Origin of the sequence: Paeniglutamicibacter psychrophenolicus, assembly GCF_030812255.1 — a bacterium.
Lineage (GTDB): Bacteria > Actinomycetota > Actinomycetes > Actinomycetales > Micrococcaceae > Paeniglutamicibacter > Paeniglutamicibacter psychrophenolicus_A.
This window is the reverse complement of record NZ_JAUSSH010000005.1, coordinates 57672-171333: the sequence shown is the minus strand read 5'-3', so window position 1 is coordinate 171333 and position 113662 is coordinate 57672. Positions and strand designations below refer to the sequence as shown.

102 protein-coding genes, 1 tRNA gene and 1 pseudogene (2 of these 104 only partly in view) are annotated in these 113662 nt (G+C 67.1%); 59 read left to right on the top strand and 45 right to left on the bottom strand.

Annotation, left to right across the window (positions count from 1 at the left end):
* The 5 genes from tig to J2T21_RS09450 form a co-directional block, all read left to right on the top strand.
* A protein-coding gene (tig, locus tag J2T21_RS09470; protein WP_307580772.1) for a trigger factor crosses the window boundary here: on the top strand, positions 1–878 show its 3' portion. Its footprint begins 505 nt before the window's first position; 878 of the gene's 1383 nt are visible here — the last part of the coding sequence; its start codon lies off the left edge, out of view; the stop codon is at positions 876–878.
* Positions 879–1153: 275 nt separating this feature from the next.
* The gene (locus J2T21_RS09465; protein WP_307580770.1) at positions 1154–1747 is read left to right on the top strand and encodes an ATP-dependent Clp protease proteolytic subunit; all 594 of its coding nucleotides are present in this window, start codon (positions 1154–1156) and stop codon (positions 1745–1747) included.
* Between the two features lie 44 nt (positions 1748–1791).
* The gene (locus J2T21_RS09460; RefSeq protein ID WP_307580769.1) at positions 1792–2454 is read left to right on the top strand and encodes an ATP-dependent Clp protease proteolytic subunit; all 663 of its coding nucleotides are present in this window, start codon (positions 1792–1794) and stop codon (positions 2452–2454) included.
* A 164-nt stretch (positions 2455–2618) separates the two neighbouring features.
* Positions 2619–3911: an ATP-dependent Clp protease ATP-binding subunit ClpX gene (gene clpX, locus J2T21_RS09455; RefSeq protein ID WP_071216422.1), complete on the top strand. Its 1293-nt coding sequence runs from the start codon at positions 2619–2621 to the stop codon at positions 3909–3911.
* Positions 3912–3982: 71 nt separating this feature from the next.
* The gene (locus J2T21_RS09450) at positions 3983–4630 is read left to right on the top strand and encodes a mycothiol-dependent nitroreductase Rv2466c family protein (RefSeq protein WP_307580766.1); all 648 of its coding nucleotides are present in this window, start codon (positions 3983–3985) and stop codon (positions 4628–4630) included.
* Between the two features lie 439 nt (positions 4631–5069).
* Here J2T21_RS09450 and valS read toward each other — a convergent pair whose 3' ends face one another.
* From valS to J2T21_RS09420, 6 genes are all read right to left on the bottom strand, one after another.
* A complete protein-coding gene (gene valS, locus J2T21_RS09445) occupies positions 5070–7697 on the bottom strand; it encodes a valine--tRNA ligase (protein ID WP_307580764.1) in 2628 nt (875 codons plus the stop codon).
* Positions 7698–7844: 147 nt separating this feature from the next.
* Entirely contained in the window at positions 7845–9533 is a 1689-nt protein-coding gene (locus tag J2T21_RS09440; RefSeq protein ID WP_307580762.1) for a glycoside hydrolase family 13 protein, read from the bottom strand.
* The gene (locus tag J2T21_RS09435) at positions 9533–10438 is read right to left on the bottom strand and encodes a carbohydrate ABC transporter permease (RefSeq protein WP_307580760.1); all 906 of its coding nucleotides are present in this window, start codon (positions 10436–10438) and stop codon (positions 9533–9535) included. Before J2T21_RS09435 ends, J2T21_RS09440 begins: the two co-directional genes overlap by 1 nt.
* Complete coding sequence (locus J2T21_RS09430) at positions 10435–11349, bottom strand: carbohydrate ABC transporter permease (RefSeq protein ID WP_307580759.1); 915 nt, start codon at positions 11347–11349, stop codon at positions 10435–10437. The genes J2T21_RS09435 and J2T21_RS09430 overlap by 4 nt, the downstream gene beginning before the upstream one ends.
* A 2-nt stretch (positions 11350–11351) precedes the next feature.
* Positions 11352–12647 carry an ABC transporter substrate-binding protein gene (locus tag J2T21_RS09425; protein ID WP_307580757.1) on the bottom strand — a complete coding sequence of 432 codons (1296 nt, stop codon included), beginning with the start codon at positions 12645–12647 and terminating at the stop codon, positions 11352–11354.
* Between the two features lie 9 nt (positions 12648–12656).
* Positions 12657–14804, bottom strand: a complete 2148-nt coding sequence (locus tag J2T21_RS09420; RefSeq protein ID WP_307580753.1) for an alpha-galactosidase — start codon at positions 14802–14804, stop codon at positions 12657–12659.
* Positions 14805–14941: 137 nt separating this feature from the next.
* On the opposite strand from J2T21_RS09420, the gene J2T21_RS09415 reads away from it, so the two are divergent.
* The 14 genes from J2T21_RS09415 (at position 14942) to J2T21_RS09350 (ending at position 29497) form a co-directional block, all read left to right on the top strand.
* Positions 14942–16189, top strand: coding sequence for an ROK family transcriptional regulator (locus tag J2T21_RS09415; RefSeq protein WP_307580751.1), 1248 nt, complete (start codon positions 14942–14944; stop codon positions 16187–16189).
* Positions 16190–16208: 19 nt separating this feature from the next.
* Positions 16209–16574: a DUF488 domain-containing protein gene (locus J2T21_RS09410; RefSeq protein ID WP_071216428.1), complete on the top strand. Its 366-nt coding sequence runs from the start codon at positions 16209–16211 to the stop codon at positions 16572–16574.
* 92 nt (positions 16575–16666) lie between these two features.
* On the top strand, positions 16667–17437 hold the full coding sequence (locus J2T21_RS09405; RefSeq protein WP_307580748.1) for an SDR family oxidoreductase: 771 nt from the start codon (positions 16667–16669) through the stop codon (positions 17435–17437).
* Positions 17434–18171 (top strand): sirohydrochlorin chelatase, encoded by a 738-nt coding sequence (locus J2T21_RS09400; RefSeq protein WP_307580746.1) that lies wholly within the window; start codon positions 17434–17436, stop codon positions 18169–18171. Before J2T21_RS09405 ends, J2T21_RS09400 begins: the two co-directional genes overlap by 4 nt.
* 77 nt (positions 18172–18248) lie before the next feature.
* Complete coding sequence (locus J2T21_RS09395) at positions 18249–19982, top strand: nitrite/sulfite reductase (RefSeq protein ID WP_307580744.1); 1734 nt, start codon at positions 18249–18251, stop codon at positions 19980–19982.
* A 14-nt stretch (positions 19983–19996) separates the two neighbouring features.
* Positions 19997–20728 carry a phosphoadenylyl-sulfate reductase gene (locus J2T21_RS09390; RefSeq protein WP_307580956.1) on the top strand — a complete coding sequence of 244 codons (732 nt, stop codon included), beginning with the start codon at positions 19997–19999 and terminating at the stop codon, positions 20726–20728.
* A gap of 61 nt (positions 20729–20789) precedes the next feature.
* Entirely contained in the window at positions 20790–21758 is a 969-nt protein-coding gene (cysD, locus tag J2T21_RS09385) for a sulfate adenylyltransferase subunit CysD (RefSeq protein ID WP_307580742.1), read from the top strand.
* Positions 21758–23140 (top strand): sulfate adenylyltransferase subunit 1, encoded by a 1383-nt coding sequence (locus J2T21_RS09380; RefSeq protein ID WP_307580740.1) that lies wholly within the window; start codon positions 21758–21760, stop codon positions 23138–23140. The genes cysD and J2T21_RS09380 overlap by 1 nt, the downstream gene beginning before the upstream one ends.
* Positions 23141–23227: 87 nt before the next feature.
* A complete protein-coding gene (locus J2T21_RS09375) occupies positions 23228–24364 on the top strand; it encodes an ABC transporter substrate-binding protein (RefSeq protein WP_307580738.1) in 1137 nt (378 codons plus the stop codon).
* A complete protein-coding gene (locus tag J2T21_RS09370) occupies positions 24361–25083 on the top strand; it encodes an ABC transporter ATP-binding protein (protein ID WP_307580736.1) in 723 nt (240 codons plus the stop codon). The genes J2T21_RS09375 and J2T21_RS09370 overlap by 4 nt, the downstream gene beginning before the upstream one ends.
* Entirely contained in the window at positions 25073–26035 is a 963-nt protein-coding gene (locus J2T21_RS09365) for an ABC transporter permease (RefSeq protein WP_307580734.1), read from the top strand. Before J2T21_RS09370 ends, J2T21_RS09365 begins: the two co-directional genes overlap by 11 nt.
* A gap of 71 nt (positions 26036–26106) precedes the next feature.
* On the top strand, positions 26107–27369 hold the full coding sequence (cobA, locus tag J2T21_RS09360) for a uroporphyrinogen-III C-methyltransferase (RefSeq protein WP_307580732.1): 1263 nt from the start codon (positions 26107–26109) through the stop codon (positions 27367–27369).
* An 88-nt stretch (positions 27370–27457) separates the two neighbouring features.
* Complete coding sequence (locus J2T21_RS09355) at positions 27458–28969, top strand: FAD-dependent oxidoreductase (RefSeq protein WP_307580731.1); 1512 nt, start codon at positions 27458–27460, stop codon at positions 28967–28969.
* Positions 28970–29122: 153 nt separating this feature from the next.
* Positions 29123–29497: a DUF898 family protein gene (locus tag J2T21_RS09350; RefSeq protein ID WP_307580730.1), complete on the top strand. Its 375-nt coding sequence runs from the start codon at positions 29123–29125 to the stop codon at positions 29495–29497.
* Between the two features lie 314 nt (positions 29498–29811).
* On the opposite strand, the gene J2T21_RS09345 is transcribed toward J2T21_RS09350, so the two are convergent.
* A complete protein-coding gene (locus tag J2T21_RS09345) occupies positions 29812–31590 on the bottom strand; it encodes an HNH endonuclease (protein ID WP_307580729.1) in 1779 nt (592 codons plus the stop codon).
* Positions 31591–31994: 404 nt separating this feature from the next.
* Here J2T21_RS09345 and ileS point away from each other — a divergent pair, with 404 nt between their 5' ends.
* The 4 genes from ileS to ndk are packed head-to-tail and all read left to right on the top strand — an operon-like array spanning position 31995 to position 37595.
* Entirely contained in the window at positions 31995–35300 is a 3306-nt protein-coding gene (ileS, locus tag J2T21_RS09340; protein WP_307580728.1) for an isoleucine--tRNA ligase, read from the top strand.
* A complete protein-coding gene (locus J2T21_RS09335) occupies positions 35297–36661 on the top strand; it encodes a bifunctional folylpolyglutamate synthase/dihydrofolate synthase (RefSeq protein ID WP_307580727.1) in 1365 nt (454 codons plus the stop codon). The genes ileS and J2T21_RS09335 overlap by 4 nt, the downstream gene beginning before the upstream one ends.
* Before the next feature lie 5 nt (positions 36662–36666).
* On the top strand, positions 36667–37128 hold the full coding sequence (locus J2T21_RS09330; protein ID WP_307580726.1) for a DUF4233 domain-containing protein: 462 nt from the start codon (positions 36667–36669) through the stop codon (positions 37126–37128).
* Positions 37129–37178: 50 nt separating this feature from the next.
* Positions 37179–37595, top strand: coding sequence for a nucleoside-diphosphate kinase (gene ndk, locus J2T21_RS09325; RefSeq protein WP_307580725.1), 417 nt, complete (start codon positions 37179–37181; stop codon positions 37593–37595).
* A 207-nt stretch (positions 37596–37802) separates the two neighbouring features.
* Here the strand turns inward: ndk and J2T21_RS09320 are convergent, their stop codons facing one another.
* Together J2T21_RS09320 and J2T21_RS09315 are read right to left on the bottom strand one after the other, a co-directional pair.
* Positions 37803–38255, bottom strand: coding sequence for a ribosomal maturation YjgA family protein (locus J2T21_RS09320; RefSeq protein ID WP_307580722.1), 453 nt, complete (start codon positions 38253–38255; stop codon positions 37803–37805).
* Between the two features lie 4 nt (positions 38256–38259).
* Positions 38260–38889: a vitamin K epoxide reductase family protein gene (locus tag J2T21_RS09315; RefSeq protein ID WP_307580717.1), complete on the bottom strand. Its 630-nt coding sequence runs from the start codon at positions 38887–38889 to the stop codon at positions 38260–38262.
* A gap of 568 nt (positions 38890–39457) precedes the next feature.
* Between J2T21_RS09315 and J2T21_RS09310 the strand changes: the two genes are divergently transcribed.
* The 12 genes from J2T21_RS09310 to J2T21_RS09255 all read left to right on the top strand — a co-directional run bounded on the left by J2T21_RS09310 (position 39458) and on the right by J2T21_RS09255 (position 52583).
* Positions 39458–42838, top strand: a complete 3381-nt coding sequence (locus tag J2T21_RS09310; protein WP_307580711.1) for a ribonuclease E/G — start codon at positions 39458–39460, stop codon at positions 42836–42838.
* 194 nt (positions 42839–43032) lie between these two features.
* On the top strand, positions 43033–43341 hold the full coding sequence (gene rplU, locus J2T21_RS09305) for a 50S ribosomal protein L21 (RefSeq protein WP_007272816.1): 309 nt from the start codon (positions 43033–43035) through the stop codon (positions 43339–43341).
* A gap of 48 nt (positions 43342–43389) precedes the next feature.
* A complete protein-coding gene (gene rpmA / locus J2T21_RS09300) occupies positions 43390–43644 on the top strand; it encodes a 50S ribosomal protein L27 (RefSeq protein WP_071216447.1) in 255 nt (84 codons plus the stop codon).
* A 150-nt stretch (positions 43645–43794) separates the two neighbouring features.
* Positions 43795–45366: a GTPase ObgE gene (gene obgE, locus J2T21_RS09295; RefSeq protein WP_307580709.1), complete on the top strand. Its 1572-nt coding sequence runs from the start codon at positions 43795–43797 to the stop codon at positions 45364–45366.
* Positions 45367–45376: 10 nt separating this feature from the next.
* On the top strand, positions 45377–46516 hold the full coding sequence (gene proB, locus J2T21_RS09290) for a glutamate 5-kinase (protein WP_307580708.1): 1140 nt from the start codon (positions 45377–45379) through the stop codon (positions 46514–46516).
* Positions 46517–46596: 80 nt separating this feature from the next.
* On the top strand, positions 46597–47916 hold the full coding sequence (locus J2T21_RS09285; protein ID WP_307580705.1) for a glutamate-5-semialdehyde dehydrogenase: 1320 nt from the start codon (positions 46597–46599) through the stop codon (positions 47914–47916).
* 105 nt (positions 47917–48021) lie between these two features.
* Positions 48022–48243, top strand: coding sequence for a hypothetical protein (locus J2T21_RS09280; RefSeq protein ID WP_307580703.1), 222 nt, complete (start codon positions 48022–48024; stop codon positions 48241–48243).
* On the top strand, positions 48236–48877 hold the full coding sequence (gene nadD / locus J2T21_RS09275; protein ID WP_083411489.1) for a nicotinate-nucleotide adenylyltransferase: 642 nt from the start codon (positions 48236–48238) through the stop codon (positions 48875–48877). The genes J2T21_RS09280 and nadD overlap by 8 nt, the downstream gene beginning before the upstream one ends.
* A 12-nt stretch (positions 48878–48889) precedes the next feature.
* The gene (locus tag J2T21_RS09270; RefSeq protein WP_307580702.1) at positions 48890–50500 is read left to right on the top strand and encodes a hypothetical protein; all 1611 of its coding nucleotides are present in this window, start codon (positions 48890–48892) and stop codon (positions 50498–50500) included.
* A 42-nt stretch (positions 50501–50542) separates the two neighbouring features.
* Positions 50543–50956 carry a ribosome silencing factor gene (gene rsfS, locus J2T21_RS09265; RefSeq protein ID WP_071216454.1) on the top strand — a complete coding sequence of 138 codons (414 nt, stop codon included), beginning with the start codon at positions 50543–50545 and terminating at the stop codon, positions 50954–50956.
* A 73-nt stretch (positions 50957–51029) separates the two neighbouring features.
* Positions 51030–51105: transfer RNA gene (locus J2T21_RS09260), tRNA-Ala, on the top strand.
* Between the two features lie 461 nt (positions 51106–51566).
* Positions 51567–52583, top strand: coding sequence for an NADP-dependent oxidoreductase (locus tag J2T21_RS09255; protein WP_307580699.1), 1017 nt, complete (start codon positions 51567–51569; stop codon positions 52581–52583).
* Between the two features lie 34 nt (positions 52584–52617).
* On the opposite strand, the gene J2T21_RS09250 is transcribed toward J2T21_RS09255, so the two are convergent.
* The 3 genes from J2T21_RS09250 to J2T21_RS09240 all read right to left on the bottom strand — a co-directional run bounded on the left by J2T21_RS09250 (position 52618) and on the right by J2T21_RS09240 (position 56896).
* Entirely contained in the window at positions 52618–54105 is a 1488-nt protein-coding gene (locus tag J2T21_RS09250) for an amino acid permease (RefSeq protein WP_307580698.1), read from the bottom strand.
* A gap of 290 nt (positions 54106–54395) precedes the next feature.
* A complete protein-coding gene (locus tag J2T21_RS09245) occupies positions 54396–55766 on the bottom strand; it encodes an FAD-binding oxidoreductase (protein ID WP_307580696.1) in 1371 nt (456 codons plus the stop codon).
* A 362-nt stretch (positions 55767–56128) separates the two neighbouring features.
* Positions 56129–56896 carry an alpha/beta fold hydrolase gene (locus J2T21_RS09240; protein ID WP_307580694.1) on the bottom strand — a complete coding sequence of 256 codons (768 nt, stop codon included), beginning with the start codon at positions 56894–56896 and terminating at the stop codon, positions 56129–56131.
* 158 nt (positions 56897–57054) lie between these two features.
* Here J2T21_RS09240 and J2T21_RS09235 point away from each other — a divergent pair, with 158 nt between their 5' ends.
* The 4 genes from J2T21_RS09235 (at position 57055) to J2T21_RS09220 (ending at position 59529) form a co-directional block, all read left to right on the top strand.
* Positions 57055–57660 (top strand): helix-turn-helix domain-containing protein, encoded by a 606-nt coding sequence (locus J2T21_RS09235; protein ID WP_307580692.1) that lies wholly within the window; start codon positions 57055–57057, stop codon positions 57658–57660.
* Positions 57657–58208, top strand: coding sequence for a hypothetical protein (locus J2T21_RS09230; RefSeq protein ID WP_307580691.1), 552 nt, complete (start codon positions 57657–57659; stop codon positions 58206–58208). Before J2T21_RS09235 ends, J2T21_RS09230 begins: the two co-directional genes overlap by 4 nt.
* 600 nt (positions 58209–58808) lie before the next feature.
* The gene (locus tag J2T21_RS09225; protein WP_307580689.1) at positions 58809–59168 is read left to right on the top strand and encodes a hypothetical protein; all 360 of its coding nucleotides are present in this window, start codon (positions 58809–58811) and stop codon (positions 59166–59168) included.
* A gap of 10 nt (positions 59169–59178) precedes the next feature.
* Positions 59179–59529 carry a zinc ribbon domain-containing protein YjdM gene (locus tag J2T21_RS09220; protein ID WP_307580686.1) on the top strand — a complete coding sequence of 117 codons (351 nt, stop codon included), beginning with the start codon at positions 59179–59181 and terminating at the stop codon, positions 59527–59529.
* Between the two features lie 92 nt (positions 59530–59621).
* Here the strand turns inward: J2T21_RS09220 and J2T21_RS09215 are convergent, their stop codons facing one another.
* Positions 59622–60251 (bottom strand): TetR/AcrR family transcriptional regulator, encoded by a 630-nt coding sequence (locus tag J2T21_RS09215; RefSeq protein ID WP_307580684.1) that lies wholly within the window; start codon positions 60249–60251, stop codon positions 59622–59624.
* 81 nt (positions 60252–60332) lie between these two features.
* On the opposite strand from J2T21_RS09215, the gene J2T21_RS09210 reads away from it, so the two are divergent.
* The 7 genes from J2T21_RS09210 to nrdF all read left to right on the top strand — a co-directional run bounded on the left by J2T21_RS09210 (position 60333) and on the right by nrdF (position 68077).
* Positions 60333–61457, top strand: coding sequence for a flavin-containing monooxygenase (locus J2T21_RS09210; protein WP_307580682.1), 1125 nt, complete (start codon positions 60333–60335; stop codon positions 61455–61457).
* 103 nt (positions 61458–61560) lie between these two features.
* Entirely contained in the window at positions 61561–62376 is an 816-nt protein-coding gene (locus tag J2T21_RS09205; protein ID WP_307580680.1) for a YggS family pyridoxal phosphate-dependent enzyme, read from the top strand.
* A 12-nt stretch (positions 62377–62388) separates the two neighbouring features.
* Positions 62389–63219 carry a bifunctional hydroxymethylpyrimidine kinase/phosphomethylpyrimidine kinase gene (locus tag J2T21_RS09200; protein ID WP_307580678.1) on the top strand — a complete coding sequence of 277 codons (831 nt, stop codon included), beginning with the start codon at positions 62389–62391 and terminating at the stop codon, positions 63217–63219.
* Between the two features lie 830 nt (positions 63220–64049).
* Positions 64050–64295, top strand: a complete 246-nt coding sequence (gene nrdH / locus J2T21_RS09195) for a glutaredoxin-like protein NrdH (protein ID WP_071216467.1) — start codon at positions 64050–64052, stop codon at positions 64293–64295.
* Between the two features lie 49 nt (positions 64296–64344).
* Positions 64345–64827: a class Ib ribonucleoside-diphosphate reductase assembly flavoprotein NrdI gene (gene nrdI / locus J2T21_RS09190; protein WP_307580676.1), complete on the top strand. Its 483-nt coding sequence runs from the start codon at positions 64345–64347 to the stop codon at positions 64825–64827.
* A complete protein-coding gene (gene nrdE / locus J2T21_RS09185) occupies positions 64824–66965 on the top strand; it encodes a class 1b ribonucleoside-diphosphate reductase subunit alpha (RefSeq protein WP_307580673.1) in 2142 nt (713 codons plus the stop codon). The genes nrdI and nrdE overlap by 4 nt, the downstream gene beginning before the upstream one ends.
* A 131-nt stretch (positions 66966–67096) precedes the next feature.
* Complete coding sequence (gene nrdF, locus J2T21_RS09180; RefSeq protein WP_307580671.1) at positions 67097–68077, top strand: class 1b ribonucleoside-diphosphate reductase subunit beta; 981 nt, start codon at positions 67097–67099, stop codon at positions 68075–68077.
* Between the two features lie 665 nt (positions 68078–68742).
* On the opposite strand, the gene J2T21_RS09175 is transcribed toward nrdF, so the two are convergent.
* Together J2T21_RS09175 and J2T21_RS09170 are read right to left on the bottom strand one after the other, a co-directional pair.
* Positions 68743–69579 (bottom strand): formate/nitrite transporter family protein, encoded by an 837-nt coding sequence (locus tag J2T21_RS09175; RefSeq protein WP_307580669.1) that lies wholly within the window; start codon positions 69577–69579, stop codon positions 68743–68745.
* Positions 69580–69801: 222 nt separating this feature from the next.
* Positions 69802–70404: a helix-turn-helix domain-containing protein gene (locus tag J2T21_RS09170; protein ID WP_307580667.1), complete on the bottom strand. Its 603-nt coding sequence runs from the start codon at positions 70402–70404 to the stop codon at positions 69802–69804.
* A gap of 110 nt (positions 70405–70514) precedes the next feature.
* On the opposite strand from J2T21_RS09170, the gene J2T21_RS09165 reads away from it, so the two are divergent.
* Positions 70515–71477: an NAD(P)/FAD-dependent oxidoreductase gene (locus tag J2T21_RS09165; RefSeq protein ID WP_307580665.1), complete on the top strand. Its 963-nt coding sequence runs from the start codon at positions 70515–70517 to the stop codon at positions 71475–71477.
* Between the two features lie 88 nt (positions 71478–71565).
* Here J2T21_RS09165 and J2T21_RS09160 read toward each other — a convergent pair whose 3' ends face one another.
* From J2T21_RS09160 to J2T21_RS09105, 12 genes and pseudogenes are all read right to left on the bottom strand, one after another.
* Positions 71566–72744, bottom strand: a complete 1179-nt coding sequence (locus J2T21_RS09160) for a serine hydrolase domain-containing protein (protein ID WP_307580663.1) — start codon at positions 72742–72744, stop codon at positions 71566–71568.
* 8 nt (positions 72745–72752) lie between these two features.
* Positions 72753–74489, bottom strand: coding sequence for an ABC transporter ATP-binding protein (locus tag J2T21_RS09155; RefSeq protein WP_307580661.1), 1737 nt, complete (start codon positions 74487–74489; stop codon positions 72753–72755).
* 2 nt (positions 74490–74491) lie between these two features.
* On the bottom strand, positions 74492–75373 hold the full coding sequence (locus J2T21_RS09150) for an ABC transporter permease (RefSeq protein ID WP_307580659.1): 882 nt from the start codon (positions 75371–75373) through the stop codon (positions 74492–74494).
* A complete protein-coding gene (locus J2T21_RS09145; protein ID WP_373457911.1) occupies positions 75370–76317 on the bottom strand; it encodes an ABC transporter permease in 948 nt (315 codons plus the stop codon). The genes J2T21_RS09150 and J2T21_RS09145 overlap by 4 nt, the downstream gene beginning before the upstream one ends.
* A gap of 8 nt (positions 76318–76325) precedes the next feature.
* Positions 76326–77846: an ABC transporter substrate-binding protein gene (locus J2T21_RS09140; protein ID WP_444939667.1), complete on the bottom strand. Its 1521-nt coding sequence runs from the start codon at positions 77844–77846 to the stop codon at positions 76326–76328.
* A 115-nt stretch (positions 77847–77961) separates the two neighbouring features.
* A complete protein-coding gene (locus J2T21_RS09135; RefSeq protein WP_307580655.1) occupies positions 77962–78402 on the bottom strand; it encodes a thioesterase family protein in 441 nt (146 codons plus the stop codon).
* Complete coding sequence (locus tag J2T21_RS09130) at positions 78399–79373, bottom strand: 3-hydroxyacyl-CoA dehydrogenase NAD-binding domain-containing protein (RefSeq protein WP_307580653.1); 975 nt, start codon at positions 79371–79373, stop codon at positions 78399–78401. Before J2T21_RS09130 ends, J2T21_RS09135 begins: the two co-directional genes overlap by 4 nt.
* 1 nt (position 79374) lies before the next feature.
* Positions 79375–80262 (bottom strand): 3-keto-5-aminohexanoate cleavage protein, encoded by an 888-nt coding sequence (locus J2T21_RS09125; protein WP_307580651.1) that lies wholly within the window; start codon positions 80260–80262, stop codon positions 79375–79377.
* A complete protein-coding gene (locus J2T21_RS09120; protein ID WP_307580649.1) occupies positions 80259–81137 on the bottom strand; it encodes a TetR family transcriptional regulator C-terminal domain-containing protein in 879 nt (292 codons plus the stop codon). Before J2T21_RS09120 ends, J2T21_RS09125 begins: the two co-directional genes overlap by 4 nt.
* A 57-nt stretch (positions 81138–81194) precedes the next feature.
* Positions 81195–81410: a hypothetical protein gene (locus tag J2T21_RS09115; protein ID WP_307580647.1), complete on the bottom strand. Its 216-nt coding sequence runs from the start codon at positions 81408–81410 to the stop codon at positions 81195–81197.
* A 304-nt stretch (positions 81411–81714) separates the two neighbouring features.
* Positions 81715–82464 (bottom strand): annotated as a pseudogene (locus J2T21_RS09110) (PhzF family phenazine biosynthesis protein).
* 158 nt (positions 82465–82622) lie between these two features.
* On the bottom strand, positions 82623–84167 hold the full coding sequence (locus J2T21_RS09105) for a hypothetical protein (RefSeq protein ID WP_307580645.1): 1545 nt from the start codon (positions 84165–84167) through the stop codon (positions 82623–82625).
* Positions 84168–84512: 345 nt separating this feature from the next.
* Here J2T21_RS09105 and J2T21_RS09100 point away from each other — a divergent pair, with 345 nt between their 5' ends.
* Positions 84513–85148, top strand: coding sequence for a dihydrofolate reductase family protein (locus J2T21_RS09100; RefSeq protein WP_307580642.1), 636 nt, complete (start codon positions 84513–84515; stop codon positions 85146–85148).
* Positions 85149–85261: 113 nt separating this feature from the next.
* Here the strand turns inward: J2T21_RS09100 and poxB are convergent, their stop codons facing one another.
* Complete coding sequence (gene poxB, locus J2T21_RS09095) at positions 85262–86986, bottom strand: ubiquinone-dependent pyruvate dehydrogenase (RefSeq protein ID WP_307580640.1); 1725 nt, start codon at positions 86984–86986, stop codon at positions 85262–85264.
* A gap of 193 nt (positions 86987–87179) precedes the next feature.
* Between poxB and J2T21_RS09090 the strand changes: the two genes are divergently transcribed.
* Positions 87180–88010 (top strand): thioesterase family protein, encoded by an 831-nt coding sequence (locus J2T21_RS09090; protein WP_307580638.1) that lies wholly within the window; start codon positions 87180–87182, stop codon positions 88008–88010.
* On the opposite strand, the gene J2T21_RS09085 is transcribed toward J2T21_RS09090, so the two are convergent.
* Positions 87979–89616, bottom strand: a complete 1638-nt coding sequence (locus J2T21_RS09085) for a S53 family peptidase (RefSeq protein WP_307580636.1) — start codon at positions 89614–89616, stop codon at positions 87979–87981. The genes J2T21_RS09090 and J2T21_RS09085 overlap by 32 nt on opposite strands.
* 100 nt (positions 89617–89716) lie before the next feature.
* Positions 89717–90349, bottom strand: coding sequence for a hypothetical protein (locus J2T21_RS09080; protein ID WP_307580634.1), 633 nt, complete (start codon positions 90347–90349; stop codon positions 89717–89719).
* A gap of 386 nt (positions 90350–90735) precedes the next feature.
* Here J2T21_RS09080 and J2T21_RS09075 point away from each other — a divergent pair, with 386 nt between their 5' ends.
* Positions 90736–91236 (top strand): hypothetical protein, encoded by a 501-nt coding sequence (locus tag J2T21_RS09075; RefSeq protein WP_307580632.1) that lies wholly within the window; start codon positions 90736–90738, stop codon positions 91234–91236.
* Here J2T21_RS09075 and J2T21_RS09070 read toward each other — a convergent pair.
* Positions 91233–91844 (bottom strand): uridine kinase family protein, encoded by a 612-nt coding sequence (locus J2T21_RS09070; protein ID WP_307580951.1) that lies wholly within the window; start codon positions 91842–91844, stop codon positions 91233–91235. The two genes, J2T21_RS09075 and J2T21_RS09070, sit on opposite strands and share 4 nt — an antisense overlap.
* Before the next feature lie 37 nt (positions 91845–91881).
* On the opposite strand from J2T21_RS09070, the gene J2T21_RS09065 reads away from it, so the two are divergent.
* Entirely contained in the window at positions 91882–92619 is a 738-nt protein-coding gene (locus J2T21_RS09065; protein WP_307580630.1) for a lipoate--protein ligase family protein, read from the top strand.
* 21 nt (positions 92620–92640) lie between these two features.
* Here J2T21_RS09065 and J2T21_RS09060 read toward each other — a convergent pair whose 3' ends face one another.
* A complete protein-coding gene (locus J2T21_RS09060) occupies positions 92641–92940 on the bottom strand; it encodes a hypothetical protein (protein ID WP_307580628.1) in 300 nt (99 codons plus the stop codon).
* A 39-nt stretch (positions 92941–92979) separates the two neighbouring features.
* Positions 92980–93708 carry a GntR family transcriptional regulator gene (locus J2T21_RS09055; RefSeq protein WP_307580626.1) on the bottom strand — a complete coding sequence of 243 codons (729 nt, stop codon included), beginning with the start codon at positions 93706–93708 and terminating at the stop codon, positions 92980–92982.
* A gap of 123 nt (positions 93709–93831) precedes the next feature.
* Here J2T21_RS09055 and J2T21_RS09050 point away from each other — a divergent pair, with 123 nt between their 5' ends.
* Positions 93832–96747 carry an FAD-binding and (Fe-S)-binding domain-containing protein gene (locus J2T21_RS09050; RefSeq protein ID WP_307580624.1) on the top strand — a complete coding sequence of 972 codons (2916 nt, stop codon included), beginning with the start codon at positions 93832–93834 and terminating at the stop codon, positions 96745–96747.
* Between the two features lie 7 nt (positions 96748–96754).
* Here J2T21_RS09050 and J2T21_RS09045 read toward each other — a convergent pair whose 3' ends face one another.
* From J2T21_RS09045 to J2T21_RS09020, 6 genes are all read right to left on the bottom strand, one after another.
* Positions 96755–97198, bottom strand: coding sequence for a hypothetical protein (locus J2T21_RS09045; RefSeq protein ID WP_307580622.1), 444 nt, complete (start codon positions 97196–97198; stop codon positions 96755–96757).
* Positions 97199–97550: 352 nt separating this feature from the next.
* Positions 97551–97787 carry a hypothetical protein gene (locus tag J2T21_RS09040; protein ID WP_307580621.1) on the bottom strand — a complete coding sequence of 79 codons (237 nt, stop codon included), beginning with the start codon at positions 97785–97787 and terminating at the stop codon, positions 97551–97553.
* 175 nt (positions 97788–97962) lie between these two features.
* A complete protein-coding gene (locus tag J2T21_RS09035; protein WP_307580618.1) occupies positions 97963–98592 on the bottom strand; it encodes an MBL fold metallo-hydrolase in 630 nt (209 codons plus the stop codon).
* Positions 98592–99677, bottom strand: a complete 1086-nt coding sequence (locus J2T21_RS09030) for an S-(hydroxymethyl)mycothiol dehydrogenase (RefSeq protein ID WP_307580615.1) — start codon at positions 99675–99677, stop codon at positions 98592–98594. Before J2T21_RS09030 ends, J2T21_RS09035 begins: the two co-directional genes overlap by 1 nt.
* A 107-nt stretch (positions 99678–99784) precedes the next feature.
* Positions 99785–100057, bottom strand: coding sequence for a glutaredoxin domain-containing protein (locus J2T21_RS09025; protein ID WP_307580613.1), 273 nt, complete (start codon positions 100055–100057; stop codon positions 99785–99787).
* 192 nt (positions 100058–100249) lie between these two features.
* Positions 100250–100747: a DUF1801 domain-containing protein gene (locus J2T21_RS09020; RefSeq protein ID WP_307580612.1), complete on the bottom strand. Its 498-nt coding sequence runs from the start codon at positions 100745–100747 to the stop codon at positions 100250–100252.
* Positions 100748–101038: 291 nt separating this feature from the next.
* Between J2T21_RS09020 and J2T21_RS09015 the strand changes: the two genes are divergently transcribed.
* Positions 101039–101779 (top strand): PhzF family phenazine biosynthesis protein, encoded by a 741-nt coding sequence (locus J2T21_RS09015; protein ID WP_307580611.1) that lies wholly within the window; start codon positions 101039–101041, stop codon positions 101777–101779.
* A gap of 363 nt (positions 101780–102142) precedes the next feature.
* Here the strand turns inward: J2T21_RS09015 and J2T21_RS09010 are convergent, their stop codons facing one another.
* Both J2T21_RS09010 and J2T21_RS09005 read right to left on the bottom strand, forming a co-directional pair.
* The gene (locus tag J2T21_RS09010) at positions 102143–102712 is read right to left on the bottom strand and encodes a dihydrofolate reductase family protein (RefSeq protein WP_307580609.1); all 570 of its coding nucleotides are present in this window, start codon (positions 102710–102712) and stop codon (positions 102143–102145) included.
* A gap of 524 nt (positions 102713–103236) precedes the next feature.
* A complete protein-coding gene (locus tag J2T21_RS09005) occupies positions 103237–104094 on the bottom strand; it encodes a trypsin-like serine protease (RefSeq protein WP_307580607.1) in 858 nt (285 codons plus the stop codon).
* Positions 104095–104622: 528 nt separating this feature from the next.
* On the opposite strand from J2T21_RS09005, the gene J2T21_RS09000 reads away from it, so the two are divergent.
* Positions 104623–105378 (top strand): SOS response-associated peptidase, encoded by a 756-nt coding sequence (locus J2T21_RS09000; protein WP_307580605.1) that lies wholly within the window; start codon positions 104623–104625, stop codon positions 105376–105378.
* On the opposite strand, the gene J2T21_RS08995 is transcribed toward J2T21_RS09000, so the two are convergent.
* The gene (locus J2T21_RS08995) at positions 105375–106817 is read right to left on the bottom strand and encodes an exodeoxyribonuclease VII large subunit (protein WP_307580603.1); all 1443 of its coding nucleotides are present in this window, start codon (positions 106815–106817) and stop codon (positions 105375–105377) included. The genes J2T21_RS09000 and J2T21_RS08995 overlap by 4 nt on opposite strands.
* Positions 106818–107124: 307 nt before the next feature.
* Here J2T21_RS08995 and J2T21_RS08990 point away from each other — a divergent pair, with 307 nt between their 5' ends.
* On the top strand, positions 107125–107613 hold the full coding sequence (locus tag J2T21_RS08990; RefSeq protein WP_307580601.1) for a hypothetical protein: 489 nt from the start codon (positions 107125–107127) through the stop codon (positions 107611–107613).
* Here J2T21_RS08990 and J2T21_RS08985 read toward each other — a convergent pair.
* Complete coding sequence (locus J2T21_RS08985) at positions 107550–108407, bottom strand: helix-turn-helix transcriptional regulator (protein WP_307580599.1); 858 nt, start codon at positions 108405–108407, stop codon at positions 107550–107552. The two genes, J2T21_RS08990 and J2T21_RS08985, sit on opposite strands and share 64 nt — an antisense overlap.
* Before the next feature lie 124 nt (positions 108408–108531).
* A complete protein-coding gene (locus J2T21_RS08980; protein WP_307580597.1) occupies positions 108532–109602 on the bottom strand; it encodes a helix-turn-helix transcriptional regulator in 1071 nt (356 codons plus the stop codon).
* 49 nt (positions 109603–109651) lie between these two features.
* On the opposite strand from J2T21_RS08980, the gene J2T21_RS08975 reads away from it, so the two are divergent.
* Positions 109652–110032, top strand: coding sequence for a hypothetical protein (locus J2T21_RS08975; RefSeq protein ID WP_307580595.1), 381 nt, complete (start codon positions 109652–109654; stop codon positions 110030–110032).
* 38 nt (positions 110033–110070) lie between these two features.
* Here the strand turns inward: J2T21_RS08975 and J2T21_RS08970 are convergent, their stop codons facing one another.
* Positions 110071–111366 (bottom strand): alpha/beta hydrolase, encoded by a 1296-nt coding sequence (locus J2T21_RS08970; protein ID WP_307580593.1) that lies wholly within the window; start codon positions 111364–111366, stop codon positions 110071–110073.
* A gap of 412 nt (positions 111367–111778) precedes the next feature.
* Here J2T21_RS08970 and J2T21_RS08965 point away from each other — a divergent pair, with 412 nt between their 5' ends.
* The 3 genes from J2T21_RS08965 to J2T21_RS08955 all read left to right on the top strand — a co-directional run.
* A complete protein-coding gene (locus tag J2T21_RS08965; protein ID WP_307580591.1) occupies positions 111779–112675 on the top strand; it encodes a helix-turn-helix transcriptional regulator in 897 nt (298 codons plus the stop codon).
* A gap of 5 nt (positions 112676–112680) precedes the next feature.
* Positions 112681–113103 (top strand): (R)-mandelonitrile lyase, encoded by a 423-nt coding sequence (locus J2T21_RS08960; protein ID WP_307580589.1) that lies wholly within the window; start codon positions 112681–112683, stop codon positions 113101–113103.
* A 131-nt stretch (positions 113104–113234) separates the two neighbouring features.
* Positions 113235–113662: the 5' portion of a DapH/DapD/GlmU-related protein gene (locus J2T21_RS08955; RefSeq protein ID WP_307580587.1), read on the top strand. It continues 142 nt past the right edge of the window; 428 of the gene's 570 nt are visible here — the first part of the coding sequence; the start codon lies at positions 113235–113237; its stop codon lies beyond the right edge, outside the window.

Here is a 113662-nt window from a genome sequence, read left to right as displayed (position 1 = left end):
TCATCACCCTTGACCTGACCGCTTCGGTCGACGGCGAAGAGGTTGACTCGGCCACCGGCCTGTCCTACCAGGTTGGCACCGGCACCATGCTCGAGGGCATGGACGAGGCGGTCACCGGCCTGTCCGCAGGCGAGGACGCCACCTTTGAGACCAAGCTGGCCGGTGGCGAGCACGCAGGTGCCGCCGCACAGGTCAAGGTCACCGTCACCGCCGTCAAGGAGCGCGAGCTTCCCGAGGCCAACGACGACTTTGCCCAGCTGGCTTCCGAATTCGACACCATGGACGAGCTGCGCGAATCCCTCGCGAAGGACGCAGCCGAGTCCAAGGTCATGGAGCAGGGCGTTGCCGCCCGCGACCTGGTCCTGGACAAGCTCATGGAGCTCGTCGAGGTTCCGGTTCCGGAATCCGTCATCACCGAGCAGGTCGAGCAGCACTTCGAGCAGGGCTCGCACACCGAAGGTGAAGAGCACGACACCGAAGAGCACCGTGCAGAGGTCAGCGAGAACACCGCCAAGGCCTTCAAGAACGAGATCGTGCTCGACGCCGTGGCCGAAGCAGAGAAGATTGGCGTTGCCCAGTCCGAACTGATCGACTACATCGTCCAGACCGCCGGCCAGTACGGCATGGACCCGAACCAGTTCGCGCAGATGCTCGACGGTGCCGGCCAGGTCCCGATGCTGGTTGGCGAAGTCCGCCGGCGCAAGGCACTTGCCAAGGTCCTGGAACTGGCTGTCGTCACCGACACCAACGGCAACGTCGTCGACCTGTCCTCGTTCGTCAGCGCCGAGGGTGAAGAAGAGGGCGAATCCGCATCGTCGGCCTCCTCCGCATCGTCCGCTTCCTCGGCCTCGTCGGCTTCGGCAGCATCGGCAAAGTAGTCCGGCGCCGCCTCGTGCGGCATTGACTTCCACGCGTGGAGCCACCCCTCGAGGGTGGCTCCACGCGTGTTTTAACCCCTCTTTTAAGCCGACGGCGATGCCCGCGGCGGCGACCATGCGCCGACAGCGAACAGTTGCCCCTGCACTGCCAAAGTCACTGGCCAAGGCAGTAATGTTCAAGGAAGTAAAGAGCCAATGGCCCGACGGACAGAACATCGGGCCACGGCATCACGGAGAGGTATCAGAACATGTCCAGTGACTCCCGCACTCCCACAATGGCTTCGGTAGATCCGGCCCAGCGTGAGGACTACATCTACAACCGGCTCCTCAAGGAGCGCATCATCTGGCTCGGCACCGAGGTGAGCGACGCGAACGCAAACGCCATCTGCTCCCAGCTGCTCCTGCTCTCCGCCGAAGACGCGGACAAGGACATCTGGCTGTACATCAACTCCCCGGGTGGATCGATCACCGCCGGCATGGCCATCTACGACACCATGCAGTACATCCCCAACGATGTCGTCACCGTCGCCACCGGCCTGGCCGCGTCCATGGGCCAGTTCCTGCTGTCCTCCGGCACCCCGGGCAAGCGCTACGCAACCCCGAACGCACGCATCCTGATGCACCAGCCTTCCGGCGGCATCGGCGGCACCGCCTCGGACATCCGCATCCAGGCCGAACTGATCCTTCACATGAAGAAGGTCATGAGCGAGCTGACCGCACAGCAGACCGGCCAGACCGTTGAGACCATCCTCAAGGACAACGAGCGCGACAAGTGGTTCACCGCCGCTGAAGGCCTCGAGTACGGCTTCTTTGACCACATCGCCCAGTCCTCCGGCATCGTCTCCGGTGGCGGCGGGGTCGCAAAGTAACGCGACGGAACCCGGCAGACCTAACTGATTTCCCAGGAGAAACGATGAATTTCACCCCGCATGCCACCTCCGGCGAAACGCCCTCGGCACGCTACATCCTTCCGCAGTTCGAAGAGCGCACCCCGTACGGGTTCAAGCGCCAGGACCCGTACGCGAAGCTCTTCGAAGACCGCATCATCTTCCTTGGCACACAGGTGGACGATGCATCGGCCGACGACGTCATGGCGCAGCTGCTGGTCCTCGAGTCCATGGACCCGGAACGCGACATCACCTTGTACATCAACTCGCCCGGTGGTTCCTTCACCGCGATGACCGCGATCTACGACACCATGCAGTTCATTCGCCCCGAGGTCCAGACCGTGTGCCTGGGCCAGGCAGCCAGCGCCGCTGCGGTGCTGCTTGCCGGCGGAACCCCGGGCAAGCGCCTGGCGCTGCCCAACGCCCGCGTGCTGATCCACCAGCCGGCCATGGGCGGCGGCGAACGCGGCACCGCCTCGGACCTGCAGATCCAGGCCGAAGAGGTCATGCGCATGCGCTCCTGGCTGGAAAACACCCTTGCCGGGCACAGCAACAAGACCGCGGAAGAGGTCGGCAACGACATCGAGCGCGACCTGTACATGACCGCGGCCGAGGCCAAGGAATACGGCCTGATCGACGAGGTCCTGTCCCCGCGCAAGATCAAGCCCCAGAGCACCATCACCCGCTAAACACGGGACCTGACGAACGGGCGGCCCGCGTCGCGGCGCGAAATATGCGCACCAAGGGCCGCCCGTTCGTCCATTCTGACGGCGCTCTGTCATAGAGTTAAGACAGTTAAGCACTTCCGGTCTCTCGGGCCGGTCTTACCGGTACCAGATAGGGGACCAAGACGATGGCACGCATGGGTGAAGGGTCTGATCTGCTCAAGTGTTCCTTCTGCGGCAAGAGCCAGAAGCAGGTTCGCAAACTGATCGCCGGCCACGGCGTCTACATCTGCACCGAATGCATCGAGCTCTGCAACGAGATCATCGAGGAAGAACTCGCCGAGGTCGAAGAGGGCGTTGCCTTCGAACTGCCCAAGCCGAAGGAAATCTTCGACTCGCTGCAGGAATACGTCATCGGGCAGGAGGGCGCCAAGCGCTCGCTCGCGGTTGCGGTCTACAACCACTACAAGCGCATCCAGGGCGGGGCCGCGGCCAAGTCCGTCTCCACGCTCTCCGACGCCAACTCCCTGGACGAGGTCGAGGTGGCCAAGTCCAACATCCTGCTGATCGGCCCCACCGGCTGCGGCAAGACCTACCTGGCCCAGACGCTGGCCCGCCGCCTGAACGTCCCCTTCGCCGTCGCCGATGCCACCGCGCTCACCGAGGCCGGCTACGTGGGCGAGGACGTCGAGAACATCCTGCTCAAGCTCATCCAGGCCGCCGACTACGACGTCAAGAAGGCCGAACAGGGCATCATCTACATCGACGAGATCGACAAGATCTCCCGCAAGAGCGAGAACCCCTCGATCACCCGGGATGTCTCGGGCGAGGGCGTGCAGCAGGCGCTGCTGAAAATCCTTGAGGGCACGGTCGCCGCGGTGCCGCCGCAGGGCGGACGCAAGCACCCGCACCAGGAATTCATCCAGCTGGACACCACCAATGTGCTGTTCATCGTCGCCGGCGCCTTCGCCGGGCTCGAGGAAATCATTTCCTCCCGCGCCGGACGCAAGGGCATCGGATTCGGCGCCCCGCTCTCGGCGCTGAAGTCCGAGGAGGCCTCCTACTCAGATGTGCGTCCCGAGGACCTGCTGAAGTTCGGGCTCATTCCCGAGTTCATCGGCCGCCTGCCGGTGATCAGCACCGTGGAAAAGCTTGACCGCGAGGCGCTGATCAAGATCCTGTCCGAGCCGAAGAACGCGTTGATCAAGCAGTACCAGAAGATGTTCCGCATGGACGGGGTGGAATTGTCCTTCGAGCTGGGAGCGCTGGAGGCCATTGCCGACCTCGCACTTGCCCGGGACACCGGGGCCCGCGGGCTGCGCGCCATCCTGGAAGAAACCCTGAGCTCCACCATGTTCGAGATGCCGAGCCGTGACGATGTTGCCGAGGTCGTCATCACCGCCGACGTGGTGCTCAACGGGGCCGAACCCACCTTGATCTCCGCGCAGGTCGCCGACAAACGCGGCAAGAAGTCCGCCTAGCAATGCAGTTGGACGCCACCGTGATGCGCGGCGTCCCGATTGCCCTGTTATCCAACTGAAGGAGAAGTACGTTGTCCGAGAAGACGCACGTTGATTTTTGGTTCGATCCGACCTGCCCCTTTGCCTGGGCGACTTCCCGCTGGGTACTCGAGGTCGAGAAGGTGCGCGACATCGAGGTGGCGTGGCACGTCATGTCGCTCTCGGTGCTTAACGACGGCCGTGAGGGCCTGAGCGACCACTACCGCGAATTCGTGGCCAAGGGCTGGGGACCGGTGCGCGTGCTGATCGCCGCCGCGCAGAAGCACGGCGATGCGGTGCTAGGCGATCTCTACACCGCCATGGGCGAGCTGCTGCACTATGAAAAGGTCGAAGACTACAGCGAGGTCATTTCCCGCGCCCTGGCCACGGCCGGCCTCGAGCCGGAACTGGCCGTTGCGGCCACCGGCACCGAGTTCGACGAGGCGCTCAAGGCCAGCCACAACGACGGGATTTCCCGCGTGGGCCAGGACGTCGGCACCCCCGTCATCGCACTGAACGGCACCGCATTCTTCGGGCCGGTCATCACCCGGATCCCCGTGGGCGAGGAGGCCGGCAAGCTCTTTGACGCCGCGGTCACCTTGGCCTCGTTCCCGTACTTCTTCGAGATCAAACGGTCCCGGACCGAAAGCCCGCAGTTTGACCTCGAAGCGGCCGGCGGCAAAAACGTGTCAATGGCCTAAAGCGCCAACGTTCAACCCAAGGGGCCGGGGAAAACCACAGAGTTTTCCCGGGCCCCTTGCCCGTTTCGGGGCCGGCGCGTATAAAAGAGATACGCATCACTACCGGAATGATGCCGAACAAAAACCGAATTCGTGGTGACGGACTATTGGAATCTCTTCTAGCCCGGCTGTAACAGCGATGCAGCAAGACCCGCGCAACGAGGATTTTGTCCGGTTCTCAAAGTCAACGCTGTACGAGAACCAACACCGAGTCGAAGCCCCTCCGACAATAGTTTTGTCAGCCGAAGGGGCTTCCCCTCTGTCCGCCACCAGGTGGCGTGACCGAACGCAGGGGAAGCGCTGCTTCGACGGATGATACGACGAGGGCGCCGTTCCACTCCCCGCGGGGAGTTGAACGGCGCCCTCGTTGTGTGTTGCCCGTCGCGGCAACGGACGCTTGTTAGGCCTGGACGGTGTCCTCGGCCGGGGCCAGCACCACGTCGCTGACGATCAGGTCGCCCTCGGCGGCCACCAGCGACACGTCGTGCGCGTTGCCGGCGGCGAGCAGGTCGCCCAGCCCGGCCCGCAACAGCTCCAGGGTGGCCTCCGGCGCGGAGATCACCCCGGAGAGCACCTCGGTGCGCTGCTTGACCTTGGCCTCGGACTTGGCCTTGCGGATGCCCGACAGCGCCTCGCCGACGACCGGGAGCACCGCGGTGTTGGCGCCCTCGATGGCACCGGCCAGGTGGGAAGAGCCGGGCCACTGCGCGGTGTGCACCGAACCGGCCCGCCACCAGCCCCAGACCTCTTCGGTGGCGAAGGGCAGGAACGGGGCGAACAGGCGCAGCACCGCATCCAGCGTGGTGGCCAGGGTGGTCAGCACCGAGGCCTGCTCGGCCTCGCCGCGGGCACCGTAGGCGCGGTCCTTGATCAGCTCAACGTAGTCGTCGGTGAACGACCAGAAGAACGACTCGGTGATGTCCAGCGCACGGGCGTAGTCATAGGCGTCGAAGGCGCGGGTGGCGTCGTCGATGACCTGGGACAGGCGCGCCAGCACGGACTTGTCCAGGCCGTTGGTGACCACCGAGGCGTCGCCGGAAATGACGTTGGCCTCGGTGGCTCCGAGGTTCAGCACGAACTTCGAGGCGTTGAGGATCTTGATCGCCAGGCGGCGGCCGATCTTCATCTGGTTGATCTCGTACGCGGTGTCCGCGCCAAGCTTGGCGCTGGCGGCCCAGTAGCGCACGGCGTCGGAGCCGTAGTCGTTGAGCACGTCGGTGGGAACCACGACGTTGCCCTTGGACTTGGACATCTTCTTGCGGTCCGGGTCAAGGATCCAGCCGGAGATCGCCGCGTGCTTCCACGGGGCGACGTCGTGCAGCGCATCGGCGCGCACGGCGGAGGAGAAGAGCCAGGTGCGGATGATGTCGTGGCCCTGCGGGCGCAGGTCGAACGGGAAGACCTTGGCGAAGAAGTCCGTATCGCGGCTCCAGCGGCCCACGATCTGCGGGGTCATCGAGCTGGTGGCCCAGGTATCGAGCACGTCGGCATCCCCGATAAAGCCGCCGGGGGTGTTGCGCGCCGATTCCTCGTAGCCCGGGGCGGTGTCCGCGGCCGGGTCGACCGGCAGCATCCCATCGGAGGGCAGGATCGGGTGCTCGTAGTCGGGCTCGCCGGAGGCATCCAGCGGGTACCAGACGGGAACCGGGACGCCGAAGAAGCGCTGGCGGGAGACCAGCCAGTCGCCGTTCAGCCCCGAGATCCAGTTCTCGTAGCGCGAGCGCATGAACGCGGGGTGGAACTCGATCTGCTTGCCGCGCTCGATCAGGCGCGTGCGGCGCTCTTCGTCGCGCCCGCCGTTGCGGATGTACCACTGGCGCGAGGAGATGATCTCCAGGGGCTTGTCGCCCTTTTCGAAGAAGTTCACCGGGTGGGTGATCTTCTTCGGCTCGCCGTCCAGCAGGTTCGCGGCGGAAAGCAGCTCGACGACGCCCTCCTTGGCGGAGAACACCGTTTTGCCGGCGATCGCGGCGTAGGCCTCGGCCCCGGCCCGCGTGGTGATCCACTCCGGGGTCTCGGCGATGACGCGGCCGTCGCGGCCGATGATGGTGCGGGTTGGCAGCTGCAGTTCGCGCCACCAGGTCACGTCGTTCAAATCGCCGAAGGTGCACACCATCGCGATGCCCGAGCCCTTGTCCATCTTGGCCAGGGCGTGCGGGTAGACCGTGACGGGCACGTCGAAGAGCGGGGAGGTGACGGTCTTGCCGAAGAGCGGCTTGTAGCGCTCGTCCTCGGGGTTCGCGACCAGTCCCGCACAGGCCGCCAGCAGCTCGGGGCGGGTGGTCTCGATGAAGACCTGGGTGCCGTCCTCCGCGGTGAACGGGTAGCGGTAGTAGGCGCCGGGCATTTCCCGGTCCTCGAGCTCGGCCTGGGCCACGGCGGTGCGGAAGGTGACGTCCCACAGGGTGGGGGCCTCTGCCATGTACGCATCGCCGGCGTTCAGGTTGGCCAGGAAGCCGCGCTGCGAGACGGCACGGGACACGTCGTCGATGGTGCGGTAGGTCAAATCCCAGTCGACGGACAGGCCCAGGGTGGAGAAGAGGTGCTCGAAGACCTTCTCGTCCTCGACCGCGAGTTCCTCACAGAGCTCGATGAAGTTCTTGCGGCTCACGACGTCCCAGTCGCGCTGGTTCTTCGCCGGGGTCGCCGGGGGACGGTAGCCCTCGATGTAGGAGTGGGTCGGGTCGCAGCGCACGCCGTAGTAGTTCTGCACGCGGCGCTCGGTGGGCAGGCCGTTGTCGTCCCAGCCCATCGGGTAGAACACGTTCTTGCCGCGCATGCGCTGGTAGCGGGCCAGCACGTCGGTCTGCGTGTAGGAGAACATGTGTCCCACGTGCAGCGAGCCCGAGGCCGTCGGCGGGGGAGTGTCGATCGAGTAGACCTGCTCGCGCGTGGTCTCTGCGTTGAATTTGTAGGTGCCTTGTTCGCGCCAGCGGGCGCCAAGGCGTTCCTCCAGGCCCTCAAGAACGGGCTTGTCGGGAACGGAAACGATGACGGGCGTGTCTGTGCCCAAGGTGTCTTCAGCCATGCTGCCCATTCTCCCATGATTGCGGGCATTACCCCCAGTCGTGCCATGTTGATGCCCGCCACAGGCCCACCGGCGGGGCGCACGCAACGATGCATTGTGCGCCCCCGGGTGTTCCAGGCGGGACAGGGCGGAGTCGGTCGACTCGGGTTACGGCGCGAGCCAGAGGGTGGTTTCCCCCGGGACCAGCGAGGGTGCCACGGGCAGCGCCCCGCTGGCAACGACGATCCTTTCCGCCTCGAGCCCTTCGGGCAAGGCCGCCGGGGAGAGGCCAAAATTGGTCAGCACCTCCCAGCCGTTTGGCCGGCGATAGTGCGCGAGCCTGGCATCGGGCGCCGAAACCCAGTGAAGGGACTCGGCCGTCTGCAGGGTGCGGCGCCACGCCAGGGCGCTGCGGTAGAACTCCAGTGTGGAATCCTTCACCCCGTCCTGGACGTTGACGGCATGATCGGCGAACCACCCTGGCTGGGGCAGCCACGGCGAACCGCCGAAACCGAGGTGCTGCTCCTGCGCATTCCAGGGCAACGGGACCCGGCAGCCGTCGCGCCCCTTGAGCTTTTTCCCGGTGCGGAACCACGTAGGATCCTGCAGCGCATCCAGCGGCAGGTCGGCGGCCTCGAAGAGCCCAAGTTCCTCGCCCTGGTATAGGTAGGCGGAGCCGGGCAGGCCCAACATGAACAGCGTCGCCGCCCGGGCCCGGCGCAGCCCGCGTTCCGGATCGCCGGCAGGTTCCCTGCCGCCGGAAAGCAGCCACGCATCCTGGGCCGCCGCGTCGGTCCCGTCGGGCAGGGAATAGCGCGATGCATGGCGCACCACGTCGTGGTTGGAGAACACCCAGGTGGACGAGGCACCGGAGGCCTCGGCTTCCTCGAGGCACCGGGCCACGATTTCGCGGAACTCCGTGGCGGCAAAGGGGGCCTGCAGCAAATCGAAGTTGAAGGCCTGCCCAAGTCCCGTGGGCCGGGCATAGCGCAGGCGCCGGTTGGTGAAGGGAACCCAGGCCTCGGCCACGGCAATGCGCGGCGGGTCGTATTCGTTGAGCACCGAGCGCCAGCCCGCATAGATCTCGTGGACCTCGTCGCGGTCAAAGAGCACGTCGCTGCCGTCATCGACCAAGATCTCCAGCGAGGGCTTGGAGCGCAGCGGATCTGCCATGTCCTTGACCAACGCGTGTGCCACGTCGACGCGGAAGCCATCCACGCCGCGGTCCGCCCAGAAGCGCAGCGTGGTGTGGAAGTCCTCGCGCACCTCCGGGTTGTCCCAGTTCAGATCCGGCTGTTCGGAGGCAAAAAGGTGCAGATACCACTGCCCCGGCGCCCCGGCGTTTTCTCCGGCGGTCCCGGTGACCCGGGTCCAGGCCGGTCCGCCGAAGTGCGAAGGCCAGTCCGAGGGAGGGAGCTCGCCGTTCTCTCCCAGCCCATCGCGGAAGTGGTAGCGGGCCCGCTCGGGGGATCCGGGTGCCGCGGCCAGGGCAGCGGTGAACCACTCATGGCGGTTGGAGGAGTGGTTGGGCACCACGTCGACGATGACCTTGATGTTCGCCGCATGGGCGGCCGCGACCATGGCGTCGAAGTCTTCCAGCGTTCCCAGCCGCGGGTCCACGTTGCGGTAGTCGTCCACGTCGTACCCGCCGTCGGCCAGGGCCGAGGGGTAGAACGGGGAGAGCCAGATCGCGTCGATGCCCAGACCCGCGAGGTAGCCCATGCGCGAGGTGACCCCGGGCAGGTCGCCCAGGCCGTCACCCGTGGCGTCGGCGAAGCTGCGCGGATAGATCTGGTAGACGGCGGCCTGGCGCCACCAATCGGCGTCTAGTGCGGCGGTTGCAACGTGCTCGTTCATTATTTGATGGATCCTCTCATGACACCGGAAATAACCCAGCGTTGTGCAAATAGGTAGACCAGGAGTAGCGGTGCCATCGCCATCAGGTATGAGGCGAAAGCGGTGGAATAGTCGGTATTGAATTGACTCTGGAAAATGTACTGGACCAGGGGGAGGGTGCGGGTGGCGGGATCGGAAAGGATCACCAAGGGCAACAGGAAGTCGTTCCAGGCCCAGAGGCAGGTCAGGATTCCGACGGTCGCATTCATGGGGGTCAACAGCGGGAAGATGACTTTCCAAAAGGTCGTCCAGTGGCTGGCACCGTCCATGATTGCCGCCTCCTCGAGTTCCGACGGGATCGACTTGATGAACGCCGTGTAGACGAAGACGTTGAAGCTGAGCCCGTACACGGTATATAGGAGGAACAAGCCGACCGGATTGTCGAGGCCCAGCAGTGCGGTTTCCTTGGTCACCGGCAGCATGATGATTGGGAACGGAACAAAGAGTGCGGCGATAAAGAAGTAGTACAGGGCCTTGAAGAACGGCCGGTGCATGTTGCGGGCGACGGAGTACGCAACCATGGAATTGGTGATGATCGTCAGGACCACGGCCGCAGCCGTGACGATTCCCGAGGTCAGCAGCGCGTTGGGGAAATTGGTGAGCTCCCAGGCCTTGGAGAAGTTCTCCGGGTGGATGCTGGTGGGCAGCTCGAATCCGGTTCCGCCGAGCTGGTCCGGAGACTTCAATGCGGTTACCACGGTGAAGTACAACGGTATGAGGACTGTCAGCGAGAGCACGGCCACCAGAACGGTGACAGGAACATTGACATTGGAAATTCTTCGCTTCTTCACCGGACCGTGCGGTGACGTTGAGCTGGAAACCGGTTCGCCGCTCACGGAATGCTTGGACATGGCTAGTGTACTCACGAGAAATCGGCTTCCTTGCGTTGTAGGGTCCGCATCTGCAGCAGCGAAAGGACCACGATGACGATCAGGTAAACAACGGAGTTGGCCATTTGGTAGCCGTATTCCCCGCCCTGGAATCCGCCCCGGTAGATGACCATGGCCACCGATTCCGTGCTGGTGCCTGGTCCGCCGCCTGTCAGTGCAACGATCTGGTCGAAGGCCTGCAGCAGTCCCTTGAGTGCGAGCACCATGTTGATCGTGAAGAACGCGGAAATCATGGGAAATGTAATGGAGGTGAATTTCCGCCAGTGGGTCGCCCCATCGATGCTTGCGGCTTCGTAGAGTTCCGCCGGAACCGTTTGCAGTCCCGCCAGGTAGATGATCACACTGAAGGCGATCGACTGCCAGGCCGTCACCCCGACGATGCCCAACCACGCAAGATCGGGGTTGGTGAGAACTGAAGAGGAAAGCCACTCGATGCCCAACGCCTGTCCAACGAGCGGAAGGTTGTTGGAGAGCAGGTAATTGAAGACGTATCCGACGATCAGTACCGAAAGCACGTTGGGGATGAAGAAGATTCCGCGGAACGCCGTCTGGAATTTGATTTTCGCATTCAGCAGCAGGGCAATGAACAGTGCGCCGACGTTCACCACGATCGTGGTGGTGGTCGCGAAGAGGAAGGTGAACCCGTATGAGGAAAGTATCCTGTCGTCCCTGAATAGATTCACGTAGTTCCCGATGCCGACAAAATCCCATTCGCCGTATCCCGCGTAGTTGGTGAAGCTGTAGAAGATTCCGGTCAGCGCCGGAATGGTGTGAAGCACGACGAAGAGCAGGAGGGCAGGGATCACCATCCAGTAGAACGTTCGATTCACGGTTTCACTGCGCAGCTTGTTCTTGCTGGGGCCCGTGGCGAGGCGTGGTGCGCCCATGGTCATTCCCCTTTCTTCGTTGAGGTGCGGGCGGCGGCCTTCGCAAATTCGCGGTCTGCCCGGTCGAGGAACGCAGCGGTGTCGCCGTCAAGCATGAACTGCTGCAACATTGCAGTGAACGGAATGCTGGTGGGGATCTGGTGGTCGAAGTAGCCGATCACCCTGCCCTCCTCGAAAATGTCCTGGACTCCGGCCAGGGCTGGATCCGTTGTGGGCCCGGTATCCTTGAGCGGCACGAGAGCGGATTGCGCCTCGGCGTACTTTTTCATCGCCTCGCTGCTCATCAGGAACTCGATGAATGCCGCCGCCTCCTTCGGATGCTTGGTGTCTCGTCCCATCGCAAGCGTGACGTCGACGCCCGTGACCAGGGTTGTTTCGGCCGGGTCGTTGGTGGTCGGGTAGGGGAACGACGCGATCCTTGCCTCGGGGTTTGCGGCCCTGATAGCGGGAATCGCGAAGCTGCCCTGAAGGTACATGGCCGATTTTCCCGCGGCGAAGGCGGCGTTCCCGTCGTTGTAGCCGTCGCTGTCGGCACCGGGCTGGCGGTAGCCGAAGAGCTGCTTGAGCTTCTCGGCGGCCTCCGTCCCGTCTGCTGCGAAACCGTGTGTCCCGGTCTGCGGGTTCCACGAGGCTGAGCGGATGTCTTCCAAGAATCCTGCCGGTTTGAGATTTCCGGCAAGGTTCACATAGGTGGGCAGGACAGTCCATGCATCCTTGAGCGTCAGGTGGAATGGCGCCACCCCGTTGTCCTTGAAGGTTTCCGCCGCGGCAATGAGCTCATCCCAGGTACTCGGAACCTCGACGTTGTATTCGGCGAAGATGTCGGGGTTGTAAAGGATCGCGCTGGCGTTGTTTGCAAAGGGCAGGCCGTTGGTCTCGCTGCCGTGGCAGGTTCCCAAGGAGTTGAGGATATCCTGGACCTCGGGTTTGACTCGGGAGGCTGAGGGAAATGCCGAAAGGTCCGCAAATACGCAGGACGCAGCCAGGTCCGCGAAATTCCCGTTGCCGTTGAGCGTGAGCACGTCGGGGGTTTTGCCCTTGACGAGCAGGGTGCGGATGGCAGTGTCCGGGTCGGGAACGGCATTGATGACCACGTCGACATCCGGGTTCCGTGTCTCGAATTCGGCGACCAGGGCCTGGAATTCGGTGACGGCCTCGGGTTTGAACTGGAAGAAGTCCAGCGTCACGCGGCCCTCGTCTGCCGGGGCGCAGGCAGCCAGGGAGGTTCCAAGCGCCACCGTCAGGCAGGCGCCGGCGACGCGTCGCCATGTATTCGAGCGGGTTTTTTTGGTGTTCACGGTTGCTCCTTAGCCATCGGTCCGGTCAAGCATGATCAGTACCGATTGCTCGGGGAACAGGACGGGGGACTGCAGGCCCATCGTTCCAAGGGTGGCACCGCTGAGGACGTGCGGGGTTTGCGTCCAGGAAAGCGTGGACTGGCCATTGCCCACCGCATCGTTCAGCGGTTCGCTCAGTCGCACCCGATACCTGGCCTCGGGGTTCAATCCCGGCAGGGTGAAACGTCCGGCCGGGTAGGTGAGCGAGGCCTCGCGCAGTGTGAAGGCGAAGACGGCACGCGTGGCATCGGCGGCAACCACACCGCGGATGTCGATGGCGGTGTCGGGATGATCCGCGTGGACGCTGTCCCCGCTGTGGAACAGTGCGCGGTTTTCCTTGTGAAAGTCCACCCACTGTGCGAGCTCGGTGCCCAGGGAATCGTCGATCCGGGCGATGTTCCATTCGATACCAAAATGGCCGAAGATCGCGGTGCGTGCCATGAAGCCCAGGTCGTGCCTGCGCCCGGTGGAGTGGGAGCGGGGCCCGCCGATGTGGGCACCCATGAGTTCGTAGGGGATCAGCAGGTTGGTGTTTTCCTGGTTGTCCAGGCGCTCGATCGGATCGATGCAGTCGGAGGTCCAGATGCGGTCGGTGTGTTCGAGGATGCCGAGGTCGACGCGGGCGCCGCCGGATGCGCAGCTTTCGATTTCAAGTCCCGGGTGCCGGGCTTTGAGTTCGGCGAGCAGCCGGTAGAGCGCAAGCGTGGTTTCGCGGACCGCGGCGGTTCCGCTGTGCGCGTGGGATGCCTCGAGCAGGTCGCGGTTGTGGTCCCATTTGATGTAGCCGATGGGGTACTGCGTGAGCAGGCTGTCGATGCGTTCCAGGAGGTAGGCGTAGCAATCGGGATGTGAAAGGTTGAGGACCTGCTGCTGGCGCGCGGCCACCGGCCAGCGGCCGGCATCCTGCAGGATCCAGTCGGGATGGCTGCGTGCCAGATCGCTGTCCGGATTGACCATTTCGGGCTCGAACCACAGGCCAAATTCCATGCCAAGCCCCGTCACATGGTCGGTAAGCGGGGACAGGCCCCCCGGCCAGATGCCCGGGTCGACAAACCAGTCGCCGAGTCCGGCGGTGTCGTCGCGGCGACCATTGAACCAGCCGTCGTCGAGCACGAAGCGTTCGACCCCCACGGTGGCGGCCCTGTCGGCCAGTTCCTTGAGGGTCTGCAGGTCGTGGTCGAAGTACACCGCTTCCCACGTGTTGAGGGTGACGGGCCGCGGCTTGCGGGGGTGCTGCGGCCGAGCCCGCAGGTCTCGGTGGAAGCGGGCCGACAGCTGGTCGGTTCCATGCCCCCAGGAGCCGAGGGCCCATGGGGTGCTGTAGCTGGAGCCCGGTTCCAGGTTCAGTTCCCCTGGCAGCAGCAATTCCCCGGCGGTGATGAAGTTGTCTGAAGTGATGGTCCGTTCGGCGCTCAGTTTGTGGTTGCCGCTCCAGGCCAGATGAACGCCGTGGACCAGACCCTTGCGGTGTCCGAAATGCGCCTCTCCAACGAGCATGAGAAGGCTGGCGTCGGCGCCGGGGCGGCCTCGCCGGGATTCGCGCACATGCGAGCCGACCGTCAGGGGGCGGCGCTGGGCGCTGCGTTCCTTGAGATGGCGGCCGGTGCTGTCCTGGATAGTGGTTGCGGTGTGCGGCAGGGGGAACACGGTCGCGAGCCTGTTGACCAGGTAGGCTCCTGGGCCGGAGTTCTTTAGGGTGTGCCGCTGGGAGAACACCCCGTTGGCACTGAGCCGAAGCTCGGTAACGAGTTCGAGGCCGGCCACTGGGTCGGCGGCACTGATGGTCAGGGAATGTTGGTCTGACCGAATGCCGCTGGTGGCCAATGCGGTGGACCACGAACGGGAGGTACGGTGTCCTTCGAGCGCCGGGCCCTGCTGCCATCCGAAACGTTCCTGCGGGAATATGTCCAATCGGGCAGGTTCGTCGATCCCTCCAGAAACGCGCTGCGGGCGTGCCGCGCTCGCCAGATCCCGCATTTCGCTCTCATCGAGCTCGCCGGTGTCCGGGCCCCAATGGATGATCGTTGGAAACCCCGGGGTGGTTGCATCGATGAGAACGGAGGTACCGCCGCGGTGCAGCTGGTGGTATGGCGCGATGGGGTGGGCTGTTGAGGTCATTGAATATTTTTACTCCAAAACTAATGAGTGTGTCAAGCGCCACATCCACAATGGGTGGGGACCTTGTGGCTGGCCTTTCTGCTCATCTGTGGCGGGTTGGGTCGATATTTATGACCGAAATGAAATAAACTGATCGCATGTCAATCGAAGCCACGACAAGCGGTGAGTCATTCTCCAAGCGCTGCGGCACTCCTGCGCCGTCTGCCGCAAAGGTGCCGCTGCTCAGTGAACCGGAGCTGGAAGTGGCGCGGGCCATTTTGATTCATGGGCCCAGTTCACGCGGTGAACTCTCCCAGCGGCTGAAGCTCAGTGCCGCCAGCCTGACCCGGCTGAGCAAGCCGCTGCTGGATGCGGGAATTGTGGGCGAAAGCGACCTGGTCTTGGACGGAAGCGTGGGGCGCCCCGTGCGGCTGCTCGATATACGGCAGGAATCCAGCTTTTTTGTCGGCATCAAGATCACCGGCCAGATGGCACAGGGGGTGCTCACCGACCTGCGTGCCAAGTCCCGGGCCAGCGCCGCGCGCGAGCTGCCGAGCCGGGATGTAGCGGACGTGCTTGAGGTCTTGGTGGGGCTGATTGGGGATCTCCGGGAGCTGGGCGGTCGGCCGCTCTCGGGGGTGGGCATTTCCATCGGTGGCCAGGTCTCCAACGGAACGGTCATCGCACGGGCCCCATTCCTGGGCTGGCGCAATGTCCCGCTAGGCGAACTGCTGCAAGAGCGCACCGGGCTGCCGGTGTTGGTCGAAAACGACGTGACGGCATTGGTTGCCGCCGAGCAGTGGTTTGGCGTGGGCCGCGAGGCAGCGGATTTTGCGGTTGTCACCGTTGGCGCGGGCGTCGGCTACGGGTTGGCCATCCACCAGCAGGTAATGCGCGGCCGGGATACGGGTTTGGGGCTGGGCGGACATTTCCCCCTCGACCCGAACGGACCCCTGTGTCTGGAGGGCCACCGCGGCTGTTCCACGGCGATGCTCACGATTCCCAGCATCTGTGCGCAGATTTCCACTGCACTGCTTCGCGAGGTCGGCTACGGGGAGGCCTTCGAGCTTGCCGCTGCGGGCAACAAGGTGGCCCAGTCGGTACTTCAGGCCGCCGCGCTGGCACTGGGGCGTTTCCTTGCCGCCGCCGCGAACCTGACCATGGTAAATGTGGTGGTGCTGGGTGGGGAAGGCATCGAGCTGTTCAACAGGTACGAGCAGTCCGTGCGCGCCGCGTTGGCCGCGGACCGGGACCCCGAGGCCTCAGAGGTGCGCATTGCGGTCCTGTCCCCGGAGTTCGACCAGTGGGCCACCGGTGCGGCCGCGGTTGCCATCCAAAAATACGCCTTCACCCAGGGATCCACTGCCGAAGCCGAGAGACGCCGTTCCTCTGGAAGAAGTGCCTAAACAGGCCTAAAATTGAGGCATGGGAAGTTTTCGATTGTTGCGTGCGTACGAACCTGCCGACGGCGGCTACCGGGTCCTGGTGGACCGGCTCTGGCCGCGGGGACTGAGCAAGGAACGAGCGGCGATCGACGACTGGGCCAAGGACGTGGCCCCCTCGCCCCAGCTGCGCGTGGCCTTCCGCCACAAGGCCGAGCGGTTCACCGAGTTCAGCGACCACTACCGCCAGGAGCTGGAGGTGGGATCCGCCGCCGAGGGTGCCGAGCGGCTGCTGGAGATCGCCCGGAAGGAAGACGACGTCGTGCTGGTCTACGGAGCCCGCGACACCGTGCACAACCAAGCGGTGGTGCTCTTCGATTTCCTGACCGAGGTGCAGCAGGAATCCTGAGACCGTGGCCCTTGCCGCCATGCGGTGGGCCCCGGAGCCATGAAACGACATCGTGGTTGGGGGCAGGTGCCCCCGCTGGTTAGGATTTGTCCATGTTGCCAACGAATCCACACCCCCAGCATGCAGCCGTCGTCACCGGAGCCTCCAGCGGAATAGGGGAGGCCACCGCGCGCACCCTGGCCGCGGCCGGATGGAAGGTCTTCGCCGTGGCCCGCCGCGCCGACCGGCTGGCGAAGCTCGCGCAGGAGACCGGTGCGATCCCCGTCGCCGCCGACATCACCGACGACGCCCAGGTCGCGGCGCTGCTGGCCGCCGTCGAGGCCGGCGGCGGCATCGACACCCTGGTCAACATCGCCGGCGGCGCCCGCGGCGCCGATTACCTGGCCGAGGCCAAGAACGAGGACTGGGACTTCATGCTCCAGGCCAACGTCATGGGCACCATGAAGATCACCCGCGCCTTCCTGCCGATGCTCCGCACCCACGGCGAGGGCACCGTGCTCAACCTGACCTCGACCGCCGGGCTGGTCAGCTACGAGGGAGGATCCGGCTACAACGCCGCGAAGGCCGCACAGCGCGCGCTCACCCAGGCCCTGCGGCTGGAGGAAGTCGAGCACAACATCCGGGTCATCGAGGTGCTGCCCGGCCTGGTGCAGACCGAGGAATTCGCCCTGCGCCGGATGGGCGGGGACCGCGAGTTGGCCCAAAAGCCCTACGCCGGGGTGGCCAAGCCGCTGACCGCCGGGGACGTGGCCGACATCGTCTCCTACGCCGTCAACGCCCCGCACCACGTGAACCTCGACGAGATCGTTGTCCGCCCCGTCGCGCAGGCCGCTGCCCACAAGCTGATCCGCGGCCTGGCGTGAACCCGGCCGCCGGCGGCGGGAAACGGCCGCTGCACGTCGTGGCCTGCGCCCACGGCACCGACAACCCCGAAGGCCGCCGGCTCGTGAACGGGCTGCGCGGGGACCTGGCCGCCGTGCTTTCCGCAGACGGCATCGACGCGGTGGTCCACGAGGCCTACGTCGACGTGCAGGAACCCCGGCTGGAATCGGTGCTCGCCGCCCTGCCGCCCGGCGAGGCAGCCATCGTCGCACCCCTGCTGCTCTCCGAGGGGTTCCACACCTCGGTGGACATCGCCGAGGCGGCGGCCGCCCGGCCGCACACCATCGTGTCCGGCCCCATTGGCCCCGACCCGCGCCTGGCCGGGGTGCTGGCGGCGCGGCTGGCCGAGTCCGGACACCGCCCCGGGGACGCGGTGGTGCTGGCCGCCGCCGGAACCCGCCTCGAGGCCGGGCAGCGGCAGGCGGCCCGGATGGCCGCGGCACTGGCCGAGGAACTGGGCCAGGAGGTAGCGGTGGCCTATTGCTCCGCCGCCGCTCCGTCGGTGCCCGACGCGGTGGCTGCGGCACGTGCCGCAGGCGCCAAGCGAGTGGGCGTCGCCGCCTTCCTGCTGGCCCCCGGATTCTTCCACGACCGGCTGGCCGGAGCCGGCGCCGACCAGGTGACGGCGGCGCTGTTGCCGGGCGTCACAATCGCGAAATGTGTCGCCGGAAGACTCGCCGAAGCGCTAGCGAAGGGGCCCTCCGGCACCGAATAGGTCGCCGCGTTACGGCATGACGTTTCGGGTCGGAGGCCGCTGGCGGGCCGCCTCCGGCCCGCCCTAATGTCGTAGCCATGACACAGGCAACCGACACCCCGGCAAGCACCGGCACCGCCCGGCCAGTCCGCCCGGCCCGCCCGGCGGCCAAGCCGCACGGACAGTGGAAGATCGATGGGCCCGCCCCGCTGAACGCCAACGAGGCGGTCAAGGCGGACGACAACGGGCTCAACGTGCGCGAACGCATCGAAACCATCTACGCCCAGGGCGGCTTCGACTCCATCGACCCCACCGACCTGCACGGACGCTTCCGCTGGTGGGGCCTCTACACCCAGCGCAAGCCCGGCATCGACGGAGGGCGCACCGCCACCCTGGAGCCGCATGAGCTCGAGGACCGCTACTTCATGATGCGCGTGCGCATCGATGGCGGTACCCTTTCCACCGACCAGCTGCGCACCATCGGGGAGATTTCCCGCGACTTCGCCCGCGACAGTGCGGACGTCACCGACCGGCAGAACATCCAGCTGCACTGGGTCGACATCGTGGACGTGCCGGAGATCTGGCGCCGGCTCGAGGCCGTGGGCCTGGACACCACCGAGGCCTGCGGGGACGTGCCGCGCGTCATCCTCGGTTCCCCGGTCGCGGGCATCGCCAAGGACGAGATCCTGGACCCGACGCCCGCCATCCAGGAGATCCGCGAGCGCTTCATCGGCGACCCGGAGCTGGCGAACCTGCCGCGCAAGTTCAAGACCGCCATCACCGGGCACCCGTCCCAGGACGTGGTGCACGAGATCAACGACATCTCCCTGGTCGGGGTCATCCACCCCGAGCACGGGCCCGGCTACGACCTGTGGGTCGGCGGCGGCCTGTCCACCAGCGCGCGGCTGGCCGAGCGCCTGGGCGCGTTCGTGTCCGAGGAGCGCGCCGCCGAGGTGTGGCTGGGCGTGGTCTCGATCTTCCGCGACTACGGCTACCGCCGGCTGCGCAACAAGGCGCGGCTGAAGTACCTGATGAACGACTGGGGCCCGGCGCGCTTCCGCGAGGTGCTGGAGACCGAGTACCTGGGCTACTCGCTGCCCGACGGCCCGGCCCCGGCCAAGCCCACGACGCCCGGGGACCACGTGGGGATCCACGAGCAGAACGACGGGCGCTACTACATCGGCGCCTCCCCGTCCGCCGGCCGGCTCTCCGGCACGTTGCTGCTGGAACTGGCCGACCTGCTCGAGCGCCACGGCTCCAAGCGGCTGCGCACCACCCCGCACCAGAAGCTGCTCGCGCTGGACATCCCGGCCGCCTCGGTGAAGGCCGCCGCGGCGGAACTCGACGCGCTGGGCCTGGTCACCGCCCCGAGCATCTTCCGCCGCTCCGCGATCGCCTGCACCGGGATCGAGTTCTGCAAGCTGGCGATCGTCGACACCAAGGACACCGCGATCGCCGCGGTCGCCGAGCTCGAGACCCGCTTCGCCGAAAAGTCCGCCGTGCGCCTGCCGCCGAGCTTGAGCCTGCACGTGAACGGCTGCCCGAACTCCTGCGCCCGCGTGCAGACCGCCGACATCGGCCTGAAGGGCCAGCTGGTGCCCGATGGGCACGGCGGGCAGGCCCCCGGCTTCCAGGTGCACCTGGGCGGGGGACTGGCCTCGACCGAACGCGGCGAGGCCGGGCTGGGCCGCACCGTGCGCGGGCTGCGGATCACCGCCGACCAGCTGCCGGACTACATCGAGCGGGTGCTGGAGAACTACTCGGCCTCCAGCGACGAGGACGAGTCCTTCGCCGCGTGGTCGCACCGCGCCGCGGACGAGGACGTCCTGTGAACACCGCCGACCCGATCACCGCCGCCGCGAACGTCTCGGCGAACCTGTCCGCCCGGACTGCCGCCGATCGGGCGCTGGCCGAGGCCGGCGCCGCTGAGCTGGGCTTCGACGCGCCCGCCGCCGACGTCATCGCCTGGGTGGCCCGCAACTTCTTGGTCGCCGAGGTCGCCGTCGCCTGCTCGATGGCCGACGCAGTGCTTCCCGCGGTGGTCGCCGAGCAGCTGCCCGGGGTCGACGTGCTCTTCCTGGAGACCGGCTACCACTTCGCCGAGACCCATGCGACGCGCCACGAGGTCGCCTCCTCCCTGGACGTGCGGATCGTCGACGTGCTCCCGGAGCGCACCGTCGCCCAGCAGGACGCCGAGCTCGGGCCCCGGCTGCACGAACGCGACCCGGGCACCTGTTGCCGGCTGCGCAAGATGGAGCCGCTGGCGAAGGCGCTGTCCGGCTACCGGCTCTGGTTCACCGGGGTCCGCCGCGAGGAGGCCCCCACCCGCACCAACACCCCGCTGGTCACCTGGGATGCGGCGCACGGGCTGGTCAAGGTCAACCCGCTGGCCGGATGGAGCTTCGATCAGCTGATTTCCCACGCCACCGTGCACAGCGTCCCGGTGAACCTGCTGCTGTCCAACGGCTACCCGTCGATCGGCTGCGCCCCGTGCACCCGTCCGGTGGCCGAGGGGCAAGACCCGCGCGCCGGCCGCTGGGCCGGGGTCGCCAAGACCGAATGCGGCATCCACCGATGAGCCCCGCAGCAGCGGCACCGCGCCGCATGCCCGCCACAACCCACCCACGAAGGAGCCAGAGATGAGCACCACCGCCCCCGCCCCCGCGCGGCCGGTCCCCGCCGCACCCGGCACACCCGGCACACCCGGCAGCACGCACGAAACCGACGTGCTCGATGCGCTCGAGGCCGAATCCATCCACATCCTGCGCGAGGTCGTCGCCGAGTTCGAGCGCCCCGCGATGCTGTTTTCCGGCGGCAAGGACTCGGTGGTGATGCTGCACCTGGCCACCAAGGCGTTCTGGCCAGGCACCGTGCCCTTCCCGGTGCTGCACGTGGACACCGGCCACAACTTCGAAGAGGTCATCGCGTTCCGCGACGCCACGGTCCGGCGGCTGGGCCTGCGCCTGGTCGTGGCCAGCGTGCAGGACTACATCGACGACGGCCGGCTCACCGAGCGTGCCGACGGCACCCGCAACCCGCTGCAGACCACCCCGCTGCTCGACGCCATCGACGCCAACAGGTTTGACGTGCTCTTCGGCGGCGGGCGCCGCGACGAGGACAAGGCCCGGGCCAAGGAACGCATCCTGTCGCTGCGCGACGAATTCGGCCAGTGGGACCCGCGCAACCAGCGACCCGAACTGTGGAACCTCTACAACGGGCGCCACACCCCGGGGCAGCACGTGCGCGCCTTCCCGATCAGCAACTGGACCGAGCTGGACATCTGGCGCTACATCGAGCGCGAGAACATCGCGCTGCCCCCGCTCTACTACGCCCACGAGCGTACGGTCTTCGAGCACTCCGGCATGTGGCGGGCCGTCGGCGAATTCAGCCGGCCCGGCGACGGGGTGCCCACCGTGCGCCGGAGGGTACGCTACCGCACCGTGGGGGACATGTCCTGCACCGGGGCGGTGCCCTCCGACGCCGACACGGTCGCGAAGGTCATCGCCGAGGTCGCCACCACCACCATCACCGAACGCGGGGCCACCCGCGCGGACGACCGCATCTCCGAGGCGGCCATGGAAGACCGCAAGAAGGACGGGTATTTCTAATGAGCACCACGAATCTGGACAGCGCCGCATTTGACGAGGCCGCACTTGGCCATGCCGCGCCGGCGCTGGGCGCCCGCGGGCTCTTCCGCTTCGCCACCGCCGGCTCCGTCGACGACGGCAAGTCCACGCTCGTCGGCCGGCTGCTGCACGATGCCAAGGCCGTGCTGGCCGACACCCTCGAGTCGCTGGCCCGCACCTCCGCCGCGACCGGCTTCGGCGGCGGGGACGGCACCCTGGATTTGGCGCTGCTGACCGACGGGCTGCGCGCCGAGCGCGAACAGGGCATCACCATCGACGTGGCCTACCGCTACTTCTCCACCGGGGAACGCTCCTTCGTGCTCGCCGACTGCCCCGGGCACGTGCAGTACACGCGCAACACCGTCACCGGCGCCTCCACCGCCGATGCCGCGATCGTGCTCATCGACGCCCGCAAGGGGGTGCTCGAGCAGACCCGCCGCCACCTGGGCGTCATCGGGCTGCTGCGCGTGCCCAATGTCGTGGTCGCGGTGAACAAGATCGACCTGGTCGGCTACGACGCCGAGCGATTCGCCGACATCGCCGCCGACGTGGCCCGCGTGGCCGCAGGGCTGGGGCTTCCGGTGCCGCACGTCCTGCCGGTCTCCGCGCTGGTGGGGGACAACGTGGTGGAGCGCTCCGCGCACACCCCCTGGTACACCGGGGAAACGTTGCTGGGGTTGCTCGAATCCCTGCCGACCCGCGACGAGGCGGCCGCCGCGGCCGAGGACTTCCGCTTCCCGGTCCAGCTGGTGCTGCGCCCCCAGGGCGCGCTGGCGCCGGGCCTGGATCCGGAGGCGTTCCGCGACTACCGCGCCTACGCCGGGTCCATCGCCGCCGGCACCATCACCGTGGGGGACCCGGTCACCGTCGCATCCCCGGGCGCCCCGCGCCGGGAAACCACCGTCACCGGGATCGACGCCGCCGGGGTCCTGCTCGATACCGCCACGGCGCCCGCCTCGGTGGCGCTGCGGCTTGCCGACGAGTTGGACATCGCCCGCGGGGACACCATCGCCGCCGCCGGAACGCTGCCCGATTCCTCCGCGGACCTGCTGGCCCAGCTGTGCTGGCTCTCGCCGGCCCCGCTGCGCCCCGGGGCCACGGTGCTCATCAAGCACGGCACCGCCACGGTGCGGGCGAAGGTCAACTCCATTGCCGGGGCACTGGACCTGGAGGACTTCGGGCTGCTGCCCGCGGCCAGCCTGGAACTGAACGACATCGGCACCGTGGTGCTGCGCCTGGCCGCCGAACTTCCCACCGAGCCGTACGCGCGCCACCACCGCACCGGGGCTTTTTTGGTGATCGACCCGCAGGACGGCAACACGCTGGCCGCCGGACTCATCGCAGAGCGCACCTCCGCCGCCTAGCGGCGAACCCCTGCCCCGCCCACCGCGCCGGGGCGCCATCCCCGCCGCACCACCCCCATGCAGCACCCACAGACAAGGACACCTCCCATGGACACCATCCGGTACACCGCCGACGGGCCGCACCGCGGCCCCGGGAGGCGGGCGCTGCTCGCCGGCGGCACCGGGCTGCTGGGCCTGCTGGTGCTCGGCGCCGCCGCCACCACCACGGTGCCGCGCCCGGGAACGGCCGGCACCGCGCCCACCGGGCCCGCGGCCACGCTGCGGCTGGGCTTCTTCGCCAACCTCACGCACGCACCGGCGCTGGTCGGCACCGCCAGGGGGCTGTTCGCCGCCGAGCTCGCGGGCTCCGGCACGAGCCTGGCCACCAGCGTCTTCGGCGCCGGGCCCGCCTCCGTCGAGGCGCTGAACGCCGGCGCCATCGACGCCGCCTACCTGGGGCCGAACCCCGCGATCGCCGCCTTTGCCTCCAGCGGGGGCGCCGGGCTGCGCGTGCTGGCCGGTGCCGCGGCGGGTGGCGCCCAGCTGGTGGTCCGCGCAGGGATCGCCGACGCCGCGGCGCTGCGCGGCACCACCCTGGCCACCCCGCAGCTCGGCGGCACCCAGGACGTCGCCCTGCGCACCTGGCTGGCTGCCCAGGGGCTGGAAACCGACCCGCGCGGCGGGGAGGTGGCCATCACCCCGACGGCCAACGCCCAGACGCTGGAACTGTTCCGCGCCGGAAAGATCGACGGGGCATGGCTGCCCGAGCCGTGGGCCTCCCGGCTGGTGCTGGAGGCCGGTGCGACGGTGCTCCTCGACGAAGCGGAGCTGTGGGACGGGACCGAGACCGGTGCGCCGGGACTGTTCCCGACCACTCTCCTCGCGGTGTCCCCGGACTTCGCCGCCCGCCACCCCCACACCGTCGAGGCCCTGCTGCGCGGCCACCTGGCGGCGCTTGACTGGATCAACACCGCCAGGGAAGCCGACGTGCTGGCGGTGCTGAACGCGCGGCTCGCCGAGACCGCCGGGGCCCCGCTGGCCGACAACGTGCTGGCCCGCGCGCTGGGCAAGCTGGAATTCACCGCGGACCCGCTGGCCGGAGCCTACCCGCGGCTGCTGGAAAACGCCGTCGCCGCGTCGCTCGCCGAACCGGCGAGCCTCGACGGGCTCGTGAACACCTCGTTCCTGGAGGCGGCCCGCGCCGCACGCGCCGCCGGCACCACCCGGGCCGGGGCCGGCGCATGAGCATCGTCATCGAGAACCTCTCCAAGGACTACGGCGCCGCCCCGGTGCTCTCCGGCATCAGCACCACCATCGCCGAGGGTGAATTCGTCGCAGTGCTGGGCGCCTCGGGCTGCGGGAAGTCCACGCTGCTCAACGTCATCGCCGGGCTCGAGCCGCCATCGGCCGGATCCGTGGGCGTCCCGGCCGGAGGTGCCGCATTCATGTTCCAGGACGCCGCGCTGCTGCCCTGGCTCACCGCCCGGGCCAACGTCGAACTGGCCCTGGAACTGCGCGGGATCCCGCGCGCCGCACGCCGGGCGCGGGCCGGGGAGCTGCTGGAGCTGGTCCACCTGGCCGATGCCGGGGCCAAGCGCCCGCACGAGCTCTCCGGGGGCATGCGCCAGCGCGCCTCGCTGGCCCGGGCCCTGGGCCAGGACCGTCCGGTGCTGCTGATGGACGAGCCGTTCGCGGCGCTGGACGCGATCACCCGGGACCTGTTGCACGACGAGCTCGAACGGATCTGGCGCGCCCACCGGCGCACCGTGCTCTTCGTGACCCACAACGTCCGCGAGGCCGTGCGCCTGGGCCAGCGGGTGCTGCTGCTTTCCTCCCGTCCCGGGCGGATCGCCGCCGAGTGGGAGATCCCCGGGCACGTGCGCACCGACCCTGCCGCGCAGGCCGCCCTGACCCGCGACATCACCCAGAGGCTACGCGAGGAGATCCGCCACCATGCCCACTAGCATCACCTCATCGACCACCATCGCCCGCGAACGTGCCCGCGCCACGGACCCGGCCACGGACCCGGCTGCGCTGCCCGCGGGCCCGGATTCCCGGGATGCCACGGATTCCCTCGGCGAGCTCGAGGCCGGCCTGGACAACCTGCAGGACGCCCCGGCCGCCTCCCGGCCGACGGCCGGCAGGTTCCTGCTGCCGCTGGGCACCCTCGCGGCCCTGCTGAGCCTGTGGCAGCTGGCCGCCTGGTTCGGCTCCCCGCGCACTGACCTGTTCCCCGGCCCGCTCGAGGTGCTGGGCACCGCCGGGGCGCTGGCGGCCGACGGCCGGCTGGCCGAGGCCGTGGCCACCTCGCTGCAGCGCGGGGTGCTTGGCTTCGCGCTGGCCCTGGCCATCGGCACGCCGCTGGGGCTGCTGCTCTCGGCCTCCACCACCCTGCGCCGCGGCCTGGGCCCGCTGGTTTCCGGCCTGCAGGTGCTCCCGTCCGTCGCCTGGGTTCCGGCGGCGATCATCTGGTTCGGCCTCACCGACGCCACGGTCTTCTTCGTGGTGCTGATGGGCGCCACCCCCTCGATCGCCAACGGGTTCCTGTCCGGCGTGGACCTGGTCCCGCCGCAATACCGCCGACTCGGCACCGTGCTGGGTGCCTCGCGCACCCAGCAACTGCTGCGCATCGTGCTGCCGGCGGCGCTGCCCGGCTACCTGGCCGGGCTCAAGCAGGGCTGGGCGTTTTCCTGGCGCTCGCTGATGGCCGCGGAGATCATCGCGGTCGGCGGGTCCATCGGCTTCGGCCTGGGATCGCTGCTGCAACAGGGCCGCGACCTGTCGCAGATGGCCGTGGTCGTCGCCGCGATCCTGGCCATCCTCGCCGTGGGCATCGCCGTCGAACTGCTGGTCTTCGCCCCGCTGGAGCGGCGGCTGCTGCGCCGCCGCGGACTGGCACCCGGAGCCGGACGATGAACCGCCCGAAGACCCGCCCACCGGCCCCGCGCCGCCGATCCACCGCCAACCGCCACCCCCAGGAGCCGAGCATGAGCCAGTCCACCACAACCCGCCAGGCACCCATCCACCCGCTGGCGCTACGCCTGGCCGGCAAGGACGTGCTCTGCGTCGGCGCCGGAAAGGTGGCGGCACGACGCGTTGCCCAGCTGCTCGAGGCCGGCGCGAAGATCACCGTCATCGCCCCGGAGGCCATCGAGCCGATCGCCGCGGCCGCGGCCGCCGGGAAGCTGATCTGGCTGCGGCGCGGCTATGAGCCCGGGGACCTGGCTGGCATGTGGCTGGCCCACACCGCCACCGGAAGCAAGGTGCTCGACGCGCAGGTCTCGGCGGATGCCGACGCGCGGCAGACCTGGTGCGTCAACGCCTCGGACCACGCGGCCTCCAGCGCCTGGACCCCCGCCGTCGCACGGACCGGGGAAGGCACCACCGTCGCGGTCACCGCCGGCGGGGACCCGCGCCGCGCCGCCGGGCTGCGCAACGCCATCGCGCTGGCCGCGGACACCGGAGTGCTGCCGCTGCGCCGGCGCCGCCCCGGGCAAGGATCCGTGGCCCTGGTCGGCGGAGGCCCCGGCGATCCCGGGCTGATCACCGTCACCGGGCGCCGGCTGCTGGCCGCCGCCGACGTGGTGGTCGCCGACCGGCTGGGCCCGCGCGGGCTGCTGGGCGAGCTCGACCCGTCGGTGCGTGTCATCGAGGTCGGCAAGGCCCCCGGCGACCACCTGGCCACGCAGGATGAGATCAACGCGGTGCTGGTGGCCGAGGCCCGGGCGGGCAACCGCGTGGTCCGGCTCAAGGGCGGGGACCCGTTCGTGCTGGGCCGCGGCGGCGAGGAAGCCGCATACTGCCGCGATCACGGCGTCGAGGTGTCCGTCGTCCCCGGGGTCACCAGCGCCATCTCCGTCCCGGCCGCCGCCGGGATCCCCGTCACCCACCGCGGGGTGGCCACCGGCTTCTCGATGGCCACCGGGCACGAGGAGCTGGCCGAACTGCCGGCCCGCCCCGACCACACCCTGGTGCTGCTGATGGGCGTGGCCCGGCTGGCACGCAACACCGCCACGCTGCTGGGCCGCGGGCTGCGGCCCGACACCCCGGTCGCGGTCATCGAGCGCGGCTGGACCCCGGAGCAGCGCATCACCATCGACCGGCTCGATGCCATCGCCGCCACCGCCGCGCGGATCGGCGTGGCCAACCCGGCGGTGATCGTCATCGGCGACGTGGTGCGCATCAGCCCGCACGCCGCAGCGGCCCTGGCCCCGGCCGCGAACACCCGGCAGTTGCTGCCCGTCGGCTGAGTTGCCGGCCGAGCACACCCCGCACACCACGCATCCAGCTACACCCCCAAATACACGACCCCCAAATACACGCCCAGGAGGACCCCCCATGACCGAAAAAAACACGCAGGCCCCCGCCGCGACGTCCGTCCCGGCCCCCGCCGCCTTCGCTTCGCGCCCGCTGCGCGTTGCCATCATCGGCGCCGGCCCCGCCGGGGTCTACGCCGCGGACATCCTCACCAAGGCCGAGCGCGGTTTCGAGCTCGCCATCGACCTCTTCGACCGCTACCCGGCACCGTACGGGCTGATCCGCTACGGCGTCGCCCCGGACCACCCGCGCATCAAGGGCATCGTCAAGGCACTGCACAAGGTGCTGGACCGCGGGGACATCCGCTTCTTCGGCAACGTCGACTACGGCACCGACCTGGGAATCGCGGAGCTTCGCGAGCACTACGACGCGGTCATCTTCGCCACCGGCGCCATCAACGACGCGGACCTGAACATCCCGGGCATCGAGCTGGAGGGCTCCCACGGCGGCGCGGACTTCGTCTCCTGGTACGACGGGCACCCGGACGTGCCGCGCAGCTGGCCGCTTGAGGCCACGCAGGTCGCGGTGCTGGGCAACGGCAACGTGGCCCTGGACGTGGCCCGCGTGCTCTCCAAGCACGCCGAGGACCTGCTGGTCACCGAGATCCCCCAGAACGTCTACCGCGGCCTGGCTGCTTCGCCGGTCACCGACGTGCACGTCTTCGGCCGCCGCGGCCCCGCCCAGGTGAAGTTCACCCCGCTGGAGCTGCGCGAGCTGAGCCACAGCCGGGACGTGGACATCGTGCTCTACCCGGAGGACTTCGAGTTCGACGCGGCCTCCGACGCCGCGATCAAGACCAACAACCAGGTCAAGACCATGGTCGGCACGCTGGCCAACTGGCTCATCGAGCAGGAGGAACGCGAGGAACGCGGCCAGGCCGGCGCCGCCACCGCATCCGGGCGCCCGCGCCGCCGCCTGCACCTGCACTTCCTGCACTCCCCGGTGGAGGTCACCGGGACCGACGGCAAGGTCAGCGGCATCCGGTTCGAACGCCAGGAACTCGACGGCACCGGCAACGCGCGCGGCACCGGCGAGCTCGTCGACTACCCCGTCCAGGCCGTCTACCGGGCCATCGGCTACTTCGGCTCGGCGCTGCCGGAAATCGAATACGACGGGCGCACCGGCACCGTGCCGAACCTCGAGGGCAAGGTGCTGGACGCCGCCGGCACCCAGGTCCCCGGGCTCTACGCGACCGGCTGGATCAAGCGCGGCCCGGTCGGGCTGATCGGGCACACCAAGTCCGACGCCGCTGAAACCATCGCCCACCTGCTCGCGGACCTGAACCAGCTGCCGGTGGCCGCGAACCCGGCACCCGAGGCCGTGCCGGCCCTGCTTGAGGCCAAGGGCGTCGCCTACACCAGCTGGGACGGCTGGCTCGAGCTGGATGCCCACGAGCAGGGCCTCGGTGCGGCGGCCGCCCCGGCACCCACCCCGGCAGGTCCCGTGGTCCGCGAACGCATCAAGGTCGTGGACCGCGAGGAGATGGTCGCCGTCTCGCGCACGGCGGAGCAGACCGCCGGCGCCCGCACCTAAAGGGGTGGCGAACCCGGTGGCCGGTCCCGCGGCATGCCCGGCCCCGGCCAGCCTGCCCGTAAAACGTCGGGGCTCACGGGTACGCTCCAAGGACCGCCACGGCCCTTCCGGCATCCGTCCCGAACCCGTGCACCAACCAGGGGGAGAAGCATCATGAGCATGTACACCAGTGGAAACAACCAACCGGGACCGGGCCTCGCCACACTGGGCAGCATTCCGCCGGGTGCACCGATCTTCGTTTTCCGCGGCGGGGCCGCGACCTGGTTCGGCACCCAGCTGCTCGGCATGCTCATCACGGTGCTTACCGTGGGGATCTGCTACCCCTTTGCCGTGGTGCTGGTGGAACGCTGGCGAGCCAACAACACGCTCCTGCTCGGGAGGCCGCTGCAATTCACCGGCACCGGGTGGGGCATCTTCGGGCTGTGGATCAAGTGGTTCCTGCTGTGCATCATCACCCTGGGCATCTACAGCTTCTGGGTGTACCCGCGACTGACGGCCTGGAAGGTCGAGCACACCGTAGTTGCCTAACGGCCGGGCCGGCCGGACGCAGCCGGCGGCATCGATGGCCAGGGTGATCGGCAGGTCCGCAACGCGACTTGCATGCTGCTGCCAGGCGATCGACGCGGCCGCGGCGTTGGGTTGACGCATGCCGCCGCCGTCAAGACCGGCGAGTTCAACAACGGGATCTTGACGGCGCTGGCCGAAGCGGACCACTGTCCGGAAGCGCAGCAACCGCGGGAACACTGTGCCGGGCACCAACCCGGTCCACCGGGAATTTCCCCCTGTCCTGTGCCGGGGACAAGTCGCGCTCCGCCAGCGCCGGCCACCGAAAGGTGGAAGGCTCAGGCGGCCCGGGCCGGTGCGGCGGCGGGATGGAAGATCCAGTTCCGCCGGGGGAGCTGCAGCGGGTCCCGGGATCTGGGCAGGACCACGTGCGGGTGCCCGCCGATCATCTCGATCCGGAACTTGCCCGCGTGGTACGCCTGGTGGCATAGCGGACACAATAGGCACCCGCGGGACACGTCGGTGCGGCCCCCGCAATTCCAGGCATCCAGTTGGTGTGCCTCGCACCGGCCGATGGACATGGTGCAGCCCGGGTTGATGCAGCCCTTGTCGCGGACGGCGATAGCCCGGCGTTGGGCCCGGTTGAAGTATCTTCGGCTGCGGCCCAGCTCCAGCGGCACCCCGTCCCCGTTCAGGATGACCGGGGTGATGCCGGCGTTGCAGGCGATGCGCCGGCAGGTGGCCGCCGAGATGTCTTCGCCGCGGTCGGTGACCCCGGCCGCCTCGAGCTGGCCCAGGAACGTTTGCAGGTCGATGGTCACGTTCAGGGTCACGTTCGGTGCCAACGGCATCTGTCCCTCGCCGGCCCGGCCCCCCGGGGCACCGGCTTCGGCCGGGCTGGTGGCGATGCGCACCGAATCAAGGATGAGCTGGTGCAGGCGGCGTGCCCGCTGCCGCGTCAGTGCCTGTTCGATGGTCTCGCCGGGGCGCATCTCGACAGTGGGGTCCAGCTGCCCGGGTTGGCCCAGGTCGGTGAATCCGGCGGTGGGGCGTGCCTCAAGCGGAGTGCCGGGGGCCACGGCCCAGTCGGGGATGGGTTCGCCCGCCGGAGGGTTCTCGGCGTCCGTCGCGTTCCCGGCAGCGGGCGCGTCCTTGGCCCTCGGCCCGCCGGAAGCCCCGGTTCCGGCCGTTCCGGCCTGCGTCCGCGGGCTGTTGAGGATGTCCGCGGCGGTGGCCAGCAGTTCGTGGCCCTCGGCCGTGGTGATCACCTTGTACTCGTGGCCCTTGCGCGTGTGGCCCAGGTAGTAGGCGCCGACAAAGAGATCTTCCACGACCTCGCGCGCCGTCGCGGCGGCCGCGTCCTCGAGCCGCCTGGCCTGGTCCTTGAGCAGTTTCCCGGTGCCCTGGGCGTTGCGGGTGCGCGCGGCCTCGGCCAGCTGAGCCTCCATCGCCCGCCCGGTGCCTTCGTCGTCCGCCAGGTCGCCTGCGGGGGAGAGGTTCTGGAACTTTGTGGCCAGCGTGGCCAGGGACTTGGGGTCCGCTGCGCCGTCGCTCAGCACCTGGCCCAGCAGCGGGAACTTCGGCGGAACGAGGGTGCCGTTGAATCCGGTGTGCGGCAGCAGGTTTTCGGCGCTTTGCACCCGGTGCCGGGCCTGGAAGTGCGTGAGGTTCAGCTGTGCCTCGAGGAAGTCGGCGTCTTCGCGGAAGTACGGCTTGGAGCCAGCCGGCGTCGGGACATCGGCCGGCAGCTGGCTGGTGGCCGCCGCTTCGGGATCCCCAAGCCAGGCGTTGAGCTGCGCGAGCGGTTCCTCGGTGATGGTGTGCACCTGCGCGTCGACGGCGCGGGAAGCCGCCAGCAACTGGCCGTAGCCGGCCTGCCGGTAGATGGCCTCGGTGAGCGCCACGAAGGCCGCGGCCCGCACCGGGGAGGACCCGGTCTCGGCCGCTGCCTCGTCGATCGCCAGCCTGAGCACGGGGATGAGAAGCGCCAGCGTGCGCAGCGAACCGCCCCGGGACCCGGTCGTGGTGACCGGGTCTTCCGGGGGTCCCGAGGTGTGCTTCACGAGCCCGGTGAGGATCGTGAGCGCCTCGGCGGCGAGGGCCGGGGTGCTGGACATGGTTCAAGCATGCCCCGCCCTGGCCGGCCGCGGGGGCAGCATCGAAGATCTGTGGATAAGTATTTTGGCGGGTGCCGAATCGGTGCCCGGACGAACGCCCCGGCGGATTCCCCAATGGGGCGGCAGGGGCGCTAGACTGGGAGGCATCACGACGTCGACCCGGCCATCACCGGCGAGTCCTTGGAAGAACGGCAACCTTGCCCACGCGGGGAAACCAAGTAGAACCAAGCGGGTAAGCCCGTCACAGCAGTCAACGAGCGGCCCGATCCGGCCCCGGGACATCCCGGGCGGAGAAGGCAAGCGGGGTGGTACCGCGAGGTGGAGTATCCGCATACTTGACCATCGTCCCTGTGTTGGAGAACGCCTAAGCGCCCACGCGCCTTCGATCACCAGGACTGCCGCAGATGACCAGCTACCCCAAGGCCTCTACCGACCCCCATGGCGTGACGCCATCCTCTCCCCGTTTCCCGGAGATCGAGGAACGGGTCCTTTCCTACTGGAAGAACGACGAAACCTTCCAGGCCTCCATCGATGCCCGCGATGCCGGCGTCGACGGGGCCAACGAGTTCGTCTTCTACGACGGACCCCCCTTCGCCAACGGCCTGCCGCACTACGGCCACCTGCTCACCGGCTACGTCAAGGACCTGGTCGCCCGCTACCAGACCCAGCGCGGGTCGCGCGTGGAGCGCCGCTTCGGCTGGGACACCCACGGGCTGCCGGCCGAGCTCGAGGCCATGAAGCAGCTGGGCATGAGCGACAAGGCGCAGATCGAGGCCATGGGCATCGACAAGTTCAACGACGCCTGCCGCACCTCGGTGATGAAGTACGCCGACGAATGGCAGGACTACGTCACCCGCCAGGCACGCTGGGTCGACTTCGAGAACGACTACAAGACGCTGAACGTCGAGTACATGGAATCGGTCATCTGGGCCTTCAAGCGGCTGCACGACAAGGGCCTGACCTACAAGGGCTTCCGCGTGCTTCCGTACTGCTGGAAGGACGAGACCCCGCTGTCCAACCACGAGCTGCGCATGGACGACGATGTCTACAAGGACCGCCAGGACCAGACCGTCACCGTCTCCTTCCCGCTGCTGGCCGGCGAGTCCGAGATCTCGAAGGAGCTCGCGGGCGTGCAGGCGCTGGCCTGGACCACCACCCCGTGGACGCTGCCGACCAACCTGGCCCTGGCCGTGGGCCCGGACGTCGTCTACGCGGTGCTGCCGGCCGGCAAAAACGGCGTGAAGGCCTCCAACGCCACCGGCGACTTCATGCTGGCCGAGGACCTTTTGGGCGCCTACGCCAAGGACCTGGGCTACGCCGACGCCGCCGCCGCGCAGGAAGCGGTCACCGGCCGCTACACCGGCAAGGACCTGGCGGGCATCAGGTACGCACCGCTCTGGGACACCTTCGCCGACACCGAGACCTGGGGGACCGCCAACGCCTGGCAGCTGCTGGTCGCCGACTACGTCACCACCACCGACGGCACCGGCATCGTCCACCAGGCCCCGGCCTACGGCGAGGAGGACCAGAAGATCTGCGAATCCGCCGGCATCCCGGTGATCCTCTCGATCGACGAGGGCGCGAAGTTCCTGCCGCTGTTCAAGGGCGGCGCGCTGGCCGAAATCGTCGGCGTGCAGGTGTTCGAGGCCAACAAGGCGATCACCAACGTCCTGAAGAACGATGCGCGCCTGGTCAAGCAGGCCTCCTTCGAGCACTCCTACCCGCATTGCTGGCGCTGCCGCACCCCGCTGATCTACCGCGCGATCTCCTCCTGGTACGTCGAGGTCACCAAGGTCAAGGACCGCATGCTTCAGCTGAACCAGCAGATCAACTGGATCCCGGAGAACGTGAAGGACGGCCAGTTCGGCAAGTGGCTGGCCAACGCGCGGGACTGGTCGATCAGCCGCAACCGCTACTGGGGTTCCCCGATCCCGGTGTGGGAATGCGACGGCGCCGAATGCACCCACCGCGAGGTCTACGGCTCGCTGGCGGAAATCAAGGCGGCCTTCGGGCGCCTGCCGCTGAACCACGAGGGACAGCCGGACCTGCACCGCCCGTTCATCGACGACCTGGCCAAGGCGCACGAGGGCTGCGCCGATGCCGGCACGCTGCGCCGCGTCGAGGACGTGCTGGATGTGTGGTTCGATTCCGGGTCGATGCCCTACGCCCAGGCGCACTACCCGTTCGAGAACAAGGAGTGGTTCGACACCCACCACCCGGCGGACTTCATCGTCGAATACATCGGGCAGACCCGCGGCTGGTTCTACACCATGCACGTGCTCTCCACCGCGCTCTTCGACCGCCCCGCCTACAAGAACGTGATCAGCCACGGCATCGTGCTGGGGTCCGACGGGCAGAAGATGTCCAAGTCGCTGAAGAACTACCCGGACGTCAACGAGGTCCTGGACCGCGATGGCTCCGATGCCATGCGCTGGTTCCTGCTCTCCTCCCCGATCCTGCGCGGCGGCAACCTGGTCGTCACCGAGCAGGGCATCCGCGAGGGCGTGCGCCAGGTGCTGCTGCCCATGTGGAACGTCTGGCACTTCTTCTGCCTGTACACCAACGCCGCGAACCACGGCGCCGGCTACCAGGCGAAGCCGACCCACTCGGCCGAGGACCCGCTGGATGCCTACATGCTCGCGGCCACCGGGGACCTGGTCCGCGAGGTCACCGCGAAGCTCGACGCCTACGACATCTCCGACGCCGCCGAGACCATCCGCCAATACATGGACACGCTGACCAACTGGTACGTGCGCCGGAGCCGCCAGCGCTTCTTCGACGAGGACACCAGCGCCTTCGACACCCTGTACACCGCCCTGGAGACGCTGACCCGCGTCAGCGCCCCGCTGCTGCCGCTGGCATCCGAGGAAATCTGGCGCGGCCTGACCGGCGGACGCTCGGTGCACCTGGCCGACTGGCCCGATGCGGAGCTCTTCGGCCGCAACGGGGATCTGGTCGCGGCCATGGAAACCACCCGCAAGATCGCCTCGGTGGGCTCCTCGCTGCGCAAGGCAGCGAACCTGCGCGTGCGCCTGCCGCTGGCCGGGATGACCGTCGCGGTGCCCGGCGCCGCGGCACTGGAGGGCACCTTCGCGGGCATCATCGCCGACGAGCTGAACCTGCGCTCGCTCACGCTCATCGACGCGGCCGATGCCGACGCCTCCGAGTACGGCATCAGCCAGCGCCTGGTCGTCAACGCCCGGGCCGCCGGCCCGCGCCTGGGCAAGAACGTGCAGCTGGCGATCAAGGGCGCCAAGTCCGGGGACTGGTCGGTGGACGACGCCGGAACGGTCACCGCCGGCGGCCTGGCCCTGGAGGAACACGAATACACGCTCGAAACCGTCGTTCAGGCCACCGAGGGCGAGGAGAAAATCGCCGCCGCGGTGCTGCCCGGCGGGGGCTTCCTGGTGCTTGACACCCAAGTCACACCGGAACTTGCCGCCGAGGGCACGGCCCGGGACATGATCCGCGCCATCCAGTCCGCCCGCAAGGACGCGGACCTGCAGGTGTCCGACCGCATCCGCACCGAAATCACCGCCGGCGCCGCAACCGTCGCAGCACTGCACGCGAACGCCGAACTGATCAAGGGCGAAACGCTCAGCACCGGGCTGGTCCTGGTCACCGGGGACGACGGGATGGCGCCCGCCGTCAGCGTCGAAACCGTGGCCGAGGCCGAAGCCGCCGACAAGGAAATGGGACCCACCACATGAGCAACACCTTTGACAGGTTCTCCGTGGAGAGCGTGTACGCCGAGCTGTTGGCCCGCGCCCCGGAGAACAAGATCGAACCGCGCATGGAGCCGATGCGCCGGGCCATGGAGATCCTCGGGGAGCCGAACAAGGCCTTCCCGATCATCCACGTCACCGGCACCAACGGCAAGACTTCCACCGCGCGGATGATCGAATCGCTGCTGCGCGCCCACGACCTGCGCACCGGGCGCTACTCCTCCCCGCACCTGGTCTCGGTCACCGAGCGCATCGCGATCGACGGCGAGTCCGTGGACGATGAGACGTTCGTGCGGATCTGGGACGAGATCCGCCCCTACCTGCAGATCGTCGACGACGAGCTCGCCGCGGCGGGCGAAAACCGGCTGACCTACTTCGAGGCCGTGACCATCCTGGGGTTCGCGATCTTCGCCGACACCCCGGTGGACGTGGCGATCATCGAGGTCGGCCTGGGCGGGATCACCGACGCCACCAACGTCGGGGACGGGCAGGTCTCGGTGATCACCCCGATCTCCTTGGACCACACCGACCTGCTGGGCGACACCACCGAGCTGATCGCCCTGGAAAAGGCGGGGATCATCAAGCCCGGCGGGTTCCTGGTCTCCTCCGCTCAGCCGGCCGATGCCGCGCAGGTGCTGCTGGAGAAGGCCCTCGAACTCGAGGTGCCCTACCGCTTCGAGGGCGTCGAGTTCGGCGTCGAGAACCGCACGGTCGCCGTCGGCGGCCAGCAGCTGGACCTCCAGGGCCTGGCCGGGCGCTACCCGGGCATCCTGCTGCCGCTGCACGGCGAGCACCAGGCGCAGAACGCCGCCGTGGCCCTGGCCGCGGTGGAGGCATTCATCGGCGGCGGGGAAACCGCGCTGAACCACGATTTGGTGATGGAGGGCTTCGGCGCCGCCACCAGCCCCGGCCGCCTCGAGGTCATCCGCAAGGCCCCCACGGTGCTGCTGGACGCCGGGCACAACCCCGACGGCATCCGCGCCTCGGCGGCCGCGGTGAAGGAGTCCTTCGGGTTCTCCACGCTGGTGCTGGTCATCGGGATCCTGGCGGAAAAGGACGCTCCGGCCATGCTGGCGCAGCTGCGCGAGGACTACCTGGACCTCACCGAGGACATCTGCATCACCCAGTCCAATTCGCCGCGCGCCATCCCCGCCGGGGAACTGGCCGCCATGGCGCTGGAGGCCGGGTTCAACGAGGAGGACATCTTCGTGACCGAACGCCTTGACGACGCCCTGGAATGGGCCGTCGGGCGCGCCGAGGCCTCCGAGGACTTCGGCGGCGGGGTGCTGGTCACCGGGTCCATCACGCTGGTCGGCGAGGCCCGCATGCTGCTGGGAGGGAAGTAGGAACCATGGCGAAAATGACCAAGGCGCAACGCGAATGGCGCCCCGGAATACCCAAGAAGCCGCGCTCCACCCGTGTGATGTTCGCCTCCACGGTGCTCACGCTCGAGGCGTTCCTGGTGATCTTCGTGGCGCTGGCCGTCTTCGGGCTCAACCGCGACACGCTCTCCCCGGTGCTGGTCCTCGGCATCGGCGCGGTGGTCGCGCTGGCGTGCATCTTCACCTGCGCGCTGCTGAAAAAACCGCTGGGATACGCGATCGGATGGGGACTGCAGCTGCTGCTGATCCTCTCCGGGTTCCTGTTGACCTCGATGTTCTTCATCGGCGCGGCCTTCGCCGCGACCTGGTGGTACGCGGTCACCAAGGGCAGGTCCCTGGACCTGGAAACGGCACGCCGGGCGCGCGAGCAGGAAGCCTGGGATGCGGCGCACCCGCAGGAAGATCCCGGCGCACCGAGTGCCCAACCGTAGAATCAAGACCAACGACCATTTGCAGCACACAGAACGAAGGAGCCGCCTCCATGGCCATTGAACGCACCCTGATCCTGATCAAGCCCGACGGCGTCAAGCGCCAGCTGACCGGGCAGATCCTTTCCCGCATCGAAGCCAAGGGCTACGTGATCTCCGAGCTCAAGCAGGTAAACGCCACCCGCGAACTGCTCGAGGCGCACTACGAGGAGCACGTGGGCAAGCCGTTCTACGAGCCGCTGGTCGAGTTCATGCTCTCCGGCCCGCTCGTGGCGGTCATCGCCGAGGGCCACAACGTGATTCCCGGCTTCCGCTCGCTGGCCGGCACCACCGACCCGACCACCGCGGCCCCGGGCACCATCCGCGGGGACCTGGGCCGCGACTGGGGCCTGAAGGTCCAGCAGAACCTGGTCCACGGTTCGGACTCGGAAGAATCCGCAGCACGCGAAATCGGCATCTGGTTCGCCTAGATCCCAGGCGCCGACCCGGCGCTGCAGCGGGGTCCGGCCCGCGGCCTTCCACCAAGGAAGGCCGCGGGCCGGACCCTTTTGCGTGCGCGGGAACGATTCGGTGGCTGGCTGGCGGACAGGGACCCGGGGGTCGTCGCGATCCTGCCGGCCGAGCGGACGGAACCGGATTCCTGGTCCCGTCCCGGATGCCTCGGGGGGCACTCCGGGTCAGGCTGCCGTTGCCCGGGCGCCGCGGGCGCGCAGCAGGTATCCGGCCACCAGGTCGACGCCAAGGGCCAGCGCGGTCCCGAGGCCGTAGGCGAGCAGGTCCAGCGGAACGAAGGTGGTGCCCAGCACCAGCCGCACCGGCGGGAAGAATGCGGCGAGGTCCGCCGGGATGTCGGTGAGCTGCAGCAGCTCGATGAGCACGCAGAACACCAAGGCCGCCAGCGCGTTGGCGACGTGCCCGGCGCGCGGCCGCAGGAAGGTCGCCAGCACATAGACCAGCACCGCGTAGAGGACCCCGCCGGCCAAATCCGCCGCCGGCCCCGACCCGAGGAACCTGGCCCCCAGGCCCAGGGCGATGACCGGCAGCACGCAGGCGGCCGCGCCCAGGCGGCGGGAGCGTGCCGCCGCCGCGGGGGAGCGGCGGGCAGGCGCGGTGGCGGCGGAAGCCGGCACGGGCTCAGGCGCCAAGGAAGGCGCCGGGGAAGCGCAGCACGACGCTGGCCGCGGTGAGCACCAGCAGCACGATGACCGCGACCCAGGTCCACTCGGCGACGGCCTTGCGCACCGGAACCGATGCCGGGATCACCCCGTGGGCGATGTTGCGTGAGGTGGTGTACAGGAACATCGGGATCATCATCGCCCACACGACCATGCAGTACAGGCACAGGGCGTTGATCTCGTACAGCGCCTGGGACCAGAGCCAGATAATGAACACCATCGCCAGAGACACCCCGACCTGGATGCCGACCCAGTACCAGCGGGCAAAGCGCGCCCCGGCCAGCAGCGCCATGCCGATGGTGATCACGATGCCGAAGCCGACGATGCCCAAAAACGGGTTGGGGAAGCCCAGCAGCGCGGCCTGGGAGGATTTCATGACGGTGCCGCAGGAGACCCAGGGATTGAAGTCGCAGGAGGTGACGTAGTCGGGGTTCTTGTACAGGGCGATGCGCTCGAGCACCAGGATGCCCGAGGCGATCCAGGCCACCGCGCCGGTGAGCACCAGGAACAGGCCGAAGCCCCGTGCCTGGGCCAGGCGGGGCAGCTGCTGCTCGTTGCTTGGCGGCGCTGCGGTGTCGGACTTGCTCATCGGGTGCTCCCTTGTGGCTGGTGGTTCTGGCCCCGGCGCGGCCACCGGCATCCGGCACACGTGCCACGCCGGGCCGGGATTTGTTGCTGGCCCCGCTTGAAGTCTAGTGGCCGCCGCCGCCCGCGCCCATGCCCCGCGCCCCGCGTGGGACAACCGGCGGGGCAATGCCTCCGGGCGCCGCGTGTCGCCGATGTTCGGGTCGGCGGCATCCTTCGGCGTGTCGGTATGAGACAATTGCAGTGGTTGTTCGTGGATCCACAGTCTGCTTTCAACCCAACGACAGGCTTTCAAGCCCGATTGCGATGCATCTGCTGCCAAGAGACCGCCTATACGAAGGTCTTCAGCGAATACCGCGATATGGTCGCCGCAACGTAAAGCGGCTTGCTTGGAAAAGCGCCGTTGGTCTTGCACGGATGCCGCGCCCCCATAGTTGGTAGGCGCACCCGGGCCGGGCATATCAAAGGACTTCCGCTGGGACACGCGGCCACAAGGCCCGGTTCAGCGAACCAACCAAGGGCGAGCAGCTATCTGTGGGAGCGTTCGACCCGCCGAGGAGCACTCTTTTAACATGGCACTGAATCGCGACGAATCAAAGGCAGCGATGGGCCAGGGCCCCAAGGGCCGCACCCGCACCACCCGCCCACCGCGTGGCAACTTCAACGAACCCTCGCCGCCGCCGCCGCGCCGGGCCATGACCCTGGCCGAGCTCAACGACGCGGCAGCCGCACCAACCAGGAAGGTGCGCGCCAACGTTTCCCCGCGCGCCGCCACCGCCCGCCGTGGTTCGGACCCCCGCAACGCCCCGGCCCGCCAGGGCAGCGACGCGACCGTTGAATCGGTCGTCGCGGCGGCCACCGGCCAGGCGCCGGTCCAGGCACCTGCCGCCGACACCGTGAAGGCACCGGCCAAGGCCCCGGCCCGCCGCGGCCCGCGCCGCGCCACCTCCGGGGTCACCTCCCCGGGCACCACGGCCGTCGAGCCGGACGCCGTCATCGAGGCCCCCGCGGCACAGGCCGCCGCCGAGGCCAAGACCGAACCCATGCTCGAAAAGGCCGAAGCTCCCGTCGAGGAAGCAGCAGCGTCCAAGGCCGCCGCCAAGCGCCCGGCCCGCGGACGCAGCCGCAAGGCCACCTCCCCGGCCACCGGCACGGAGGAATCCGCCTCCGCCGAAGCGGTCGAGTCGCCTGCCGCCGTCGAGCCCGCAGCCGAAGCCACCGAGGAACCGGCGCAGGACGCAGAGCCGGCCAAGGCCGCACGGCGCCGCCCGGCCCGCGGCGGACGCGGCACCCGCGCCACCCAGGACACCGAACCCCAGGACGCCCCGGCCCGGCCCGCGGCCGAAGCCCCGGAGGGCGAAGCCGAGGCGGCCGAGGAGGCAACCGCCGAACTCGAGCCGGTCGCCGTCACCGATCCGTTCGCCATCCCCGAATCCGCACTCTCGCTGATCTTCCAGGCACCGACCCTCCCGGCCGCCGCCGAGGAAGCCGGCGACGAGGACGAGGACGAGGGCCACGCCGGCAACGGCCGCCGCTCCCGCCACGATTCCGACGACGAGCACGGGGACGAGGCGGGCGTCGTCTCCCGCCGCCGCCGCCGTCGCCGCCGCGGCGAGGCCGACCTCGAATTGACCGGAGGCTCGGAGAACGACCCGCCGAACACCATCACCCGGGTCCGTGCCCCGCGCGCCACCCTGGAACCCGTCGTCTCCAACAAGGTCACCGCCGTGCGCGGTTCCACCCGCCTGGAAGCCAAGCGCCAGCGCCGCCGCGACTCCCGCGAATCCGGCCGCCGCCGCCAGGTCATCACCGAGGCCGAGTTCCTGGCCCGCCGCGAATCCGTCGACCGCCAGATGATCGTCCGCCAGCGCGAGGACCGCATCCAGATCGGCGTCCTCGAGGACGGCATCCTGGCCGAGCACTTCGTTTCCAAGACCCAGCAGGACTCGCTCATCGGCAACGTCTACGTCGGCAAGGTGCAGAACGTGCTCCCGTCGATGGAGGCCGCATTCGTCGACATCGGACGCGGACGCAACGCCGTGCTCTACGCCGGCGAGGTCAACTGGGACGTCGCGGGCCTGGACGGCCAGCCGCGCCGCATCGAGCACGCCCTGAAGTCGGGGGACACCGTCCTGGTGCAGGTCACCAAGGACCCGGTCGGCCACAAGGGCGCCCGCCTGACCAGCCAGATCTCCCTGCCGGGCCGCTACCTGGTGTACGTGCCGGGTGGCTCGATGACCGGCATCTCGCGCAAGCTCCCGGATGTGGAGCGCAACCGCCTGAAGAAGATCCTCAAGGACCACCTGCCGGAAAACGCGGGCGTCATCGTGCGCACCGCCGCCGAGGGTGCCTCCGAGGAAGAGTTGATGAACGACATCAACCGCCTGCGAGCCCAGTGGGAAGGGATCGAGGCCGCCTCGACCTCCACCAAGACGCTGGCCCCGGAACTGCTTTACGGCGAGCCGGATTTGACCATCAAGGTGGTCCGCGACGTCTTCAACGAGGACTTCACCAAGCTGATCGTCTCCGGCGACGAGGCCTGGGACACCATCGAGGCCTACGTGACCTACGTGGCCCCGGACCTGGTCTCGCGCCTGGAGAAGTGGGAGTCCGACGAGGACATCTTCGGCCACTACCGCCTCGACGAACAGATCCACAAGGCCCTGGACCGCAAGGTCTTCCTGCCCTCCGGCGGCTCGCTGGTCATCGACCGCACCGAGGCCATGACCGTGGTCGACGTGAACACCGGCAAGTACACCGGATCCGGCGGAAACCTCGAGGAAACCGTCACCAAGAACAACCTGGAGGCGGCCGAGGAGGTCGTGCGCCAGCTGCGCCTGCGTGACATCGGCGGCATCATCGTCATCGACTTCATCGACATGGTCCTCGAGTCCAACCGCGACCTGGTGCTCCGCCGCCTGGTCGAGTGCCTGGGCCGCGACCGCACCAAGCACCAGGTTGCCGAGGTCACCAGCCTTGGCCTGGTGCAGATGACGCGCAAGCGCATGGGCACCGGTTTGCTGGAAGTCTTCGGCGAGAACTGCGAGGCCTGCAACGGCCGCGGCGTGATCACCCACGACGAGCCCGTTGAGCACCGCCGTTCCTTCAACTCGGCCGGCGAGCTGCACGGCTCGAGCCACCGCGCCGCCGAGAAGCCCTCGCGTGCCGAGCGCCGACGCCGCAACCGCGGTTCGGACTCCGAGCCCCACAGCGAGCAGGCACCCGCCGCGACCCCGGTCGAGGCCAAGGAGCCGGAGGACGCCGCCAAGGCCGACGCCGCGCGCACGGCCTTTGCCAACATCGCCGCCGCGGCACACGCAGCGCACGAGCACGAGGACGCCCAGTCCTCGGACGAGGGCGCCACGCTGACCGTGGCGGGGGAGTCCGTGACGGTTCCCGCCGCACGACGCAACCGCCGTGCCGGCTCCGCCGCAGCCGCCCCGTCGCTGACGCTGGAGAACCTGGAAGCCGCGCTTCCGGACCACTCCCCGGTCGCCGACCCGGCAGAGGCCTCCGCCGCAGCGGACGAGGACGAGTCGGGCAATGCACGTCCGGCCCGCACCCGGACCCGCCGCAAGGCCCGCGCCAAGGCAACCGAACCGGCAACCGCCGAGACGGACGCCGAGGCGCCTGCCGCAGCAGCCGCACCGGTCATCTCCGGTGTTGCCGGCCAGGCCTCGGACGACGCCCCCGTGGCGGAGCCTGCGGCAACGGCAACCAAAAAGACTTCGGGCCTCGAGCCGGTGGCGCGCGTCAAGCGCAGCCGCCGTGCCACGAGCCCGCAGGGCGGATCCGACGCCGCAGTTTCTGTGGCATCGGACACGCTTGCGGCATCGGGTACATCCCATGTTGCTTCGCTCGCTGACCAAACCAAGGCCGAAAAGCCGCTAAACGCCGCGAATGCGCCGATTATGCTGGGTGTCGGGGTACCGGTCAACGAGTTGAAAGAGTAGGGATCTTGACGACTCGCGGGGTCAGGCTGTATTTGCCCCCGCAGCGCTTTTTAGCGTAGTCTAGATCCTCGGTGCGAACGCCAGCTATCGGATTCTTCCGCTCGGCGTGCCAGCACAGCGCAATCCCCGGGCTCGTTTTGGGGTAGTGATGCGCAGCAAGACATATTGAACGTCGAGTAGAAGTGAGTACCCACGTGGTGTACGCAATTGTCCGCGCTGGCGGCCGCCAGGAAAAGGTTTCTGTTGGAGACCTCGTTACCCTTGACCGCCTGAAGGCTGCCCCCGGCGCCTCCATTGAACTGCCGGCCCTGTTGCTGGTTGACGGCGAGAAGGTAACTTCGGCTGCCGACGAGCTGGCCAAGGTTACGGTGACCGCTGAGGTCGTTGAGAATCTTCGCGGCCAGAAGATTGTCATTCAGAAGTACAAGAACAAGACCGGTTACAAGAAGCGCCAGGGTTTCCGCGCTTCGTTGACCAAGGTCAAGGTCACCTCGATCGCTTAATTGCGGTTGTTTCCAAGAATTCTCATTACCTGAAGGTAGGCACATTCAATGGCAAGTAAGAAGGGCGCGAGTTCCACTCGCAACGGTCGCGACTCCAACCCCCAGTACCTGGGCGTGAAGCGCTTCGGTGGTCAGGTTGTTTCCGCCGGTGAAATCATCGTTCGCCAGCGCGGCACCCGTTTCCACCCGGGCGCCGGCGTGGGAATCGGCAAGGACGACACCCTGTTCGCACTGGAAGCCGGAGCTGTCGAATTCGGCACGCGCCGCGGCCGTAAAGTCGTGAACATCGTTACCGCTGGCTAACTAAGCGCGTAACCGCATTCATTACACTGTAGAGGGTGGGCCGCACGGCTCACCCTCTATGTGTTTTTCCAAAACCCCTGTGTTTTGCCGCCTCCCGTCCCCGGGAGCAGCGCGCGGAACGCCACCCTTTTTTGCTAGGAGCTTTCAACCGTGGCAGCCTTCATCGACCGAGTGGTCCTCCATGTCTCCGGTGGTACCGGTGGGCACGGCTGTGTCTCCATCAAACGCGAAAAGTTCAAGCCCCTGGGCGGGCCCGACGGCGGAAGCGGCGGCAACGGCGGAGACGTGATCCTGCGTGTCGACGCCCAGACCACCACGCTGCTGTCCTACCACCACTCGCCGCACCGCCACGCCGGCAACGGCGAGGGCGGCAAGGGAGACCTGCGCCCCGGCAAGAACGGCGAGACCCTCATCCTTCCGGTGCCCGAGGGCACCGTGGTCAAGACCCGAGACGGCGAGATCCTTGCCGACCTGATCGGCGACGGAACCGAATACATCATTGCCGCCGGCGGCCTTGGCGGCCTGGGCAACGCAGGTTTGTCCAGCCAGCGCCGCAAGGCCCCCGGATTCGCGCTGCTGGGCACCCCCGGCGCCTCCGCCGAGGTTGTCCTGGAACTCAAGTCCGTAGCCGACGTGGCCCTGGTGGGCTACCCCTCGGCCGGCAAGTCCTCGCTGATCGCCGCGCTGTCAGCCGCGCGCCCCAAGATCGCCGACTACCCCTTCACCACGCTGGTCCCGAACCTCGGCGTCGTGCAGGCCGGAGAGGTCCGCTACACCGTGGCCGACGTCCCGGGCCTGATCCCCGGGGCCTCCGAGGGCCGCGGCCTGGGCCTGGAGTTCCTGCGCCACGTCGAGCGCTGCGCCGCCCTGGTGCACGTGCTTGACTGCGGCGCCCTGGAAGCGGACCGCGACCCGGTCTCCGACCTGGACATCATCCAGGCCGAACTCGACGCCTACGAGGTCGACTCCTCGTTCGCCGGCGCCGACGGCCAGATCATCCCGCTGAACGAACGCCCGCGCCTGATCGCCCTGAACAAGGTTGACATGCCCGACGGACGCGACATGGCCGGATTTGTGCGCCCGGAACTGGAGAAGCGCGGCTACCGCGTCTTCGAGGTCTCCGCGATGACCCGCGAGGGACTGCGCGAGCTGTCCTTCGCGATGGCCGAACTGGTCACCGAGGCCCGCGCCAAAATCGAGGCCGCCCCGCTGCCGGTTCCCGTCGAGGTGTTGCGTCCGCGCGGCACCAAGGCCAGCCGGGCAGGGTTCATCATCCGCAAGGAAGAGCGCAACCTCGAGCCGCTCTACCGCGTGATCGGCGAAAAGCCCGAACGCTGGATCATGCAGACCGACTTCCGCAACGACGAGGCCGTGGGCTACCTGGCCGACCGCCTGGCCAAGCTGGGCGTCGAAAACCAGCTGTACAAGCTCGGTGCCAAGCCCGGGGATGCGGTGGTCATCGGCTCCGAGGTCGACGCCGTGGTCTTCGACTGGGAGCCGACCATGGCCGCAGGCGCCGAGCTTCTGGGCTCTCGCCGCGGACAGGACGAGCGCCTGGCCGAATACGGTGCACGCCCCTCGCGCGACGAGAAGAAGGCGGTGCACGAGGCGCGCAAGGGCGCCAAGGCCGCCGCCCGCGAAGACCTGGAAGCCGAGCGCAAGGCCGGAATCTGGACGGAGTCGGTCAACTACAAGCACCAACTACCCAAGTCCGGGGAGTAACCGAGGAACAGTGCGCGCCACACACCAGCCCTCGGGCATCACGCAACGCCAGGACCTGCCCCGCGCCTCGCGCATCGTGGTCAAGGTCGGTTCCTCGTCCCTGACCACGCTGGCCGGGGGCATCTCCGAGGAGGCCCTCAGCTCCCTGGTGGACCGCCTCGCGGCGGTCAACACCGCCGGGACCGAGCTGATCCTGGTTTCCTCCGGAGCCATCGCCGCCGGACTGGCGCCCCTTGACCTGGGGCGCCGGCCGCGCGACCTGGCTACCCAGCAGGCTGCGGCCTCGGTGGGCCAGGGCCTGCTCATGGCGAAGTACACCCAGGCGTTTTCCGCCCACGGGATCACGGTCGGCCAGGTCCTGTTGACCGCCGACGACCTGATCCGCCGCCAGCAATACGCCAACGCGTTCCGCGCGCTGAACCGGTTGCTGGCCCTGGGCGTGGTGCCGATCGTGAACGAAAACGACACCGTGGCCACCCACGAGATCCGCTTCGGGGACAACGACCGGCTCGCGGCCCTGGTGGCGCACCTGGTCAAGGCCGACGCGCTGCTGCTGCTCTCGGACATCGACGCGGTCTACGACGCCCCGCCGAATGCCGGGGGCGTGCGCGTGCCGTCGATCGAGCGCGCGGAAGACCTCGAGGCGTTGCGCATCGGGTCCACCGGATCCGCGGGATTGGGCACCGGGGGCATGGCCACCAAGGTCGAGGCCGCCACCATGAGCGCCGAATCGGGCATCCCCACCCTGGTCACGTCCACCGCCAACGCCGCAGCGGCGCTGGCCGGCCAAGACGTGGGCACGTGGTTCTCCGCCCGCGGCGGGCGGCGTTCCACCCGGATGCTGTGGCTGGCGCACCTGGCCACCACCCAGGGCCGGCTGCTGCTGGACCCGGGTGCGGTGCGCGCCGTGGCCTCCGGGGTCGCCTCGCTGCTGCCGGCCGGGATCACCGGGATCAACGGCTCCTTCGAGGCCGGGGACGCGGTGGAGATCACCGACGGCTCCGGGCTGGTCATTGCCCGCGGCCTGGTCAACTTCTCCTCCGCGGAACTGCCGCAGATGCTCGGGCGCTCCACGCACGAGCTCGGCGAGGACCTGGGCAGCTCCTACGAACGCGCAGTGGTGCACGTCGACGACCTGGTCGTGGTCTAGCAGCGCAGCCGCGACCGAAGCCCGCCCCCGTGCTTAACATGGGGGCGGGCTTCGGTGCATCCACCGTAGAATAAGGGATTATGAGCCAGAACATTGATGCAGCCTTCACCCTGACCGATGCCGCCCAGGACACCGGCGGGCCCGAGGCCGCCACCCTCGCCGTGGCCAGGCTGGCCGACCGCGCCCGCGCCGCCTCGCGCGTGCTGGCCCGGGCGGACCGCAACTGGAAGGACCGGGCGCTGCTGGCCATCGCGGCCTCGCTGGATGCCAACCGCAAGGCCGTGATCAAGGCCAACGCCAAGGACATCGAGGCCGGGCGCGCCAACGGCACCACCGAGGCGCTGCTGGACCGGCTGCGCCTGAACGACGCGCGCGTCGACGCGCTGATCGCCGCCCTGGAGGAACTGGCCGGGCTGCCGGACCCGGTGGGCACCGTGCTGCGCGGACAGACCCTGCCCAACGGGCTGAGGTTGCGCCAGGTGCACGTGCCCATGGGCGTCATCGGCGCCATCTACGAGGCCCGCCCCAACGTCACCGTCGACATCGCCGGGCTGGCATTGAAGAGCGGAAACGCGGTGCTGCTGCGCGGGGGAAGCGCCGCCGCACACTCCAACGAGGCGCTGCTGGCCCTGATCCGCGACGCCCTGGAAACGGTGGGACTGCCCGCCGACGCCGTGGCCTCGGTCGATCCCTGGGGCCGCGACGGCGCCGACGCGATGATGGGGGCGCGCGGCAAGATCGACGTGCTGATTCCGCGCGGCGGGCGCGAGCTGATCCAGCGCGTGGTCACCACCGCCAGCGTCCCGGTCATCGAGACCGGTGAGGGCAACGTGCACATCTACCTCGACGAGTCCGCCGATGCCGCCATGGCCGCCCCGATCCTGCTCAATGCCAAGACCCAGCGCCCCTCGGTGTGCAACACCGTTGAGACCCTGCTCCTGAACGCTAAGGCCGCCGCGGCCCCCGAGGTGCTTGCCGCGCTGTCCAGGGCCGGGGTGCGCCTGCACGTAGATGCCCGCGCGAAGGCGCTGGCCGGTGGCATCCCGACCATCGACGCCGTCGAGGAGGACTGGGACACCGAATACATGGACCTGGACCTGGCCGTGGCCGTGGTTGACGACCTGGATGGTGCGATCAAGCACATCCGTGCGCACAGCACCGGTCACACCGAGGCGATCCTGACCAACAACCTTGCCCATGCCGAGCGCTTCATCGCCGAGGTCGACTCGGCCGCGGTGATCGTCAACGCCTCCACCCGGTTCACCGATGGCGGGCAACTGGGACTGGGTGCCGAGGTCGGCATTTCGACGCAGAAGATGCACGCCCGCGGTCCGATGGGCCTGCGCGAGCTGACCACGACCAAGTGGATTGTGCAAGGCGATGGGCATGTTCGTTCGTAGCCGCGTGCCAAGGTGGGTACGATAGAGGCTAACGAGACAAAATAGTTACAACAACGTGCCGTGCGCGCCTGCGCGGGCCCGGCACACATAGCAACCTGGAGAAACATGTTTACCCAGTCCCTGAACGCGGCGATCCTGGCTTCCGAGTCCACCGGTGGAATGGCCACCCAGACCCAGGCGCTGCTTGTCGGCGGCGGAATCTTCCTGCTGTTCATGCTGATGCTGCTGATCACCATGTCCTACTCCAACGTGGGAAACCGCCACCAGGTCAAGCCGGAACCCGAGGACACCCACCGTACGCACACCAACAAGCACGGCCATCACTAGCCGTCTCGAGGCCGAACGTACGGACCGCCCATTTCGCCTAGGCGTCATGGGCGGCACCTTCGATCCGATCCACCACGGGCACCTCGTGGCAGCCAGCGAAGTCGCCTCGGTCTTCGACCTTGACGAAGTCGTGTTCGTGCCCACCGGGGAACCGTGGCAGAAGTCGGACCGCGACGTGGCCCCGGCCGAGCACCGCTACCTGATGACGGTGATCGCCACCGCGGCAAACCCCCGCTTCACGGTGAGCCGGGTGGACATCGACCGACCCGGCCCCACGTACACCATCGACACGCTGCGGGACCTGCGCGCACAGCGTCCGGAGGCGGAGCTGTTCTTCATCACCGGCGCGGACGCCATGGCGCAGATCATGGGGTGGAAGAACGCCGAGGAGCTGTGGCAGCTGGCGCATTTCGTGGGGGTCACCAGGCCCGGCCACGAGTTGCCGGTGCTGGACCGCAACGACGTGTCGCTGATGGAGGTCCCGGCGATGGCGATTTCCTCAACGGATTGCCGTGAACGGGTGCGGACCGCGCATCCGGTCTGGTATCTGGTGCCCGACGGCGTGGTGCAGTACATCGCCAAGTACAAGCTGTACAACGACAAGAACAACGCAGTAAGCAACGGCCAGGAATAGAGACGGCCGGGAATGGACAAGATGAGCGACGAGACCGGGCCCGCGCTCAGCAGGCGAGCCCTGCGGGAGCAGCGACGTGCCGAGGCCGAAGCCCAGCTTGCCCGCGAGGCGGCGGCGGGCCAAAAGCCCGTGCCCCCCGCACCGAAGCCCGAAGCGGCCAAACCCGCCGCAGCGAAGCCGGCGGCGGCCAAGCCAGCGGCGGAAGTCCCCGTGCCCAAGGCCACCGTGCCGACGGCGCAACCCGCTCCCGGAATTGTCCAGAAGCCTGCCGCCAAGCAGGCCGAAAAGCCCGCCGTTGCCAAGCCGGTCGAGAAGCCGGTCGAGAAACCTGCAGCCAGGCCGGCTGCTGCAACGCCTGCCGCCACGCCCGTCGAAGAGCCCGTGGATGCCAAGCCGGTGCTGGAACCGGCGGAACCTGCGCGCAGCCGTCGCGCCGCCACCGGTGCAGTTGACGCGATGCCGGAGCGCACCGAGCGCACCTCCCTGCAGCGTGCCCGCGACCGCGAGGCACTGCGCACCCGTCGCCGCCTGGAACAGGAAGTCTCCGAACTTTCACCCAAGGACCCTGCCCCCGCCGAGGACCCGGCGCCGCTGACGCGCAAGCAGATGCGCCTGCAGGCCCTGGGTGCCGCGAAGGACGCGGGAGCCGCACAGGCCCCGGCAGCCGCGCAGTCCGCACCCGCACCCAAGGCCACGCCGGCACCGCCCAAAGCAGCACCGGCCAAAGCAGCAGCGGCCAAGCCCGCGCCCGGCAAGCCGGCCTCGGCCAAGCCAGCAGCGGCCCAGCCGCCAGCCGACCCCGAAACCCCCTCGCCGCAGATGAGCGTCGAGGAGGCCCTGGCGTTGCGCCAGCGCTCCGGCGGTGCCGCCCCGAGCGAACCGCTGCTCATCGCGCCCGAGGAAGACCTGGCCAACGTGGACCTGGAGGTCCTGGCCCAGCAGCGGGAGCTTGCCGCGCGCGCCGCGATCATTTCCCGCCGCGCCGCCGAACGCCTGCGCATGCAGGAGGAAAACACCCAGCGGGCCGGTGCCCGCCGCTCGGACCCCTTCACCGGGGCCATGAACCACCTGGTTGAAGAGGACATCGAGAAGAAGCTGGTCAACACCGGCATCTCCGGTCCGCTGACACGTGGCTACAACATCGCCATGACCGACCAGGGCACCATCGTCGAGGAACCGCAATCCACCGCGGCCCCGGCCACCAAGACTCCGGCTTCGGCGCCCCGGGCGCCCCAGCCGACGACCCCGGCAGCGAAAGCCCCGGCGGTCACACCTGCGCACAAGCCAAAGGCTGCTACTCCGGCCCAGGCATCGGCTGGCGGCTCCAAGCCGCCCGCCGCGAAACAAGCTGCCGCAGCAGCACCGGCCAAGGCCCCCGCGGCCCCGGCCGCCGGCAAGGCGGTGGCGGCACCCGAATCCAGGGCTCCCCGCGCCGAAGATGTTGGGCCCTCGACGTCTCGTCCTCCCGTGCGTGCCGTGCGCGCCCAGGGGCTCGAGCCGTTGGACGTGCAGACCGCCGGAATGCGCCGTGCCAACAACATGTACTTGATGGTCATCGCGGCCTTGTCCGTTGGAGGCGCGGCCCTGGTGGCCGGCCTCATCATGTTCCTGAACTCCAACTAGCGCGCTTTTGCGACGCCACAATTCCCTCAAGGAGAACCCCCTATGAGCGCCCACGAACATTCCATCAACCTGGTCAAGGCCGCGGCACTGGCCGCCGCCGAGAAGCAGGCCGAAAACCTGATCGCCCTTGACGTTTCCGAGCGCCTCGGTGTCACCGACGCCTTCCTGATCGCCTCGGCTTCCTCCGAGCGCCAGGTCAACGCGATCGTCGACGAGGTCGAGGACAAGCTGGCCGAGGAGTTCGACATCCGCCCGGTACGCCGCGAAGGCCGTGGCGCGGGCCGCTGGGTCCTGCTCGACTACGCGGATGTGGTCATCCACGTCCAGCACAACGAGGACCGCGTCTTCTACGCCCTGGAGCGCCTGTGGGGCGACTGCCCGCTCATCGAGCTGCCGACCACCGGCGAGCCCGCCACCGACATGTCGCACATCGAAACGCTCCCCGATTCGCTCTAGGGTCCCTCGATTTGCGCCACGCGTTTTGTGTGGCCTATGATGGTTGAGTTGCCCGCAAGGGCGGCTCTCATCTGGGGGTATGGCGCAGTTGGTAGCGCGTCTGCATGGCATGCAGAAGGTCAGGGGTTCGAATCCCCTTACCTCCACCAGATAGCAAGAATAAAAAGGTCTCCGGCTCAGGTCGGAGGCCTTTTTTGTGTCCCGATGCGGCCGGGGCCGCAGCCGCGTTCTGCAACCCTGCTGGCGATCCCTGGTGCCGCTTGGCGGCGGGGCGGCCGCCACACGGGCTCAACCGCGACGCGGCGTTGCCGTCGAACCGGTCTGCCACGGGAGCCGGCGTGCCGGCATCCAATCGTGCCAACCGCCACCGTGCATTGCCTCCGCGGGAAACCGGTTCGGCCGCCCGCCGCCCGGAAGAACGAACTCCGGAATCGGATGTGGTGGATTTCCGTACCGGTTCCCGGGGCCGAGGGTCGCCGGACACTGAGAGCGGGATCACGGTGGCCTGTCCGGTGTGGGCGTGTAGATTCTAGGTGCACCTGCCCCGCCGGATGATCGCCTGAAGTGTTCGCCGTGAAGCGTGGTGATCCCTGGTGCGACGGAGGAAAACATGAAAGCCATTGCCTACACCAGGTACGGCGGCCCGGAGGCCATGACGGTCCTGGAACTGCCCGAACCGCGACCCGCCGCCAACCAGGTTCTCGTCAAGGTCGCCGCTGTGGGACTGAACCCGGTCGACGCGATGCAACGGGCCGGAACCATGAAGATGCTTCACCCCTACAAGTTCCCGAAGATCGCCGGGAACGAACTCAGCGGGGTCGTCACCGCGCTCGGTCCCGGGGCCTCCCGCTTCGCGGTGGGGGACCGGGTGGTTTCACGCGTGGGCAAGACGGCGCTGGGTGCCCTGGCCCAGTACCTGGCCATCGACGAAGCCCTGGTGGCCCCCGCGCCGAAGTCCGTTGCCCTGGTTAATGCCGCGGCGCTGCCGCTGGCGGGCCTTACCGCGCAGCAGGCGCTGGGCCCCAAGCACCTGGACCTGCAATCCGGGGAACGGCTGCTGGTGACCGGCGGCGCAGGGGGAGTGGGCCTGCTGGCGATCCAGCTGGCCAAGCTGGCCGGGGCACACGTGACCACCACCGCATCCCCGGAGGGGCGCCAGGTCGTCGAGCAGGCCGGCGCGGATCTGGTGATCAACTACCGCGAGTCCAAGGTTTCCGATTACGCGGAGCAGTTCGACAAGGTGTTGGACCTGGTTGGCCTCGAAACGGACCTCGACGTGTTCACCCGCGTGCGCGCCGGTGGAAAGGTCGTGTCCATCACCGGGCCGCTGACCCCCGAGGGGATCCCGGAGGAGGTCTCCGGCCTGCGCCGGGCGCTGGTGCGCCCGGTCGCCGCAGCCATGAGCCGCAAGGCCAGGAAGGCGGCCGCCGCGGCCGGTGCCACGTATGATTTCTTCTTCATGGAGCCCGATGCCGGCGGGCTGGCGCTGCTGTGCGGGTTGGTCGATGCGGGGAAGCTGAAGCTCGGCATCGACAGCACCTACCCCTTGGACGATTTTGCCAGCGCCTTCGAACGCCTTGAATCCAGGCGCGCGAAGGGCAAGGTCATCATCGTGATGCCTTCCTGAGACGGCGAGGGCCCCGGTGCCCCGGTGAAGAAGCTCAAGGAACGGAGGTTGGTTGGTTCAGCCGGCTGTGCCTCCGCGAGTAGGCGAAATAGACGACGAAGCCGATGGCCAGCCAGATCACGAAGCGGATCCAGGTCTCCAGGGCCAGATTCAGCATCAGGTAGAAACAGACGATGACCGCGGCGATCGGGATCACCGGCACCCACGGCACCTTGAAGGCGCGCGGCAAATCCGGGCGGGTGCGGCGCAGCACCATGACCCCGATGGACACCAGCACAAACGCGGCCAGTGTGCCGATGTTGACCAGTTCCGCGAGCGTGGACAACGGCACGAAGGTGGCCAGGACGGCGATCGGGATGGCGGCAAGGATCGTGAACCGGTAGGGGGTGCCGAAGCGCGGGTGGGTCTTGGCCAGCGCGGCCGGGAAGAGTCCGTCGCGGGCCATGGCGAAGCCCACGCGGGTCTGGCCCAGGAACAGGATCATGCACACCACCACCAGCCCGATGCAGGCGCCGATCGCGATCAGGTCGCCCATCACCGGCAGCCCGGCGTTCACGAAGGCGGTGGCCAGCGGTGCCCCGTCGTCGGGGTCGATGTCCTTGTAGCTTTGCATGCCGGTGATCACCAGGGACACCGCCATGTAGAGCACCGTGACGATGACCAGGGAACCGAAGATGCCGATGGGCATGTTGCGTTGCGGGTTGCGTGTCTCCTCGGCGGTGGTGGCCACGACGTCGAAGCCGATGAAGGCGAAGAACACCATGGCGGCGGCGGCAAAGACCCCGCCGATGCCAAAGACGCTGGGATCGAGTCCGAAGATCGTTTGCACCAGCGGCAGGTGCAGTGCGCCGCCGCTGGAGGCCGCCGGGGATTGAGCCGGCGGGATGAACGGGGACCAGTTGGCCAGGTTGATGAAGAACGCCCCGACGATGATCACCGCGAGCACGACGAGGATCTTGATGGCCGTGACGACCTGGTTGATGCGGCTGGAGAGCTTCACCCCGGAGATCAGCACGATGGCCAGGCCGACGACCAGCAGTCCCGCGGGCAGGTTCAGCACGCCGTTTTCCGCGGTGGCGATCGCCTCGGGGATGGCGAAGGGGGTGCCGGACAGGACCACGCCCAGGTACTGGCTGAAGGAGGTGGCCAGGGCGGCGGACCCGACGGTGAATTCCAGGATCAGGTCCCAGCCGATGATCCAGGCCAGAAGTTCGCCCATGGTCGCGTACGTGTAGGTGTAGGCGCTACCGGCGGCCGGGACGCTGGAAGCCAGTTCGGCATAGCACAGGGCCGCCAGCCCGCAGCCGAGCCCGGCGATCAGGAAGGAGATCGAGATGGCCGGCCCGGCGTTGGACGCCGCGGCCTGTCCGGTGAGCACGAAGATGCCGGCGCCGATGCTCACCCCGACACCGAAGACGATCAAATCCAGTGCGCCCAGGTTCTTCTTGAGCTTGTGTTCGGGTTCCTCGGTTTCGGCCATCGTCTGCTCAATGGTTTTCGTGCGGAAAATTCCCCCTGACATGATGTGCCGCCTCGGGGTGGGAACGCGTGCTGCCGTGCTGGGCACCAACGTACGCCCGGGTGCGGGACACCAACAGGGCAAATAGTCCCCCGTGGAGGTGGCGGGCGGGTGCGCTGTTGCCGGTTCCGTCGCGCGTCGCCCTACGTATGCCACGAAGCGGTACATCCAAGCGCGCACGCGCGGGGGAGAAACCACCGTCGCTGCTGAAATTCGGGACGCCGCAAGCCAATGGCTGCGCCCATGGACCGGACGGGCACGTCGCGGGGGGATGTGGGCCCGGGGCCCGGAGCTCAGTCCAGCTGGTAGCCGAAGCGGAATCGCGAATCCGGGTCCCAGCCCGCCTTGATCCGGCGCAGGCGCTCGACGTGCCCGGGTTCCCAGGCCTTGCGCACATCCTGCGGGGCCCAGGAGAAGCCGCGGAAATTGATCGAGGGTCCCCCGTGGGACCACGGTTCCATGGCGTCCAGCACCGCCAGGCCACTGGCCGCCACCGCTTCCTGCAGCTGTGGGGCGTAGGGGCCGACCACGTTCACCGCGAAGGCGGCATCACGCCTGCCCACGGCGTTGGGGTGCTTGGGCTGGCGGGCGAAGGCGCCGCCCAGGTGGCGCAGCTCGGCCAGGATGAGCGGGACCTGCAGCTGGGGCCCGGCGGTTTCCAGCAGGGCGTCGATCGCGCCGGCATCCAGGGAGCCCAGCAGCAGCGAGGCGTCCCAGGCGGGCATCGGGTCGGTGGGGTCCTGGTGGACGGACCCGATCAGGGAGTACGGCATCATCGCCACCATGTCGACCAGCGCTCCGGCGGTGCCGCGCATGGGGGCGAGCAACGCCGCGCCCTGCTGGTCGCCGCCCACGTGGACATAGCGCAGGTGCACCGTGGTCTTGCCGCGCAACGGTTCGGGGAACTCCGGGGCATCGGGCAGCCGCAGCAAGGCGATGGAGACGGTCGTGGACTCGGGCAGGGAGCGCGCCCACGGGCCGAAGGCGTGGAACAGCTCCGGAGCGTGCTGCCCGGCAAAGAAGATGCCGCCGCCGTAGACCTCGGCGACCGGGTGCAGGGCGAACTGCAGCTGCGTGACGATGCCGACGGAGCACTTGCCGCCGCGCAGCGCCCAGAAGAGTTCCGGTTCCCGCACGGCGTCGACCTCGAGCGTGTCGCCGGAGGCGGTGACCATCCGCAGCGCGGTCACGTGGTCCGCGGCAAACCCGAAAGTGCGCCCCATCGGCCCGATGCCACCGCCCATGGTGTAGCCGACGACCCCGACCTCCGGGGAGGAACCGTTCAGCGGGGCCAGCCCGTGCGGTGCGGCCGCGGCAATGACCTTGCTCCAGCGCACCCCGGCCCCGACGCGCACGCTGCGGGCCTCCGGATCCAGGTCCAGTTCCTGCAGCCCCGCGGTGTTGACGAGCATCCCGCCGTGGGTCTGGGTGCCCAGCCCGTGGCCGGTGGCCTGCACGTGGACCTCCAGCCCGTGGTCGGCGGCATGGCGCACCGCGGCGGCGACGTCCCTGCTTGAGCGCGGCAGCACCGCGATGTCCGGCCGGAACTCGTGGGCCAGGTTGAATCCGAGGCAGGCGGCTTCGAACCCGGGGTCGGTGGAACCGAATACCTCGCCGTCGATCGCGGAGCGCAATGCGGAGGCGGCGATGCCGTTGGTGGCCATGGGTGGGTTCTCCTGGGGAGGCGGGTGCGCGGGTGGCGGCCCCGTGCGTGGTGGTGCTGCCGGCAGCCGGGCGGACGGCGTCGGATCGGGAGGCACCGCGGCTTCGCGGCACCGATTCGCCATCCCGGTGGGTGCCGCAACGGCACCATCGGGCCGATGGCGTGAGCCCCAAGGCACCCGGGGGTGCAAGTCAGGCGAGTGTTTCCCGGAAACCGGTGGTGTGCCCGGCGTTGGTGGTCCCCATTCCCTGCCGGGCGGTGGTTCCGGGGTGCTCCTGACTAAAGTGTCGCCGCAAATTCCGGCAAGTCAAGGGGTTGTCCGGGCGCCGCCCGGGGTGCGGTCCGCCGGCCAGGGCGCGGTGGCTAGGTGCGGGAGGCCAGGGCGTGGATGGCGGAGGTGATGACGGTGGGATGCCTGGACAGGATCCGCAGGTGGTTGGCCGGAACCGTGGAGAACAGCCGTACCCGCGCGTTGGCCCCGCAGGCCAGTGCCGCCGCGGCGCGCATCGTGCGCATTTCCGCCGCGGGGGAGCCCGGGTGCGGCCCCGAGCCTGCGATGATCAGCGCGGGGCAGTCCAGGGAGCGGTAATCGGGCAGCAGCCCCGCGTCGATCTCATCTAGCTCCACCACCAGGTCGGCGGCCCGGTGGTGCGCCAGCGTGGACATGATGCCCAGGGAGCCAAGCACGGCCATCGGTGCCTTGAGCAGCCGGTACTGCCTGCGGATGCGTCTTTGTGCCTTTTCGTGGAAGACCCGCACGGGGAAGTCACCGTCAATGAGCACGATCCCGGCAACCGCGCCCGGATGCGTGGCGGCGTAGCGCAGGGCCAGGGTGGCCCCGTGCGACCAGCCGACCAGGATGGGGTGCTGCAGCTTCGCGGCGGCGAGCACACTGGCCACGTCGTCCAGCGCCCCGGAAAACGAATAGTCCGCGTGGCTTGGCGAGCGGCCCCGTCCGCGGGCGTCAAAGGTCACGGTGTGGTGGTCGGGGGACAGGTCGCGCAGGACCTGCTTCCAATCGTGGCCGGTGGAAAATGCGCCGTTGAGGAAGAACACCTCGGGACCGGTGCCGGGCGAGACGGTGCAGGACAGCCGGGAGCCTGCACCGTGGACGATCAGGTGGCGGGGCATGGATGTTCCATCGCAACTATCCTCACCCCTTGGATGCTATGCCCCCGCGGATGGACGGGGCAACGGGGATGGCGGCGCCGCGCCAGCCGTTCGCCTTGTGTTTTCATCTACAAATCTTGAGGCTTGTAAAGAGTCATACAAGTCTGTACATTTGTGGAATGATCATCATCACCATAGACCAGCGCCGCTCCCGGTCGGGACCGGACAAGGTCGAGGCCCTGCTGCAGCGGCTGGCCACCGACTACGAAGCCGTGCGCGGATTCGAGCGAACCGCCGGCGACGAGATCCAGGGCGTGCTCCGGGACGGTGCCACCGCGGTAGCCCTGGCCCTGGACGTGGCACGCACGGGGGAATGGAGCGTGGGGATCGGCGTCGGGGCCGTGGAGACCCCGATGCCCGAGCAGACGCGCGCCGGCCGCGGTCCCGCCTTCGAACACGCCCGCGACGCCGTGGAACGGGCCAAGGGCTCCAGCGGGTCCCTGGCCCTGTCCGGGCCCGGCAACGGGGCCGAACGCCTGGAGGCCGAACTGCAACTGGTCGCGATGGTCAACGCGCGCCGCACCGAATCGTCGGCCGAAGCTGGCATATTGGTCTCCCGGGGCCTGACCCAACAGCAGGTCGCGGCCAGGCTGGGCATCTCGCAGCAGGCGGTCTCGGCACGGCTGGCCTCCGGGCTTTGGTACGAAGCCACCCGGCTGGCCGCCGCGGCAGGTGCGGCCCTGCACGAATATGCCCTGAACGCGGAAGGCGGACGACGCACATGAACTGGATTGCCTGGGTATTGCTCCTGGCGGTACTCGCCCTGGGTGCCCCGCGGTATTTCGCCGCTTCGGGCTTCCGCTGGCCGCTGAAGCAATCGCTGACCAGCGCCCTGCTGGTGGCGGCGCTGGCGCTCGCCGGAATCCTCGCCGCACTGGGCAACCACGCCCCCGGGGCGGGGCAGGTTCCCCCTGAGCTGGTCATCGTTGCCAGCGTGGCCGCGGCAACACTTGGCGGCGGGCCCGTCACGGAGACCGTCTTCCGGCTCGCGGCGTTCAGGCGGGCACGGGACCATGCCGGCGAAGACCACGACCCGGATGCCAGCCCGCTGCGCGGGGGCATGTGGATCGGGCTGCTGGAACGCGCGGCGATTGCCGCGACGCTCTGGGCCGCCTGGCCCGAGGGCCTGGCCGTGGTCCTGGCGGTGAAGGGTCTTGGCAGGTTCTCCGAACTCAAGCAGCACGCCGCCGCCGAGCAGTTCATCCTCGGGACCTTCGTCAGTGTCCTGTGGGCCTGTGCCGCGGTGGGCGTCGGTCGGCTTCTTGGTGCCTGAGGTCGCGGCGTGAACCAGGCACCGACGGCTTGCCCCGCCGGACCATGGACGAATGCAAGCCATGACGTCAACCCCGAATCCGTAGGCCCGGCCGCGGCCCGGTAACAAACACCGGACATGGTGGTACTTCTTGTGGGGATCGGCGCGGTCGGCGTGGGCCCGCTGCCGTGGCTGGCCACGGGCCTGGGGCTCCCGCTGCAGAACCTGCAGGCCATCGACACCCTGCACGAGGACATGCCCAGCGTGCTGCTGCCTTTCAGCCAGTACTTCCTCGCGCAGATCCTTTCCATAGTCATCCTGGGCCCGGGGTCGCCGGAGTGGCGGTCCGCGCAGCACCCCCGGCGGCGCGGGGCAGGCCTCCGCCCATGCAGGGATTGGAGCCTTCGCGACCCTCGCCTTCGCGACCATCGCCTGTGCGGCGATCCAGACCGCCGCGGTGGTCCGGGACGGCTTGGATGCCACGATGGCGGCGAACATCTACTTCGGCGGCGTGCTGGTCGTCATCGCGCTGGGCGTCGTCCTGGGGCTTGCGGCGTTGTTCCTGGTGGCCCGCGCCGGGCGCCGGGGGGCCTTGGTCGGCTGACCCCGGCGGCGTTGTCGGTGGAGCCGTGGCTGTACGCGCCAACGATGGTCCTGGGTGCGGGTACCGCGCCCCCGGTGGTTCCCGCGGTGTTGGCGGTGGCACGGTGGCTGCCTGTGGTCCTGGTCGCGGCGGCCATGGCCCGGTGCGGGGTCGGAACCGCACGGCAGGCGGTGGCGTGGGTGGTAAGCCTGCTGCTGCTCTGGCTGCTGCCCGTGGTGCTGGCGTTGGCCGTCGGGATTGCCGGGGTGTTCGCCGCGCGGGTGCGCCGTGCGGCACCGCCCACCGGCACCCAAGACAGGAAGCAGGTGTGCCGCTTCAGGGTCGCGGACGTGCCCCGGAAGCGGGTTTCGCGCCACCGATTTGTGCCCGCCGCCTAGAATGGGTGCCATGAGTGACGTTCTGCCATCGTGCCCGCATTGTTCAAGCCCCTACACCTACGAGATGGGTGCCCTGCTGGTCTGCCCCGAGTGCGCCCACGAGTGGACCGCCGAAGCGGAAACCGTCGAGGAGCCGCAGGAAACGGTCATCAAGGACTCGGTTGGCAACGTGCTGGCGGATGGCGACACCGTCTCCGTGGTCAAGGACCTGAAGGTCAAGGGCCAGGCCCAGTCCATCAAGGTCGGCACCAAGGTGCGCAACATCCGCCTGGTCGACCCCATAGACGGCCACGACATCTCGTGCAAGGTCGACGGTTTCGGGCCGATGCACCTGAAGTCCTCCGTCGTCAAGAAGGTCTAGCCGCACCCGGAAGCGGACTTTTGGCGCCGTCCTTTCCCTCGGGGGAAGGGCGGCGCCTTGCCGTGCCCGCGGGAATGGTCTTCGCTGCGCGTTCAGGAAAATGTGCCGGCCAGCGTCGCATGGCACCAGCGTTCGTAGCGCTCCGACGACCAGCCCCGTTCGGCGACCAGGAAACGGTAGGCCTGGGGATGCCCGGTGTTCCAGATCAGTGCCGCGACATCCTCGTCCTGTTGTCCGCCTTGCAGCCCCCCGCGGTCCCGCAGCAGGCCAGGCACCGCCAGGTAGCGCTCAAAGCGCTGGACATCGCGGGCCCGCTGCAGGGTCGCCGCCGCGGGATCCACCGCCGCGGCGTCGGAAAGGACCTTGTGGACCGGTGCCATGCGCCCGTTGACTTCGGCAAACCACGCCGACAGGACCGTTGCAACGTCGTCGGGCGTGGCGGTGCGCTCCAGCTCGGCGGCGAGGAACTCGAGCGGGGATGCCGGTGCACGTTCGCCCGAGGCCGCCTGGTCGATTATCCGGGACAGGATCTGCGTCTTGGTGCCCACCGAGTTGTAGATGGTCTGGACAGCTACCCCGCATTCGCGCGCCAGCTTCTCGATGGTGGTGGGGACGAAGCCCTGCTCCATGAAGAGGTTGCGTGCCGTGGAAATGATCAACGCACTGGTCTCGGCGCTCTGCTGCGCCCGGCGGTTGGGCTTGGCCATCGGGGTGGACTCCATGACAAAAGAATAGCGCTCCACTGACTGGAAGAGTATTCTAATGAACGAGGGGTCGCTACGCGCGGAACCAAGGAGTCCACCATGCAAAGCCAGACCAACAACCACGGCACGATCATCGTGGGAGCAGGCCACTGCGGGTTGTCCATGGCCCACGAACTGGGGAAAGCAGGCGAGGACCACGTCGTGCTGGATTCCGGGCCGGCACCGGGCAGCAGCTGGCGATCGCGCTGGGATTCCCTGCAACTTTTCACGCCCGCGGCACACGACGGGCTGCCGGGGCGCCGGTTCCCGGCCAGGCGCGGAGATCTTCCCATGGCCGGTGCCGTCGCCGACTACCTGGAAGCCTACGCCGAGGCCTTTGGCATGCCGATCCGTTCCTCGACCACCGCCACGGGCATGGACCTTGGCGCGGACGGGGGATTCACGGTGCACACCACCGACGGGATCTTCACCGCGGACCGCGTGGTCGTGGCCACCGGCGTCCACCAGGCTCCGAAGATCCCGGCGTTTGCCGACCGGATTTCCGCCGGCACGACCCAGCTGCATTCGAGCGAGTACCGAAACCCGCAGCTGCTTCCCGAAGGCCCGGTTGCCGTGGTGGGATTCGGCACCTCGGGGGCCCAGATCGCCTGCGAGCTGGCCGCCAGCCGGGAAGTCACGCTGTGCGGGAAACCGACCGCCCATGTGCCCGACGCCCTCATCCATTTCGCGCCGGCGCTGTACTGGCTGCTGGTCCACCGCATGCTGACGCGTTCCACGCCGGCGGGACGCAAGGTCGCCAAGGAGGTCCTTGCCCACGGTGCACCACTGATCGGCCTGACGGTGGAGGACGTCGACTCCGCAGGGGTCATCCGTGCCGGAAAGATCGCCGACGTGCGCGACGGCGTGATGGTGGCGCAAGACGGGACGGCAATCGAGGCATCCACGATCATCTGGGCGACGGGGTACCGGCCCGACTTCTCCTGGGTCCATGGCCTGGAAGTGGACGAGGCGGGCCATCCCTTCCACGACCGGGGGATCAGCACCCGGGTCCCCGGGCTGGGGTTCATGGGCCTTCCGTTCCAGTACGGGCTGACGTCCGGGATCATCGGTGGCGCGGGACGCGATGCCCGCTACCTGGCACGCCGATTGCCGCACCATGCGGCACCGGCCTCGCCGCATGCGTCCGGGCCTGGCGCAAATGAACTTGCACCCGATCGTGACTAGGGGCTCCGCATCGTCGTGCTATGTTGGCCGTGGCGCATCGACCCGCTTGGGCCCTGCGTTGAAGCATCCGAAGTTCCTCATCGTGAAAGACTCTGCCCCCGCCATGACATTGCCCGTGAACACCCCCGAACCCGCCGCAGCCCACGCCAGCTCCATCGAGGATTTCAAGCACAACCTTGCCTCCATCAGGGCCCGCATCGATGCCGCCGCGCGCAAGGTGGGGCGCGATCCCGCCTCGATCCGCCTGCTGCCGGTCAGCAAGACCGTGCCCGAGGACCGCTTGCGCCTGGCCGTTGCGGCGGGAATGGATTTCCTGGGGGAGAACAAGGTCCAGGAGGCCGCGCGCAAGGCCGAGAACCTTGCCGACATCCCGGGATTGAAGTTCTCGGTCATCGGCAACCTGCAGACCAACAAGGCGAAGTTCGTGGCGAAATTCGCCGACGAGTTCCAGGCGCTGGACAACATCCGCCAGGCCGCGGCACTGCAGCGCCGGCTCGAGGCCGAGGACCGCCAGCTCGATGTTTTCGTCCAGGTCAACACCTCCAACGAGGAAAGCAAGTTCGGGCTCCCGCCGGCCGAGGTGCAGGAATTCGTCGACCAGCTCCCGCAATTCGACCGGCTCCACGTCAAGGGCCTGATGACCCTGGCGTTGTTCAGCGATGACAAGGAGGCGGTGCGGGCATGCTTCGTGCGCCTGCGGGAGCTGCGTGACATGCTGCGCGAGAGCGCACCGGAGGGCATGGAGATCGAAGAGTTGTCCATGGGTATGAGCGGCGATTTCGAACTCGCCATCCAGGAAGGCGCCACCGTCGTCCGCGTGGGCCAAGGCATCTTCGGTGCACGGGCACTGCCCGACAGCCACTACTGGCCCGGGTTCGCCGGCGAGAAGCCCGCAGCGCCCAACACCGCCGCCCAGTAGGCAGCGCGTCCCATGAGCCCGGACCTGCCCTACGAATTGGACCGACGCCCGGTTGCCGCCGTCGTCATCAGCTCCCAACTGGCCTTTGGCTCGGTGGGAAACACCGTGATCGGCAGGATGATTGAACGGGCCGGGCACCGGGTCGTCTGCATCCCGACCGTCATGTTCAGCAACCTGCCCCACTATCCATCGCTGGCCGGGGGAGCGCTGGACGACGGCTGGCTCGGCGGGATCCTTGATGACCTTCTGGCGCGTGCGGTCCTCGGGGAAGCAAAGTTCGTCTGTGTCGGGTATCTGGCGCATCCGGGCCAGGCAAGAATCATCGGCGAATGGTTTTCCCGGGTGCGCGAGATCAACCCCGGCATCCAGCTGGTGGTGGATCCGGCCATGGGGGATGAGGATGTCGGCCTCTACACGGCCCCCGAGGTCGTGGACGGCTATGTCAAGCACCTGATCCCCTTGGCGGGCGCGGTCACGCCCAACAACTTTGAGCTTGGATTGCTCACCGAGGGACGCGGCGGCCACTCGCCGGAAGAACGGGCGCGGTCGCTGCTGACCCCAACGCTCCGATGGGTTGCTGTCACCAGTGCCGCACCCTCATCCGGCCCCGGTGCCGCGACCGTGGACACGCTGCTGGTCACGGATGCGGGAACACGTTTGGTGAAGACCCCACTGGTTGAAAGCCGGGCCAAGGGTGCAGGGGACTGCTTCCTGGGCACAACCGTGGGTGCCTTGCTGAACGGGTGTGGCCTCGAAGAGGCGATTGCCGCCGCTGCGAGCGCCACCGCCAGGGCGCTGGCCGGCGAAGACCCGTATTTTTCGCGGAGGCCCCCGACGGCGTAATTTTGCTTTCTGCTGGAACAACCCCACGTGGGTTGCCGCTCACTGTAGCCTTTCTTGGCGTCGGCCTGAAACGCCGGTGAAGTGCCAAGGGCAAGACTGGTCGATGAAGGGCCGGCCCGCCGTCACGTTCCAGACCGCCATGCTGTTGGCGTTTCCTGCGCGGGACCGCGAGACGAGCGCGGTGGAACCCGGCGGGACCGGGCCAACTTCAGGTTTGGCTGACCGAAGGCGCCGGCAAGTTCGTCCGGCAGTCGCCCGGGGAGGGTCCTGCCCGGGCGGGCGGCTGTCGTCGGGAACGGCTTTTGCCTCCGGTTTGGGCCGTGCAGGCCGAACTGCACCATTTGTGGGGGAAAGTGCGGTGTCGGGTCGGCCGGGGCACTACCCGTAGTGCTAATGTTCAATCGGCCACGCCATATCTTGTGGTTCGACGGCTAAAGATCGACACGCCGTGCCGAACGACACGCCAACTCTTTTATCTCTGGTCGATTGCTCCACAGGGTGTGGATAGATTTTCGATTTCGTTGGATTCACGCGGTTTAACGAGGGATGTTTATCCACAGTGCTTGTGGACTGCCGGTGAGTTGAATGACAGGGGTGTAATACATCATGTTGGGGTCTAACCCTCGGGGTCCCACTAGATGTAGTATTGAATTAGCTGGTGAGGCCTAGTGCGCGAACTTCCGGAATACGGAGAAATGTACGAATCTCCGCCCCCGAAGGCTTCGTAGCCGCCGGGACACAAAGTCCGTATGCATCACTCCCGCGGGGAGCGCGCATAGGGAACCAGCCACAACACATACACAGATTTTTGCACGAGGGGATTTACGGACATGACCGTCACGGTTTACACGAAGCCAGCATGCGTACAGTGCAACGCAACCTACCGAGCTCTTGACAAGAAGGGCATCGTTTACCAGAGCGTTGACATTTCGCAGGATCCCGCTGCCCTGGAGCGCGTTCGTGCTTTGGGCTACATGCAGGCACCGGTTGTCATCACTGACGCCGACCACTGGTCGGGCTTCCGCCCGGACAAGATCGACGCACTGGCCCAGGAAATGGCCTCGTCCGTAGCCTGACCAGCCACACCCAGCCTTACCGATTCGAGTAATTGCGAGGCGATCAAAAATGCCTAGTTCAGCGTTGGCCACACCACCAATGCATGACCACGCCGTGCCGGCGGAGGTACTTACCAACAGCAACTTGATCTATTTCTCCTCGGCTTCCGGTTACACACACCGGTTCATGGAAAAGCTCGATCTGGATTGCGCCCGCATTCCGTTGAAGAACCGCGATCCACACCTGGTGGCAAGCGAGCCGTTCGTGCTTCTGCTTCCCACCTACGGTGGCGAAAAGGGAGAACGGTCCATCCCGCCGCAGGTCGTAAAATTCCTCAACGATGTACGCAACCGAAACCTGTTACGAGGCGTAATAGGTGCCGGAAACACCAACTTTGGAACCACCTATTGCTTGGCCGCGATCAAGATCGCAGCCAAATGCAAGGTTCCGCTTCTATACAAATTTGAACTGATGGGCACTCCAGAAGATGTGACCCGAGTTCGCGAAGGATTGGAAGTCTTTTGGACACGAAAGTCGCAGAACCTGAAATGAAGCAAGATTCTAAGGAATTGCCCGCAGCTTTTCAGGGCCTGGGTTACCACGAGCTGAACGCCATGTTGAACCTGTACGGTTCCGACGGACGCATCCAGTTCGAGGCAGACCGTGCCGCAGCACGTCAGTACTTCTTGGAGCACGTGAACAACAACACCGTGTTCTTCCACGACCTCGACGAGAAGCTCGAATACCTGGTCAAGCACGAGTACTACGAGCGCGAGACGCTCGACCAGTACACGATGAACTTCATCCGCGACCTTTACCGCGGTGCCTACGCCAAGAAGTTCCGCTTCGAGACTTTCCTGGGCGCCTTCAAGTTCTACACCTCGTATACCTTGAAGACCTTTGACGGCAAGCGCTACCTCGAACGCTACGAGGACCGGGTCTGCATGGTTGCCTTGCACCTGGCCCGCGGCGACGAGAAGGTGGCCATCGCCCTGGTCGACGAGATCATCGAGGGTCGCTTCCAGCCGGCGACCCCGACGTTCCTGAACGCCGGCAAGGCCCAGCGCGGCGAGCTCGTTTCGTGCTTCCTGCTTCGCATCGAAGACAACATGGAATCGATCTCCCGTGGCATCAACTCCTCGCTGCAGCTGTCCAAGCGCGGCGGCGGTGTCGCCCTGTCGCTGACCAACGTCCGCGAACACGGTGCCCCGATCAAGCAGATCGAGAACCAGTCCTCCGGCGTCATCCCCGTGATGAAGCTTCTCGAAGACAGCTTCTCCTACGCCAACCAGCTTGGCGCACGCCAGGGTGCCGGCGCGGTCTACCTCAATGCCCACCACCCGGACATCCTGCGCTTCCTGGACACCAAGCGCGAGAACGCCGATGAGAAGATCCGCATCAAGACCCTCTCCCTGGGCGTTGTGGTTCCGGACATCACCTTCGACCTGGCCCGCAAGAACGAGGACATGTACCTGTTCTCGCCTTACGACGTCCAGCGGGTCTACGGCGTGCCCTTCAGCGACATCTTCGTCACCGAGAAGTACTACGAGATGGTCGACGATGCGCGCATCAAGAAGACCAAGATCAATGCCCGCGAGTTCTTCCAGACCCTGGCAGAGATCCAGTTCGAGTCCGGTTACCCGTACATCATGTTCGAGGACACGGTAAACCGCGCCAACCCGATCAAGGGCAAGATCTCGATGAGCAACCTGTGCTCGGAGATCCTGCAGGTTTCGACCGCCTCGGAGTACAACGAAGACCTGAGCTACGACACCGTTGGCAAGGACATTTCCTGCAACCTCGGGTCGATGAACATCGCCAAGGCGATGGACGGCAAGAACCTCGGTGCCTCGATCGAAACCGCCATCCGCGCGCTTTCGGCCGTCTCCGACATGTCGTACATCAACTCGGTTCCCTCGATTGCCCAGGGCAACGCCAAGACCCACGCCATCGGCCTGGGACAGATGAACCTGCACGGCTTCCTGGCCCGCGAACGCGTCCACTACGGCTCGGAAGAAGGGTTGGACTTCACCAACATCTACTTCTACACCGTGGTGTTCCACGCGCTGCGTGCCTCGAACCTACTGGCCATCGAGAAGAACGAGGCCTTCGAGGGCTTCGCCGACTCGAAGTACGCCACCGGCGAGTACTTCGACAAGTACACCGAGGCCGAATGGGTTCCGGCCACCGAGCGTGTGCGCGAGCTCTTCGCCGGGATCGACATCCCGACGCAGGACGACTGGCGTGCGCTGAAGGCCTCCGTCATGGAGCACGGCATCTACAACCAGAACCTGCAGGCCGTTCCGCCGACCGGGTCGATCTCCTACATCAACAACTCGACCTCCTCGATCCACCCGGTGGCCGCGAAGATCGAGATCCGCAAGGAAGGCAAGATCGGGCGCGTCTACTACCCGGCTCCCTACCTGACCAACGACAACCTGGAGTTCTACCAGGATGCGTACGAAATCGGCTACGAGAAGGTCATCGACACCTACGCCGTTGCCACGCAGCACGTGGACCAGGGCCTGTCCCTGACCCTGTTCTTCAAGGACACCGCCACGACCCGCGACATCAACAAGGCACAGATCTACGCATGGAAGAAGGGCATCAAGACGCTCTACTACATCCGCCTGCGCCAGATGGCCCTCGAGGGCACCGAGGTCGAGGGCTGCGTTTCCTGCGCGCTCTAAGAGCTGCCGATTCACACAAGGTTGCCAGGTAGCGATAACCTGACGACCGAATGCGTACGACGGCGGGTAACCACCCGCCGTCGTACGCGCACCCGCAAAACCCAAAAACTTTAGTATGAAGAGGGACGGAAATGACTGAGAAGCTAAAGCTGGCCAGCCACGTCGAAGCGATCAACTGGAACCGCATCCAGGATGACAAGGACGTCGAGGTTTGGAACCGCTTGGTCAACAACTTCTGGCTGCCGGAGAAGATCCCGCTGTCCAACGATGTCCAGTCGTGGGCAACGTTGACCGAGGCCGAGAAGCTGCTGACCATGCGCGTTTTCACCGGCTTGACGCTGTTGGACACCCTGCAGGGCACCGTCGGCGCGGTCTCGCTGATCCCGGACGCGCTGACCCCGCACGAGGAAGCCGTGTACACCAACATTGCCTTCATGGAATCGGTGCACGCCAAGAGCTACTCCTCGATCTTCTCGACCCTGGCCTCCACCAAGGAAATCGACGAGGCATTCCGCTGGTCGACCGAGAACGAGAACCTGCAGAAGAAGGCCCAGATCATCGAGGGCTACTACTACGGCGAGGATCCGCTCAAGCGCAAGATCGCCTCGACGCTGCTCGAGTCGTTCCTCTTCTACTCCGGCTTCTACCTGCCGATGTACTGGTCCTCGCGGGCCAAGCTGACCAACACCGCAGATTTGATCCGCCTGATCATCCGCGACGAGGCCGTGCACGGCTACTACATCGGCTACAAGTTCCAGAAGGGCCTCGAGCTCGAGGGAGTGACCGAGGAGCGCAAGCAGGAGCTGAAGGACTACACCTTCGAGCTGCTCTTCGAGCTCTACGAGAACGAGGTCCAGTACACGCATGATCTCTACGACGGTGTCGGTCTGGCCGAGGACGTCAAGAAGTTCCTGCACTACAACGCCAACAAGGCGCTGATGAACCTGGGCTACGAAGCCATGTTCCCGGCATCGGTCACCGATGTGAACCCGGCGATCCTTTCGGCACTGAGCCCGAATGCGGATGAGAACCACGACTTCTTCTCCGGATCCGGATCCTCCTACGTGATCGGCAAGGCCGTGAACACCGAAGACGAGGACTGGGACTTCTAAGTCCCACCCCAACCGTTTCGGCCCAAGGGCGCCAGCTTCCCGCAACGGGAGGCTGGCGCCCTTGCTTTGCACCGCCCGTGGTGAGCGGGCGCAATCCGGGGCGACGCGGGGGATTTGCCCTGTGGAACCCTGCCGCGCCGGATGAAGGTGCCGCCGCGGCGTAGTTCGGGAGCAGCGTCGAATAGGCGCAAAGCCACCGGTCGTCCGGTGAATGAAAATTTCGGTCACCCACTCATCGGCAACGAATGACGATCCGTGCCAGCTACCCCTGTAGGCGCAGTGGGCCAGCACCACTGCCACGTCGCCATAGACCCTTGTCTCGAACACCGCGCAGTCCGTCTGGGGGCGGGGCCGATTTTCGGATTCGACGGACGCGTCGTACCCATGCTCGTTTACCCGCTCCGGGGAGCGAGCATACTTCATTACGGCTCGGCGAAGGATCCGATCCTTGGTGGATCGTTGGCCACGATGGCTCCGGCCCATTGCTCAAGAAGCGGTTGGGCAAGGCACAACTGGTGATGTCCAGGTGGGCAGCATGGGCTCGCTTTGGACGGCGGACAAAGCGTGGGACGTGGTTCCGGGAAAAGGATCGGCATTCGGCCAGCCGAAGTAGCTGTCTCGTGAACCTTTTTACACGTCGCGAAGGTGCGACACCATTGACCCTCTCACCGTGCCGCATCCGGATCCTCGGGGGCGTTCTCCCGGCGCTCGAGAATCAGCTCCTTGTTTCGCAGCAATCGCAGCGAGGTGACCAGCAGCAGCCCGCCAAGAACGTTGAACAGAAGCGTGTAGCCGAACCAGCCCAGCCAATCCAGGTAGCTCACGTGGACCCCGGCATGGATGGCGCCGAAAATCAGCAATGAATCCAGGATGGAATGGAACAACTGCAGCCCGGCAAGCAGGAAACCACAGGCAACGGACACCACCATTTTTGCCACATCCGAGTCGGTGCCTTGTTGCATGCGTGTCATCAGCGTAATGGTGCTGCCGCCAAGCACCGCCAGGCAGACCGACTGCCAGTTGAACCCGGCCTCCACGAAATGCCTGGCGGCGGTTTCCAGTTCGGGTTTCCATTGCGGGAACGCCTGCACCACGAGCCACATGAAGGCCCAGCCCCCGACGAGGTTCATCAGCAATGTTCCGCCCCACAGCTTGGCAAGCTGGCTTAGGCTGGCCTCCTTGGCCGCTACCGCGGCGATCGGCACCAGAAAACCCTCGGTGAAAAGCTCGCTCTTGGCAAGAAGCAGGGCAACAAGCCCGATGCCGAAGGCAAGTCCCGCCAGCAGGTGGTTGTCGGTCTCGTGCAGCACAGCCAGATAGGCCATGACGCCCAGGCCCACTTCCATGCCGCCAAACGCCCCGGTGACCAACATCGTGGTCCAAGTTCTTGCCAGCCGTTGGGCGCCTTCTTCGACGATTCGGTTGAAAGACTCCTCGATTTCTTCTTCAACAGGAGCGTCGTTGTTGCCGAGTTGTCTCCGTCGCTCGGTTCCGCTCATCATGTCCGCCTTCCTGATGGTTCAAGCTATCGAAATTTCTGGAGTCCAGGGGATACCTGCGGGTGACGGACCCTGTGGGGGGGAGCCGCGAAGAGTGCTGGAGGCAACTAGCCGGTTTGAGACAACACTAGCGGGTTGGATTGTCTCGCGGGGTGCGATTCCCCAGGTTATTTCCGTCTAGATGCGTGCTGCAGCAATCTGCGTAGACATCGGTGTCCAGGCACCTTAGGAAGTCACTGCAGTCTTTTTGGCGGGCCGGGCGCGCACATGCATGCGCTCTCCCTGTGATCCGAAGAGGCTGAGGAACTCCACCGCTTTGTTGTCCGCTCGTCCAAACCAGTGCGGGGTGCGCGTGTCGAATTCTGCGGCCTCGCCGGCGGGCAGGATCAAATCGTGCTCTGCCAGCCGCAGCCGAAGCTTGCCCTTGAGGACATAGAACCATTCGTAGCCCTCGTGGGTCTGCAGTTCGGGGTTGGCCACCGGCTTGCCGGCGGGGATCAGGTGCTTGAAGGCCTGCAGTCCGCCTCCCGACCCGCGGCTCAACGGCAGGATGGTCATGCCGTGTTGGGTGATCGGCTTGATGTGGATGCGCGGATCCCCGGTGGCCGGAGCGCCAACCAGATCGTCCAGGGGCACTCCGTGCGCGCGTGCCAGTGGAAGAAGCTGTTCCAGCGTCGGCCGGCGTTGGCCAGATTCCAGCCGCGAGAGTGTGCTCACCGAGATCCCGGTTTCATCCGAGAGCTCCTGCAAGGTGGCCTTGTTGTTCAGTCGCAAGCCGCGCAGGCGGGAACCAACCTGGGCCAGCGTGCGTTCGACGTCCTGTTCCATGCTCCCATTTTGCCATACCAGCAAAAAAGGTTGCACTTTTGCGGAGGCCGGAGGCATCGTTGAATGTGCACACGGAACCAGCCGTGCGGCAGGACCAAGGAGATTGAACCATGGACACGATGCAACCGGAATACGATGCCGCAATCATCGGAGGGGGAGCGGCGGGCCTGAGCGCCGCGCAGGCACTGGGACGTTCACGTCGCAAGGTCGTGGTCATCGATGCGGGCGAACCGCGAAACGCCCCTGCCGAGGGCGTACACAACTTCCTTACACGCGATGGTGTGCCGCCGCTCGAATTGCTCCGGCTGGGACGAGCGGAACTTGAGCCGTACGGCACCGAGTTCCGTAACGGCCGCGCCCTGGGTTTCGGGCGCGACGACGCGGGATTCACCATCACCCTTGACGGTGGGCGGGAAGTTTCGGCAAGGCGATTGATACTGGCCGCCGGGATCAGGGATACGCTGCCCGAGGTCGAGGGCCTTGCCGAGTACTGGGGCAAGAACGCGCTGCACTGCCCCTATTGCCACGGCTGGGAGGTCAGGGACCGGGACATAGCGGTTCTCGACAGTTCCTTTGCAGTCCACCAGTCCCTGATGTTCAGGCAATTGAGCGATCGGGTCACCTTGTTCACCACACCGGACCGTGTTTTTGATGCGGCGGAGCTGGAACGGCTGGAAGCACGCGGCATCGAAATCGTGCCGCGGGAAATCAACGCGGTGCGCGGCGATGGCACACGCCTGACCCATCTGCTCTTCCGGGACGGAAGCGAGCAGGCGGTCGATGCCCTCGTCATCATGCCCCGTTTCGGGGTTGAGCTCCCTGGACTTGCTGCGTTGGGGCTGCAGGCCACTGCGCACCCATCGGGCATCGGCACCTTTGTGGCCACGGACGAACTTGGCAAGACAGCTGTTCCGGGATTGTGGGTGGCGGGCAACCTGCGGGAGCCCATGGCGCAAGTAGTCATGGCTGCCGCCGACGGGCTGCGTGTGGGAGCCCAGGTCAACGCGGAGCTGATCGAGATGGAGATCGACGCGGCCGTATCGGCTCGACGCGCCGAAGCGGCCACCGTCTAGAACAGCGGTGATCCTGGCCGCGGGGCCGGTTCCGCCCGGCCGCCGCTCCCACTCGGGCCATGGCAGGAGGGATGCAGTCCTCGATGGATCAAATGGTGCGGGCCAGGGCCCCCAGCAGGTCCTTGGCCCGGCGGTCCTGATCCTCTGCAAGCATTTCATTGGTCAAGAACGAGAAGCCGATGTTCTTTCCGGTCCATGCTCCGTGCAACCCGCCTCCGGCTCCGGAATGGCCGAAGGCCGGGGTGACCGGACCGTAGGTCCCCAAGGGATCGGCCAACTCGAAGCCAAGCCCGAAGCGCAGGGGCCGGTCGTTGACCGCGTCCACGCCCTCGGACCAGGTCGCCGTGGAGGAGTGCAGCCCCCGGGCGGAAACCAGCGGTGAAAGCGGCGCGGCCAGTTGCGAATAGAGGGATGCCATCGCATCGGCGGTGCCGATGCCGCCGCCGGCTGCCATCTCCGCGCGTCTCATCTCCGGCGAATTGAACGGGTCCCCGTCACCGGTGAGGGAGCCGGCATACATCCGGTCCACGATCTTCCGCCGCTCCGGGTCCTGGAGGAACGTGGAAATCGCATAGTCCTTCGAGCGAAAAATGGTTGCCAGCCGCTCGTCCAGGAATTCGGGGAGCCCCAGATGCAGGTCCAGCCCGAGGGGTTCGGCGAGCAGTTCGCGAACGAGCTGCCCCGGGGTCTTTCCCGTGATCCGGAAGAACAGCTCCGCCACCAGGTATCCGTAGGTCAGCGCGTGATAGGCGACCTTGGTGCCCGGTTCCCACAAGGGGGACTGAGCTGCCAAGACCGCGGCCACGGCACGGTTGTCGTATCTCAGGTGCAGCCCCGGGTCCGGGTCGACGTAGACCAGGCCGACGGTGTGGCTGAGAACGTGGGCCACCGTCGCATCCTGCTTGCCCGAAGCCGCGAATTCAGGCCAGTAGGAGGCCACGGTGGCGTCCGGGTCCAGCAGGCTGCGGTCAACCAGGATCGCGGCAATGGTGGCCATCAGGCCCTTGGTCCCGGAAAACAAGACAGCCATCGTTGATTCCGTCCACGGGCGCGACACCCCGGTGCCTGCGGCGGGGGAATCTCCGTCCCTGACGGTGGTGCCTCCGTAGAAGCGGGCCAGGGGCTGGCCTTCGCGGTACACGCACAGTGCCATTCCACCGTCCGCGGCCGCCAAGTGCCGTTCGAAGACCCCTGACAGCATCTCGAACCCGGCTTGGGGCAACCCGTCATTGTGGCCGGCAAACGGCTTTTCGCATGGTGCATTCATGGTGTTCCTTACTTGAACGTCGGGACGTTGGCCAGCAATTCCTGCGTGTAATGGTGCTGCGGGTTGTCCAGGACCTCGTCGGTGGTTCCGATGTCCACGATCTTGCCCTTTTGCAGGACCGCCAGACGCTGGGAAATGTGCCGGGCCAGGGCAATGTTGTGCGTGACAAAGAGCATCGACATGTTGTGGTCGGTCTGCAGCGTGCGCAACAGATCCAGTATCGAGGCCTGCACCGAGACATCCAGGGCGCTGGTGATTTCGTCGCAAACCAGCAGCGAGGGGGCGTTGACCAGCGCGCGGGCAATCGCAGCACGCTGGCGTTCACCGCCGCTGAGGTCCCCGGGGCGGCGTTCCATGAAGCGTTCGCCGAGCTTGACCTGGTCCAGGGCCTCGCGAACCAGGGCGCGGCGCTTGCGCTTGTCGCCGATTCCGGACATCTGCAACGGGACGCCCACGGATTCGGCAATCGTCCGGCGCGGGTTCAACGAGGAGAACGGCGACTGGAAGACGTACTGTATGCGGCGCCGGTCCTCGGAGGAACGTGCCCGCGTGCCGGTGGCCAGTTCCTCGCCGAAGAGCTCTATCGAGCCGGTGTATGCGTCGTTGAGTCCCGCCACGCAGCGTGAGAGCGTGGTCTTGCCCGACCCCGACTCGCCCAGCAGCATCATTGACTCGCCCTCGAGCAGCTGGAATCCGATGCCGTCCAGGACCTGGTGTTCCCCGTATGAGTGTGACAGGTCGCGCACGCGCAGCAGCGGGTGCGGATCGGCCGCAGCGGGCGTGGCCCGGTGCCCGGTGCCGGATAAGGGCTTGGCGTCATCAACGAGGGCCGTGGAGCCGGTGGTGTCCGGGACACCGTGCGGGCCGGGGACGACCAGCGGCTGTTCACCGGTGATTGCCTCCACCTGGCCCACGCGGCGCTTGCCGGCTAGGTCGGGAACCGCGGCAAGAAGCCTGCGGGTGTAGCCGTGCCGCGGAGAATACAGCACCTGGTCGGTGGCCCCGTGCTCCACGATGTCGCCCGAGAGCATGACGGCGACCTCGTCGGCGATCTGCGCCACCACGGCCAAATCGTGGGTGATGTAAAGCCCCGCAACCTGGTGCCGTTCGGCCAGCTCGTCGATTGTTTGCAGCACCACGGCCTGGGTTGTGACGTCCAGGCCGGTGGTCGGCTCGTCGAGCACAATCACCGACGGGCGGCAGGCGAATGCCATGGCGATGCCCACGCGCTGCTGTTGCCCGCCCGAAAGCTGGTGGGGATAGCGACGCTGATAGGCACGGTCGTTGGGCAGCCCAACCTCGGCCAGGACTTCGGCAACCCGCAGCCGGTGTTCGGAATCGGTGGCACCGATTTGGTGCACGCGCAGGGTCTCGGCAATCTGCTCGCCGATGCGCATGGACGGGTTCAGCGACAGGGCCGGGTCCTGGGGCACATAGGAGATGGTCTTGCCGCGCAGGCGCCGCAATTGGTGATCCGGCAAATCCAGGATGTTTCCCGCTTCCCCGCCTCCCAGGGACACCGTCCCGGTGCCCTTGGCCAGCCCCTGCCGGAAATGCCCCATGCACGCGAGCCCCGCGGTGGTCTTGCCCGAGCCGGATTCACCGACCAGGGCCAGGATGCGCCCGGGCTGGAGGGTGAAGCTGACCCCGTGCAGGATTTCCACCCCGGCATCGGTTTCCACCCGCAGGTCGGTGGCGCACAGTGCACTGGTGGTGACCTGGGTTTCCATGGTGTTGGTGCTCATGCTCATTTCCCCGCATTCATGTTGGCCGAGGCCCGCGCGAGCGAGTCGGTCAGGAGGTTGGTTCCCACGGTCAACACTGCGATGGCCGCAACCGGAAGGAGCACGCCCCAGGGCTGGACCACAAGTGCGATTCTGCTTTCGTTGATCATCAGCCCCCAGTCGGCGGTGGGTGGTTGCATGCCCAGTCCCAGGAAGGACAGCGCGGCGACAAAGCCGATCGAGTAGGTCATGCGCAACCCGAGTTCGACCATCAGCGGACCGGTGATGTTGGGCAGGACCTCGGTGAGCAGGATCTTCCACTTCGGCACCGCGTACATTTCACTGGCACGGATGTAGTCCTCGGTGATCACCGACGCGGTGGCCGAACGGGTGACCCGGGCAATGCGCGGGGCGTGGGTGATCCCGATGACCACCACGAGCACCCAGCCCTGCGGGCCGAGGACGGTGATGGCCAGCAGTGCGAAGACCAGCTGCGGCAGGGCCAGCAGCACGTCGTTGCCGCGCATGACCAGTGCATCGACCCGGCCGCGGGAATAGGCAGCGGTCATGCCCACAGCAACCCCGACGACCATGCCCAGCGCGGTCGCGAGCGCCGCATAGATGATCAGTCGCAACCCTCCGTCGAGGAAGCGCGAGAGCACATCCCGGCCCAGGTTGTCGGTGCCGAACACGCCGGTGTCCGTGAACGGGCGCCCCGTGAACTCGGTGCTGGTGTGCCCGGTCAGCCAGGGCAGCAGCAGCGGGCCGGCCAGGGCGACCAGCAGCACGGCCAGGGTCAGGACCATGCCGACCTTGGCCTGCCGCTGGCGCATCATTCGCGCCAGGAGCCGCGGCGGGCGGGAGACGGCAACGCCCTGTTCAACTGCATCATCGACGGTGCTCATGCGGCTTTCTCCGTGCGTAGTTTCGGATTCGTGAAGATTCCCACCAAATCGGCCAGCAGGTTTACCACGATGTAGGCTGCGGCGATCAGGATGGACAGCGCCTGCACCACCTGTACGTCGCGGTTGGCGACCGCATCCACCAGGGCCTGGCCGATGCCGGGGTACCGGAAGAGGAATTCGATCACGACCACGCCGCCGGCCATCCAGGCCAGCTGGATCGCGATGACCTGGGCGACCGGGGCCAAGGCGTGCGGCACCGCGTGCCGCAGGACCACCTGGCGCTCGGGCACCCCCTTGAGGCGTGCCATTTCCACAAACCCGGAATCCAGGACCTCAAGCATGGTGGCGCGCATCATCCGGACGATGTACGGGGTCACCACCAGGGCGAGGGTGATGGTGGGCAGGACCAGCTGCACCGGATAGTTCCACACCGCCTCGCCGGGCGGTGCCATGGTCACCGAGGGAAGGATCTTGAACACGGAGGTTGAGAACAACGCAACCAGCCCGATGCCGATCACGAACTCGGGCAACGAGGCCAGCACCAGTGAAATGCCGGTGCTGGCGTTATCGAAGGCGCGCCCGCGCTTCAGGGCGGAGAAGGTGCCCACGATGATGCCCACCGGAATGGAAATCAGTGCGGCCAGGCCCATCAGTACCAGCGAGGATTGGATGCGGTCGGCCAGCAGTGCGGTGACCGGGCCGCCGGTGGCCGCCGAATATCCGAGGTTTCCGGTGAACAGGCCGCCGAGCCAGGTAAAGTACCTGACGAAGACCGGGTCGTTGAGGTGCATTTGCTCGCGTAGCGCGGCCAGCCGTTCGGGGGTGGCCTGCTGGCCCAGGATGGCCTGGGCGGGGTCGCCGGGCAGCAGCAGCGTTGCCACAAACACCAGCAGGGAAACGATGAAGAGGATGATCAGGCTGACCAGCAGCCGTTTGGCTATCATTCGGGTGATCACTTGGTAACTCCGATCCATGCGCGGCGGAACTCGAAGCCGGACAGTGCCAGGCCGGTCTTGTTCGGAATCAACCCAGCCACGTATTTCTGGTAGGCGTCTGCCTGGTTGGGGTGGCCCCAGATGATGTATCCGCCGCGCTCGTATTCGATCTCCTGTGCCTGGGTGATCAGTGCATTGCGCTTGGTTTCATCGACCTCGGTGGTGGCGGCCTCGACAAGCTGCAGGAATTCCGGGTCGTCCCAATGCGTTTCGTTGAACGGACTGGTGGGCAGCGAACTGCTGTTGACCTGGGGCAGGAAATTGCGCGTGTACCAGAAGTCCTGGGCGAAGGTCCACGAGAGGTAGTCGTCGCCGAAGAAGGTGGTGGTGTCCACCCTGCGGATCTTCACCCGGATCCCTGCCGCCTTGGCTTGCTGGGCGAACACCTGGGCCGCTTCCACGGCACCGGCCTGGATCGGTGCCGTCACCAATTCGATATCCAGTCCGTCGGGGTAGCCGGCCTCGGCAAGCAGTTCCTTGGCCCGGCCGATGTCCTGGGTGCGTTGGGGCAGGTTGCCGGCGTAGCCGGGATCGAATGGTGCGTAGAGGTCGTTGCCCAGGGCCCCGTTGCCGCTCAACACCTGTTCGATCATTTGTTGCCGGTCCACCGCCAGGCGGAAGGCCTGGCGCACCCGGACGTCGTCAAAGGGGGCCTTGTCGATGCGCATCGTGAACGGAAGCCAGGCCCCGGTCTCGGAATTCAGGATGCTGATGCGAGGGTCGGCGGCGATGACTTCCAGCAAGGCCAGCGGGATCTGGCCGATTGCATCGACCTGGCTGGAGAGCAGGGCATTGAGCATTGCGTCGTCGTCCGAGAAATTCAGGATGACCAGTTCGTCCAGGTACGGCTGGTGGTCGCGCCAGTAGCCGTCGTTGCGGATGAACACCGAGCGGAGCCCGGGATCGAAGCTGTCGGCCTTGAATGGTCCGGTGCCAACGGGGTGGGCCACATCGAAGTCCGCCGGGACGATGCCCAGGGCGTACTGTCCGAGCGAATCGTCGAACGTGGCGGTGGGCGTGTTGAGCCTGAACTCGACGGTCAGGTCGTCGATCACCTTGACCTCGTCGAGGATCGAGAGGGCCGCGGCCCCGCTCTTGGGATCCTCGGGGTTGGTGACCCGGGCAAAGGTGGCGGCCACGTCGGTGGCGGTGAGGGGCCGGCCGTCATGGAAGTTCACCCCGGGCCGCAACGCGACGGTCCACACCCTGGCCGTGGCATCCGGGATGGCGCTAAGGGCCAGCAGGGGCTTGAGCGCGAAATCCTCATCCCGGTACAGCAGCGATTCGTACAGGTTCACCACGCGGGCGATGTCGGTGGTGCTGACGGGGGAGTGGGGATCAAGCGTGTCCGCGGCCCCGCCGCCGGCCAGGCCCACCCGCAGCGATCCTCCCCTCAGCGGTTCCCCGGCGGGGGCTTCCAGCACAGAGGCTTCGGGCGAACCGCAAGCGGTGAGCAGCAAGCCCAGTCCCAGGGCCACTCCACCGCCCAGAAGCGCTCGGCGGCTTGGCGCGGGCCCGGAGCCCGGCATTCGTTCAAATGGTGATGTAGCGGAATTCAAGGCGTACTCGATTCTCGTGAAGGGCGCGAAGGATTCAGGCGGTGATGGACCGGCCACTCCAATCCGGGGTCCCATGCGGGTGTCCGGCAATGCTCCCCAGGATGTCGGCCGGGAAGGGAACCGTTCCACCGGTTCCCTGGTCCACGTGCAGGCCCAGCACTTCTTCCGTAGCAATAAGTTCGGCCCCTCGGCGCATTTCGTGGGCCAGGTGCAGCTTCTTTGGCCCCGATGCAACGATGACGGTGGTGATGTCGAGCTCCTCGTCGAGGGAGGCCTCCCGCAGGTAGCGCACATGCGCTTCGACCGTGTACAGCGAACGGGCGCTGGAGCGGCGGTAGGACTCGTCCATGCCCAGCGCGTCCATGGCGGCGGTGGTCGCGTCCCCGAAGGCCAACACGTAGTAGGCCTCGGACATGTGCCCGTTGTAGTCGATCCACTCGGGCTTCACGGCGCAGCGGTATGGGGGCAGGCTCATGTGTTGCGCACCCGGCCCGGATTCCCGATGCCATCGATCGCCTGGCGCACGGCAATGATCGCCGCATCGCGGGCGGCGACCAGCTCGGCGATGGTGCGCCCGGCGGCCTCGTCGTCGCAGCCGTCGATCACGTCCCGGCGGAGCTTGTCCGTCAGTTCCGGGGCCTCGAGCCGGGTCCAGGGGGACTTCAGCGACGGGCCGAAGTGGTCGAGCATGTGGGCCATCCCGCCCTCGCCCCCGGCAAGGTGGAAGGTCAGCATGGGGCCCTGCAGCGGCCAGCGCAATCCCGGCCCGTCGGTGATGGCCAGGTCGATCTGTTCCACGGTTGCCTCGCCGTTGTCGACCATGTGCAGGGCCTCGCGCCAGAGGGCTTCCTGCAGCCGGTTGGCAATGAATCCGGGAACCTCGCGGTCCATGGTGATCACGGACTTGCCGATGAACTCGTACCAGCCCGAGGCCCATGCGGTGGCCCTCGCGTCGGTGTCCCGGCCGCCAACGACCTCGACCAGCGGGATCAGGTAGGGAGGATTGAACGGGTGGCCAACGACCAGCCGGGACGGGTCGGCGGCGTCGACGGCCATTTCGGTCATCCCGTAGCCGGAGGTGGAGGAACCAACGACCACGTTCCCGGGGGCCGCCGCGGCGATGCGCGCCAGCAGGTCCCGCTTCAGCGCGAGGTCCTCGGGCGCGCTTTCCTGGATGAACCCCACGCCCTCCAGGGCCTCGGACAGGTCGGCGTGGACGGTGAAATTGTCCTTGGACGCGTTCCCGGCCAGGCCGAGCGCGGTCAGTGCCGGCCAGGCGGCGTCGATGAGCCGGCGCAGTTTCGCCTCCGCGTCGGGCGAGGGGTCCCAGGCGCGCACGGCCAGCCCGCGGGAGAGGAAGTAGGCGGCCCAGCCGCCGCCGATGGTGCCCACGCCGACGCAGGCCACGGTGGTGATGTCGGTGAATTCGGGGTAGTTGCTTTCCATGCTAGGCCGCCTTGTCGAGCTTGAGGATTTCACGGGCTTCGTCGGGGGTGGCCACTAAGTGGCCCATCGACTCGACGATGTCGATGGCGCGCGCGGTCAGTTGCGCGTTGGTGGCCTTCACCCCGCGCGAGAGGTAGAGGTTGTCCTCGAGGCCGACGCGGACGTGGCCGCCGAGCAGCACCGATTGGGCGACCCAGGGCAGCTGGTTGCGGCCGATGGCGAACGAGGTGAACTCGGCGCCGGCGGGCAGCATGTTCACCATGGCCTGGAGCAGGCCGGAGTCGACCGGGGCCCCATAGGGGATTCCCATGCACAACTGGTACAGCGGCGGGGGAGCGATGAGTCCCTCCTCGACCATGACGTTGGCAAACCAGAGGTTTCCGGTGTCGAAGATTTCCATTTCCGGCTTCACCCCCAATTCGCGGATCCGCGCCGCGCCCTCGCGCAGCATGTCGGGGGTGCTGACGTAGAGCTGGGAGCCTTCGCCGAAGTTCAGCGAACCGCAGTCGATGGTGCAGATTTCCGGGCGAAGTTCCTCCACATGCGCCAGGCGCTCGAGTCCGGAGACCAGGTCGGTGCCGGGCAGGTGCACGGTGGGGTTCGACGGGTCGATGAACAGGTCCCCGCCCATGCCGGCGGTTAGGTTGATGACCGGGTCCACGTCGGAGGCCGCCACCTGGCGGACCACCTCGCGGTACAGGGCCACGTCGCGCGAGCCCTGCCCGGTGGCGATGTCCCTGACGTGGATGTGGACCACGGAGGCCCCGGCCCGGGCGGCGGCGATGGCGTCGGCGGCGATCTGGTCCGGGGTGACCGGGACGTGTTCGCTGCGCGAGGTGGTGTCCCCGGCCCCGGTGAGGGCGCAGGTGACGATGACTTTGCGGCTCATGGTGTGGCTCCTTGTTTCTTGATGATGTTTCTGTCGATGTACCCGCACACATTTGCGAACATCTGACTCGAAGTCAGTTGCCCGGTCAGCACCTGGATGCCCATGCCGTCAAACATGGCGGTCAGCTCGGCGGTGAGCGTGGACGGATCGTGTTCCACGAAGTGCCCGGTGGCCTGGCCACTGGCGATGATTTCCCGCACCGTCGTCACCCACCGCCGGTACCCGCCGGAGTGGGTGTCCAGGCCCTCCTCGTTGACGGCCAGCTTGGTCCAGGTCTGCAGCCAGATCGACCATTCGGCGCGGCCCTCCAGGCCCAGTGGAAGCTGCAGTTCGATCAGCCGCTTGAGCTGGCTCACCGGATCGGAGATGGGTTGAAGCTCGGCGACCTGGCGGTCGTAGGCGAGCTTCACCGAATAATGCAGTGTTTCGGTGAAGAGTGCCTGCTTGGTCGGGAAGTAGTAGTGCACGGTCGGCGTACTGATCCCAACGTCCTTGGCGATGTCGGCCATGCGGACCGCGGCAAAGCCCTGCTGGGCGAACAGCCACCAGGCACGTTTGATGATGCTGCGCCGGCGCTGGGCATGCTTTTCGTCCTCCCGGTGCCGGGCCGGAAGTGTCCCGGGTGAGGGTGCCGCAGAGGGTGCCGGCGCCGAGTCGGAACCGGTGATCAGCCAGTTGGCCGTCACTCCGGTGACGGTGGCCAGCGCCACGATTTCCTCGCTGGTGAATTTCCGTGTCCCACGCAGGGACTTGGACAGCTTGGACTCCTCGAAGCCGGTCAGCTTCGATATTTCGCGCTGGGGCAGGCCGGTGTTGCGGATGGCCTCACGGGTGCGCTCGGCAATTGCGGATGGGCTCTTGGCGGGTTCGTGCATCCTGCCACACTAGGCCAAGCTTTGCGCTTTCCGCAATAGACCTGATCGCAAGTCAGTTCAAAGTTGCGATTTTGTTGTCGGATTGTTGCCCAGGGTTGTTGCTTCTGGGGCGTGGGCATGAAACACCGGGCGAATCTTTGTGGGACGCAACGGCGTGACGCCGCATGCTCGAAGATCCGGGTGCGGTTTGTGGCGGAGAAGGCCGGGCGGCATCGATGGTTCATGCCGGTCGGTCGTCGCGTCGATGTTGAAGGCGCCGTGGTTGGCCAGCACCCACACAGTGCACCGGGAAGCTTCCTTGGGTTCGCCAACGGAACCCGCGGACCTGAGGGCACACGAACTCCAGTGGCCCTCGGGGCGAGGCTTTCTGAAGCCCGGGCGGGAGCAACGCAGGGGGTGTATCAGGGACCCGCCGGCCGGCATCCGGAAGCAAGGAATGCTGGATTCACTTCATCGTGGTCAGGCCGCATGTGCCCCGGGAATCCGCCTGCCGGCTTCTAGATCTCGATCGTGCCAGCGATGCAGCCCCGGGCGTTTCCGCCAACCCAGATGGCACCGCCTTCAACGTTGAGGTGGATCAAGCCTCGGCGGCCGAGCACCTGCCCCTGGGAGGCCACATAGTTCGGGGGAGCAAGGCCTGTATCGGCAGCCATTGCGCAAAGCCCGCGTTCAGGCGTCCGGTCGCGGGATCCTCCCACGCCGCCTCCCCTCCAAAGAACGCGCGCACCTCGAATTGCGACTCGGAACCGGCCGCATGCGGACCAATCAGTCCGATTTCGAGGTCGTCCAATTTTTCGGGATCGGGACGCAACGCCAGCACGGCCTCCGCTGGGCCAAGGCGTACGCCCAGCCACCTGGGCCCGTTGACCAGCCAGGAAAAGTCAAGGATGTCTGCGCGCGGGATCTCCAGGTCCTTGGCAACACGGTCGAGGAGCTCTTCCGTGACGGCCTCGTATCGGATCGATGGCGGTGCCTCGAACGCCATGCGCCCCTCGGCAACACGCACCCGCACCAGCCCTGCGGCGCACTCCTGCACAACCAGCCCTTTTGCGGGCACGGCGCCGCGGGCATCGAGCCAGGCCTTGGCCGAACCCAGTGTCGGATGCCCGGCAAATGGCAACTCTTCCTTGACGGTGAAGATCCGGACCCGCTAGTTGGCCCGGGGATCTTCAGGGGGGAGCTGGAAGGTGGTCTCGGACAGGTTGGTCCAGTTCGCAAACTGTTGCATGTCCTCGGTGCTCAGCCCTGCGGCATCATGGACCACGGCGAGCGGGTTTCCCCGGTATGGTGCTGTCGAGAAGACGCCACCTTCGCTGTGCCGGCGCATTTCCAGTCCGCAAATTTAACAGAAATCCAAGTGGACGCCATGTTTTCAAAGCTGCCGCGTCCGCAGGTGCGCGTCGATGTTGGGCTTCGCCCAGGGGCCGGGTTCCCGGGATTCGCGGTGAAGCCTGCCGGCACCGAAAGCAGCGCATGGAATCGCCGTCAGGACGCTTGGCCTTCCGGCGGCCGACCGTGGTGGCCAACGCGCACCCACGCCGGACCGCCGACGGCCTTGGCGCGGATTGCCCGCGTGGCAGCGGCGAGCGACACGAAGGCGTGGTCCTCGGCGAAGGCCAGGTAACCGGTGCCCGGCCGGGCCACGAGGACCCCGGAGGAGAGCAGCTCCCTGCGGAATTCGTTGGTTCGCACGGAAACGCTTGAATGCGACCTTGCCTGGGCCAGCGAGCCCTTGAGCACCACGGCGGTGCCGTCGGGCAGGACGACCGCCTCCGCATGAAGGCCGCCGGCGGAGCCGAGCTCGTGGGTGGCCGCTCGCGTTGCGGGGATGGGACCGGGCTGCCGCGGATCGGCTGGGGGCGCGAGCTGTTTTGTTTCGAGGTGATCGGCGGTGATCCGAAGAAGCTCGGCGGTCAGGTTGCCGCGTGAGCGCATCAGGATGATGAAACTGATCGCGAACGTCAGCAACAGGGGCAGCGACGCCGCGATCCACGCAATCTGCCCGCCGTACGGCGTTTCGAGGGAATCGGGGTGCAGCGCCCCAATCGTGGGTACCAGGGCAATGACGGAGATGACCAGTCCGACCGCACCGTAGGCGTATGACTTCTGCCGGTCGAAGCGGTCGCGAAGCTTGTGGATCCGCTCTTCCTTCCGGGCCAGCGCCGCATCGCGGGCCATGCGCACCTCGGCTTCGGCGCGCCGCTGCCGCTCCGCCGCCTCGCGTTCCTCTTCGAGCGACCCTTCCCGCTGCTGCGCCAGCGCTTGTTGAAGCACGGGGATGACGGTTGTGGCATCGGCATGGAGCCGGCGCAGTTGCCCGACGAGCGGCCCGACCAGATCGAATTCCGTCCCGGGAGCCGGCACCTGCGTGCCGACGGAGACGTAGGTGCTGGTGATTCGGTGGAGCAGCGCGGTTCCCGACACCTGCCAGAAGGTGAATTCGGCCTCGTCGCCACCGGCGGGACCCTCGGCCCAGCTGCGCAGCCCCTGGGACAGCCGGTTCACGTTGGCCTCCAGCCCGAGCCGAAGGATTGCGGGATACTCATGGCTCGCGGAATCGATGCGGCTGAAGGAAACGACGGGCCCGCCCGGCGCGGGGGAATCCACCAAAAGCCCGGCCCAGTCCGGCGAACCGTCCCCACTGGACTGCTGCGTTCCGTCCAGATGCGGTGCAGCGAGCGGGAGCCGGGGGAAGATATCCAGAAGCCCCATCCCTCCGGCCCCGCTTCCCTGGAGCAGGGATTCGATGGTTTCGGCGAGCTCGCCGCGCGTGATTTTCCCCGGGGGCGGCGGGGCCGTGGTTCCGGTGGACTCGATCGTGACGACCGGACAGCACCCCTGGATCCACCAAAGTTCAAGGGTCAGGGCCTCCGGGGTTCCGGCGGCCGGGAAGGAACGTTGGGCACTCGGCAGGTCGGGGTCGCCGGAGCCCGGGAGCGAGGAGAAGGGAATCGGATCGATCCGGGTCCCGAGCGGTGCGTGCCCGACGTCGGGATCGTGCTCGAGATCCACTGCAAAGGCGATTTTCATGGTCCCCCACCTGCGGTTGATGTTTAGAACATCCTGGTGGGGGAACCATTTCTTGGGTTGCAGGCACTGCCTTGGCCGGGTCTGGCGGGTTTTTCCCAGTGCGGTGGCCGTGAATGTTGGCGGTACATCAGCAGGCACCTGGTCGGCACGACGTGGTCGGGTTTGGTGGAATTGGCCAGGGCGGATCCCTCCATTGAACTTCGATGGGCCCGGGCCTGGCATCGCTGGCACGGGCACCGATGCAGCACCCGGCAGGCGCGGTGCCGGCGAGGCCCGGAACCGAGCCGGCCGTCCTCGGCAGGGGGGCCGGCAGCGGGCTGCGTCGATCGGATCGGGGAGAGCGTCATGGGCGAGACTGCGGCAGGGGCGTCGGCGGCGGAGCTGATGGTGGACCTGATTATTTCCCTGGACGGGTATGCCTCCGCCGAGGGATGGCCCGGTTGGTGGGGCCTGGAGGCACCGGAATACCTCGCCTGGCTCGAACGGGAAGGGCAGAAGCAGCACACCTACCTTCTGGGGGCGAACACCTATCGATTGATGTCCGCGATGTCGGCGGAGGCGGCGACCGCGGATTCCGGGTTCTCCGAGACCGAAGCCGCCAGCCTGACGGGCCTTGCCGGGGTGCCCAAAGTCGTCTTCTTCTCGTCCCTGCGGGCGCCCCTGGACTGGCCGAATTCGAGACTGGTGGGCGGGGACGCGGTCGAGTCCGTGGCCGAGATGAAGCGGAGCGGAAACGGACCGATGAGCACCCTCGGGAGCCTCAGCCTGAGTCGGTCGCTACTGGCAGCGGGCCTCGTGGACCGGTTCCGGCTGGTCATCTTCCCGGTGATCACGGGCCGGACCGGCAAGGAACGCATCTATGACGGGCATCCGGACGTGGCACTCGAGATGGTGGACAGCAGGACCTTCGACGGACGGCTTCAGCTGCTCGAATACGTCCCCACCGTGCTCAGCGGTCCGCCGGGCACCGCACCGAAGTAAGCCAGTCCGTGGCGGGGCCGTCATGGACGGGCTTTCCTCGTGGCCAACGCCGACCCCATCCGGAAGGAGCCGGAGGACGCGGTTGCGGCACTGTGCTCCGGGGCCATCGCGGGCTAGAAAAGCTGGCGCCAGTTGGTGGCAGCCAGATCCAGCAGTTCGTCGCCCTTGCCTGACATCACGGTCCGGATTGCATAAAGCGCGAAGCCCTTGGCCTGCTCCGCGGTGATGGCCGGCGGCATCGACAGTTCCTGCCGGTCGGTCACCACGTCAATGAGGGCCGGACCCTCATGGGCCAGCGCCTCGCGCAACGCCCCTGGCAGGTCCTTGGAATTCTCCACCCGGAAGCCGCGGATGCCCAGTGCCGTGGCGACGTCGGCGAAGTTCGGGTTTTCGAGGTCGGTGGCGAAGGTGACGAACCCGGCCGCCTTCATCTCCAGCTCCACGAAGTTCAGCGACGAGTTGTTGAACACCACGATCTTCACCGGAAGCTTCGACTGGACCAGGGTGAGCAGGTCGCCCATGAGCATGGCGAGCCCGCCGTCGCCCGAGAGCGTCACCACCTGCCGCTCCGGGTGCGCGGCCTGGACCCCGATGGCCTGCGGGATCGAATTGGCCATGGAACCGTGGCTGAAGGACCCGAGCAGCCGGCGCTTTCCGTTCATGGTGAGGTACCGGGCGGCCCAGACGACCGGGGAGCCGACATCGGCCAGGAACACCGTGTCTTCGTCGGCCAGCTCGTCCAGGGTGCGGGCCAGGTATTGCGGGTGGATCCTGGTGCCCTTGCGCGTCGGCGTGGCCAGGTCGTCGAGCTTTTCGCGGGTCTTGCGGTAGTGCTTCTGCGCGTCCTGCAGGTGCGTGGTGTCGGTCTTCCGCCCAAGCAGCGGCGCCAGGACCTCCAGGGTGTCGGCCACCGTGCCGACCAGGCCCGCGTCGATCTTGGTGCGCCGGCCCAGCTGCTCCCCGCGCACATCGACCTGGATGATCTTCGCGTCCTGCGGGTAGAACTGCTGGTAGGGGAAGTCGGTGCCCAGCAGCAGGATGGTGTCCGCCGCGTCCATGGCCCGGTACCCGGAGGCGAACCCGAGCAGCCCGGTCATCCCGACGTCGTAGGGGTTGTCGTACTCGATGTGCTCCTTGCCGCGCAGCGCGTGCACCACCGGGGCGCCGAGCAGGTCGGCAATCTCCATGACCTGCGCGTGGGCACCCGCCACGCCGGCGCCGGCCAGGATGGTGACCCGCCGGCCCGCGTTGAGCAGGCCGGCGGCAAGGGCCAGGTCCTCGGGGTGGGGGAGCACCGCGGAGCGGCTGGCGGTGATCACGGAGGTCCGGGTGCCGGTGGCCTGCGCCAGGGCGACGTCGCCGGGCATCACCAGCACCGCCACGCCGCGGCGCTCGATCGCGGTGCGCATGGCGATTTCCAGCAGGCGCGGCATCTGGTCCGGGGTGGAGACGACCTCGCAGAACACGCTGGCCTCGCGAAAAAGCTCGGCCGGGTGGGTTTCCTGGAAGTAGTTGCTGCCGATCTCGGAGCTGGGGATGTGGGCGGCGATGGCCAGCACCGGGACCCGGTTGCGGTTCGCGTCGTAGAGGCCGTTGATAAGGTGCAGGTTTCCGGGCCCGCAGCTTCCGGCGCACACGGCCAGGTTCCCGGTCATCTCCGCCTCGGCCCCGGCGGCGAACGCGGCGCTTTCCTCGTGCCGCACCCCCAGCCAGGAGACGGATCCGTCCTTGCGCAGGGCATCGGTCAGGCCGTTGAGCGAGTCCCCGGCCACCCCGTAGATCCGTTTGACTCCGTTGGCCTTGAGGGTGGCGATCATGGTTTCGGCGACAGTGCCCATCGGTATCTCTTCCTGCTGGTCGGGACGATTGTTCCCCACCCTATGCGGGCGGCGCGGGGCCCGCCAAGGGGTCGGTGCCGGCCACCGGGATTCTTGGCCCGGCCCGGATTGTGGTCCGGGTCGCATTGCTGGCTAAGCTGAATCCCGGAAACACGGTGGCGATGTCGCCACGGGAACAAGGGAACCAAGGACCATGACGCATACGGCTGCCGAGCAGAACCTTCCGGAACTCGCGGTGGGCGAGTTCTATTACGAGCCAACCGGCCAGGGCACCTACCGGTCCACGGTGCATGCCCAGGGCGCCTGGAACCCGCACGAGCAGCACATGGCCCCGGCCACCGGGGTGCTGGTGCACGAACTGGAACTTTTCGCCCCGCGCGCCGACATGCGCATGGCGCGGGTGTCCCTGGACATCTACGGGATCATCCACGGCGGGGAATTCGAGGTCAGGACCCGCATGCTCCGCCCGGGCCGGACCATCGAGCTGATCGAGGCGGAAATGGTTTCGCACGGCCGCACCTGCATCGTCGCCCGCGGCTGGAGGCTCACGACGCTGGACAGCTCCGCGGTGGCAGCCAACGAGGATGCCCCGGTGGTGCACCCCGAGGAGCTTGAGACCTTCGCCGGCATGTCGCCGTGGCCCGGCGGGTACATCGAGGGCCTGGAATTCCGCGGCGCGGACGGCCACCGTCCGGGCAAGGGCATCGTGTGGATGCGCAACAACTTCGAGATGGTGGCCGGAACGCACACCTCGGACCTGGTGCGGCTGCTGGGCATGGTCGACACCGCCAACGGCGTGGCGCCCCGCGTGGAGCCGGGACCCGAATCCTGGATGTTCCCAAACGTCGACCTGCAGATCCACATGCACCGCGGCCCGGTGGGCCAGTGGCTCGGGATCCAGGCCCAGCAGACCTACGGCAGCGATGGCATCGGGCTGACCAGCGCGGTGCTGCACGATGTGCACGGGCCCTTCGGGCGCAGCGAACAGATCCTCACGGTGCGTCCTGCCCCGGGGCAGAAATAGCGGCAACGGAACCCCGGAACCGGGCGGCCAGGGCCGTGCCGATCGGCACCCCCAGGCCAGTGCAGGCATCCCAGCCGGCCGTGGCCAGGTAGGTTCCGTTGTTCCCGGCGATGACGTCGCGGAACCCGGCACCCGTGGTGCCCGCGGGCGCGGCCGCGTAGAGGACCGGCTGCAGCAGTCCGCCGCCGTGCCCGGAGGCCCCGGCCAGCCGCGCCAGCAGTGCAGCCCAGAGCGGGGCGACGGCGCTGGTGCCGCCGATGACCATGTCGCTGCCGTCGATGCGCACCCTGTAGCCGGTCCTGGGGTCTGCCACGGCCGCCACGTCAGGGATGCCGCGTCCGTCCAGCGCCGCGGCGGGCGCGGTGCCGGTGGCGACGCTCAGGTGGCCCTGCCACGCCGGGACATCGAAGGCGCCCGAAACCCCGCCGCCGGTGGCCGAATGCGTCGAGTCGTTCCACACGGTTTCCGATGACACCTTCCCGGTGCGCGGATCCGCCAGCAGGCTGGTGCCCCCGCAGGCCAGGGCGTGCGGGCTGGAAGCGGGGAAATCGGCATGGTTCCTCCCGTCGGGGACGTTGTCTGCGCTGCCGTTGTCTCCCGCGGCGGCGGTGACCGTGGCTCCCAGCAGCGTGGCGTCGACGAAGGCCTCGTCCATTTGGGTGCGGGCCTGTTCCGTCCATTGGTCCTCGGCCTGCCCCCAGCTGATGCTGATCGCCGCCGGGGCGGGGGAGTCGTGGGCAGCCCGGGCCACCGCGTCGATGAACCCGGCATCGGTGTTGGGTGCAAAGTAGACCTTGATCTCCGCCTTCGGTGCCAGGGCCCCGGCGACCTCGATGTCCAGCAGCACCTCTCCGTCGGCGCCCTGCGGGTCGGCTCCGGGCACGTTCGAAGCCCCGTCGACACCGATGGAGGTGACCTTCGGAACCAGGATGCCCAGGGAGGAGAAGTAGGCCTGCAGGTTGGCCATCCCGTAGCCGCCGCCAAGTTCGATGATGGCGATCACCGATCCGTTGCCGTCGGTCCCCGCGGGGAAGTCGTAGATGCGGGCCAAGTCGAGCGGGGTGTAGCTGGCGCTCTGCGTGGCGGCCGGGGAGAAATGAAACCGGGGCCGGGCCGCGGGCCGGTTATCGAGTCCGAGCACCGCGGTGATGATTCCATCCAGCTCCGCAGGGACGGACAGGCCGCCGGTGCGGTGGCGCCGTGGTGCCGGGGCCTTGCCCTGGAGGATTTCCAGCCGGGTGCCGAAGACCGCCGCCAGGGTCCCGGTGGTTCCTCCGACACGAAGGCATCGCGTTTGGGGATCGGCGTGGATGATCCGGGCGCCCAAAGCACTCAGGGTTCGGGTGGCCAGCTCGATGTCCGCGGGATCTGCGCCGTGGCCGGTTCCGGGGTCGCCGTCCGGCGGGCCGCCGGGAAGATGCTGTTCGGGAACCGGATGCCGGCGGCGCAGGTAGATGCTGATCTCGATTTCCTGGTCATCGGGAGCCGGGGCGCGCAGGCCCGGCGTGGCAGCGGGTCCGGGCTCGGGGCCGCGGTCGCTGCCCGGCAGCGGAACGAAGGCCGGTGAATCCTTGGAATGGCGGGGGTGGTTGGAATCGGTGTTCATGGTGTTGACCGTTTCGGGCTGCAGGGGGGATGGATGGGGTTGCCAAGCTCAAAGATTCCATCGCCGCTCCTGTCTTGATGCTACGACCGGGCGCGGGCCTTTAACAAGGCCGAAGCCGGTCCGCCAATTCCCCGAGCAGGACGTTGTTCGGGATGCCTGCAGCGTCGCCGGGCATCCGTTCACCGGCCAGTTCGGCATGCCGGAAGGCGGCTTCCAGGTCGAGGACTGCTTGTCGGTAGTCGGCTCCCGACCCGCTCGATGCAAGTTCCGGACGGTGATGGCGAAGGCCCTCGGCTGCAGCCAGTGCCCGGACGAGGGCCGCGGTCGGCGGGTTGGAGACATCGTGCATTGACGGATGGTTGATGGCCGCCTCGGGATCCAGTTCGTAGCGGCTCCAGGCCCGGAGCACCGATTCGTGGCGTGCGGCCAGGGCCGAGTGCTCGGCCGCCAAGATCGATTCGTGTTCGGCGTCCACTCGGCGCCGGAAGATGCGGGAGGAGTACTTGTTTGCGGCCAGGACGGTACCTGCCACCGTGGCCAATGTCGCGACGCCGATCCATCGGTCGATCACGGTTGCACCAAGGACCAGCGGTGCCGCCACGCAGGCGCCGGTGAAGACATACCAGAACCGGGCGTCGGGATCCTGCTCGGAGGCGGGTCGGGTGTTGACGATCCATGTCGTCAGGACGCCAGCGAGCATGGCCAGCGCTCCAAGGATTGGGGCGAGCACCACGCCACCTCCAGGTCCAGGGTCCGGACTCTTGGGATGCCGGGCCTCCTGCATCCATTGCAACCCGACCCGCGGCATTGGTCAAGGGCCGGGAACTGCACCGCCCTCGGAGCTGGGTGACACCACCAAGGCTTTTCATCCGAGTGAGCCAGGTCAACCGGCCGCCGTGGCCGGAGACCCACACGATGGTGCGATTGCACGGGACCGCAGGCACTAGGTGTCCGAAGCCGGGCGGCGGCGGGCGCTGGGTCTGGCCGGTCCGGGGTTCTGCCCCCTCGCGGGCATCAGGAAGTGCTGCGCCATGCCGGCCCGGTAGCATCGGAGGTGCGAATCACCGCACCCGCGGGAAAAGCCAATAACTATCCCGCCGCCCAGATCCAAGGATTCCGATGAAGTTAGACAAAAAAGCACTCAAAGACGATGGATTCGCAGGGTTCCGGCCCATCGAGGCCCTTGAAATCAACCGGATCCCGCAACACCAGGGCATCTTCGCCGTGTTGCGTCCTGCGGGATTTGAGCCGCGGTTCCTCGCCAAGAGCACGGCCGGGGTTTTCAAGAAGAAGAACCCTTCACTGGCCAGCGCCGAGTTATCCGCCGCTTGGGTTGCGGATGCGGAGGTGCTGTTCATCGGCAAGGCCGGCCCCGGAAGCAAGGGCAACCGCGGGCTGCGACGCCAGATCCAGGAATTCGTGGACTTCGGGAGGGGAAGGCCGCCTGGGCACTGGGAGGGCCGACTGATCTGGCAGCTGGCCGAAGCGGGGTCCCTGCTGGTGGCATGGAAGGAATTGCCTGCGGAGGCGCTCAACGAGGCCCAAGCGAACTACCATGCGCAGTTCCAGGCCCATTACGGAAGCTTGCCGTTCGCCAATCTTGTCCGGGCCCGCGCCTAGCCGGCCAACGACGCCAGCATTGCCTTGACGGACTTCTTCTTCATCGGGACGAACCCGGCGGCCAGGTGCCTGCCGCGGATTTGCCGGTCGGCACGGAACAGCGAGTAGCCGCGCTTGAGCAGGAACCCCAGCGGCTTGCGCCGCTCCTTGACGTCGCGCACGAAGCGGCGGATGGCCGTGGACAGCGGCGAGACCTCGATGTAGTAGGCCTGGACGTCGACGCCGAGGCGTTGCAGCGGTGCCAAGATCTCGGACACGAAGATCCCCTCGGACAGCAGCGGGCCGCCATTGAGCTCGATCCCCCGCGTTCCGTCGTAGCTGGAGGTGCTGATCGAATAGTTGGGGACTTGGGTCTGCCCGGATTCCAGCAACTCAATCAAGGCATCGACGGCCTTGTCGCAGTTCCAGGTGCCCGGATGGTCCCAGTCGATTTCCCCGTATCCGGTCTGCGGCAACGGCGTCGCCGGGGTGTGCTCGGAGATCTCCCGGTAGAAGTTGTCCAGCTCCATGTGGGGTCGGCCGAAGCGGTGGGCCAGGTAGGATTTTCCGGATCCGGAGGCCCCTCCGAGCAGTATCAGGGGCGTTTGTTGTTTCGGCACGACACCCATTATTCCCTGCGGGGCATCCGGACCTAGAATCGTGCCCATGAGTCTTTGGAATCTCGATGCCGACCACGCCCTTCACGTATGCGTCGAGGAGCCGTCGGGCGACGCGGAGGCGGATCTGATGGCCGGGGTCGCGCTGCTGAACGCGGTGCGCGAGGGCAGCTTGCCGGCGAAGCTGCGGATTTACCGCCCGAACCCGACGGTGGCCTTCGGGCAGCGCGATGTGCGACTGGAGGGGTACGCCCGGGCCGTTGCGGAATCCCTGGAGCAGGGTTTTGCCCCCGTGGTGCGCAAGGCCGGGGGACGGGCTGCGGCCTACCACTCGGGCACGGTGATCGTGGACCACGTCGAGCCGGCCGCAGAGGCCATGATGGGCCACCAGCACCGCTTCAAGGTCTTGGGCCAGCTCTACGCCGACGCCCTGCGCACCTCGGGGATCGATGCACGGGTGGGGGAGATCCCCGGGGAATACTGCGCCGGTGACTACAGCGTCCACGGCATGCCCGGCGTTGGATCCACGGCACGGAACCCCATCAAGCTGGTGGGCACCGCTCAGCGGGTGGTATCGGGGGCCTGGCTGTTTTCCAGCGTGTTCGTCATCGAGGATTCGGCACCGATCCGTGCGGTACTGGATTCCGTCTACCGGGCCATGGGGATCGAGATGGACCCGGCCACCGTCGGCGCGGCCGACGACCTGCTTCCCGGCTACACGGTAGACCGATTCATCACCGACCTGCTGGCCGAATACGGTCGGCACGCCGAACTGATCCGTTCCTAGAAGGGACCTTCCGCAGGGCGGTCAGCGGGTGCGTCGGCCGACCATGAGTCCGGCCCAGAATGTTGCCGCGCAGGCGGCGAGGGCAATCAACAACCAGCCGGTGAGTTGCGCCGTGGTCAAGAAGTGCATGCCCGGCATGAACATGGATGCGCTCAACGGTGCATAGGCGAACCAGCCAAACGAGGCGTTCTCCCGGGGGCCGAGCGCGAAGAAAAGGATGCCCGCGAGCAGGAGGAGCGCAGCGAGGATTCCGGCGAGGGCGGGGAGCCTGGTCCGCGGTGCGCGTGCTGGTTCTTGCTGCGTGGGAGTGGTGTCGTCCATGGGCATCAGTATGACATGGGCAAGTCCGATAAGTGCTGGTCAGTATCCTGTTGTGTAATCCCGCCAGAGCTCGTCGGGGTCAAGGTCGAGGTGCTGGGCGGTGATGGCCTGGGACACCAACAGCTGCCCGGTGCGGGTGAGGTGTTCGCGCATGGCGGCGGCTGCCTCCTGGCCCTTGCCGGCATTGATGGCCTCGATGACGGGAGCGTGTTCGCCCAGGATCTCGGTGAGTGAGCGCTCCTTCCCGGCCGTTGAGACCCCCAACAGCCGGGTGGAATCGCGCAGCCGGTTCACGATGCCGCGGACGCGATTGGAACCTGCGGCGCTCAGGATGGTGTCGTGCACCTGTTGGTCCAGGTCGAAGAATTCGTCGAGGGACCCGCGTTCGGCGGCCGAGCGCATGTGGGCTTCAAGGTCGTTGAAGGTGGCAGCCAATGCCGGGGTGCTGGCATGGGCGGCGCGAAGCGCAGCCGGAACCTCGAGGGCCAGGCGCAGCGAGAAGATTTCCGCCACATCGTGCGGGCTGGTGGGGATGACCCGGAATCCGCGGTTGCGCGAGAATTCGATCAGTCCGGCCTCTTCCAGGCGCAGCAGTCCGTCGCGGACCGGCGAGCGCGAGATGCCCAGCTGCTCGGCGAGCTGGTAGACGCTGTAGAGCCGTCCGACTTCCATCTCCCCGGTGACCACGGAGTGGCGCACGTGGTTCATGACCTGGTCGGTCAGTGACTGACCGCGTTGGGGCAAGGTGCGTGAATGGGGACTAGTCATGTTCTGATTCTCTCATTTTTCGGGCGCAGGCGGGCGGATGGGAGCTTTTGCCAGCAACCATATCGTCAATTGCACGTAACATGCTACTGTGGCTGCACTTGCCCCCGATGAGAGGTCCTTCCCATGGAAACCATGCCCACCAAGGTTGATGCGGCTGCCGAGATGCGTTCGCGCCTGCGCACCGACATGGGAACACGGGCCGCATATGTCTCGGACGCCTCGATCTTCAGGCGTGTCCCGGCCGCCGTGCTGGAGGTGCGCAGCGAGACGGACATCGCCCTGGCCCTGGCCTACGCACGCTCCGAGGGTTTGTCCGTCACCAGTCGCGGCGGCGGAACCTCGGTGGCGGGCAACGCGATCGGCGAGGGCCTGGTGCTGGACACCTCGCGCCACTTCAACAAGATCCTGTCGATCGACCCGGTGGCCCGTACCGCGCGCATCCAGCCCGGGGTCGTGTGCGACAAGCTCCGCGACGCGGCGGCGGAGTTCGGGCTGACCTACGGGCCCGATCCCTCCACCCACAGCCGCTGCACTGTCGGCGGCATGGTCGCCAACAACGCCTGCGGCTCCCACTCGCTGGCCTGGGGCACCGCTGCGGACAACGTCGAGTCCGTCAAGGTCATGTTCGCCGACGGGTCCACCGCCACCCTGGGCCCCAACGGAACCGACGACCATGAGCTGGAGGTGGCGCTGAAGAAACTGCGCGATGCGAACCTCTCGGTGCTGCGCACCGAGCTCGGGCGCTTCCCCCGTCAGGTCTCCGGCTACGGGCTGCACCACCTGCTGCCGGAAAACGGGTTCAACACCGCCCGTGCCTTCGCCGGGACCGAGGGGACCTGCGGAATCATCACCGAGCTCACCGTGAAGCTGGTTCACAAGCCCAAGGCCACGGCCCTGGCGGTGCTCGCCTTCGCAACGGTCTTCGACGCCGCGGCAGCCGCAGCCACCATGCGCCGGCCCGGCGTGACCACCGCCGAGGGCATGGGGTCCGACCTGCTCGACGCGTTGCGCTCGCGTCCCGGACAGGAACTGGCGGGAGCCGACCTTCCGGGCATGGGCGGACCCTACGGGCCGAGCGAGCGGGCAGGAGGCTGGCTCTTCTGCGAAACCGCGGGGGACACCCCCGAGGCTGCACGGGCCATTGCCGAGGCCTTGGCCAACGAATACCTGGCCGCGGACCCGGTCACCGCCATTGACGCGGCGGTCGTCACGGATCCCGCGGCGGCCCGCACGCTGTGGCGGATCCGCGAGGCGGCCGCCGGCATCGTGACCCGGCTCCCGGACGGAGGCGAGGCTTGGCCTTCCTGGGAGGACTCGGCGGTTCCGCCCGAACACCTGGCCGACTACCTGCGCGACCTCTACGCGCTGATGGATGAGCACAGCCTGCGCGGCATCCCCTTCGGCCACTTCGGCGAGGGCTGCGTGCACGTGCGCATCTCCTTCACCCTGGGCACCGAGGAAGGCGTGGCGGTCTTCCGCTCGTTCATGGAGGCGGCGGCCCAAACCGTGGCCCGCTACGGCGGATCGCTCTCCGGGGAACACGGGGACGGGCGCGCCCGCTCCGAACTGCTGGGCACCATGTACAGCGGGGCAGCGATGGGCGCCTTCAGGGACTTCAAGAACATCTTCGATCCCACCGGGCTGTTCAACCCCGGGGTGCTCATCGACCCCGAGCGGATCGATGACCGGCTGCGCCCGGGGCCCGGGCAGCGCACCTTCGAGCTCTCGCCGGTCCATGCGCTCTCCCGGGACAAGGGCTCGCTGCTCAACGGCGTGAACCGCTGCGTCGGGGTGGGGATATGCCGCTCCGACGAGGGGGCGATGTGCCCCTCCTTTCAGGGCACCGGCGACGAGGTGCACTCCACCCGGGGACGGGCCCGGGTGCTCTCGGAAATGTTCCGCGGCGAATCCCTGCCCTCGGCCTATCGCTCCGAGGAGGTCAAGGAGGCACTGGACTTGTGCCTGTCCTGCAAGGCATGCGCCTCCGAATGCCCGGTCAACGTGGACATGGCCACCTACAAGTCGGAGTTCCTGCACCGCTTCTACGAGAAGCGGCTGCGCCCCATGGCCCACTACACCATGGGCTGGCTGCCGATCCTGACCCGGATCCTGCATGCGGTGCCCGGGGCGGCCGGCGCCACCAACACGTTGCTGCGCTGCAAGCCGGTGGAGAAGCTGGTGAAGAAGCTTGGCGGAATCGAACCGACCCGCACCATGATCACCTTCGCCCCCGAGTCCCTGCAGCGCTGGTTCGCCAAGCGCCCGAAGAGTACCGCCGCGGCCGGTGCCGCCAGCCCCACCGTGGTGCTCTGGCCCGATTCCTTCAACAACCACCTGGACACTTCCCCTGGCAAGGCCGCCGTCGAGGTGCTCGAGGCCCTGGGCTACACGGTCATCATCCCCAAGGGCTTCGTCTGCTGCGGGCTGACCTGGCACTCCACCGGACAACTTGATGCGGCCCGCAAGGTCATCCGGCACACGCTGAAGGTCATGGAACCGCTGCTGGATGCTGGCTACCCGGTGATCGGGCTCGAGCCCTCCTGCACCGTGATGCTGGGACACGAAATCACCGAGCTTCTCCCGGACGACCCGCGCGCGGCCGTCCTGGCCGCCGCCGTGGTGCCCTTCGGCGACCTGGTCGCCGGACACCTGCCGGCCGACGGCAAGCACGGTGCCGTCTGGCCCTTTGGCACGCTGGGCGCCGGTGCGGTCTCCCAGGTCCACTGCCACGAACGTTCGCTGGGTGACCACTCCGGAACCGCGAAGGTGCTGGCCTGCCTCGGCATCGACGAGCGCGAGATCGACACCGGGTGCTGCGGGCTGGCCGGAAACTGGGGTTTCGAGCCCGGGCACGCGGAGCTCTCCCGCTCCCTCGGCGAGCGCGAGCTCTTCCCGGCGATCCGCGGGCGTGCGGCGGGCGATCTGGTGCTGGCCGATGGCTTCTCCTGCCGCACCCAGATCTCCGAGGGCACCGACGTGAGAGGAATGCACCTGGCCCAGGTGCTTGCCGCGGCGCGGCTGGATGCCGCCGACCTGTAGCCGGTTGCTAGAGGTATCCCTGCTCCGGCACCGGGAAGTAGGCGCGCCATCCCTTGTCCCGCTGCTGGACGAGCACGAATTCCAGGGGCTCCAGGCCGCTGGGCGGCCCGCCGGCGACTGTGTATCGCCCGGCCCGCAGTCCATCGGCGGGCCGGATGAATTCGGCGTTGCCGGCGGTGATGCCTCGTGCCCGGGCGGCAGCGTCCAGGACTGCCAGTTCGTGGCCCAGGTCCATGTCCTTGGGGGTGCCGGTGGTCACGGTGCATGCCAGGTCGGCGTCCGCCTGGCTTGCGGCCTGGAGCAGGGTCGCCAGGGCACGCTCCGGGTTGCCCACGCTCGGGCCGCCATCGCAGGTCTCGGGAAGCATCTCGCCCCGGTCTGGACCGACACCGCAGCCGGCCAGCACCGAGAGAGCCAGAAGCACTGCCGCCGCACGACTTGTCCGATGCATGGAAACCTCGCCACATCCGGGGTGCCGCAAAGCGGCACCTGATCCGATCCGAGGTGCGGAGATCGCTTTCGGCGACAGGTTGCAACGGATCGTTACCAGCCCGATCCCCGGTCCTGCGCGTGAGCTTTGCGGGAGCCGCATCGCACGGCAATGTCCGGCCCAGCGCACCGGCGGGGCCAAAAGCCGGTGCAGTTCTTCCTGCGGGCGTTTTTCGTGCATCAGGAGAACTGGAACCTCCAGCCAACAGCGAAGCTGATGATGATTGGCTTGGCAAGTTGCCCCGGACAAGGCAGCACCAGAGGACTCGTCCGCCCTCAATGCCCTTGCTTGAGGTGCTTAATCGTCAAAGCCGTCAGGCTAATGCATCGGCAGTGCCGATGACGGCCGAGATGAGGAGCGCCACCGCGCAGAAGATCAAGCACCAAGCCATGACTTGGAAGGAGGCGAACACTCTCGCGACGCGGTTGCGAGGCAGCGGCTTTCCGCCACGGTGTGCAGGCTCCGAGCGGGTGGGCCGTTCCGTCCTGATGGAGTGGACAATGACCGCCGCCAGGAAGACAAAGAGTACCCATGTGATGATCAGGTCCATTGTTTCTGCCCGTTTCGTTGGTTGGGTGGATACATCATGAGGCGGCCATCCGCGGGTCGCAGTAATCCAGGCCGAAGGCGCCGGTCGCGACGGTTGCCTGTTCCTTGAACAAAGGTGTGGGCGGCGAAAACACGGAAACCGTGCCTTCGCCGCCCACACCGCGGATCAATGCCGGTCAGTGGCCGCGCTTGATCCACTCGTCCAGGTTCGGTGCCTCGGCACCGATCGTGGTGGCATCCCCGTGGCCGGTGTTCACCACGGTGCTCGCCGGCAGGGTGAGCAGGCGTTCGCGGATCGAGTCGATGATCGTCTCGAAGCTCGAGTAGCTGCGCCCGGTGGCACCCGGGCCCCCGTTGAACAGCGTGTCCCCGGAGAACAGGGTGCCCAGCGATTCCACGTAGAAGCAAGTGGAACCGGGGGAGTGCCCGGGGGTGTGCAGGGCGACCAGCGTGGTGCCGGCAACCTCGAACTCCTGCCCGTCGGTGATCTCGTGGTCAGCGGTCGTTCCGGGGAACACGTTCTCCCAGAGCATCGTGTCGGCCGGGTTCAGGTGGATCGGTGCCTCGACCAGGTCCGCGAATTCGCGGGCGTAGCGGATGTGGTCGTCGTGCCCATGGGTCAGCAGCACGGCCTTGACCGCGCGGTTGCCCACGACTTCGAGGATCTTGGCCGGTTCGTGGGCCGGGTCGATCACGAAGACCTCGTCCTGGTTCCCGATGATCCAGACGTTGTTGTCCACCTCCCAGGTGCCCCCGTCCAGGGAGAACGTGCCGGAGGTGACGATGTTTTGGATCTGTGCCGACATTAGAGTTCCACCACCGAACGCAGGACCTTGCCCTCGCCCATCTTGGTGAAGGCGGCCTCCACATCGCCGAGCTCGATGCGTTCGGAGACGAACGCATCCAGGTCCAGGCGGCCGAGCTTGTATTGCTCCACCAGCATCGGGAAGTCGCGCGAGGGCAGGCAATCGCCATACCAGGAGGACTTCAGTGATCCGCCGTGGCCGAAGACATCCAGCAGCGGCAGCTCCAGCTTCATCTCCGGGGTCGGCACTCCCACCAGCACCACGCGGCCTGCCAGGTCGCGGGCGTAGAACGCCTGCTTGTAGGTCTCCGGGCGGCCCACGGCCTCGATGACCACGTCGGCGCCGAAGCCGCCGGTGTGCGACTTGATGCCCTCGACCGCGTCGGTGGTCTTGGAGTTCACGGTGTGCGTGGCACCCATGTTCCTGGCCATGGCCAGCTTGTCGTCGTCGATGTCCACGGCCACGATGGTGGTGGCACCGGCCAGCTTCGCGCCGGCGATCGCGGCAATGCCGACGCCGCCGCAGCCGATCACGGCCACGGATTCGCCGCGCTTGACCTCGCCGGTGTTCATGGCCGCACCGATGCCGGCCATGACGCCGCAGCCCAGCAGGCCCACGGCGGCGGCGTCGACATCCTCATCGACCTTGGTGCACTGGCCGGCGGCGACCAGGGTCTTTTCGGCGAACGCGCCGATCCCCAGGGCGGGGGAGAGCTCGGTGCCGTCCTCCAGGGTCATCTTCTGGGTGGCGTTGGCGGTGTTGAAGCAGTACTGGGCCTGGCCCTTGGCGCAGGCGCGGCACTGCCCGCAGACCGCGCGCCAGTTCAGGATCACGCGGTCACCGACCACGACGTTGTCCACGCCGTCGCCGATCTTGGAGACCACACCGGTGGCCTCGTGTCCCAGCAGGTAGGGGTAGTCGTTGCCGATCCCGCCGAGCTTGTAATGCAGGTCGGTGTGGCAGACGCCGCAGGTGAGGATGTCCACCACGGCCTCGCCCGGACCCGGGTCCGGAACCACGATGGTCACCGTCTCGACGGGGGCGTCCTTGGCACGGACAATGACGGCCTGAACCTTTTGTGACATGTCACTCCATTCATGCGCGGTCGCAATCATGCGACGCAAAGCTTAACGAGGAAGAGGTGCCGTCCGCCTTTCGGCGAGGGGCACCCCTCCATCCAATCACAGCCCGACTAGACCCGCTCGAGGACTTCCTCAATCCGCGGGTTTGTTGCGGAGGTCCCGTCCGGGAAGATCAGGGTCGGGACCGTCTGGTTTCCACCGTTGAAGGATTCCACCAGCTCCGCGGTGCCTTCGACTTCCTCGATGTTTACCTCGGTGTAGCCGATTCCCTTGGCATCCATCAGGCGCTTGAGGTTGCGGCAGTAGCCGCACCACGAGGTGGTGAACATTGTGACTGCTCCGGCCGCGGGAATGTAACGGGCAAGTTTTTCATTTTCGCTCATACCTGATGTAACCACGGACATGCGAGTCTTATTTCAGGTTCCTTCACGTGCAGCCGGGAAGCGCGCGTGCCCCGCCGGCGCATGCCAACCTGCTCCGTGGCGGGTGGCCCGGGGACCTCAACTGCTTTTGGTGCCGTTCGGCTCATGAGCCAGCAATCTCCGGCGAACGATTCCTTGGAGACAACACCGCCTTCAGTGTTTCCTGGCTCCGCCAACACCCGGCACCGAGGTAACCTGTTTCATCCACTCCACGATCCGTGGCTCATCGATGTCGTCAGTGGATTCAAGCTCCACGCCTCGCGTCGCCTTGCCCATCCCCACCGGCGTCACCGGCGGTACGGGTTCCAAGGCCGTGCCGTTGACGAACATGAGCTTGACGTGCCGGGCAAAGCCGCCGCAGCTGAAGCACCACCCGTCGCCGACGCCGTAGTACGCCATGCCCCATTTCACCGAGCGCTGCAGGTCGGGCAGGGTCTTGGCGGCCAGCGCATCGACCGCCTCGGCGATGCCGCGCTGTGGCTGCGGGAGGCTCGCGAGGTAGGCGAAGACCGGCTTGTCGCCGACCGCCGCTTTGGCGGGGCTTGCCCTTCCGGTCATGGATTCCGGCAGCGTGATGGTGGTGTCGACCGGCGCCGCAAGGCGTGCGGCAGGTTTTCGGACCTCCGGCTTACCGTTTTCCGTTCTGCTCATGGACGGAATTATCCCCTGCATCTCGGAAAAATGCACTAGCCGTGCGCCGGCATACTCGGTCCGCTGCGGCGAAGGACGGGGCTGTTGCCGCGGCGGCGGGTGGCCGGGTTCTTGCTGTGGGTGCTGCTCTCGCGTGGCGAAAATTGACACGGCTTGCCTATTCCGGCGATGGTGATGCTGCTTGGAATTGGGTTGCATGGATTTTCAGTCCATTGCCGTCCTCGGCACAAAGCCGGGACTTGCTTCCCAACCACGAATGGGCGACGAGCGTTTCCGTATAGCCAGATAGATGTGTTCACTTCCGAATTGACGCAGGGCAATCCCGTAGCCGTGGTTCACGGAGCCGACGGCTTAAGCGAAAAGCAGTTGGCGGCATTTGCCCGTTGGACAAACCTGAGCGAAACAACGTTTCTGCTTGAACCCACAACCACGGCCGCCGACTACCGGGCCAGGATCTTCACTCCGGTCAATGAGCTGCCCTTCGCCGGCCATCCGACTCTCGGATCGGCACGTGTCTGGCTGGATCACGGCGGCACCCCGCAGTCCCATGAGCAGAACGTACAAGAATGCGGCGCCGGATTGGTTCGCGTACGCCAAGACGGCGGCCGCTTGGCCTTTGCCGCGCCGCCACTGGTGAGAAGCGACGCGCTGGATGAATCGGACATCGGTCTGATCGCGAAGGCACTCAAGCTGGATTCCGATGCCGTGATCGAAGGATGCTGGACGGACAACGGGCCGGGATGGGTGGCCCTGCTGCTTGCCGATGCCGAAAGCGCGCTCGACGCTGAGCCTCCCATGGCTACCGTCGGAGGTTTCCCCAAGATCGGGCTCATTGGTCCCCGCCCTGCGGGTGCCGATGCAGGATTCGAGGTTCGGGCGCTTACATCCATGAACTCGCTCGGGGAAGAGCCAGTCACGGGGAGCCTGAATGCGGCGATGGCCCAGTGGCTGATACCTGCGGGGAAAGCCCCGCATGCCTACACCGCGGTCCAGGGGAAAAGAGTGGCAGTGCCGTGGCCGAATCCATATTGAACATATCGGCGAGGACATCTGGGTCGGGGGAGACTCCGTTTCCGGGATCATTGGCACCGTGTCCTGGTGACCACCGAACAGGGAAAGGCAGATCTAAACCTCGAATCCAACCGCAAAATTCAGCTCGTCCGTTTGATTTGTGTCCAGGGAGTCGGCTCCCGTAAGGGGAACGTCACACGGGACGCTCCTGGAGTCGTTCGGGTGCCGCGTGTGTGGTTATGGCTTGGGCATCGATGAAGTCGTCGGGGTCGGGGGCCCTGTCCCAAGCGTTTCCGCTGGCGGCCGAGAACGAAGGGTTCATCCCAGGCGCGTGAACCGTTGCTTCGTCGCGGGGCAGCGGTCAACGTGCCGGGACAAATCACGTCAAGCCGTTGCTCGCGTAGGCCGGTATCGAAGGGCGATCGCCCCCGACCGGAACTCATGGCGATCCACGAGCTCGAGCTGGATACGCTCGCGCAGACCGGCGAGCAACGTCGGCCCATGTCCGGCAAGGACCGGCTGCACGAGGAACTCGTACTCGTCGATCAGTCCCAGATCCGCCAGCGCCAGGGGGAGCGTCACGCCACCAACCCACAGGCCCTCGCCTGGCTCCTGCTTGAGCCGCTGCACCGCTTGCCCCAAGTCGCCTCGCAGCAGCTCGGCATTCCAATCGACCCGGCCAAGCGTGCTCGACACGACGTACTTCTTCGCCCGGTCGATGGCCTCGGCGAACGGGACCTGCCACCCTTCCACCCAGCCGGGCCACGTGCCGGTGGACGGCTTCCGCCACGCCGACTCCATCATCTGGTAGGTCACCCGGCCGAACAGCAGGGCATCGGCTCGCTCCATCTCGGCGGTCCAGTAGCGCATCGACTCCTCGTCCGGGGGAAGCCCCGCCTCGTGATGGCAGCAGCCGTCCAGCGTGACGTTGATCGAGTATCGAAGTGATCTCATCTAGTTGCTCTCCCTTGATGCGCGCAGTGCGTTTTCAACGAACCGACAACCAGCCGGACGGCGGTTGCGTTTGAGTCGCCCACGATCCGAGGGTAGGCATCCTCTCCGCTTCACGGAAGTAGCGGCGTCCGAATCCGCCCTGGATGCGTCTGCCGAGTGTGACGCATTCGGGCTCGTTCCCAACGCCGAGCGAATCCGTCGCAGATGTGGTCCTTGCCGGACTAAAATCACGATGACCTGACTGTCGTTTTCCGGGGTCTCTCGTCGTCTCGGTGGACAGGGATGCCCGGGTGAGGAAGAAGGACGCTAAGGCCCTGCTTAAGGCCTTGGACCCGTAAAAAATTTGACAGCGCTGTGCCCCTTGGCTTCCATCTCAGATTTGTCTCAGCACAAGATGGGAAACGACCCAGCCCAAAGTAAGCCAGGTGCCCTCCCCTGAACACAGAGGAGGGCACCTGGCTCGGCAAGCCGGCTGCCTACGCACACGAAGGCAACGCTTCAACCGTTGTGGAGTCCGGGGCTAGTTACAGGTAGGGGGCCAGCCAGTCCTGCACCACGGGGATGTCCACCCGCTGATACCCACCGAGGTAACGGCAGTTCGAGGTATAGGTATAACTGGTCACTGCCACGAGGTAGCCGTTGAGGAAGACAGGACCACCGGAGTCTCCGAAGCAGGTCCCGCCACCGCCGCGATTATCGTTGGGGTTGCCCTGAAGCTGGAGGATCTGCGGAGTGAGCTTCTGTCCAGGAGATGTGGTGTAGCGGCGGATCAACGGGTAGGACATCGGCTGCGGCTTCTGCGGACCGGTCTCCGGCTTGCGCACCTCGGTGCCGTAGCCGACGACCTCGAAGATCGTCCGGTTCAAAACGGGCTGCCCGAACCGGTCCAGGTAATTCACCGGAGTGAGCACCGCCGGGGCGATGTTGGTGACCGGCTCATCGAGCACGATGATTCCCACGTCGTTCCAGTTGGCCATATCCGTGAAATCCGAATATTCGGGATGCGCTATCGGTGTTCCCCACAGATAACCGGCCGCTTCGAGCTCATCAGGGGTGTAGCCGATGCCCGGATCCGCTGCCGCGGGTAACGGACTCGGCGGTTCCTCCGCGATCACTGATTCGAAGGTCACCAGCGTCACCCCGGCGGTTCCCTCGGTGCAGTGCGCCGCTGTGATCAGCACCGTCGGTGAAATCAGCGTCGCCGAGCACCGATACCGGAGGCCGTCCGCCAAGTCGTAGAAAACGATCAGGCCGACGTTGGGGTGACCGCTGCCGTCCGGCTGGCCGCCCGTGACGGCCGGTGCCGGCAACGCACCGCCCATGACGAGTGTGAGCGTTGCCGCTACGACAAGCGCCAACCTTCTGAGGGGATGTTTCATCATCTTGCCCTTTCCATCGAGTAACTGGACGTTTCAACTGACGGACTGGCCTTAAGAAGAGCACAGATCATCGAGTTTGGCGAGACTTTGAGCGTCCGCTGCAATCGGGAAACCAGGAAGCGCGCATCTTCGTAGCCGAATCCGTTGCTTCGTCCCGCAAGCGGTTTGTCCGGCTCGGAATTTCGGAGCGTTCCGATGGGGTGACTATTCGGACAAATCAATTGTTGGCTTGTCTCTTTGAAATATCAGAACGTTTGGTCCCCCGTATGCGTTGCCCGCGAAAATGCCCGGGCCCTCGATGGAACAAGATCTGAAGACGCCCGGATGCGACAGACGGATTCCATATTTTCCGCACGGTGTCATCGGCGCAAGCCAGCGAACCGAACAAGCCCACATATCCGGGAGGTGGCGCGGCGACGTTTCGGCGGAACCGCGTAAACGATACGGTGTCTATGGGTGCAGTGGGGCCGCGGCGCCAAGGGCCCGGAACTGTTGTGAGAATGTGAAATTCAACAAGAAGGGGTGGTGGGGATGTGCGGTAGATACGTGATGGCCAAGGCCATTGGAGACCTGGTCGCAGAGGCCGAGGCCGAAGCGGATGCAAACCTCGAGCTGCGGCAGTCCTGGAACGTCGCCCCGACCACCGACGTGCCGATTGTGCTGGAGCGGCTCATCGATGGGGAGGTACACCGGCAGGTGCATGTGGCCAAATGGGGACTGGTGCCGGGGTGGGCCAAGGAAGCGTCCGTGGGCGTGCGCGCGTTCAATGCCCGCAGCGAGACTGTGACCGAGAAGCCGACTTTCCGCGCCGCTGTGAAGGCCCGGCGCTGCGCGGTCCCGGCCGAGGGGTACTACGAATGGTTGGCCGGGGACACACCCAAGGCCAAGAAGCGCCCGTTCTACGTCCACCCGGCCGACGAATCCTTGATCTTCTTTGCCGGGCTCTACGAATGGTGGAAGGACCCGGCCAAGGAGGATGGCGACCCGGACCAGTGGCTGCTCTCCACCACGATCCTCACCTGCCCGTCCCCGGACGCCGATGCGGAACCCGAGGTGCTGGCGCAACTGCATGGGTTGCATGACCGGTTGCCGATCCCGCTGTCAAAGGACACCATGGCCGAATGGCTGGATCCCGAGGACAAGAACGCGGCCGAGCTGGTGGAGATGGTGCGAGCCGGTGTCGATGAGGTTGCCTCCGGCTGGGAGTTGCGCGAGGTTGATTCCGCGGTCGGCAATGTCCGCAACGACGGGCCCGAACTCGTCGAGGAGCACACCGGGCTGTTCTAGACCTCGGAACTCGCGGTCTCGGCGGGTACATGCCGCTGGAGATTCCGCAAGCGCCGAATTGTTCGGACCCTTTTTATGGAGGCCATCCATTCCGTTGTCGTTGGCGGCACTCGCATCGGTCTTGGTGCGGGCCGCCGGAGCTTCCCGCGGGCGATGTCAAGCCTCCAGCTGATGACCCAGGCAGCAATGAGCGCGATGCCCTGGGTCGCAAGAACCGTTCGAGGCGTTGGATCCACGCCGAAAAATTCCAGCCAACCGCTGGCGCCAAATAATACTGAAACCGCCAGGCCCACCACGAGGCCGGTGGCCAGACGAGAGTACCCCTTGACCCGTCGCCTGGCCATGTCGAGAAGTGTTTGAACATGCTGGGTTTCGCTGGCGGCCATGTGCTGACGCATCGCAATTAGGTTGCTGGTCGCCTCAGCGAGTTCCGCCTTGAGGTCCTTTATCTGTCGCTCGGCCTGCACCTGCTCTTCTTGTTTGGAGGCTGCCATGCGCTGGTCGCGGGTTTTGAAGAATTCTGATTTTTGGTTCTTGCGGGTCTGGTCAATGGCTCCGGCGAGTGCGCTCGGTGTGCCGAATGAAGCCAAGGCTGCCCTGTCCGCCAATGACACGTCATCAGCATGTCCCACGGCGGTTACCACCGGGATTCCTGCAGTGAAGATGATCTCTGCAAGCTGCCGGCTGTGGAAAGCCCGCATGCCCGACCAATGACCGCCGCCGCGGACAAGGGCCACCATCCCATGGCCATTTTGCTTGGCTGCTTGGAGAATCTCACTGAAGCGCACACAAGCGTTGGCCTGGTACCAGTTGATGCTTTTGTAGTCGACAATCTCCGGCTTGTTGCCACGATCTCCCAACTCAAACCACAGGTCGTTCTTGCCTTGGGAGTGTTGCGGGCTGACGACCGTCACCGCCTCCAGCATCACAGCGGGGAGAGGGACTCCTTGCTTGGCCTTCCGATGGACCTGCCCGTTTGGAACCACGGCACGTTTGCATTCCGGATGGCTCTTGACGAATTCATCAAGTGTTTGCTTTTGTTCGCCAAGCATTGCGCCGGTTCTCCGAAAACCGGAACCTATGCCAGAAACACGGAGCCTGAGGGAATTCGCCCAAAAATCGGTTTCCCCGCGAACTTCAAGGCTCATGCCATCAACCAACGCGGCGGACAAGGTGGAGCCCTGGGATTTCAGGTACTTTTCAATTCTGGTCACGTCGCTGCCCCAGATCTTGCAGGGAATGATTGAAAGTCGTTCGCCGGCTTCCAGATTCCCCTCCCTGGATACCAGGTCGAAAGTCCACGTATTGCCGCGACCCTCGACGGCATTCTTGCATTCGCCGGTCACCCAATACAGTTGTTTGGCGCACGAGGCTTCAATCCGTTGGCTGAGCTTCCGCGCTGAAATGGTTTCGGGCTTTAGGCCTGTCGAGCTGGTCATGGCCGGGTCCTCTCGCCGGGTTGCTGACGTTGAAGGTTGCGAGTGTCCGATTGAGACTAGCGTGCCGATCTGACACTTTGCCATTGCCTGATAGGTGGGGAAGGGAAGAGCCCCCCATTTCATTCCTGTGCCCGGGAAATACTCAGGGGCGGCACACGAACAACGGCACCGGCCGGATTGCCTCGGACCAGGTTGCCGCGCTGCCGGCCGGCTACGTACGACTGCGTATGGCCCCGGCCGCGCCCCCGGGGAAGACTGGTGCCTGTCGGTGCGAAGGGAACGCGCCACCAACCTTGGAGGAATCAAAGTGGGTATCAGGATTTGGGGGATCCGGGCGGCTGCGGCCACCGGAGCCGTGGCATTGGTGGCGGTGGTGGGGGCGCCGGCGGCGCTGGCACACGAATGCTTCAAGAAGCAGTGGAGCGATGCGGCCTACGCGCAGCAGCTGCAGCAAAGGCGGTGGATGCCGTTGGATGTGCTGGCCGAGCAGTTCATCATCGCCGAGGTTGCCCCGGACTGCGTGGGCAAGATCGATCTGGTTCCCTACATGGAGCCGTGGATGGAAGCCGAAGGCATCTCGCATGTGCCGCTGATCTACATGAACTCGAGCATCTCGGAGAACTCGTTCGCCGCCTGGGCCAACGAGTCCGGGAACTCGGGCCCGGGACTGATCGGTTCGGGCAAGGAAAGCCGTGCCATCGGCTACATCGAAAACCACATCGAGGCCCTGGATCAGCTGCTGGGCCAGGCGCTGGGCGATGCGGTGTCAAGCGGGGTGTGTGAATTCCCGGAGTAACCTCCGGGACGGTCATCGGCACCGGCGGGCTGCAGGGGGAGCAACCCGCATTGCTGGGCGCGGAGGACCGCCGACAGGCGGTCCACCGCGCCCAGTTTCCGGTACAGGTTTTCCTGGTGCTTGTGCACCGTGCGGTGCGAGACGCCCAACCTCGCGGCAATGCCGTGGGCCGTGCAGCCCCGGGCAACCAGGGCCAGGACCAGCAGTTCGCGCGCTGTCAGCGGGCGCTCGGGTTCGGCCGCCGGGGCGGGTCCGGGCAGCAGGGATTCGAGCAGGCGGATGTGCGCATCCAGGCCCCGTACGATCGGCTGGAGGAAACCTGCGGACTCCAGGTCACGCTCCCGGTAGGCCCCGTCGCTGACGAAGCCGTAGGTGGCGGACTGCGTTCCGGCGGTGCCCAGCGGCAGCGAGAGCTGGTGCCTGCCCAAGCCGAGCCGCTCGATCATGGAGTCCGCGAACTCGGAGACCGCCCAGCCTCGCTCGCAGACCTCCAGCAGGGTCACCGGGGCGGGGTCGGCGGTGGCGTTGTGGTAGGCAAACATCGGATGGTCGGCTCCGGCCCGCTGCGCCGCCAGTTCCCAGGCCGCGGTGTCGAGCACGGGGTAGTGCCCGAAGATGGAAACAGCGCTGGTTCCGCCCCGGGCGGCCAGCGGGGCCCTGACTGCCGCAAACGCGTGAAACGACTCCAGTAGGGCATCGTGCAGCAGCGTCCGGGCCGCTCCCGGATCCGTTTCCTGCAGGATCCCGGCGGCCGTGTCGAGCCATCGTTCACGAAGGCGGTCAGCGCTGTCCATGCAGCTGTTCCCCTCCCCAAGCACGCTGCGACGAAGTACCCGTTGGGGGACATGCTACGCTGCCGCACACCCGGGCGGGAGGGGGCGGAGGGCGGTGCCCCTGATGCGCCGTTGCTCCGCCTGGTCAGTGGCCGGCGGCCATGGCCACCAGGGCGCCGCGGCTTTGCACCCCGCACTTGGCAAAGAGGGACTTGAAGTCGTCCTGCACGGTGTACCTGCCGATGCCCAGGGCCCGGGCCAAAGAGGCGGTGTCCAATCCGCTCGCGGCAAGTCCGAGCAGCTGGCTTTCGCGCGGGCTCAGGGCGAAACACCTCCCAAAGACCGCCATGCGTTCGGCGGGCAACGCGTCCTGGATGGTCACCGCGATGGGTGCCGGTGCCTTGTCCGTCGGCGTGTTCATGCGGGTTGCAGACAATCGCGCCCAAACCCCGGCCCCCACATGGACCAGCGAACCGGCCGGGTGCGCATCGACGCCGCGCTCCTGGGCCAGCAATTGGGCGGCCACGTTGAGCACCTCCGCCGGGATGCCCTGGTGCGGGCGGGGCCCGGGCTGCAGCAGCTCCAGCCAGACGCCCGCGGAATCGGTCTGGCTGATGATGCCCAGGTTTTCGGCCAGCACCAGCACGGCCTGGGGGTGGGGTGATGGGGCGGCATTGTTGCCGGCCTGGAACTGCCTCGCCGAGCCATGCCGCAGGCCCGTGGTGATCGCCGGGGCCAGCGATGACAACTGGCCCGCCTCGGCGGCGGTGAACACGCCGTCTTCGTGGCCACGCCACAAATCAAGCCAGCCCCAGATGCCCCACCTGTCCGCGAAAACAATCGACAGGACATCGGTGATCGAATGCCTGCACAGGACTCCGGCCCAGGATTCGCTTCGGGACAGCTCGCCGTCGGTGGCCGCGGCCAGCGAGACTGCGCGCGCAGGGGCTGCCGGCAGTGTGGTCCACCGGTTCAGCGCCGTGGCGTACTTCAGGGTGATCAGCAGGGGCAGTTCCGCGGTTCCCGGGACCTGTGCCATCGGGGAGACCCCGACGGTGGTGATCGGGTCGGCCAACGGCCACACCCAGGCCTCGTGCCCGATCGCTACCGAGAGTTCCCCGAGCACCGCAAGGCGGTAGGCGTGGCTCTCGAGCCGTGCCTCATCGAGCGCCGTGACGCGCGCGACGAGGCGTTCGGCGGCCCACCTGCTTCCCATGGGACAAGTATGCGCGCGTCCTCCGGGCAGGGAGGTTGCCCGGGCGCGGGTGGATCCCAGAAAACTGGGATGGCGGGCCACCGGGCACCGCGCCTACGCTCAAGGCATCGGCACCAAGGGAAAGGGAACCGCGATGTACACGCTTCAGATTGAACACGGAGTTAAGGACTTCGAGATGTGGAAGGGGGCGTACGGCGCCGACCCGCTGGGGCGGATCCGCTCCGGAGTCCTGGCCGAGCGCATCTTCCGTCCCGTCGACGACCGGCACTATGTGGTGCTGGATCTCGACTTTGCCTCGCGCGCCCAGGCCCAGGAATTCCTGGACCGGCTTCGGTCGGATGTCTGGTCCACGCCCGTGGTGTCCCCGGCGCTGGCCTCGGGACCCAAGACGCGGATCGTGGAGCAGGTCGTCGGCGGCACAGGGGCATAAACCGTTGGTGCCCCCTGGAACCCGCATCGGTGCGCCGATCACCTGGCCAGCGGTGCTTCATCCCGGACCGATGCGACGACGTCGAGGATCGCCCGGCTGACGGCGGCGGCGTCCTGCTGGTCCAGGAGCAGCGAGGCGTGGGTGGCGCCGTCGACGACGCGGTGGACGCTGTTGGGTGACAATTTTGCCAGGGCGTCTTGCTTTTCGGTCCAGCCGGGGGCGTTTCCGCTTCCTGCCGTCAGGACGGCCAGCGGCTTGTGGTCGAAGTCGGCCAGGGCGGCAGCCTCCCGGGCCGCGGCACCGGCGTGGAGGTATTCGTCGATGGTGCTGCGAAGCTGGCTTGCCTTTGCGGCGGTGGCGCGGGCTTCGTCCCGCGAGCGCGGTGGCAGTGTGTTGTAGTCGGACCAGGCGTAGAGCCGCACCAGGCCCAACCGTGCCGAGGTGGAGGCCAGTGCGGAGAGCCGGTCCGGGATGTCGGAGGATCCCGAGCCCTCGGGTGCCGTTGCCGCCGGTTGCGCCGCCGGGTTCGGGGCGGTGGAGTCCACCAGCACCAGGCCAGCGACCTCGTCCGGGTACCGGGCGGCGAAGCTGAGCACGTAGAGGCCGCCGAAGGAATGCCCTGCCAGCACGTAGGGTCCGGGCACATTCGCCCGGTGCAACAAGGCATGCAGGTCGGCCGCCACCTGCCGGCCCGCCTCGGCGGATCCGGCAGGTTCGCTCCATCCGAGCCCCGCCCTGTCGTAGACGCAGACCCGGGCCTCCCGGGCGACGTCCGGGGCGATCCATCCCATCGACGAAGACGCCAGTCCCGCACCCGGTTCGAGCATGATCGTGGGAGCACCCGAACCGGTGCAATCCAGGTGCAGGGCATGGCCGCCGACGTCGATCAGCCGGCCGGGCATCGGGTAGGTCCGCGCATCGGCAACCTCACTGACCGTCTCAAACCCGCCGCCTATCGAGGCGAGCGCCAATGCCACGATCACCGGATAGACCAGCACGCGCCCGGCCCGGCTCCGAAGCCGGCGGCGGGCACGCAGAAACATCCAGATGGCCAGCACCAGCACTGCCGGTGGCCAAACCCAGTTGAGCACCGCCTGGATCGGCGCACCGAATCCCGCCAGAAGAAGGCCGCACACTCCCATGAACAGCGCCGGCGCCAGGGCCCACCACTGCGGTTGGTCGGTGAACCGTGCCGAGAGCACCACGAGCAGTCCCCAGCCCAACGCGAAGCCACACAGCATTGCGCCGGTCAGGCGGCTTTCCTGGGCCGGAATGAACGGGGCTGCGGCCAGCAGCAGCGCCAAGACGAGTCCTGCCGCCAGGGATGCTGCCACGATCAATCCAAGAGGTCCCCTCGGGCCGGGATCGGGGTGCTGTGACCGCTCCTTGCCGTTCCCATGGGGAACGGGAGCAACGGGGCTGGGTGTGGCCGTCATGATGGACTCGATTCCACGGACCGCTGGCGTCGCGGAAGTGCAGCCATCCGCACTTGGGGCACGTGCCGTCAACTGCGACAAAGGCTAACATCATCCGGTTCAACCCTCCATGGCAGGAGGGTGATCGGTGCTGCCGGATCCCTGGTCCATGTCCAAGGCATTCCCGGGGCATCCCCGGGTTCCGGGACACTCATCGTGGAACGGCCCGGCGGCACCGCCAGGGGAGGACCTACGATGCGGCGGAGACTTGCACGAAGGGTGCACTGGGAGGGTATCGCTCATCCCGGGGCGCGACCGTAGGCTTGGGAGCATGGATAACAGGTCGGAAGTGCGCGAGTTCCTGATGTCGCGGCGGGCCAAGGTCACCCCGGAACGTGCCGGCCTGCCGGCGTATGGCAACCGAAGGGTTGCCGGCCTGCGCCGCGGCGAGGTGGCAAGCCTCGCAGGGGTGAGCGTGGAGTACTACGCGAAGCTTGAACGCGGAGCGATTGCCGGTGCCTCGTCGTCGGTATTGGACGCCCTGGCCCGTGCGCTGATGCTCAGCGAGACCGAGCGGGCGCACCTGTTCGACCTGGCCCGCGCCGCCGACGGCATACCGACCTCGGGGCGCCAACGCCGCCCCGCGTCCCCTGCCCGGCCGCCGCGTGAATCCCTGCAGTGGGTCCTGGACTCGATGAAGGACTCCGTGGCCTTCGTGCGCAACGAGGCCCAGGACCTGCTGGCCGTCAACGAACTGGGCAGCGCGTTCTATTCGCCGGTGATCGGCGACGGCGGCGGACGGACGCCGAACCTTGCCAGGTTCCAGTTCCTGGACCCCGCGTCCAAGGCCTTCTACCCGGACTGGGAGCTGTTCGCGCAAATGTGCGTGGCCATCATCCGGAACGAGGCGGGGAAGGACCCGCAGCACCGCGGCATCCAGGACCTGGTCGGCGAGCTGTCCACCCAAAGCGGGGCCTTCCGCACCCTGTGGGCCGCCCACGACGTGCGCACCCACGGCACGGGAACCAAGAGGTTCAACCACCCCGAGGTGGGGGAGCTGGTCCTGGCCTACGAGGAACTGGAAATCACCGCCGAGCCGGGCCTGAAGCTCATGGTCTACACGGCACCACCGGGCTCGGAATCCCACCAGAAGCTCCAGCTGCTCGGTTCATGGAACAAGACCCGCATCCTCAGCAACCCCGCGCTTCGCGCAGCGGAAAGGAAATAGAAACCGTGGCACACAAATTCCTGCCCAAGGCCCCGACCACCAAGAACGGCCCGGAGCAGTTCACCGGCGACGTCTGGGTGGACCCCATCGCCTCTCCGCAGGAAGAAGGCCAGGGCATGATTGTCGCCCGGGTTCGCTTTGCCCCCGGGGCCCACACGGCCTGGCACTCCCATGCCAGGGGCCAGACCCTGCACGTGACCAGCGGCGTCGCCCTGTTCGGCACGCGCGACGGCACCGTGGTGGAAGCCGTGCCCGGCGAAACCGTGTACTGTCCCGCGGGAGAGGAACACTGGCACGGCGCCACGCCGGAAGACTTCATGGAGCACCTGGCGATGCTCGAGAACGCGGATGACCCATCGCAGACCACCCGGTGGCTCGAGCACGTCGCCGAGGGCGAATACCGCCGACCGGGCAGCGGGAAGAGCTAGGCACTGCAAGGGGTGCGGATCGGGCAAGGCCTGCCGCGCGGTCCGGGAGCAGCGCGCGCCCGCATTTTGTCGGAATCGAAAGCTTGACTCGGTGTGGGCCTCCTGGGCCGCCACCCGGGTGAAAGGACACCATGGAACTCAATGACCTTCTGGCGGAGCTGGATGCCGGGCACACCATCACGGGGGACTCGCCCCTGCACGGCATCATGCACCGGGTGAGCCAGGAAGCGCTGCGGATCACCGGCGAACTCAACGGCGGATACCACGAGCCGGCGCGGGTCCGTGAGCTGCTCGCGCAGCTAACCGGGAAACCGGTGGATGAAAGCGTGACCCTCTTCCCTCCCTTCAACGCCGATTTCGGGAGGAACATCACCCTAGGGAAGCGGATCTTCGTCAACGCCGGGTGCAAGTTCCAGGACCAGGGCGGGGTAACCATCGGGGATGACACGCTCATCGGGCACAACGTGGTGATCGCCACGCTGAACCACGAGCTTGCCCCGAGCCGCCGCGCCGACATGCATCCGGCCCCCGTGGTGATCGGGCGCAACGTGTGGATCGG

Excerpts from the sequence above, each read along its gene's own strand:
- J2T21_RS09465 (WP_307580770.1), top strand. The coding sequence starts at position 1,154 with ATGGCTTCGGTAGATCCGGCCCAGCGTGAGGACTACATCTACAACCGG.
- J2T21_RS09460 (WP_307580769.1), top strand. The coding sequence starts at position 1,792 with ATGAATTTCACCCCGCATGCCACCTCCGGCGAAACGCCCTCGGCACGC.
- clpX (WP_071216422.1), top strand. The coding sequence starts at position 2,619 with ATGGCACGCATGGGTGAAGGGTCTGATCTGCTCAAGTGTTCCTTCTGC.
- valS (WP_307580764.1), bottom strand. The coding sequence starts at position 7,697 with ATGGCTGAAGACACCTTGGGCACAGACACGCCCGTCATCGTTTCCGTT.
- J2T21_RS09440 (WP_307580762.1), bottom strand. The coding sequence starts at position 9,533 with ATGAACGAGCACGTTGCAACCGCCGCACTAGACGCCGATTGGTGGCGC.
- J2T21_RS09430 (WP_307580759.1), bottom strand. The coding sequence starts at position 11,349 with ATGGGCGCACCACGCCTCGCCACGGGCCCCAGCAAGAACAAGCTGCGC.
- J2T21_RS09420 (WP_307580753.1), bottom strand. The coding sequence starts at position 14,804 with ATGACCTCAACAGCCCACCCCATCGCGCCATACCACCAGCTGCACCGC.
- J2T21_RS09415 (WP_307580751.1), top strand. The coding sequence starts at position 14,942 with ATGTCAATCGAAGCCACGACAAGCGGTGAGTCATTCTCCAAGCGCTGC.
- J2T21_RS09410 (WP_071216428.1), top strand. The coding sequence starts at position 16,209 with ATGGGAAGTTTTCGATTGTTGCGTGCGTACGAACCTGCCGACGGCGGC.
- J2T21_RS09405 (WP_307580748.1), top strand. The coding sequence starts at position 16,667 with ATGTTGCCAACGAATCCACACCCCCAGCATGCAGCCGTCGTCACCGGA.
- J2T21_RS09395 (WP_307580744.1), top strand. The coding sequence starts at position 18,249 with ATGACACAGGCAACCGACACCCCGGCAAGCACCGGCACCGCCCGGCCA.
- cysD (WP_307580742.1), top strand. The coding sequence starts at position 20,790 with ATGAGCACCACCGCCCCCGCCCCCGCGCGGCCGGTCCCCGCCGCACCC.
- J2T21_RS09380 (WP_307580740.1), top strand. The coding sequence starts at position 21,758 with ATGAGCACCACGAATCTGGACAGCGCCGCATTTGACGAGGCCGCACTT.
- J2T21_RS09375 (WP_307580738.1), top strand. The coding sequence starts at position 23,228 with ATGGACACCATCCGGTACACCGCCGACGGGCCGCACCGCGGCCCCGGG.
- J2T21_RS09370 (WP_307580736.1), top strand. The coding sequence starts at position 24,361 with ATGAGCATCGTCATCGAGAACCTCTCCAAGGACTACGGCGCCGCCCCG.
- J2T21_RS09365 (WP_307580734.1), top strand. The coding sequence starts at position 25,073 with ATGCCCACTAGCATCACCTCATCGACCACCATCGCCCGCGAACGTGCC.
- cobA (WP_307580732.1), top strand. The coding sequence starts at position 26,107 with ATGAGCCAGTCCACCACAACCCGCCAGGCACCCATCCACCCGCTGGCG.
- J2T21_RS09355 (WP_307580731.1), top strand. The coding sequence starts at position 27,458 with ATGACCGAAAAAAACACGCAGGCCCCCGCCGCGACGTCCGTCCCGGCC.
- J2T21_RS09350 (WP_307580730.1), top strand. The coding sequence starts at position 29,123 with ATGAGCATGTACACCAGTGGAAACAACCAACCGGGACCGGGCCTCGCC.
- J2T21_RS09345 (WP_307580729.1), bottom strand. The coding sequence starts at position 31,590 with ATGTCCAGCACCCCGGCCCTCGCCGCCGAGGCGCTCACGATCCTCACC.
- ileS (WP_307580728.1), top strand. The coding sequence starts at position 31,995 with ATGACCAGCTACCCCAAGGCCTCTACCGACCCCCATGGCGTGACGCCA.
- J2T21_RS09335 (WP_307580727.1), top strand. The coding sequence starts at position 35,297 with ATGAGCAACACCTTTGACAGGTTCTCCGTGGAGAGCGTGTACGCCGAG.
- J2T21_RS09330 (WP_307580726.1), top strand. The coding sequence starts at position 36,667 with ATGGCGAAAATGACCAAGGCGCAACGCGAATGGCGCCCCGGAATACCC.
- ndk (WP_307580725.1), top strand. The coding sequence starts at position 37,179 with ATGGCCATTGAACGCACCCTGATCCTGATCAAGCCCGACGGCGTCAAG.
- J2T21_RS09315 (WP_307580717.1), bottom strand. The coding sequence starts at position 38,889 with ATGAGCAAGTCCGACACCGCAGCGCCGCCAAGCAACGAGCAGCAGCTG.
- J2T21_RS09310 (WP_307580711.1), top strand. The coding sequence starts at position 39,458 with ATGGCACTGAATCGCGACGAATCAAAGGCAGCGATGGGCCAGGGCCCC.
- rpmA (WP_071216447.1), top strand. The coding sequence starts at position 43,390 with ATGGCAAGTAAGAAGGGCGCGAGTTCCACTCGCAACGGTCGCGACTCC.
- J2T21_RS09285 (WP_307580705.1), top strand. The coding sequence starts at position 46,597 with ATGAGCCAGAACATTGATGCAGCCTTCACCCTGACCGATGCCGCCCAG.
- J2T21_RS09280 (WP_307580703.1), top strand. The coding sequence starts at position 48,022 with ATGTTTACCCAGTCCCTGAACGCGGCGATCCTGGCTTCCGAGTCCACC.
- J2T21_RS09270 (WP_307580702.1), top strand. The coding sequence starts at position 48,890 with ATGGACAAGATGAGCGACGAGACCGGGCCCGCGCTCAGCAGGCGAGCC.
- rsfS (WP_071216454.1), top strand. The coding sequence starts at position 50,543 with ATGAGCGCCCACGAACATTCCATCAACCTGGTCAAGGCCGCGGCACTG.
- J2T21_RS09255 (WP_307580699.1), top strand. The coding sequence starts at position 51,567 with ATGAAAGCCATTGCCTACACCAGGTACGGCGGCCCGGAGGCCATGACG.
- J2T21_RS09250 (WP_307580698.1), bottom strand. The coding sequence starts at position 54,105 with ATGTCAGGGGGAATTTTCCGCACGAAAACCATTGAGCAGACGATGGCC.
- J2T21_RS09245 (WP_307580696.1), bottom strand. The coding sequence starts at position 55,766 with ATGGCCACCAACGGCATCGCCGCCTCCGCATTGCGCTCCGCGATCGAC.
- J2T21_RS09240 (WP_307580694.1), bottom strand. The coding sequence starts at position 56,896 with ATGCCCCGCCACCTGATCGTCCACGGTGCAGGCTCCCGGCTGTCCTGC.
- J2T21_RS09235 (WP_307580692.1), top strand. The coding sequence starts at position 57,055 with ATGATCATCATCACCATAGACCAGCGCCGCTCCCGGTCGGGACCGGAC.
- J2T21_RS09230 (WP_307580691.1), top strand. The coding sequence starts at position 57,657 with ATGAACTGGATTGCCTGGGTATTGCTCCTGGCGGTACTCGCCCTGGGT.
- J2T21_RS09220 (WP_307580686.1), top strand. The coding sequence starts at position 59,179 with ATGAGTGACGTTCTGCCATCGTGCCCGCATTGTTCAAGCCCCTACACC.
- J2T21_RS09215 (WP_307580684.1), bottom strand. The coding sequence starts at position 60,251 with ATGGAGTCCACCCCGATGGCCAAGCCCAACCGCCGGGCGCAGCAGAGC.
- J2T21_RS09210 (WP_307580682.1), top strand. The coding sequence starts at position 60,333 with ATGCAAAGCCAGACCAACAACCACGGCACGATCATCGTGGGAGCAGGC.
- J2T21_RS09205 (WP_307580680.1), top strand. The coding sequence starts at position 61,561 with ATGACATTGCCCGTGAACACCCCCGAACCCGCCGCAGCCCACGCCAGC.
- J2T21_RS09200 (WP_307580678.1), top strand. The coding sequence starts at position 62,389 with ATGAGCCCGGACCTGCCCTACGAATTGGACCGACGCCCGGTTGCCGCC.
- nrdH (WP_071216467.1), top strand. The coding sequence starts at position 64,050 with ATGACCGTCACGGTTTACACGAAGCCAGCATGCGTACAGTGCAACGCA.
- nrdI (WP_307580676.1), top strand. The coding sequence starts at position 64,345 with ATGCCTAGTTCAGCGTTGGCCACACCACCAATGCATGACCACGCCGTG.
- nrdE (WP_307580673.1), top strand. The coding sequence starts at position 64,824 with ATGAAGCAAGATTCTAAGGAATTGCCCGCAGCTTTTCAGGGCCTGGGT.
- nrdF (WP_307580671.1), top strand. The coding sequence starts at position 67,097 with ATGACTGAGAAGCTAAAGCTGGCCAGCCACGTCGAAGCGATCAACTGG.
- J2T21_RS09175 (WP_307580669.1), bottom strand. The coding sequence starts at position 69,579 with ATGATGAGCGGAACCGAGCGACGGAGACAACTCGGCAACAACGACGCT.
- J2T21_RS09170 (WP_307580667.1), bottom strand. The coding sequence starts at position 70,404 with ATGGAACAGGACGTCGAACGCACGCTGGCCCAGGTTGGTTCCCGCCTG.
- J2T21_RS09165 (WP_307580665.1), top strand. The coding sequence starts at position 70,515 with ATGGACACGATGCAACCGGAATACGATGCCGCAATCATCGGAGGGGGA.
- J2T21_RS09160 (WP_307580663.1), bottom strand. The coding sequence starts at position 72,744 with ATGAATGCACCATGCGAAAAGCCGTTTGCCGGCCACAATGACGGGTTG.
- J2T21_RS09155 (WP_307580661.1), bottom strand. The coding sequence starts at position 74,489 with ATGAGCACCAACACCATGGAAACCCAGGTCACCACCAGTGCACTGTGC.
- J2T21_RS09150 (WP_307580659.1), bottom strand. The coding sequence starts at position 75,373 with ATGAGCACCGTCGATGATGCAGTTGAACAGGGCGTTGCCGTCTCCCGC.
- J2T21_RS09145 (WP_373457911.1), bottom strand. The coding sequence starts at position 76,317 with ATGATAGCCAAACGGCTGCTGGTCAGCCTGATCATCCTCTTCATCGTT.
- J2T21_RS09135 (WP_307580655.1), bottom strand. The coding sequence starts at position 78,402 with ATGAGCCTGCCCCCATACCGCTGCGCCGTGAAGCCCGAGTGGATCGAC.
- J2T21_RS09130 (WP_307580653.1), bottom strand. The coding sequence starts at position 79,373 with ATGGAAAGCAACTACCCCGAATTCACCGACATCACCACCGTGGCCTGC.
- J2T21_RS09125 (WP_307580651.1), bottom strand. The coding sequence starts at position 80,262 with ATGAGCCGCAAAGTCATCGTCACCTGCGCCCTCACCGGGGCCGGGGAC.
- J2T21_RS09120 (WP_307580649.1), bottom strand. The coding sequence starts at position 81,137 with ATGCACGAACCCGCCAAGAGCCCATCCGCAATTGCCGAGCGCACCCGT.
- J2T21_RS09105 (WP_307580645.1), bottom strand. The coding sequence starts at position 84,167 with ATGAAAATCGCCTTTGCAGTGGATCTCGAGCACGATCCCGACGTCGGG.
- J2T21_RS09100 (WP_307580642.1), top strand. The coding sequence starts at position 84,513 with ATGGGCGAGACTGCGGCAGGGGCGTCGGCGGCGGAGCTGATGGTGGAC.
- poxB (WP_307580640.1), bottom strand. The coding sequence starts at position 86,986 with ATGGGCACTGTCGCCGAAACCATGATCGCCACCCTCAAGGCCAACGGA.
- J2T21_RS09090 (WP_307580638.1), top strand. The coding sequence starts at position 87,180 with ATGACGCATACGGCTGCCGAGCAGAACCTTCCGGAACTCGCGGTGGGC.
- J2T21_RS09085 (WP_307580636.1), bottom strand. The coding sequence starts at position 89,616 with ATGAACACCGATTCCAACCACCCCCGCCATTCCAAGGATTCACCGGCC.
- J2T21_RS09075 (WP_307580632.1), top strand. The coding sequence starts at position 90,736 with ATGAAGTTAGACAAAAAAGCACTCAAAGACGATGGATTCGCAGGGTTC.
- J2T21_RS09070 (WP_307580951.1), bottom strand. The coding sequence starts at position 91,844 with ATGGGTGTCGTGCCGAAACAACAAACGCCCCTGATACTGCTCGGAGGG.
- J2T21_RS09065 (WP_307580630.1), top strand. The coding sequence starts at position 91,882 with ATGAGTCTTTGGAATCTCGATGCCGACCACGCCCTTCACGTATGCGTC.
- J2T21_RS09060 (WP_307580628.1), bottom strand. The coding sequence starts at position 92,940 with ATGGACGACACCACTCCCACGCAGCAAGAACCAGCACGCGCACCGCGG.
- J2T21_RS09055 (WP_307580626.1), bottom strand. The coding sequence starts at position 93,708 with ATGACTAGTCCCCATTCACGCACCTTGCCCCAACGCGGTCAGTCACTG.
- J2T21_RS09050 (WP_307580624.1), top strand. The coding sequence starts at position 93,832 with ATGGAAACCATGCCCACCAAGGTTGATGCGGCTGCCGAGATGCGTTCG.
- J2T21_RS09045 (WP_307580622.1), bottom strand. The coding sequence starts at position 97,198 with ATGCATCGGACAAGTCGTGCGGCGGCAGTGCTTCTGGCTCTCTCGGTG.
- J2T21_RS09040 (WP_307580621.1), bottom strand. The coding sequence starts at position 97,787 with ATGGACCTGATCATCACATGGGTACTCTTTGTCTTCCTGGCGGCGGTC.
- J2T21_RS09035 (WP_307580618.1), bottom strand. The coding sequence starts at position 98,592 with ATGTCGGCACAGATCCAAAACATCGTCACCTCCGGCACGTTCTCCCTG.
- J2T21_RS09030 (WP_307580615.1), bottom strand. The coding sequence starts at position 99,677 with ATGTCACAAAAGGTTCAGGCCGTCATTGTCCGTGCCAAGGACGCCCCC.
- J2T21_RS09025 (WP_307580613.1), bottom strand. The coding sequence starts at position 100,057 with ATGAGCGAAAATGAAAAACTTGCCCGTTACATTCCCGCGGCCGGAGCA.
- J2T21_RS09020 (WP_307580612.1), bottom strand. The coding sequence starts at position 100,747 with ATGAGCAGAACGGAAAACGGTAAGCCGGAGGTCCGAAAACCTGCCGCA.
- J2T21_RS09010 (WP_307580609.1), bottom strand. The coding sequence starts at position 102,712 with ATGAGATCACTTCGATACTCGATCAACGTCACGCTGGACGGCTGCTGC.
- J2T21_RS09005 (WP_307580607.1), bottom strand. The coding sequence starts at position 104,094 with ATGATGAAACATCCCCTCAGAAGGTTGGCGCTTGTCGTAGCGGCAACG.
- J2T21_RS09000 (WP_307580605.1), top strand. The coding sequence starts at position 104,623 with ATGTGCGGTAGATACGTGATGGCCAAGGCCATTGGAGACCTGGTCGCA.
- J2T21_RS08995 (WP_307580603.1), bottom strand. The coding sequence starts at position 106,817 with ATGACCAGCTCGACAGGCCTAAAGCCCGAAACCATTTCAGCGCGGAAG.
- J2T21_RS08985 (WP_307580599.1), bottom strand. The coding sequence starts at position 108,407 with ATGGACAGCGCTGACCGCCTTCGTGAACGATGGCTCGACACGGCCGCC.
- J2T21_RS08980 (WP_307580597.1), bottom strand. The coding sequence starts at position 109,602 with ATGGGAAGCAGGTGGGCCGCCGAACGCCTCGTCGCGCGCGTCACGGCG.
- J2T21_RS08965 (WP_307580591.1), top strand. The coding sequence starts at position 111,779 with ATGGATAACAGGTCGGAAGTGCGCGAGTTCCTGATGTCGCGGCGGGCC.